Source organism: Nostoc sp., assembly GCF_036917615.1.
In the GTDB taxonomy this organism is placed as follows: domain Bacteria; phylum Cyanobacteriota; class Cyanobacteriia; order Cyanobacteriales; family Nostocaceae; genus Nostoc.
The window spans coordinates 57,672-166,714 of the sequence record NZ_JBALCZ010000014.1 but is presented as its reverse complement, the minus strand read 5'-3'; the positions used below and the strand labels follow the sequence as shown (position 1 = coordinate 166,714).

The 109,043-nt window shown below is 41.7% G+C and carries 116 protein-coding genes and 4 pseudogenes (1 of these 120 only partly in view); 61 read left to right on the top strand and 59 right to left on the bottom strand.

All coding sequences use genetic code 11. The features are described from left to right. Positions 1-193 precede the first annotated feature (193 nt). Positions 194-712, bottom strand: coding sequence for a phosphoribosyltransferase (locus V7K85_RS04350; RefSeq protein WP_334811419.1), 519 nt, complete (start codon positions 710-712; stop codon positions 194-196). A gap of 155 nt (positions 713-867) precedes the next feature. Here V7K85_RS04350 and V7K85_RS04345 point away from each other — a divergent pair, with 155 nt between their 5' ends. Continuing rightward, a complete protein-coding gene (locus tag V7K85_RS04345; protein ID WP_334811418.1) occupies positions 868-2,319 on the top strand; it encodes an MFS transporter in 1,452 nt (483 codons plus the stop codon). A 336-nt stretch (positions 2,320-2,655) separates the two neighbouring features. Here the strand turns inward: V7K85_RS04345 and V7K85_RS04340 are convergent, their stop codons facing one another. Continuing rightward, positions 2,656-3,462, bottom strand: coding sequence for a class I SAM-dependent methyltransferase (locus V7K85_RS04340; RefSeq protein WP_334811417.1), 807 nt, complete (start codon positions 3,460-3,462; stop codon positions 2,656-2,658). Between the two features lie 117 nt (positions 3,463-3,579). Between V7K85_RS04340 and V7K85_RS04335 the strand changes: the two genes are divergently transcribed. The 4 genes from V7K85_RS04335 to V7K85_RS04320 all read left to right on the top strand — a co-directional run bounded on the left by V7K85_RS04335 (position 3,580) and on the right by V7K85_RS04320 (position 6,199). After that, the gene (locus V7K85_RS04335) at positions 3,580-3,762 is read left to right on the top strand and encodes a hypothetical protein (RefSeq protein WP_334811416.1); all 183 of its coding nucleotides are present in this window, start codon (positions 3,580-3,582) and stop codon (positions 3,760-3,762) included. Positions 3,763-3,765: 3 nt separating this feature from the next. Continuing rightward, positions 3,766-3,957: a hypothetical protein gene (locus V7K85_RS04330; RefSeq protein WP_334811415.1), complete on the top strand. Its 192-nt coding sequence runs from the start codon at positions 3,766-3,768 to the stop codon at positions 3,955-3,957. Positions 3,958-4,046: 89 nt separating this feature from the next. Then, on the top strand, positions 4,047-5,405 hold the full coding sequence (locus tag V7K85_RS04325; RefSeq protein WP_334811414.1) for an AAA family ATPase: 1,359 nt from the start codon (positions 4,047-4,049) through the stop codon (positions 5,403-5,405). After that, complete coding sequence (locus V7K85_RS04320) at positions 5,402-6,199, top strand: Rho termination factor (RefSeq protein WP_334811413.1); 798 nt, start codon at positions 5,402-5,404, stop codon at positions 6,197-6,199. Before V7K85_RS04325 ends, V7K85_RS04320 begins: the two co-directional genes overlap by 4 nt. Before the next feature lie 2 nt (positions 6,200-6,201). Here the strand turns inward: V7K85_RS04320 and rtcA are convergent, their stop codons facing one another. Beyond that, entirely contained in the window at positions 6,202-7,251 is a 1,050-nt protein-coding gene (gene rtcA / locus V7K85_RS04315; RefSeq protein WP_334811412.1) for an RNA 3'-terminal phosphate cyclase, read from the bottom strand. Positions 7,252-7,528: 277 nt separating this feature from the next. Next, positions 7,529-7,789: a photosystem I reaction center subunit PsaK gene (psaK, locus tag V7K85_RS04310; RefSeq protein ID WP_334811411.1), complete on the bottom strand. Its 261-nt coding sequence runs from the start codon at positions 7,787-7,789 to the stop codon at positions 7,529-7,531. Positions 7,790-9,049: 1,260 nt separating this feature from the next. On the opposite strand from psaK, the pseudogene V7K85_RS04305 reads away from it, so the two are divergent. Together V7K85_RS04305 and V7K85_RS04300 are read left to right on the top strand one after the other, a co-directional pair. Beyond that, a pseudogene (locus V7K85_RS04305) lies at positions 9,050-10,291 on the top strand (glycosyltransferase family 4 protein); the annotation flags it as partial. 476 nt (positions 10,292-10,767) lie between these two features. Continuing rightward, positions 10,768-12,516: an Rqc2 family fibronectin-binding protein gene (locus V7K85_RS04300; RefSeq protein ID WP_334811409.1), complete on the top strand. Its 1,749-nt coding sequence runs from the start codon at positions 10,768-10,770 to the stop codon at positions 12,514-12,516. A 628-nt stretch (positions 12,517-13,144) separates the two neighbouring features. On the opposite strand, the gene V7K85_RS04295 is transcribed toward V7K85_RS04300, so the two are convergent. Beyond that, the gene (locus tag V7K85_RS04295; protein ID WP_334811408.1) at positions 13,145-13,765 is read right to left on the bottom strand and encodes a tetratricopeptide repeat protein; all 621 of its coding nucleotides are present in this window, start codon (positions 13,763-13,765) and stop codon (positions 13,145-13,147) included. Positions 13,766-13,818: 53 nt separating this feature from the next. Between V7K85_RS04295 and V7K85_RS04290 the strand changes: the two are divergent. The 3 genes and pseudogenes from V7K85_RS04290 to V7K85_RS04280 all read left to right on the top strand — a co-directional run. After that, positions 13,819-14,229: pseudogene (locus V7K85_RS04290) on the top strand (SDR family oxidoreductase); the annotation flags it as partial. A gap of 245 nt (positions 14,230-14,474) precedes the next feature. Then, on the top strand, positions 14,475-15,194 hold the full coding sequence (locus V7K85_RS04285) for a rhomboid family intramembrane serine protease (RefSeq protein ID WP_334811407.1): 720 nt from the start codon (positions 14,475-14,477) through the stop codon (positions 15,192-15,194). A 126-nt stretch (positions 15,195-15,320) separates the two neighbouring features. Continuing rightward, positions 15,321-15,992 (top strand): rhomboid family intramembrane serine protease, encoded by a 672-nt coding sequence (locus V7K85_RS04280; protein ID WP_334811406.1) that lies wholly within the window; start codon positions 15,321-15,323, stop codon positions 15,990-15,992. Between the two features lie 152 nt (positions 15,993-16,144). Here V7K85_RS04280 and V7K85_RS04275 read toward each other — a convergent pair whose 3' ends face one another. The 5 genes from V7K85_RS04275 to V7K85_RS04255 form a co-directional block, all read right to left on the bottom strand. Further along, the gene (locus V7K85_RS04275) at positions 16,145-18,319 is read right to left on the bottom strand and encodes a GumC family protein (protein ID WP_334811405.1); all 2,175 of its coding nucleotides are present in this window, start codon (positions 18,317-18,319) and stop codon (positions 16,145-16,147) included. Between the two features lie 225 nt (positions 18,320-18,544). Beyond that, positions 18,545-19,873: a polysaccharide biosynthesis/export family protein gene (locus tag V7K85_RS04270; protein ID WP_442940537.1), complete on the bottom strand. Its 1,329-nt coding sequence runs from the start codon at positions 19,871-19,873 to the stop codon at positions 18,545-18,547. Positions 19,874-20,127: 254 nt separating this feature from the next. Further along, the gene (locus V7K85_RS04265; RefSeq protein WP_334811403.1) at positions 20,128-20,847 is read right to left on the bottom strand and encodes a cyanoexosortase B system-associated protein; all 720 of its coding nucleotides are present in this window, start codon (positions 20,845-20,847) and stop codon (positions 20,128-20,130) included. 271 nt (positions 20,848-21,118) lie between these two features. Further along, complete coding sequence (crtB, locus tag V7K85_RS04260) at positions 21,119-22,012, bottom strand: cyanoexosortase B (RefSeq protein WP_334811402.1); 894 nt, start codon at positions 22,010-22,012, stop codon at positions 21,119-21,121. 63 nt (positions 22,013-22,075) lie between these two features. Beyond that, positions 22,076-23,260: a DegT/DnrJ/EryC1/StrS family aminotransferase gene (locus tag V7K85_RS04255; RefSeq protein WP_334811401.1), complete on the bottom strand. Its 1,185-nt coding sequence runs from the start codon at positions 23,258-23,260 to the stop codon at positions 22,076-22,078. Positions 23,261-23,820: 560 nt separating this feature from the next. Between V7K85_RS04255 and V7K85_RS04250 the strand changes: the two genes are divergently transcribed. Together V7K85_RS04250 and V7K85_RS04245 are read left to right on the top strand one after the other, a co-directional pair. After that, positions 23,821-25,374, top strand: a complete 1,554-nt coding sequence (locus V7K85_RS04250; RefSeq protein WP_334811427.1) for a GAF domain-containing sensor histidine kinase — start codon at positions 23,821-23,823, stop codon at positions 25,372-25,374. 278 nt (positions 25,375-25,652) lie between these two features. Further along, positions 25,653-27,071 (top strand): IctB family putative bicarbonate transporter, encoded by a 1,419-nt coding sequence (locus tag V7K85_RS04245; RefSeq protein WP_334811400.1) that lies wholly within the window; start codon positions 25,653-25,655, stop codon positions 27,069-27,071. A gap of 189 nt (positions 27,072-27,260) precedes the next feature. On the opposite strand, the gene V7K85_RS04240 is transcribed toward V7K85_RS04245, so the two are convergent. Beyond that, positions 27,261-27,542 carry a WGxxGxxG family protein gene (locus V7K85_RS04240; RefSeq protein ID WP_334811399.1) on the bottom strand — a complete coding sequence of 94 codons (282 nt, stop codon included), beginning with the start codon at positions 27,540-27,542 and terminating at the stop codon, positions 27,261-27,263. A gap of 180 nt (positions 27,543-27,722) precedes the next feature. Next, positions 27,723-28,190: an SsrA-binding protein SmpB gene (gene smpB, locus V7K85_RS04235; RefSeq protein ID WP_334811398.1), complete on the bottom strand. Its 468-nt coding sequence runs from the start codon at positions 28,188-28,190 to the stop codon at positions 27,723-27,725. A 1,159-nt stretch (positions 28,191-29,349) separates the two neighbouring features. Here smpB and V7K85_RS04230 point away from each other — a divergent pair. Then, the gene (locus V7K85_RS04230; RefSeq protein ID WP_334811397.1) at positions 29,350-30,033 is read left to right on the top strand and encodes a response regulator transcription factor; all 684 of its coding nucleotides are present in this window, start codon (positions 29,350-29,352) and stop codon (positions 30,031-30,033) included. 103 nt (positions 30,034-30,136) lie between these two features. On the opposite strand, the gene V7K85_RS04225 is transcribed toward V7K85_RS04230, so the two are convergent. The 4 genes from V7K85_RS04225 to murC form a co-directional block, all read right to left on the bottom strand. Continuing rightward, the gene (locus V7K85_RS04225; RefSeq protein ID WP_334811396.1) at positions 30,137-30,646 is read right to left on the bottom strand and encodes a low molecular weight protein-tyrosine-phosphatase; all 510 of its coding nucleotides are present in this window, start codon (positions 30,644-30,646) and stop codon (positions 30,137-30,139) included. Positions 30,647-30,824: 178 nt separating this feature from the next. Beyond that, on the bottom strand, positions 30,825-31,172 hold the full coding sequence (locus V7K85_RS04220) for a YbaB/EbfC family nucleoid-associated protein (protein ID WP_094349894.1): 348 nt from the start codon (positions 31,170-31,172) through the stop codon (positions 30,825-30,827). Positions 31,173-31,358: 186 nt separating this feature from the next. After that, positions 31,359-32,402 carry a UDP-N-acetylmuramate dehydrogenase gene (murB, locus tag V7K85_RS04215; protein ID WP_334811395.1) on the bottom strand — a complete coding sequence of 348 codons (1,044 nt, stop codon included), beginning with the start codon at positions 32,400-32,402 and terminating at the stop codon, positions 31,359-31,361. Positions 32,403-32,526: 124 nt separating this feature from the next. Continuing rightward, complete coding sequence (murC, locus tag V7K85_RS04210) at positions 32,527-33,990, bottom strand: UDP-N-acetylmuramate--L-alanine ligase (RefSeq protein ID WP_334811394.1); 1,464 nt, start codon at positions 33,988-33,990, stop codon at positions 32,527-32,529. Positions 33,991-34,393: 403 nt separating this feature from the next. Here murC and nadD point away from each other — a divergent pair, with 403 nt between their 5' ends. Further along, a complete protein-coding gene (gene nadD / locus V7K85_RS04205; RefSeq protein ID WP_334811393.1) occupies positions 34,394-35,020 on the top strand; it encodes a nicotinate (nicotinamide) nucleotide adenylyltransferase in 627 nt (208 codons plus the stop codon). A 116-nt stretch (positions 35,021-35,136) separates the two neighbouring features. Continuing rightward, positions 35,137-36,150, top strand: coding sequence for a type I glyceraldehyde-3-phosphate dehydrogenase (locus tag V7K85_RS04200; RefSeq protein WP_334811392.1), 1,014 nt, complete (start codon positions 35,137-35,139; stop codon positions 36,148-36,150). Between the two features lie 136 nt (positions 36,151-36,286). Here V7K85_RS04200 and thiL read toward each other — a convergent pair whose 3' ends face one another. Further along, positions 36,287-37,309, bottom strand: coding sequence for a thiamine-phosphate kinase (thiL, locus tag V7K85_RS04195; protein ID WP_334811391.1), 1,023 nt, complete (start codon positions 37,307-37,309; stop codon positions 36,287-36,289). Positions 37,310-37,397: 88 nt separating this feature from the next. On the opposite strand from thiL, the gene V7K85_RS04190 reads away from it, so the two are divergent. Next, positions 37,398-37,979, top strand: a complete 582-nt coding sequence (locus tag V7K85_RS04190; protein WP_334811390.1) for a Uma2 family endonuclease — start codon at positions 37,398-37,400, stop codon at positions 37,977-37,979. An 84-nt stretch (positions 37,980-38,063) separates the two neighbouring features. Here V7K85_RS04190 and V7K85_RS04185 read toward each other — a convergent pair whose 3' ends face one another. After that, on the bottom strand, positions 38,064-39,170 hold the full coding sequence (locus tag V7K85_RS04185) for a peptidylprolyl isomerase (RefSeq protein WP_334811389.1): 1,107 nt from the start codon (positions 39,168-39,170) through the stop codon (positions 38,064-38,066). Between the two features lie 208 nt (positions 39,171-39,378). On the opposite strand from V7K85_RS04185, the gene efp reads away from it, so the two are divergent. The 3 genes from efp to V7K85_RS04170 all read left to right on the top strand — a co-directional run bounded on the left by efp (position 39,379) and on the right by V7K85_RS04170 (position 41,027). Further along, positions 39,379-39,936 carry an elongation factor P gene (efp, locus tag V7K85_RS04180; RefSeq protein WP_334811388.1) on the top strand — a complete coding sequence of 186 codons (558 nt, stop codon included), beginning with the start codon at positions 39,379-39,381 and terminating at the stop codon, positions 39,934-39,936. Between the two features lie 109 nt (positions 39,937-40,045). Beyond that, complete coding sequence (gene accB, locus V7K85_RS04175; protein ID WP_334811387.1) at positions 40,046-40,603, top strand: acetyl-CoA carboxylase biotin carboxyl carrier protein; 558 nt, start codon at positions 40,046-40,048, stop codon at positions 40,601-40,603. A 76-nt stretch (positions 40,604-40,679) separates the two neighbouring features. Continuing rightward, complete coding sequence (locus V7K85_RS04170; RefSeq protein ID WP_334811386.1) at positions 40,680-41,027, top strand: ArsR/SmtB family transcription factor; 348 nt, start codon at positions 40,680-40,682, stop codon at positions 41,025-41,027. A gap of 79 nt (positions 41,028-41,106) precedes the next feature. On the opposite strand, the gene V7K85_RS04165 is transcribed toward V7K85_RS04170, so the two are convergent. Together V7K85_RS04165 and proS are read right to left on the bottom strand one after the other, a co-directional pair. Then, on the bottom strand, positions 41,107-41,721 hold the full coding sequence (locus tag V7K85_RS04165) for a GerMN domain-containing protein (RefSeq protein WP_334811385.1): 615 nt from the start codon (positions 41,719-41,721) through the stop codon (positions 41,107-41,109). 305 nt (positions 41,722-42,026) lie between these two features. Next, positions 42,027-44,090: a proline--tRNA ligase gene (gene proS, locus V7K85_RS04160; RefSeq protein ID WP_334811384.1), complete on the bottom strand. Its 2,064-nt coding sequence runs from the start codon at positions 44,088-44,090 to the stop codon at positions 42,027-42,029. 150 nt (positions 44,091-44,240) lie between these two features. Here proS and V7K85_RS04155 point away from each other — a divergent pair, with 150 nt between their 5' ends. The 3 genes from V7K85_RS04155 (at position 44,241) to V7K85_RS04145 (ending at position 46,658) form a co-directional block, all read left to right on the top strand. Continuing rightward, complete coding sequence (locus V7K85_RS04155; RefSeq protein ID WP_334811383.1) at positions 44,241-45,620, top strand: 1-acyl-sn-glycerol-3-phosphate acyltransferase; 1,380 nt, start codon at positions 44,241-44,243, stop codon at positions 45,618-45,620. A gap of 215 nt (positions 45,621-45,835) precedes the next feature. Continuing rightward, a complete protein-coding gene (locus V7K85_RS04150) occupies positions 45,836-46,405 on the top strand; it encodes a hypothetical protein (protein ID WP_334811382.1) in 570 nt (189 codons plus the stop codon). After that, positions 46,395-46,658 carry a hypothetical protein gene (locus tag V7K85_RS04145; RefSeq protein ID WP_334811381.1) on the top strand — a complete coding sequence of 88 codons (264 nt, stop codon included), beginning with the start codon at positions 46,395-46,397 and terminating at the stop codon, positions 46,656-46,658. Before V7K85_RS04150 ends, V7K85_RS04145 begins: the two co-directional genes overlap by 11 nt. On the opposite strand, the gene V7K85_RS04140 is transcribed toward V7K85_RS04145, so the two are convergent. The 11 genes and pseudogenes from V7K85_RS04140 to V7K85_RS04090 all read right to left on the bottom strand — a co-directional run. Beyond that, complete coding sequence (locus V7K85_RS04140) at positions 46,635-47,210, bottom strand: Uma2 family endonuclease (protein WP_334811380.1); 576 nt, start codon at positions 47,208-47,210, stop codon at positions 46,635-46,637. The two genes, V7K85_RS04145 and V7K85_RS04140, sit on opposite strands and share 24 nt — an antisense overlap. 57 nt (positions 47,211-47,267) lie before the next feature. Further along, positions 47,268-47,423 (bottom strand): hypothetical protein, encoded by a 156-nt coding sequence (locus V7K85_RS04135; RefSeq protein ID WP_334811379.1) that lies wholly within the window; start codon positions 47,421-47,423, stop codon positions 47,268-47,270. 54 nt (positions 47,424-47,477) lie between these two features. Then, complete coding sequence (locus V7K85_RS04130; protein WP_334811378.1) at positions 47,478-48,422, bottom strand: PD-(D/E)XK nuclease family protein; 945 nt, start codon at positions 48,420-48,422, stop codon at positions 47,478-47,480. A gap of 252 nt (positions 48,423-48,674) precedes the next feature. Continuing rightward, a complete protein-coding gene (locus tag V7K85_RS04125) occupies positions 48,675-49,220 on the bottom strand; it encodes a (2Fe-2S) ferredoxin domain-containing protein (RefSeq protein ID WP_334811377.1) in 546 nt (181 codons plus the stop codon). A gap of 136 nt (positions 49,221-49,356) precedes the next feature. Further along, positions 49,357-49,560 (bottom strand): putative nitrogen fixation protein NifT, encoded by a 204-nt coding sequence (nifT, locus tag V7K85_RS04120; RefSeq protein ID WP_298921155.1) that lies wholly within the window; start codon positions 49,558-49,560, stop codon positions 49,357-49,359. Then, positions 49,535-49,822 (bottom strand): nitrogen fixation protein NifZ, encoded by a 288-nt coding sequence (locus V7K85_RS04115; protein ID WP_334811376.1) that lies wholly within the window; start codon positions 49,820-49,822, stop codon positions 49,535-49,537. The genes nifT and V7K85_RS04115 overlap by 26 nt, the downstream gene beginning before the upstream one ends. Beyond that, positions 49,812-50,942: a homocitrate synthase gene (gene nifV, locus V7K85_RS04110; RefSeq protein ID WP_334811375.1), complete on the bottom strand. Its 1,131-nt coding sequence runs from the start codon at positions 50,940-50,942 to the stop codon at positions 49,812-49,814. The genes V7K85_RS04115 and nifV overlap by 11 nt, the downstream gene beginning before the upstream one ends. A 371-nt stretch (positions 50,943-51,313) precedes the next feature. Then, complete coding sequence (locus V7K85_RS04105; RefSeq protein WP_334811374.1) at positions 51,314-51,511, bottom strand: DUF2949 domain-containing protein; 198 nt, start codon at positions 51,509-51,511, stop codon at positions 51,314-51,316. Positions 51,512-51,814: 303 nt separating this feature from the next. Beyond that, positions 51,815-52,084, bottom strand: a complete 270-nt coding sequence (locus V7K85_RS04100) for an Asr1405/Asl0597 family protein (RefSeq protein ID WP_334811373.1) — start codon at positions 52,082-52,084, stop codon at positions 51,815-51,817. Between the two features lie 52 nt (positions 52,085-52,136). Then, on the bottom strand, positions 52,137-52,895 hold the full coding sequence (gene cysE / locus V7K85_RS04095) for a serine O-acetyltransferase (RefSeq protein WP_334811372.1): 759 nt from the start codon (positions 52,893-52,895) through the stop codon (positions 52,137-52,139). A 493-nt stretch (positions 52,896-53,388) separates the two neighbouring features. Next, positions 53,389-53,607: pseudogene (locus V7K85_RS04090) on the bottom strand (hypothetical protein); the annotation flags it as partial. Between the two features lie 492 nt (positions 53,608-54,099). Between V7K85_RS04090 and V7K85_RS04085 the strand changes: the two are divergent. Next, positions 54,100-54,303 (top strand): hypothetical protein, encoded by a 204-nt coding sequence (locus tag V7K85_RS04085; RefSeq protein ID WP_334811371.1) that lies wholly within the window; start codon positions 54,100-54,102, stop codon positions 54,301-54,303. 497 nt (positions 54,304-54,800) lie between these two features. Here the strand turns inward: V7K85_RS04085 and V7K85_RS04080 are convergent, their stop codons facing one another. The 6 genes from V7K85_RS04080 to V7K85_RS04055 all read right to left on the bottom strand — a co-directional run bounded on the left by V7K85_RS04080 (position 54,801) and on the right by V7K85_RS04055 (position 60,548). After that, positions 54,801-55,241 carry an HNH endonuclease gene (locus V7K85_RS04080; protein ID WP_334811370.1) on the bottom strand — a complete coding sequence of 147 codons (441 nt, stop codon included), beginning with the start codon at positions 55,239-55,241 and terminating at the stop codon, positions 54,801-54,803. 9 nt (positions 55,242-55,250) lie between these two features. Next, the gene (locus V7K85_RS04075; protein WP_334811369.1) at positions 55,251-55,505 is read right to left on the bottom strand and encodes a hypothetical protein; all 255 of its coding nucleotides are present in this window, start codon (positions 55,503-55,505) and stop codon (positions 55,251-55,253) included. A gap of 32 nt (positions 55,506-55,537) precedes the next feature. Then, a complete protein-coding gene (locus V7K85_RS04070; RefSeq protein ID WP_334811368.1) occupies positions 55,538-55,765 on the bottom strand; it encodes a type II toxin-antitoxin system HicB family antitoxin in 228 nt (75 codons plus the stop codon). Continuing rightward, positions 55,762-55,986 carry a type II toxin-antitoxin system HicA family toxin gene (locus V7K85_RS04065; RefSeq protein WP_334811367.1) on the bottom strand — a complete coding sequence of 75 codons (225 nt, stop codon included), beginning with the start codon at positions 55,984-55,986 and terminating at the stop codon, positions 55,762-55,764. The genes V7K85_RS04070 and V7K85_RS04065 overlap by 4 nt, the downstream gene beginning before the upstream one ends. A 15-nt stretch (positions 55,987-56,001) precedes the next feature. Continuing rightward, positions 56,002-59,418: an NACHT domain-containing protein gene (locus V7K85_RS04060; protein ID WP_334811366.1), complete on the bottom strand. Its 3,417-nt coding sequence runs from the start codon at positions 59,416-59,418 to the stop codon at positions 56,002-56,004. A 185-nt stretch (positions 59,419-59,603) separates the two neighbouring features. Continuing rightward, positions 59,604-60,548 carry an NAD(P)-dependent alcohol dehydrogenase gene (locus V7K85_RS04055; RefSeq protein ID WP_334811365.1) on the bottom strand — a complete coding sequence of 315 codons (945 nt, stop codon included), beginning with the start codon at positions 60,546-60,548 and terminating at the stop codon, positions 59,604-59,606. Between the two features lie 275 nt (positions 60,549-60,823). Between V7K85_RS04055 and V7K85_RS04050 the strand changes: the two genes are divergently transcribed. The 11 genes from V7K85_RS04050 (at position 60,824) to nifD (ending at position 70,664) form a co-directional block, all read left to right on the top strand. Continuing rightward, positions 60,824-60,916 carry an element excision factor XisH family protein gene (locus tag V7K85_RS04050; protein WP_442940536.1) on the top strand — a complete coding sequence of 31 codons (93 nt, stop codon included), beginning with the start codon at positions 60,824-60,826 and terminating at the stop codon, positions 60,914-60,916. A 214-nt stretch (positions 60,917-61,130) separates the two neighbouring features. After that, positions 61,131-61,475: an element excision factor XisH family protein gene (locus tag V7K85_RS04045; RefSeq protein WP_334811364.1), complete on the top strand. Its 345-nt coding sequence runs from the start codon at positions 61,131-61,133 to the stop codon at positions 61,473-61,475. Next, entirely contained in the window at positions 61,457-61,693 is a 237-nt protein-coding gene (locus tag V7K85_RS04040; RefSeq protein ID WP_334811363.1) for an element excision factor XisI family protein, read from the top strand. Before V7K85_RS04045 ends, V7K85_RS04040 begins: the two co-directional genes overlap by 19 nt. A 22-nt stretch (positions 61,694-61,715) precedes the next feature. Beyond that, positions 61,716-61,844: an element excision factor XisI family protein gene (locus tag V7K85_RS04035; protein ID WP_442940539.1), complete on the top strand. Its 129-nt coding sequence runs from the start codon at positions 61,716-61,718 to the stop codon at positions 61,842-61,844. A 1,075-nt stretch (positions 61,845-62,919) separates the two neighbouring features. Continuing rightward, the gene (gene nifB, locus V7K85_RS04030) at positions 62,920-64,371 is read left to right on the top strand and encodes a nitrogenase cofactor biosynthesis protein NifB (RefSeq protein ID WP_334811426.1); all 1,452 of its coding nucleotides are present in this window, start codon (positions 62,920-62,922) and stop codon (positions 64,369-64,371) included. Between the two features lie 115 nt (positions 64,372-64,486). Beyond that, a complete protein-coding gene (locus V7K85_RS04025) occupies positions 64,487-64,843 on the top strand; it encodes a 4Fe-4S binding protein (protein WP_334811362.1) in 357 nt (118 codons plus the stop codon). 66 nt (positions 64,844-64,909) lie between these two features. Next, on the top strand, positions 64,910-66,118 hold the full coding sequence (gene nifS / locus V7K85_RS04020) for a cysteine desulfurase NifS (RefSeq protein WP_334811361.1): 1,209 nt from the start codon (positions 64,910-64,912) through the stop codon (positions 66,116-66,118). A 111-nt stretch (positions 66,119-66,229) separates the two neighbouring features. Continuing rightward, a complete protein-coding gene (gene nifU / locus V7K85_RS04015) occupies positions 66,230-67,129 on the top strand; it encodes a Fe-S cluster assembly protein NifU (RefSeq protein WP_334811360.1) in 900 nt (299 codons plus the stop codon). Between the two features lie 316 nt (positions 67,130-67,445). Continuing rightward, a complete protein-coding gene (locus tag V7K85_RS04010) occupies positions 67,446-67,802 on the top strand; it encodes a globin domain-containing protein (protein WP_334811359.1) in 357 nt (118 codons plus the stop codon). 376 nt (positions 67,803-68,178) lie between these two features. Continuing rightward, the gene (nifH, locus tag V7K85_RS04005; protein WP_334811358.1) at positions 68,179-69,072 is read left to right on the top strand and encodes a nitrogenase iron protein; all 894 of its coding nucleotides are present in this window, start codon (positions 68,179-68,181) and stop codon (positions 69,070-69,072) included. A 149-nt stretch (positions 69,073-69,221) separates the two neighbouring features. Then, positions 69,222-70,664: a nitrogenase molybdenum-iron protein alpha chain gene (nifD, locus tag V7K85_RS04000; protein WP_334811357.1), complete on the top strand. Its 1,443-nt coding sequence runs from the start codon at positions 69,222-69,224 to the stop codon at positions 70,662-70,664. Positions 70,665-70,837: 173 nt separating this feature from the next. On the opposite strand, the gene V7K85_RS03995 is transcribed toward nifD, so the two are convergent. The 8 genes from V7K85_RS03995 to V7K85_RS03960 form a co-directional block, all read right to left on the bottom strand. Then, positions 70,838-71,314, bottom strand: a complete 477-nt coding sequence (locus tag V7K85_RS03995) for a hypothetical protein (RefSeq protein WP_334811356.1) — start codon at positions 71,312-71,314, stop codon at positions 70,838-70,840. A 132-nt stretch (positions 71,315-71,446) separates the two neighbouring features. Further along, a complete protein-coding gene (locus V7K85_RS03990) occupies positions 71,447-72,319 on the bottom strand; it encodes a Shedu anti-phage system protein SduA domain-containing protein (RefSeq protein ID WP_334811355.1) in 873 nt (290 codons plus the stop codon). Positions 72,320-72,548: 229 nt separating this feature from the next. Then, positions 72,549-72,734, bottom strand: coding sequence for a hypothetical protein (locus V7K85_RS03985; protein WP_334811354.1), 186 nt, complete (start codon positions 72,732-72,734; stop codon positions 72,549-72,551). Positions 72,735-72,747: 13 nt separating this feature from the next. Continuing rightward, a complete protein-coding gene (locus V7K85_RS03980) occupies positions 72,748-73,347 on the bottom strand; it encodes a hypothetical protein (RefSeq protein WP_334811353.1) in 600 nt (199 codons plus the stop codon). Positions 73,348-73,713: 366 nt separating this feature from the next. Further along, positions 73,714-74,637 carry a polyphosphate kinase 2 gene (gene ppk2 / locus V7K85_RS03975; RefSeq protein WP_334811352.1) on the bottom strand — a complete coding sequence of 308 codons (924 nt, stop codon included), beginning with the start codon at positions 74,635-74,637 and terminating at the stop codon, positions 73,714-73,716. A 200-nt stretch (positions 74,638-74,837) separates the two neighbouring features. Then, positions 74,838-75,200, bottom strand: a complete 363-nt coding sequence (locus tag V7K85_RS03970; protein ID WP_334811351.1) for a hypothetical protein — start codon at positions 75,198-75,200, stop codon at positions 74,838-74,840. An 817-nt stretch (positions 75,201-76,017) separates the two neighbouring features. After that, positions 76,018-76,596 (bottom strand): hypothetical protein, encoded by a 579-nt coding sequence (locus tag V7K85_RS03965; RefSeq protein ID WP_334690770.1) that lies wholly within the window; start codon positions 76,594-76,596, stop codon positions 76,018-76,020. Then, positions 76,542-77,006 (bottom strand): element excision factor XisH family protein, encoded by a 465-nt coding sequence (locus tag V7K85_RS03960; protein ID WP_334811350.1) that lies wholly within the window; start codon positions 77,004-77,006, stop codon positions 76,542-76,544. The genes V7K85_RS03965 and V7K85_RS03960 overlap by 55 nt, the downstream gene beginning before the upstream one ends. Positions 77,007-77,040: 34 nt before the next feature. Between V7K85_RS03960 and V7K85_RS03955 the strand changes: the two genes are divergently transcribed. Continuing rightward, positions 77,041-77,316 carry a hypothetical protein gene (locus V7K85_RS03955; protein ID WP_334811349.1) on the top strand — a complete coding sequence of 92 codons (276 nt, stop codon included), beginning with the start codon at positions 77,041-77,043 and terminating at the stop codon, positions 77,314-77,316. A 145-nt stretch (positions 77,317-77,461) separates the two neighbouring features. Here V7K85_RS03955 and V7K85_RS03950 read toward each other — a convergent pair whose 3' ends face one another. The 4 genes from V7K85_RS03950 to V7K85_RS03935 form a co-directional block, all read right to left on the bottom strand. Beyond that, positions 77,462-77,833 carry a hypothetical protein gene (locus V7K85_RS03950; RefSeq protein WP_334811348.1) on the bottom strand — a complete coding sequence of 124 codons (372 nt, stop codon included), beginning with the start codon at positions 77,831-77,833 and terminating at the stop codon, positions 77,462-77,464. Next, positions 77,827-78,108 carry a hypothetical protein gene (locus V7K85_RS03945; RefSeq protein ID WP_334811347.1) on the bottom strand — a complete coding sequence of 94 codons (282 nt, stop codon included), beginning with the start codon at positions 78,106-78,108 and terminating at the stop codon, positions 77,827-77,829. Before V7K85_RS03945 ends, V7K85_RS03950 begins: the two co-directional genes overlap by 7 nt. Positions 78,109-78,276: 168 nt before the next feature. After that, the gene (locus V7K85_RS03940; RefSeq protein WP_334811346.1) at positions 78,277-79,011 is read right to left on the bottom strand and encodes an SDR family oxidoreductase; all 735 of its coding nucleotides are present in this window, start codon (positions 79,009-79,011) and stop codon (positions 78,277-78,279) included. A gap of 566 nt (positions 79,012-79,577) precedes the next feature. Then, positions 79,578-80,372, bottom strand: a complete 795-nt coding sequence (locus V7K85_RS03935; RefSeq protein WP_334811345.1) for a dienelactone hydrolase family protein — start codon at positions 80,370-80,372, stop codon at positions 79,578-79,580. 391 nt (positions 80,373-80,763) lie between these two features. Here V7K85_RS03935 and V7K85_RS03930 point away from each other — a divergent pair, with 391 nt between their 5' ends. Together V7K85_RS03930 and V7K85_RS03925 are read left to right on the top strand one after the other, a co-directional pair. After that, positions 80,764-81,303, top strand: a complete 540-nt coding sequence (locus tag V7K85_RS03930) for a DUF2267 domain-containing protein (protein WP_334811344.1) — start codon at positions 80,764-80,766, stop codon at positions 81,301-81,303. Positions 81,304-81,628: 325 nt separating this feature from the next. Further along, entirely contained in the window at positions 81,629-82,231 is a 603-nt protein-coding gene (locus V7K85_RS03925) for a hypothetical protein (RefSeq protein WP_334811342.1), read from the top strand. Positions 82,232-82,421: 190 nt separating this feature from the next. On the opposite strand, the gene V7K85_RS03920 is transcribed toward V7K85_RS03925, so the two are convergent. Next, positions 82,422-82,793: a hypothetical protein gene (locus V7K85_RS03920; protein WP_334811341.1), complete on the bottom strand. Its 372-nt coding sequence runs from the start codon at positions 82,791-82,793 to the stop codon at positions 82,422-82,424. Positions 82,794-83,355: 562 nt separating this feature from the next. On the opposite strand from V7K85_RS03920, the gene V7K85_RS03915 reads away from it, so the two are divergent. Continuing rightward, a complete protein-coding gene (locus tag V7K85_RS03915) occupies positions 83,356-83,490 on the top strand; it encodes a hypothetical protein (RefSeq protein WP_334811340.1) in 135 nt (44 codons plus the stop codon). 25 nt (positions 83,491-83,515) lie between these two features. Then, positions 83,516-84,559: a hypothetical protein gene (locus V7K85_RS03910; RefSeq protein WP_334811339.1), complete on the top strand. Its 1,044-nt coding sequence runs from the start codon at positions 83,516-83,518 to the stop codon at positions 84,557-84,559. 59 nt (positions 84,560-84,618) lie between these two features. On the opposite strand, the gene V7K85_RS03905 is transcribed toward V7K85_RS03910, so the two are convergent. Then, positions 84,619-85,920, bottom strand: a complete 1,302-nt coding sequence (locus tag V7K85_RS03905; protein ID WP_442940538.1) for a site-specific integrase — start codon at positions 85,918-85,920, stop codon at positions 84,619-84,621. A gap of 226 nt (positions 85,921-86,146) precedes the next feature. On the opposite strand from V7K85_RS03905, the pseudogene V7K85_RS03900 reads away from it, so the two are divergent. The 13 genes and pseudogenes from V7K85_RS03900 to V7K85_RS03840 form a co-directional block, all read left to right on the top strand. Next, positions 86,147-86,335: pseudogene (locus tag V7K85_RS03900) on the top strand (hypothetical protein); the annotation flags it as partial. 205 nt (positions 86,336-86,540) lie between these two features. After that, positions 86,541-88,076 carry a nitrogenase molybdenum-iron protein subunit beta gene (gene nifK / locus V7K85_RS03895; RefSeq protein WP_334811338.1) on the top strand — a complete coding sequence of 512 codons (1,536 nt, stop codon included), beginning with the start codon at positions 86,541-86,543 and terminating at the stop codon, positions 88,074-88,076. Between the two features lie 125 nt (positions 88,077-88,201). After that, positions 88,202-88,543 (top strand): Mo-dependent nitrogenase C-terminal domain-containing protein, encoded by a 342-nt coding sequence (locus tag V7K85_RS03890; RefSeq protein WP_334811337.1) that lies wholly within the window; start codon positions 88,202-88,204, stop codon positions 88,541-88,543. 73 nt (positions 88,544-88,616) lie between these two features. Further along, positions 88,617-90,092 (top strand): nitrogenase iron-molybdenum cofactor biosynthesis protein NifE, encoded by a 1,476-nt coding sequence (gene nifE, locus V7K85_RS03885; protein WP_334811336.1) that lies wholly within the window; start codon positions 88,617-88,619, stop codon positions 90,090-90,092. Next, the gene (gene nifN / locus V7K85_RS03880; RefSeq protein WP_334811335.1) at positions 90,092-91,417 is read left to right on the top strand and encodes a nitrogenase iron-molybdenum cofactor biosynthesis protein NifN; all 1,326 of its coding nucleotides are present in this window, start codon (positions 90,092-90,094) and stop codon (positions 91,415-91,417) included. Before nifE ends, nifN begins: the two co-directional genes overlap by 1 nt. A gap of 79 nt (positions 91,418-91,496) precedes the next feature. Continuing rightward, the gene (gene nifX, locus V7K85_RS03875) at positions 91,497-91,910 is read left to right on the top strand and encodes a nitrogen fixation protein NifX (RefSeq protein ID WP_334811334.1); all 414 of its coding nucleotides are present in this window, start codon (positions 91,497-91,499) and stop codon (positions 91,908-91,910) included. Beyond that, the gene (locus tag V7K85_RS03870) at positions 91,907-92,383 is read left to right on the top strand and encodes a NifX-associated nitrogen fixation protein (protein ID WP_334811333.1); all 477 of its coding nucleotides are present in this window, start codon (positions 91,907-91,909) and stop codon (positions 92,381-92,383) included. The genes nifX and V7K85_RS03870 overlap by 4 nt, the downstream gene beginning before the upstream one ends. A 235-nt stretch (positions 92,384-92,618) precedes the next feature. Further along, the gene (locus V7K85_RS03865; protein ID WP_334735121.1) at positions 92,619-92,834 is read left to right on the top strand and encodes a CCE_0567 family metalloprotein; all 216 of its coding nucleotides are present in this window, start codon (positions 92,619-92,621) and stop codon (positions 92,832-92,834) included. Then, positions 92,831-93,148 carry a nitrogenase-stabilizing/protective protein NifW gene (gene nifW, locus V7K85_RS03860; RefSeq protein WP_334811332.1) on the top strand — a complete coding sequence of 106 codons (318 nt, stop codon included), beginning with the start codon at positions 92,831-92,833 and terminating at the stop codon, positions 93,146-93,148. Before V7K85_RS03865 ends, nifW begins: the two co-directional genes overlap by 4 nt. Before the next feature lie 10 nt (positions 93,149-93,158). After that, the gene (locus V7K85_RS03855) at positions 93,159-93,962 is read left to right on the top strand and encodes a HesA/MoeB/ThiF family protein (protein ID WP_334811331.1); all 804 of its coding nucleotides are present in this window, start codon (positions 93,159-93,161) and stop codon (positions 93,960-93,962) included. 91 nt (positions 93,963-94,053) lie between these two features. Further along, positions 94,054-94,428 (top strand): iron-sulfur cluster assembly accessory protein, encoded by a 375-nt coding sequence (locus V7K85_RS03850; protein WP_334811330.1) that lies wholly within the window; start codon positions 94,054-94,056, stop codon positions 94,426-94,428. 219 nt (positions 94,429-94,647) lie between these two features. Continuing rightward, positions 94,648-94,947 carry a 2Fe-2S iron-sulfur cluster-binding protein gene (locus V7K85_RS03845; RefSeq protein ID WP_273768381.1) on the top strand — a complete coding sequence of 100 codons (300 nt, stop codon included), beginning with the start codon at positions 94,648-94,650 and terminating at the stop codon, positions 94,945-94,947. A 104-nt stretch (positions 94,948-95,051) separates the two neighbouring features. Further along, positions 95,052-95,303 carry a FeoA family protein gene (locus V7K85_RS03840; RefSeq protein ID WP_334811329.1) on the top strand — a complete coding sequence of 84 codons (252 nt, stop codon included), beginning with the start codon at positions 95,052-95,054 and terminating at the stop codon, positions 95,301-95,303. 144 nt (positions 95,304-95,447) lie between these two features. On the opposite strand, the gene V7K85_RS03835 is transcribed toward V7K85_RS03840, so the two are convergent. Beyond that, positions 95,448-95,657 (bottom strand): TOBE domain-containing protein, encoded by a 210-nt coding sequence (locus tag V7K85_RS03835; RefSeq protein WP_334811328.1) that lies wholly within the window; start codon positions 95,655-95,657, stop codon positions 95,448-95,450. Between the two features lie 724 nt (positions 95,658-96,381). Here V7K85_RS03835 and V7K85_RS03830 point away from each other — a divergent pair. From V7K85_RS03830 to V7K85_RS03820, 3 genes are read left to right on the top strand one after another with little or no spacing between them, the layout of a single operon-like run. Continuing rightward, positions 96,382-96,846: an ankyrin repeat domain-containing protein gene (locus V7K85_RS03830; protein WP_334811327.1), complete on the top strand. Its 465-nt coding sequence runs from the start codon at positions 96,382-96,384 to the stop codon at positions 96,844-96,846. After that, a complete protein-coding gene (locus V7K85_RS03825; protein ID WP_334811326.1) occupies positions 96,833-98,119 on the top strand; it encodes a nitroreductase family protein in 1,287 nt (428 codons plus the stop codon). Before V7K85_RS03830 ends, V7K85_RS03825 begins: the two co-directional genes overlap by 14 nt. 18 nt (positions 98,120-98,137) lie before the next feature. After that, positions 98,138-98,512 (top strand): hypothetical protein, encoded by a 375-nt coding sequence (locus V7K85_RS03820; RefSeq protein ID WP_334811325.1) that lies wholly within the window; start codon positions 98,138-98,140, stop codon positions 98,510-98,512. Positions 98,513-98,552: 40 nt separating this feature from the next. Here V7K85_RS03820 and V7K85_RS03815 read toward each other — a convergent pair whose 3' ends face one another. Next, positions 98,553-99,026: a hydrogenase maturation protease gene (locus V7K85_RS03815; RefSeq protein ID WP_334811324.1), complete on the bottom strand. Its 474-nt coding sequence runs from the start codon at positions 99,024-99,026 to the stop codon at positions 98,553-98,555. A 98-nt stretch (positions 99,027-99,124) separates the two neighbouring features. Here V7K85_RS03815 and V7K85_RS03810 point away from each other — a divergent pair, with 98 nt between their 5' ends. Then, the gene (locus V7K85_RS03810) at positions 99,125-99,856 is read left to right on the top strand and encodes a GNAT family N-acetyltransferase (RefSeq protein ID WP_334811323.1); all 732 of its coding nucleotides are present in this window, start codon (positions 99,125-99,127) and stop codon (positions 99,854-99,856) included. Between the two features lie 129 nt (positions 99,857-99,985). On the opposite strand, the gene V7K85_RS03805 is transcribed toward V7K85_RS03810, so the two are convergent. Next, entirely contained in the window at positions 99,986-100,408 is a 423-nt protein-coding gene (locus V7K85_RS03805) for a hypothetical protein (protein WP_334811322.1), read from the bottom strand. A 170-nt stretch (positions 100,409-100,578) separates the two neighbouring features. Next, positions 100,579-100,797, bottom strand: coding sequence for a hypothetical protein (locus V7K85_RS03800; RefSeq protein WP_334811321.1), 219 nt, complete (start codon positions 100,795-100,797; stop codon positions 100,579-100,581). A gap of 304 nt (positions 100,798-101,101) precedes the next feature. Here V7K85_RS03800 and V7K85_RS03795 point away from each other — a divergent pair, with 304 nt between their 5' ends. Beyond that, positions 101,102-102,115 (top strand): hypothetical protein, encoded by a 1,014-nt coding sequence (locus V7K85_RS03795; protein WP_334811320.1) that lies wholly within the window; start codon positions 101,102-101,104, stop codon positions 102,113-102,115. Between the two features lie 26 nt (positions 102,116-102,141). On the opposite strand, the gene V7K85_RS03790 is transcribed toward V7K85_RS03795, so the two are convergent. Next, positions 102,142-102,402: an antitoxin family protein gene (locus V7K85_RS03790; RefSeq protein ID WP_334811319.1), complete on the bottom strand. Its 261-nt coding sequence runs from the start codon at positions 102,400-102,402 to the stop codon at positions 102,142-102,144. Between the two features lie 182 nt (positions 102,403-102,584). Between V7K85_RS03790 and V7K85_RS03785 the strand changes: the two genes are divergently transcribed. Both V7K85_RS03785 and V7K85_RS03780 read left to right on the top strand, forming a co-directional pair. Next, complete coding sequence (locus V7K85_RS03785; protein ID WP_298918554.1) at positions 102,585-102,917, top strand: DUF433 domain-containing protein; 333 nt, start codon at positions 102,585-102,587, stop codon at positions 102,915-102,917. After that, positions 102,914-103,267 (top strand): DUF5615 family PIN-like protein, encoded by a 354-nt coding sequence (locus V7K85_RS03780; RefSeq protein WP_334811318.1) that lies wholly within the window; start codon positions 102,914-102,916, stop codon positions 103,265-103,267. Before V7K85_RS03785 ends, V7K85_RS03780 begins: the two co-directional genes overlap by 4 nt. Positions 103,268-103,366: 99 nt before the next feature. Here the strand turns inward: V7K85_RS03780 and V7K85_RS03775 are convergent, their stop codons facing one another. From V7K85_RS03775 to V7K85_RS03765, 3 genes are all read right to left on the bottom strand, one after another. Then, positions 103,367-104,962: a nickel-dependent hydrogenase large subunit gene (locus V7K85_RS03775; RefSeq protein ID WP_334811317.1), complete on the bottom strand. Its 1,596-nt coding sequence runs from the start codon at positions 104,960-104,962 to the stop codon at positions 103,367-103,369. 304 nt (positions 104,963-105,266) lie between these two features. Then, positions 105,267-106,229, bottom strand: a complete 963-nt coding sequence (locus V7K85_RS03770) for a hydrogenase small subunit (protein ID WP_334811316.1) — start codon at positions 106,227-106,229, stop codon at positions 105,267-105,269. 426 nt (positions 106,230-106,655) lie between these two features. Continuing rightward, a complete protein-coding gene (locus V7K85_RS03765) occupies positions 106,656-107,447 on the bottom strand; it encodes an Rpn family recombination-promoting nuclease/putative transposase (protein ID WP_334811315.1) in 792 nt (263 codons plus the stop codon). Between the two features lie 443 nt (positions 107,448-107,890). On the opposite strand from V7K85_RS03765, the gene V7K85_RS03760 reads away from it, so the two are divergent. Further along, entirely contained in the window at positions 107,891-108,859 is a 969-nt protein-coding gene (locus V7K85_RS03760; protein WP_334811425.1) for a hypothetical protein, read from the top strand. Positions 108,860-108,938: 79 nt separating this feature from the next. Further along, positions 108,939-109,043, top strand: partial view of a hypothetical protein gene (locus V7K85_RS03755; RefSeq protein ID WP_334811314.1) — the 5' portion only. 162 nt of this gene lie beyond the right edge of the window; only the first 105 of its 267 coding nucleotides appear in the window; it begins with the start codon at positions 108,939-108,941; its stop codon lies beyond the right edge, outside the window.

Here is a 109,043-nt window from a genome sequence, read left to right as displayed (position 1 = left end):
AAGGAAACTACAGCACACAACGTATTAAATTTAACTATAATCGAATTGGTTAAATTTTCGTTACATAGTTAAAAATTTTCCCGCCGATTTACTTAATTCAATAGTACATTTGCTAACCAAATCTAGAGTCGTTAGGTAAGGTTCTGATTTGTTCAAGCTTTTCCAGTATGGACATTCCAATACCAAGTATTAATCAACACACTTGACTTACCTTAGCTGCAAGTTCTGCGAGGTTCATCTGCTCGTAGTGTTCAAAAGGTTGATGAATCCAAGGATTATCAGGCAGATAATCAACATAATAATCGGGTGCTATAACTGAACAGGCTTTATACCAAAGAACGGCGGTGCGAATTTCTTCAATGGGGAAATCAATATTTTGCTTGAGCCAAGGTATAGTCTGTTGGAGTGTGATCCCAGAGTCTACTAAGTCATCCACTAGGAGAATGCGCGAACCTAACTTTTCGGCAGTCATTGTCAAGTGACGGGAGAAAATTAAATTACTTCTTTCTTGCTTACCAGTCCCACTGTAAGATGAGGTTGCTAAAATTGCCAGTGGTTGCTGGTATATACGGGAGAGAATATCTCCTACTCGTAGTCCTCCTCTGGCAAGACAGATAATCTGGTTAAATTCCCAACTGGATTGATAAATCTGAATAGCCAGTTGTTCAATTTTTTGGTGATAATCTGACCAAGAAACATAAAGGTCTGGCATAAGTCTAACGGGAGTGGTAGATAGCTAGTATTCAAGGCGATGTCTACGATGGATGGTCACTGAGCGGCTGGTGAGCGCAGCGATGCACTGAGCTTGTCGAAGTGCGGGCTATTCGGCGTCGCAAACTTAATATTTTAGTATGAGTGCAAGTTATTATGAACGATTCTGCCGCTGATGGCGATGCCCAACGAGATCCTAAAAGTGAAAAACTCGACTTTAAAACAAAACTGGCTTACGGTGCAGGGGATTTAGGCCCAGCAATTACTGCAAATATTTCCGTCTTTTATCTGCTGTTTTTCTTTACCAATATCGCTGGTATCCCTGCGGGTTTAGCTGGCAGTATTTTGATGATTGGCAAAATCTGGGATGGGGTAAATGATCCGGTTATCGGGTTCCTGAGTGATAAAACGAAATCTCGTCGCTGGGGCCGTCGTCTTCCTTGGATGTTTTATGGAGCAATCCCCTTTGGAATTTTCTTTTTCTTGCAGTGGATTGTACCGCAATTTAGGGCAAATCAGAGTGAGAACATTTGGCCGATGTTCTGGTATTACGTAGCGATTGGGGTGCTATCTCAGTCCTTTTACACGATTGTGAATTTGCCTTATACGGCGATGACTCCAGAACTAACTCAAGATTACGACGAACGCACCAGCCTTAACAGCTTTCGATTTACATTTTCCATTGGTGGTAGCATTCTGTCATTGATTTTAGCGCAAATTATTTTTTCTCAAATTGCCGATCGCCAACAACGATATCTCGTTTTAGCAGCAGTTTGTACTGTAATTTCGATTTTAGGATTATATTGGTGCGTTTTTGGAGTCCGCGATCGCATCCTGGCTTTTGAGTCCAAACGCATTCAAGCCGAGGAACCTGCATCTCTCTCCTTCTTAGAACAGCTAAAAATTGTCTTTAGCAACCGACCTTTTTTATTTGTTATTGGTATATATCTTTTTTCTTGGCTAGGTGTGCAGATTACAGCCAGCATTATTCCCTATTTTGTAGTCAATTGTATGGGTCTCAAAGAATCAGATGTGCCCACACTGCTGATTGCAGTGCAAGGGACTGCCCTGCTGATGCTATTTGTCTGGGGGGCGCTGAGTAAAAAAATCGGCAAAAAACTTGTTTATTTTATGGGAATGAGTTTATGGATCATAGCTGCTGCCGGACTATTTTTCTTACAGCCCGGTCAAATAGCTTTGATGTATTTGATGGCTGTCATGGCAGGTATTGGTGTATCCACAGCTTATCTAATTCCCTGGTCGATGATTCCAGATGTGATTGAATTAGATGAACTCCAAACCGGACAACGCAGAGAAGGCATTTTTTATGGCTTCATGGTTTTGCTACAAAAATTTGGTTTAGCTTTCGGGCTGTTTTTGGTGGGAAATGCTTTGCAAGTAGCCGGTTTCAAAGAATCTGTAGCCGGAAGTCCACCACCTATCCAACCGGAATCAGCATTGTTTGCTATTCGCATTGCCGTTGGGCCTATACCTACAGTTTGTTTGATTTGTGGCTTAGTTTTAACGTATTTTTACCCGATTACCCGCGAAATGCACGCAGAAATTATGTTGAAACTCAAAGAACGGCAAGAGAAGAGGGGGAGTTAAGGGAGTGGGGAGGCAGGGGTAGCAGGGAAAAGATTTTTTGTGTTATGGCAACCGCGGAGGCGGTTAAGACGCAAGTTGAATGCGCCCACCTTTGTGTAATGTGACATTATCGCTCACCACAACCTGGACGGGTTCGAGTCTTGGAAGCAAACAAGTTTCTCTTCCTCGTGTCAAATACTGTTTGATTACACACCCCCTGAACACAGCTAGAAAAATTTCACGTCTAATTGATAGCTTTTCTACAAATCGTAGTCATTAATAAAATTCTGATAGCTACGTACTGTTGCCGCTATTTGGGCTTTGCTAACTTCTGTTGTAATTGTTTTGTAATGACGTTTATAGCTTCCGGCCAACCATATACCACAAACCCACGGCATAGGGAATGTAATTGAGTTCTGTAAAACCTGCTTTCGCAAACTCGTACTCGAAGTTGAAATGGATAAAGTCATCCAACCACGGTTCTTGAAAAGAAGCGCTCAGGGCGTATTCACCACGATAGGTGTCAGCGTATAGTACCCAACCTCCGGGTTTGGTGATCCGGTACATCTCCTTAAGAATCTTAGGCGTCCACTCTTTAGGCGTCTCGTGCAAGAGTAGTGATGACGTGACAATATCAAAGGAGTTGTCAGGGTAGCCAGTGTGACGGGCGTCTACCTGCTCGAACGAAGCCCGCTCACTAAATCCAACCTTGTTAAACTTGTGCTGACTGATCACCAGCATGTAAGGCGAAACATCAGTAACGCGAAAATTCGCCTGTGGAAACCGCCGTGCCAGGGCCAGCGCTCCACCAGCCGTACCTGCACCAAGCTCTAGCACCGTCTCAATTTGAGTGTCTTCAGGAATTAGCTCGGCCATTTTATCGCGCAACTGCTGGCAACTTACATTGTGGCTGAGGGGAATAATGGCATCCATAGCAGCATCCCAGGCTAAACACGACTGAGGGTTGGTGTAGGCATCGGTTGCTCCATGAATGGGAGTGTGGATGTAGTCGGGGTAATATTCATGGTCGGTATGGTAGCCTTTGAGTTCTTCTGCCCAATTAATTGAGGCATATTCTTGCATTACTAAGGGCATCGCTGCGGTAACTCGTCGAATTACCTCGGTTCGATATACTTGTTTGTCCTGTGCAGTCCATCTCGGCATAAATGAACATCTCCTACTTACACTTGTTGCTGGCATTCCTCGACTCCAACCTGGGAACGAGAAATAAACTGCAAATACAATATAGTTTAATCTCTTTTTTGGATGAGATGCTCCCGGATGCTTGGCAGACTGTTTAGTTGTGAAGATGATGCCACGTATAAATTGCTTGTTGTTTTGTTCAGCTTGGAAGTGTCAAGATTTCAAGTTGCTCTGCGATCGCTTTCATCTGAAGTAGGAATAAAAAGCGGGTATTTGAAAACAGCTCGGATCTCCAACAGCCAATGGAAATCTCTATGTTGAGACATGAAGGTGGTTACAGAACTGCCCTTTTATTTGGATGATACTCCAGTGCCATCGCTCAATCTGATAATGGGTTTCATTTCATCTTTTTTTGTTGCGATCGCTTCCAGTGGGCGCTCCACACCATCGCCTGAAAACTTTAGTTTAGATGTAGTTGCAGAAAATTTGAATGGGTGCGATCGTCTGTTCAATTAGTTAAAAATACTGAGGTCAATTAAGTAACAAATTTGATTCAATTAATAAAACAAACGGTTTTGTCATTGTTCCCGTTTGTTTATTAAGTAATGCTACTTACAGACTGGCACGAGATTTTAGACAACATTTTGCCTGATGAGAGTAATGAGGCATACATCAGTGATATCTTTGTAAGACCTCTAATAAATGCACTTGGATTTAATCAGAAAGAGCATTTGTCAGAATTTAAGACAGGGAATGGGACAGTAGATTTTGCTACGCGTAAGAATGTTGATAGTGATATTTTTGCATTGTCTAAAATCAATCCCTATTTACTGATTGAAGTCAAAGCACCAGCAACAGGAGCAGGAGCTAAATTTAATTTATCGGAAGGCACTCCTCAATACATAAACACTAAAGAACAAATAAAAAGATATCTACTTGCTTCTAAGTGCAACACATCTCAATGGGGGATTATTACTAATTCAGTTCATATTCAATTATTCCGGCGACATGGACAAGTTGTATTTCCTGCCACTCCAAGTATTTTAATTAAAAAAGATAATATTAATGCTATTGTTTCTCATGTCAAACATTTAATTGACAATCCGCCTAAAGCCTTAACTGTTTGTATTTATAATAATAAAGGAGGTGTGGGCAAAACTACAACAACTGCTAATTTAGCAGCAACTCTTGCACAACAAGGAAAGCAAGTTTTAGTAATTGACTTTGATCCACAACAAGGAGATTTAACTAAATCTCTTGGTCTACATGTAGGAAAAATCAGCTTATATGATTGTCTATCCGATAGAAATTTAAACATTCACGATACAGTTCAACCATTTACAGTCAAATTTAAATCTGGAAAATCATTACAATTTGACATTATTCCCGCAGATCCCAAACTGGGAAATTTTACAGAGCAAGAATTAGCTACAAGAATTGAAAAGGGGTCTGCTAGGTTAAAAGATGCTTTGAAAGTTTTTGTGCATGAATATGATTATATATTCATTGACTGTCCGACAAACTGGATGTTTTTTAGTCAAAGTAGTCTCTATACCTGTGATGTCGTTTTGATCCCTACCAAGCACAATAATTTAGCATCTCTAGATAATGCAGCTAAAGTAATTAAAGAGTTAGTACCAAAAGTTAAAGCAGCTAGACGAGATGGTGGCCCAATCGCCTTACCTATATTTTTTAATGGTGAAAATATCACTCCTCCTCAGCTTAAAATAGCAAATCAGGAAATTGAAGCTATTATTACCAGAGAGATCAAAGCATCGAAGTTTAATTTACTTCCTTATTTTTATCCTAAGTATATAAAATCTCACACCAATACAACAATATTCAGTCTGCCAAATTATGCAATTGTAGCAGGTGCAGCCTTCGCTCGAATTCCAGCAGCTTTTAAGGATTCTACTGCTGCAAAATATTATCTCGAACTAGCTAAGGAGTACTTTATTTTATGAGTGATTTTGATAATGTTGGCAAACTAATGCATCTGAAGTTAACTGAGATTAAACCTGGAGAGAAGTTTTCCGAATCCGAATTTATCATCAAAGCAGCAGCAGAAACCGTTTTACAAGCTGATGGGCGAAATTGGATTCCTGTTATTGTTAAAGAAATTAGTGACTATCAATATCAAGTTGTTAGTAATCATTTTGTATATGCGGTTGCTCAACAAGCTGAATTAGAGCGGGTATGGTGCATAGTTATCTCACCGGAATCTCAAAGTATTGAGCAGGCAAAAATTTTAGCTAGAGAAGTTTTGCCTAAAGTAAATTTGAATACAGCATCACGAGATACTATTCTAGCTGCACTCAGATACTTAATATCAGAACCAAGTAGTGCTTTAAAGGGTGTAGATCCTATTGTTGCGACAAACCGAATTGCAGAGTCTAATCGCAAAACTTGGTCTAATTTTAACCCAATTATTACCTTAAGATGTGGAATTACTAAAGGCAAAAAGTTGGATGCTCTTGCAAAAGTATTCTTTTTCTCACCATTACCACCTTCACCGCCGTTACCACTACCAGAAATTAGGAGTATTAAATCTGCATCAAGAGATGAAGTGTTTACTCGTTTGAGTTATTTATCAAAATCCCAAATAGATGGCTTTGAAGCTATTGATCTGGAAAAATTATCTGATGTTATATTTAGTGCTAGTAAAGGCAAGTGGAAAAGCTTAAATCCTATCTCCAAACTTGAATGTGGCATTGATACTATAAAAATCAAGGCTCTTAAGAAAGTGTTTAGTCTTTAATCTCATCCACCAATCACAGGAATTACTGACACTATTTTCTCAGCTTCATCTACTGTTATCTGCGCTAGCCCAAACTGTTCAATTACCGCTGCATTTGTCGTCAAATGCCTACTCACCTCAGCCACACGGTACTGACTTTCCTGTGAAGCTAAAGCAGCTGGCAATAATAACTGATCTGCTAAATGTTCATCGACTGCTGCGCCAGTTTGATGAAACTCAAGCAGTTGCTGACAAGCAATCTCTGCAACTGTCTCCGCCGACATCCGTAATCGCCCAAACCCACCAAAGCCAGTCAAGCTGTTCTGATACTCAGCAGTTAAAAAAATTCCCGCCCCAGGTGCCACACCTCTTTCTCGCAAAGCGTGTACAGCAACTTTCAAATGGGCTTCGCGTAACAAATTTTCGGCACGATTCGCCATCCGTTGCGGAATATGCGAAGGTAATTCCGTTACTACTGCTATTCCCCGCACCTGTTGTAACTCTCCCCGCTCTAGCAAGTTGATCCCGCCTAGTTTACCTCCGCCATCCACCTGCAACTGTACCTCTCCCCCACCTTGGGGAAACCATCCCCAAGCGCCTAACTTGACTTGGGCTTCCACTCCCATGCGTTGCAATATCGGCAAATAAACTTGCTCAATATACGTCACTGTCGGGCTAAAGTTTACATGAGTTCCACCCTTTAGTGTTACTTGGGAATTGCCGGATGCTAGTGCCAAAGGTAAGAGAATTGTCTGTAAAACTAGAGCGATCGCACCCGCAGAACCACCTTGTTGTGCTTTACTAACATCAAAGGTATAAATTCCGGCTTGCACAGCACTACCTGGGATGAATTCTAGCAGCATTGAACCCAAAGCATCACCCCGTAATTGGGCATTACAAATTCTACCCGCAGCCCGAACTGCTGTTAAGTGTTGTGCTGCTAATCCTGGGTTTTTGCGTCCAGCGCGAATGCCTGTAATTCGTATGGGTTCGCCAGTGATGGCCGCTAGACTTAAGGAAGAACGAAGAACTTGTCCGCCTCCCTCTCCGTAGGAACCGTCAATTTCAATCATGGGCGATTTTGGAATGTTGGATTTTGGGTTATCCCCACGACTCTTAAAATCAAACCACAAATTATAAACGCTCAACAGCTAGCTTTTTACAGGGAAGTTACACAAATATACAGAGAAAGTGGGTAAAGGCGATCGCAATAGATTTCGTTATAAGTAATCACCCGAACTGGATATTAAACCCTTAAATTTACGATAAAAAAAGAGCCAGAGAACTAACTCTATGGCTCAAAGCTGGAGACAAAAAAATTATCAAATAAAGGCTAACTTGGGTAAGAACCTAAATTCTTCCCAGGTTATGCAGCCCTAAGACAGCGCCCACTCCTAAGATATGACCAAAGGCGGCACTTGCTAAAAGGGCTGGTAAACCAAAATTACCTAAGAAATTGACTGAGGGTATTTTTGGTTCTGCGTTGGGATACTTGATGGTAGATTTGCCAATGGCAATGGCAATGATATTGGCAATAATGATAATCAGTCCAACTGTCGGACTCCATTGCAGAGGTGTAGTTGCAGCAGCGAGTAAGGTCGAAGTAAACACCTGATTTGCTCCTGAAATTTATTAATGATTGAAAATATAATCTGAAACTTTCCGAAGCAAATTCCAAAAAGCACCCAATTTTGCATCAATTTTTAACAGTTATTCTTACTACTTAATACAACGTGAGTTCAACGCAGTCAGTTGACTGTGGTAACTGGTTTAAACTTCAATCTGAAAAATAGGCGATTTTTTAGCTTGAAATTATACCGGATTATCAAATGTCAAGGAGAATTAATCGGGGTTGATTTATAGGCAGCAAATGTTAATGCTAATTTCAGTTAAAAATATAGCATTGAATATTCTCAGTAAACTCTTTGGCGATCGCACTTAATCATGTAGTGTACTTAATTAAATAGTATAATTTTTAACATTATTTCTACTTTTTTAAACTTAATTACGTGGTCAATCTTTTAGCTAGGCTGGTTGCTTACACCTATTAGTACAGCGGGCGCGTAAATCCAGCTACTATCTCAACAAGACTTGGGGCAAAATCCCCTTGTTAAAGGTAGGCAAACTGACGCCACAGTGTACTAGAAAAATAAACCTTCTTTAGATATTGACCTAAAAAGTTTAAGTAGCTGGAGAAAAATATTTACAGTTATTGCGAACGTTGGCGTACCCCTACGGGGAAGCAAGCTACGCGCAGCGTCTCGTAGAGAAGCCTCTCGTTGGCGTAGCTTGCTTCAACCTAGTAGTAGGTTACACTCGCAGTGACATTGTGTAATTAATTCTGTCCGACTACTTACCTGCTCTGTTTACGGCTGCTTTTTACAACAGACATCTCCAGAAATTAAATATGCGTTATCCAGAACCCTTGTAGAGACGCGAAATTTCGCGTCTCTACATTCTTTTCCGGAGATGTTTAACGGATTGCAAGTTAGGGAGGTACGTGCTTTGGTCTACAAGCCTGATAAAAACTTTTTTTACTCCTAACTCCTAACTCCTGACTCCGACTGTAATTTCGGCGAACTCACATTAATGCATCTATACTATGCAATTTTATTTTTATATCATAAATGAAAAAACATAATTTTCATCTATCAAAAGTATGAGATAAACCTAGAGTCAATTCCTCTATCTAAAGAAATTAAATAGAAATATTTAATCTAAAAGTATACTTCTGGCAGAAGATGTAAAAAAATATTAGATATCTTAAATTAAAATAAATATTAATTAAAGTTCCGAAACAATTTAGGCAAGTGTGCTATACACGAACTTGGAACAGCCTAAAACTTTGTTAAAATCAGCAACACACAAACTATGAACTCTACCACCGAAAAACGTATTGCCTTAATTTCCGTCCACGGAGACCCGGCGATTGAAATAGGGAAAGAAGAAGCTGGGGGACAAAATGTTTATGTGCGCCACGTGGGTGAAGCACTAGCGCGGCTTGGATGGCAAGTTGATATGTTCACCCGTAAGGTGAGTCTGGAGCAAGACTCGATTGTTGAACATAGTAACAATTGTCGAACTATTCGTTTAAAAGCTGGTCCACTTGAGTTTGTGCCGCGAGATGAAATTTTTGAATATCTGCCAGAATTTGTGGATAATTTCCTTAAATTTCAAGTAAAAAATGACATTAAATATGAGTTAGTTCACACTAACTACTGGCTCTCTAGTTGGGTGGGGATGGAGTTAAATAAAATCCAAGAGAGTAAACAGGTTCATACCTACCACTCCTTAGGAAAAGTAAAGTATAACACTATAGAAATAGAAAATATTCCTCTGATTGCAAGTGTGCGATTAAAAGTGGAAAAAGAGGTGTTGGAAATAGCAGAGCGAATTGTGGCGACAAGTCCGCAAGAAAAGGAACATATGCGATCGCTAGTTTCCACTAAAGGCAATATCGACATCATTCCCTGCGGTACAGATATTCAGCGGTTTGGTTCAATTGCACGAGAAGCAGCCAGAGATAAATTGGGTATTGAGAAAGAAACCAAAGTTGTATTATATGTAGGACGTTTTGACTCACGCAAAGGTATAGAAACCTTGGTGCGTGCAGTAAACGAGTCTGGGTTACGCGACTCCAACAATCTCCAGTTAATTATTGGTGGTGGTAGTACTCCAGGTAACAGCGACGGGATTGAGCGCGATCGCATTGAGCAAATCGTCAACGAACTGGGGATGAGTGAGTTTACCACTTTTGCAGGTCGTCTGAGTCAAGACATCCTGCCAACTTATTACGCAGCTGCCGATGTTTGCGTTGTTCCCAGTCACTACGAACCCTTTGGACTTGTGGCGATCGAAGCGATGGCAAGTGGTACACCAGTCGTAGCAAGTGATGTTGGCGGACTTCAGTTTACGGTGGTTGATGAAAAAACTGGTTTATTGGCACCAGCACAAGATGTAGATGCTTTTGCAGTTGCCATTGACCGAATTCTCTTAAATCCAGAATGGCGAGACGAATTGGGTAAAGCTGGTAGAAAGCGCGTCGAAACTAAGTTTAGCTGGGATGGTGTAGCAAATCAACTGAGTGAACTTTACACCCAACTGTTGCAGCCACAATCAGTAGCCTCAATAGCAAAAGAACTAGTACAGTCAACAGCCGAATTAGTGCAATCAACAGCAAAAGAACTAGTGCAGTCAACAGCCGAATTAGTACACTCACCAGTAAAACAGCCAGTTTTTGTTGCTAAATAATTCTCTTGGGTAACAGATAATGGTGAGTAGGTAACTTGAAACTAAGCAATAATTTTCTTTTCCTAGTTCTCAGTTACTATTACTCAATCATTTCTTCTAGGGTAGGTGATTTCCACTATTGGCTTAATTAGTGGAAATTACAAGAGAAGCCAGTTATTGCTGGAAAAAAGAAATTCTCAGCGCAGAAGTCTATCTTAATGATAGATTTGTGCGTTTTTTTATTCGCAGCTACCACCAAACCAAGTAACCGCTATGATAGTTGAGGTCTGCTATGCTTTGACTAAACGAAAATAAAAGCATAGCGATCGCTACCATTTGAATGTTAACAATTAATCGCTTTGCAACCAGTTGACTTTACCACTCTCACAGCTGCTTGTAGCGAAATCCGCGCTAACTGGCTACCATCACGCTTAGAACAGGTTTACCAGCGCGATCGCTACACTATTGCTATGGCATTACGCACTCTCAAACAGCGAGATTGGCTAGAGATTTCTTGGCATCCTCAAGCTGCACATATTTGTATCGGCGATTCACCACCGCGAATACCAGATACCTTTACCTTTAGCCAACAACTGATACACCAATTGGGTGGTTTGGCACTGGTGGCTATTGAAGCGATCGCCCCTTGGGAGCGGGTTATTGATTTGCAATTTGCCCGTCGTCCCGGAGAAAGCGCCCTGTATCATGTGTATGCAGAAATCATGGGTAAGTATAGCAACGTCATTCTCACCGACGCCAGCAATATAATTATCACCGCCGCCCATCAAGTCAGTCAGCTACAATCTAGTGTCCGTCCCATCCAAACCGGACAACCTTATGAAACACCACCGAAACTGACTGGAACTGTCCCCAGTTTGAGCGAATCCCAACAACGTTGGCAAGAACGGGTAAGTTTAGTGCCAGGAGCAATCAAGCGGCAATTGCTGAAAAGTTATAGTGGCTTGAGTGCAGCACTACTAGAATTAATGCTGCTAGAAGCAAATATCGCACCAGAAACATCCACCGATAGCTTCAACCCCGACGATTGGCGACGGCTGTTTGAGCGTTGGCAAGAATGGCTGCAAGCCTTAGATTCCAGTAAGTTTCAACCCGCTTGGACAAAAAATGGCTACACCGTAATGGGTTGGGGTGCAGTTGAAAACGTCAAAGATATCCAGGAGTTACTCAACCGCTACTACAGTAATCAGATCAACGAACAGTTATTTTCCCAATTACGCCATCAGTTAAGTCAGAAATTAAATAATATTCTGGCGAAATTACAAAATAAAGCTCAAACCTTTAAGACGCGCTTGCAGCAATCAGATCAAGCTGATGAGTATCGACAAAAAGCTGATTTATTGATGGCTCACTTGCAAAACTGGGAACCGGGGATGAAGGAAATTATTCTTTCTGATTTTGATACAAATTTGCCAGTAGCGATCGCCCTCCAACCAGATAAAAATGCTGTCCAAAATGCCCAAAGTCTTTACAAACAGCACCAAAAGCTCAAACGCGCTCGTTCTGCTGTCGAACCACTACTGTTGTCAGTGCAGACAGAAATTGAGTATTTAGAGCAAGTAGAAGCTGCCATATCTTCGATGGGCTACGCCAACGCTCAGATAGACAACTACCAAACAGCAGAAGATTTGCGAATTTTAGAAGAAATCCGCGAAGAGTTGATTGGACAAAAGTATCTAGAAGATCCAGAATACCGCAGCCGCAGCGCCAATGAAGTCCCTAGCACCAACTTTCATCGTTACCTTACCCCCAGTGGCTTTGAAGTATTAATCGGTCGCAACAATCGCCAGAATGACCAATTGACCTTTCGTGTAGCTGGGGATTATGACTTATGGTTCCACGCTCAAGAAATTCCAGGGAGCCATGTGCTACTACGTCTAGAACCGGGTGCTGTGGCAGAAGAAGCTGATTTACAATTTGTAGCTAATCTTGCTGCATACTACAGTCGCGCCCGTCAGAGTGATCAAGTGCCAGTAGTTTACACTCAGCTAAAACACGTCTACAAACCCAAAGGAGCAAAACCGGGAATTGCAATTTACAACCAGGAGAGCATCCTCTGGGGAAAACCACAAATAGTTATTAGTCATTAGTCATTAATCATTGGGCATTGGTTATTTCCCCTCTGCTCCCTCTGCCCCTCATCCTCCTCACCTCCCCCATCTATACCCTGCGATCTGCTGAATTATCCTGATAGATAGAGGGTTTTAAGCTTTGTTCATATCTTTTTTTTATGAATATTCAGGAAAAATCTGTGTTGGCTGTTACAATATTATTAAGAAAAGTTGCCCGTTGTATTTTGGGAACGCGCAATTGGGTTTTAACTTTCTTGAGAAGACAACGCAAAAAAAGATTTCTAGACCAGCTGTGGGAGGCTGGTCTTTTTGTTTTTTAAGTGCTTATCCGATAACTGACTACAAACACTTTGAGCATTTTTTGAGCATCTATAGTTAGTAAGTAATCAGACAGTCGTTATGAACTGACACTGGCGTTAATGGGGAGCCTCCACGGTGAAACAGAGCTTAGAAAAGTAACCCACACTCAAGCGCGGCATAACCCAAAAACCCCGATTTTATTAGAGTTAAAACCCGCTGCATCTATGAGGATGATAGCAGCAAGAACCCAAGGTTTGTGATGGTTAAATTGGCTACACCCAAATGCATACCGCGATGAATAATACTCCAAGCTCAAGAAGGCATTCTCTAGGATATTAATACTCGACTATATCCAGCCTCGCAATTTTTTATGTACCTGCGCTAGATACCACATATAATCATCAATTTTGTAATTGTCAACGGCTTTAACTAGATATTCCTGAGCTAAATCAACATTATTCTCAGCTTCGTAATATAATCCCAAGTAAAGATGACTGTAAAATTTGCCGCTCTTTCCTTCTGATTGACCAATAGTTAAAACATCATCTGGTGTACAATCTCCCGCATACAAATCATATACACGCTGCATAACACGTCGAGGGTCATTTTTCACAGTTAGTAAAGAATTACGTGCCTCTTCAACACCTAACGAACAAGCTATGCAGAGATATCGCCATACTGTTTCTTCTACATCTTGAGCATTCACTGTCAAATCTATTTCAAATTGTTGAGCGCCCTCAGCAAATCTTTCTGCATAATAGTACGATAATCCACGTTGCCAGAGGTAAGGTTTAATATCGGCATCCAATTGCTCTGCCATATCAAAATCTTGAATAGATTGATCAATTTTGGCCAGTTGAAAGTTAACCATGCCTCGGCGAATGTAAGCAGTGGGGTTTTTTGGTTGATTGTGGATGGTTTCGTTGCAGCGCTTGAGCTGATTCTCCAGAGAATTTGAAAAAAACATGAGTTTGTCAATGGGTTTGGTCAGGTATTGAATTAGAATCAACAAACTAGATATCAATTTTTGAGATGTGCCGTCTGTTTTATCCTCTGCTTCAAAATGGGGAAAACAGCAGCATTGTGAATATAAGTTCTGTGGGGGGTTTAGTCTCGAACCGTACAGGCGCTCCTTATGGTATGACTAAAGCGGCTATAAATCAACTGAGGCGATCGCTATCAGTTGAATGGGCTTGAGATCATATTAGGGTAAATACCGTAGCACCTTGGGCTATTCGCACGCCTCTAACCGAGTCTGTACTCGATAACCAAGATTTTCTCAAATTAGTTCTATCACAAACACCTATGGCGCGGGTTGGTCAACCAGAAGAAGTAGCGGGTTTAGTGGCATTTCTTTGTCTGCCTACGGCATCTTTCATCACTGGACAATGTATCACCGTCGATGGTGGATTTTTGGCTTTTGGTTTTTAAGTTAGGACTTACGCAATAACTCTCAGAAAGTCTTATTCCTACCCTGCGGTCAGCCGCTGCTGCGTCTATGTGTCCTTTGTTTTCTTTGCGGTAGCCTACGGCAAGCCGCTCCGCGTCTACGTTTTTTCATGATTTTGTGTAAGTCCTATTTAAGTATCAAAGCGAGATCCATCCACGAGGTAGAAGAAACTACTAAAAGAATTCAGTATTGTAGAGTTTGTTTCTTAATATCAGGAAAAACGCCCGTGGTTCCCATTAGAGATAATATTCCTACAAAAATCACACCTTATGTGACTTATGGACTGATTGCTACCAACGTCCTCGCTTTTCTTTATGAAGCAAATCTTCCCCCACGAGCATTAAATGGGTTTTTACACCTTGCGGCTGTAATTCCACGAGAACTGACTTTAAGCTTTGCTGGTATCTCTGTACATCAACCAGTGCCAGAGTGGGCAACTTTGATTACCTCGCAATTTTTGCACGGTGGTTTTTTGCATTTAGCCGGCAATATGTTGTTTCTCTGGATTTTTGGCAATAATGTTGAAGATAAGTTGGGCCATGCCAAATATTTGCTGTTCTATTTATCTTGTGGTGTTTTGGCATCCTTGACCCAGTGGTACTTCGCTCAAGATTCTAGCATTCCTTCTTTGGGTGCAAGTGGTGCGATCGCAGGTGTTATGGGAGCGTACATTCTCCGCTTTCCCAACGCCGAAGTTCTCGGCATAGTGCCTTTAGGGTTTTTCTTCCCAACTTTCCGTGTCCCGGCATATTTCTTTTTGGGATTCTGGTTTCTCGAACAAGCCTTCTACGGATTTGCTAGTCTCGAAACACCTACCAACATCGGTATGGAAAGCGGCGGTATTGCCTACTGGGCCCATGCAGGCGGGTTTATCTTTGGGGCAATTATCGGTCCAGTGTTGGGTTTGTTTAGCGATAAATCACAGGAAGAATCTTGGTATAAATAATTTTTCCGGATCTGATTGGGACTTTTAATCAGACTAATTGATTTAATAGGTGAAATTGCCTAAACTTCGCAACTGCCAGCCTTACAGGGTATATTGCAGTTAGTCAATAATTTAGGAAAAACACCTGTGTTTCCCCTTTACGACGAAAATCCAACGCGAATCACCCCGTATTTCACCTACGGGTTAATTGGCATGAATATCTTAGTTTTTATTCACGAGGTGAGCCTGTCACATGCACAATTGAATCAGTTTTTAAATCAGTATGCAGTAATACCTCAAGAGTTAACTACCAATTTGGGTGGAGAGTGGATAACGTTATTTACGTCGCAATTCTTACACGGCGGTTGGTGGCACTTAATCTCGAATATGCTGTTTCTCTGGATTTTTGGCAACAATATTGAAGAGCGGTTGGGTCATATCAAATATCTGATTTTTTATTTGGCGTGTGGTGCTTTAGCTGCCTTGTGCCAATGGTTTATTGGTATGAATTCTGAGATTCCTTCCTTAGGGGCAAGTGGTGCAATTTCTGGGGTTTTAGGTGCGTACATTATCCGCTTTCCCCACGCTAAAGTGATGACCTTAATATTTTTGGGGATTTTCATCACCACAATCAGAGTTCCAGCATTAGTAATAATTGGACTTTTCATTGTGCAAAATGTGATATCTGGTCTTGCTACCCTGCAAACAGGCGCTAACATGACTGTGCAAACTGGTGGAGTTGCTTACTGGGCCCACATTGGTGGTTTTGTTTTTGGGATGATTCTCGCTCCCCTATTTGGGTTGTTTAGACGTGACTAAGTACAGCATTTTCTAAAACTCGTAGCGAAAAAATTGCTACCTATCAAACCTCTGCGTATCCTCGGTGTTGAAATTTCCACCCTCAATTCGCCAAGGTTTGACCCAAAGCTGTACAAGCAATTCCAACTTGGCAACTTACTATTTGGAAACTATTAGTTTTTGCGGGCAGCCGCTGAAACTCCTTCTGATTCTTCTACCTCAGATGTAAATGTTGATGATCGTACAACTTGTTCAGGTACAGAAACGATGATATCAGCGCCATTGATAATTGCTCCTAACAACCCCAGTTCCGATTCAACCAATTGATCAATAGCCTCACCTAACATGTTCTCTTGTGTATAGTGTGGTCGCGCCACTAGTACGATCCCATCGCTGTAGGGTTGGATTAACAAAGGGTCATTGGATATGCTGAGTGAACTAGTATCTAAAATGACTAAATCAAAACGTTCGCGGACATCCTCTATCAGCCGCCGCATTTCACTGGATTCAAGAATAGCAGCGGATTGCCGCACAGGCCCAGGACTCGGAATAATGTATAAATTTTGCACATCAGGAACTAAACGAATACATTCACTTAAATTAGCGTAATAACGCAGGGGTTCAATAGTGGCGTCGGAATCAGGAATTACTTTCAGGGATGTACAACAGGAAGGCGATCGCAAATCTGTTTCAATAATCAAGGTTCTTTTACCAGCACGGGCTGAAGCTATACCCAAGTTATATGCACTTGCCGTTTTACCCTCTTGGCTACTGGTGCTAGTAATCAACACCACCTTTAAGTTTTTGCCACCAATCCGGCGCAAATTACTGCGGAATTTCTCATAAAATTCTAAATAAGGAGAATCCGCAGAAAGTAACACCGGCACTGCTTCAATATCCAAATCATCAACCAGCATTAAAGGCAATTCTCCCAACAGTGCCACTTCCCGTTGCTTGAGGCTCTCGCGGATATCTTCCCTGGTTTTGAAAGTACCTTCCAGCGCTCCCAACAAAAATATCACCCCACCACCAATCAACACACCTAAGAAACCACCTACAGCAAGGGTAATAGGCACACTCTTGGGAGATTTGAGATCGATCGCAACTGTGGGGCGTCTGGCAATGCTGAGGCTGCTGGTAGTTTCTGCTTCTGCGGTTTTAGCATCAGTGAGCTTCGCCTGCATTTGATCATAGATGGTTTTTTTGAGTCCAACTTCCTGTTCTAGACGCGATCGCTCTAATTGCTTATTAGGTATCAGAGAATACTCTCGCCGTAGTAACGCTTCTTGTTGGATTTCTTGAGTTAGTTGTTGTTGCAGCGTTTCCTGTTGGGTTTGCAAAGCCACCATTTGGTTTGCCAACTGCTGGCGTGCTGGATCTAAGCTACTTTGGGTGCGGATACCTGTAATGTTACCCTGAAGCGGAGCCGCCGCCCCCTCACCACCTAACACCTCCGCAGCACGTTGTTGCAGCAATTCCTCAGCAGCTTGTTTCTGACGCAGCAACTGAATCATCGTTGGGTGTTCCGGTCGCAAATCTTTTCTGAGTACGGCGATTTGCGACTCACTTTGATAAATTTGCGCTCGCAAGTTACCAATAATTGGATCGGCACTCAAAGCAGAAGAAATATAAGCCTGTCCGACTGTTAAGCCTAACTTATTTTGTAAACTACGAACTTGACCATCAACCCCAGAAATAGTTAATTGAATTTGCCGTTGGAGATTTTGGCTGGCAGTAATGGCGCTTAACAAACTGCCATTCTCTGCTGCCAATATTGCCGTTCGCTCTACGCGATCGTACTGTTCCAGCTTCTTTTCAGCAACTTGCAGTTCCCGTTTAGTTTGTGGTGTGCGCTCGTTAATCTTGTGAATAATTGCTTGTAATCGCCCAGTATTGATATCACTGCTCAACTTGATCATTGCTTGCATCAATTCCGTTAAAACCTGTATACCTCGTTTGGCGTCAGTATCTACATATTTCAATTCCAAGACACTAGATTCCAATTCTCCACTTCTAGGGTTTTTTTTAGGTACAGAAAGGACGACACTGGTACCGAGTTTATCCGGTTTGACACCGACTTTTTCTGCCACTGTCGTAATTATCTGGTTTGATAGTAAAACTTCCTCATTTAGTTCCTTTCCTTGCTGTTGGATTTCAGTACCAGTTGTGGAGAAAGAAACTGGTGGGCCACTATAGGTAAGTGCGGCAGATGCTATATAGCTAGTAGGTGGCTCTGGTTGCATAGCCACCACAGTTGACCCTGCTACAACTAAAGCAAAACTAGCTAGTCCAATCCACTTGTACTTATCAAAAGCAATAAGATAACGCTTAACAATTGGTGGGGTCATGGTCGCTTCACTCCAATTCAAAATTTAAAATTCAAAATTCAAAATTAGGAAGCACCAAACTAAAGATAGTGGCTTTGATACAAGAACGCTATCAACTTCCTACTGGATATTTCGGTTGATATCTTTAAGATTTTTCCATTAATGAATTCAAAGATAAGTTGGAGATATGGCTGACTCCACTCCCAACTATTTCCAGTTTGCATCCTTCTTCTAAAGTTACTAATTTTAGCGACCACCGAAGTCGTCAAAAAACCGGAGAAAGGATTGAACATTGAAGAAAGGTTGGGTAATGGTAGTCAGTAAATTAGTAATTTTACCGATGAGGTTCCGACCAACAACAATAACATCATTATCTTGAAGCGCCACATTTTGAGACGCATCACCGCCTAGAGCTTTTTTAGCATCAAGTTTTTGGGTAACAGCTTTACCTTGTTCAGGATCAAAGCGAACCAGAGCGATATCTCGGAGGTTAGCGGTGTCGAGATTTACTCCTCCCAAAGCATCTACAAATGTACTGCCATTAGGCAAAGCCTGAGTAGAAATACCTCCTGCGGCGTAGTTTAAAACCCGGACTTTAATCTGTGCTACAGCCAAGGATGAACGTGCTACCAAATTGCGGTCATAACCGTCATCATTACCAACTTCACGACGGGGCACGAGTATCGCATCTCCGTCTTGTAAGCGCAAATTAGGAATTGAACCGCCATTTTGCAGTGCTGCATATAAGTCAATAGTTTGTGAAATCACAGAACCATCGATTAACTTCCGGCGTACTTGCACTTGTCGCAGATCTGCATTCAACGTTGAACCACCAGATATTAGTAAGGCATCAGCAACGCGGGGTGTTGATGAATTAATCGGATAAATTCCTGGTCGAAATATTTCCCCGCTAATGGTAACTTGAACTGGTCGCGTCCCTGCCAAGGATACTACCACGATTGGATCTGGTAAAATGCGATTCAAACCCAAGCGAATTTTTTCTTGAGCTTCTTCCAAGGTTAAACCTTGTAATGACACCGTTCCCACTTGCGGCACTACGATGTTACCTTCTGGACTAATTGCAGCTTGAAAACTTAAGTCTTGACGCTGCGTTGCTAAGGCTAAAACTATTACTGGATCAACTACATAACGATTTAAACCCAAGCGAATTTTTTCTTTAGCTTCTTCCAAAGTTAAACCTTGTAAGGAAACTGTTCCCAGTAACGGCACCACAATATTACCTTCTGGATTGATTAAAGCTTGAAAGCTCAAATCTGGAAAGCGCTCAACCGCAACACTAATTCCATCTCCTATTCCTAAGCGGTATGGCCCAGGAGGACGCTGAAGCACAACGCCAATTGTATCTCCTGGCCCCAAGAGGTAGCGGCTGAGTTGGGGGGAAATTTCATCATTCGCACCTGGAGGTACAACCTCAGTACCTGGCACAGGCGAGGGGGGTTGCCCTGGTAATTGTCGTTGCGGTGGAAAAGGCTGGGCAACAACAAGTTGGATAGGTGTTGTTAAGAAAACTCCTACTTGAAGACTGACAAAACACAGGGCGCTGAATGCACGCATATAATAACTGGGATCTATGAACATCGGTGCAGGAAAACTGATATAGGAATTAGTTGCGCCGAGTGGTTATTTTACTCTAAGAATGTCCTAAATGCCTCTTTTATCTGTAAGTATTTACCAACAGAAAAAGAAGAATTTTGCTAAATTTAATTTTTAACTTCATATTGTTAACATCTTTTAGCTGAGTTTCAGCCTGACGCAATTTATAGAGATCCTGTTGATGAATCTCTGCACAAAGGTATCTTTAACAGACTCTACAAAGGGCCTGCCATCAATACAGCTTGCACTACTTCTCCGATAGACTGCGCTAAAGACCAAGATGTTTCTACCTGCCCCAAAGGTTCCATTGGAATTAGGATGCTCACGCCCACCCAAGGAGTGCGTTGCTTGTGCCACTGTGCCAATTGATCCGCCAAGAACCAGTGTAAAGGTGATGGATTTCCGCCGTCTGGCATAGCGTACCATTGCAAGACAGCGAAGGTTTGCTGTGGTGTGGAGGCGCGAAAGAACCTAGCTTCTACTTTAGTTTCGACATTAGATGTCTTTGCAGGCGGTTTCACAGTAAATTCAGCAGATCGATATTGAGCTACATCCCACTTTCCCCAGCGTGAGTTTCCCCAGCCGTTAACGTCTGTCCACTCTACCTCTGGTTGATCCATAGGCCCATTTTGCGGCAGCAAAAGCAGGATTGCCTGGGATTCGGAACCTTCTTTTTTAATTACCTGCAAAGACCATTTATGTTCGCCAATTTGCTGTTCTGCTTGTTCAATAGTTTGCCAACCAGCAAGGGCTAACCCAGTCTTGCGGATCTGTTTTAACTCGTTGAGGGTACTAACAGGTGGCGGCTGTTTCCATTGCCAGTGTCCTGTCAGGTATCCGGGAACCCCTCCCATTGCCAGCAGCAGTAGCAATAACAAAAGTGCTGCTATCTGACTCAATTGGTTTTCTTTGAAAAATTTTGAGAAGGAAATCATCAGTAAAATTTATAATACTTAGGCAAAATTTTACTTTATAAAATCACACCATGAGTTCAGTAATATTTATGACTTACGTATCGGCGACGAAAAATTAAGGGAGTGGGGAATGGAGAGAGCAGGGGAAGAAGAACTTATTGATTATTCACCGATACCCAATAGACATCTGGTGAAAATTAATTATGCGTTCACCCAAACCCTTGTAGAGACGCGAAATTTCGCGTCTCTACATTCTTTTCTGGAGATGTCTAATGTCCAATCCCCAGTGATTCTAACTTTCTCCTTCTTGCAGAGTTTCTAGAGATGCCGAGAAATAGCCATTAATCCAATTCAGTAAGGGCACTAATGACACCAGCATACAAGCAGAGTAGAGGTCACCACCCCAACCCTCATGTAGCCAGTTAAAAGCCGCTTCTTGACCTGTGCCGTGAAAGAAAGTCAGTAAAGTATTACGAATGATATTGGCAGTAGTACTAATGATCGCAGCAAGAGATAAAAACGATATAGTTGTGCGGCGTGAAGACAAAGTGTCTGTCCAATAAAGTAGCATCAAGCCGACGTAGAGAGTAGTAAACAACATTTTCAGCCCTGCACAATAGGGGGCAACTTCCACAATCCGTCCTCCCACGTAGAGGTTTGTCTCATATACGGTTACTTCCATACCAAATTGATTCAGTATAAAGCCTGCTGTGCCAGCGATGAAGCTTTGGAGAGGTAAGGTATAGGGAGCAATAAGATAGGGTACTGCCGTTGGGGTTGCTAGAAATACCAGTAGCAGGGGGAATCCTTGCGATCGCAAACCTGATATTCCCTTAAACCACAAGCATAATCCTACTAATATAATGGGCAAAGAAAGGTTAACCCACTCTGTAACACCGCTAAGATAAAAAACTGCCCCTAATAACAAGAAAACAGCGCCCAAAGGATGGATGGTATCTGGCAAACGTTTCCACTTTTTCCGGTTCATCCAGCCCAGATAAGCCGCAAATGGTAAACCAATAATCCCGTGGCTGAAATATTCGTGTTCTGTACTGATATTTTTGTGCAGCCAACCATCCAACCAATGTAGCAATATAGGAGCATAAAGCAGCAGCAAAACGCCTAATATAGCTAGATTTAACAAGCTTGACGCGTTTCTGTTTTTAACCTGTTGCCAAAGTGCCATGATTTTAAGTAATTCAAAAACTGTTAGTAGTTAAGGATCAAATGTTTTGCTATTGAATTAACTTCAGGCTACCACGCTGCCAAGGTCAGCAGGAGAGGGTTTATCTGCCTTAGAAATTGTTGAAACTGCATGAGCGATCGCTGCTACAACTTCTTTAATTTTGCTACTACTCAAACCAGGATACATCGGTAATGATAATATTTGCTTTGAAAGTTTTTCTGCTTGGGGAAAATCTCCAAGCTGATACCCTAAGTTGGTGAATGCTGGCTGAAGATGACAAGGAATTGGGTAGTGAATGCCAGTTTGAATTCCCACTGCTGTTAGTTTTTCCTGGAGTTCCTGGCGTTCTATTGGGCAAGAATCATCTACTTTAATCACATAAAGATGATACACATGTCCTGTACCACTTTGGTTTTCCATAGGGATAATGCCAGCAGCTGTCAAGGGTGCTAGTTCGTTATCATACTGCTGCGCAATAGTCAGGCGATCGCGATTCCACTGTGGCAAATATGGTAGTTTCTGGTGCAAAATTGCTGCTTGTAAAGTATCCAGGCGGCTATTTGTACCTGCTTCAGTATGAAAATACTTTTGCGATGCACCATAATTTCGCAAGCGCCTCATCTTTTGGGCTACATCTGAATCTCGTGTCAGCAGCATTCCTCCATCCCCAAATGCTCCCAAATTTTTGCTGGGATAGAAACTAAAAGCTGCCGCTATTCCTATTGAACCAGCGTGATATCCGTCTCTTTCGGCGAGGTGTGCTTGTGCTGCATCTTCAAAAATTAGTAGTTTGTAGGTATCGGCAAAGTTCAATAGTTCATGTGGTGATACTATCTGACCATAGAGATGCACAGGGATAATTGCTTTGGTATGAGGCGTAACTGCCTTTGCTGCTTCTGTTAAGTCAATTAAAGCTGTTTGGCGATCGCAATCTACCAGAATAGGCTTGGCGCCAGCGCGTAGCACTCCAATTAAGGTTGCGATAAATGTGTTTGCTGGTAAAATCACTTCATCGCCAGCACCAATATTACACGCTTGCAATCCAAGAGCGATCGCATCTGTTCCTGATGCAACACCAACTCCATATTCTGCCCCAGACACTGCCGCAAATGCTACTTCAAAATCTGAGAGTGCTTGCCCTAAAATAAAATCTCCTTGTTCCAATACAGATTGGATTGCATCTTGCAATTGCGTTTGAATTGGTTCGTGTTGTAACTTCAGGTCTACAAAAGGAACTCTGATAGTCATTTTATTCATTACTAGTTGTCCTCAAAAAAAGAATTACTCGGATGGAAAAAATAGAAAAGCTTACACATTTTCAGTGTGAAATTGTAATAGGTTCAACCTATTGAATCGAGAGTTATATAAACTATCTAGGATTGTCAGCCATCGGTGCTAGCTATTATCAGTAAAAATTGCTATGAATATTACATAATTAAACTAAATCTAAGTAAAATTACGTTATATGTTGCAATCGGAATTTCCCCTTCTGTACATAAAGAATGACAGACATTTGGTATTGTATCCTTAGCATTAGGTTACCCTGACTGAATCAAAATCTAACGCGGTCTGATTGCAAAATCTCAAGCAATAGAGACTGCACCAGTGCTAAACAGAGAACATTCAGCACCAGTAAGTAGTAACTGGTAAAGACCACGTTGCCGATTTAATCGAAGGGGTAAAAATTTTTGCCCCAAATTTGTTTGTCAGAGGCAAAATTAGGGAATGCTTAAAAATAGCAATTGATAACCTAGAAATAGGACTTGTATCAATTACAGGATCGAGAAATTATTAAGGTAGCAGTGGCAATGGTAGAGCCTGAAAACAAATTATTTGCCCTAAAGGATGGTTGGGATTCTCCTGAAACAAGAGAACAACAACGCCTCAAAGCTTTGTCAGATTTAGGTTTGCGGCAACCAGAAACGATTCCGGTTTTTGAAGAAGCCACACAGACTGCTGCCCACTTTTTGGAAGCACCAATTTCTATATTGGGATTTGTGGATCAAGAACGTCACTGGTTCAAGTCGGCGGTGGGCTTATCTAGGCTGGGACTAATGAATCATTTGGCACAAAGTCGCCAACTGTCACGCCGGGAATCGTTTTGCACTCAGGTAGTAGAAAGTTCTCAAATATTTGAAATTAATGATACACATAAACTTACAGATCCAGTCCTTGCTAGCAGCAAGTTGGTGCAGGATTATGGTATTCGTGCTTACTTAGGAGCGCCACTGATTGATGCCGAGGGACATTGTTTGGGTGCATTGGCGGTGATGGATTTAGTGCCGCGCAATTTTAAACCTCGAGAGATTGAGTTTTTACAAATCATAGCTCGTTGGAGCATGAGTGAATTTGAACGTAACCGACTCCTGCAAGGGAAACTCGACTCAAGGACTTCCAAGAGCGCTCCGATATTTTCACTCAATGACCAACGTAACGCTGAGATTAAAATCACCCCACCCACTAAAGATAGCGACTCTATTTCTACCAAGCAACTGGAACTGGAACTTTTGGGTCAGCTAACTCAGGAGTTACGCACGCCCTTAACATCTGTACTCGGTATGGCTAGTGTTTTAGGACGTGAAATTTATGGGCCTTTGACGACTAAGCAGAGAGAATATTTGGAAATTATCCAACACAGTGGTCGGTACTTACTTTCCCTAGTAAACGAAATTACCGAACTAGGAACTATGGATGAAAACTCTACTGTGTTGAATCTAGCTCCTGTGGATATCGAAATGCTGTGCCAACAAGCTATCAATAGCCTAGAAGAAGTGGCTAATCGCCGCGAGCAAGATATTCGCCTCTCTATAGAACCGGGACGCAATCGCATTTTGTCTTTAGATAAAGACAAGGTGCGGCAAATTCTCTATCACCTGGTTTTCAGTGTGATTCAACTTTCGGCTACAGGTAGTGTTGTTCGCATTCATGTCTCTTACAAGGAAGATACGCTCAACATTACTATTTGGGTTTCCCATCCCTGGTTGGGGGACGGTATAACTGAAGTTGATCCCTACTTCCGTCTCAATTCTTTGTCGCTGCTAGAGTTGACAGGTGAAGTAGCAACTTACACTACTCATGCAGAAAACCAGGAGCAACCACAGACTTCATCAGTAGCAGTGGACAATTCAAAAAACTTGAGTGATTCCCAGTCAAAATTCTTTGCTGCTAGTTCAGGTATAAATTTAGCTAAATCACATGTAAGTCTTTCTCGTGAAAGCTTAGGTCTATTGCTAAGTTGTCAACTGGCAGAGTTGCATAGTGGACAAATTTTGATTCAAGGTTCACCAGAATCAGGATATCGTTATGTGCTTTCTTTGCCACTGCAACTGGCGACTCCCTCACAAGTAATTAGCGATGTCTGATCACAATCTATAGGGAACAGGTGATAGTGTATTGGAACTGGGGAGTAGGGATTGGAAAAGAGTTATTTTCTATCTATTTGTTGTGTACTAAGTACATGAAGAGCTATCTTAACTTAGTATTGGCTGAAGTGGTTTCGGATTAAAGGTAGTGGTTGATGGCTGGAAATAAGAGCGCCATCACGCGATGTGCAATCTCCGTTATCACCTTTTTATAGCCATAGGTATTATGATCGATTCCAAGTTCTGCGTCGGCAGGCTAATTGATCGCAATGTTTTTTATGAATTTAGTCTGGCAACGATTTACTTTATCATCTTTACCGCTCAAAGAATATCTTGCTACCAGTTACGTACATCGTTCTCTGGTCGGACTGTTAAGTTCTTGGCGGCAAACAAGCGTCTTACTCCAGTGGGGAGATGCGATCGCAGCGGCTTTACTCAGTTTAGTATATGCGCTTGCACCTTTTGCTTCTAGTACATTGGTAGGCTTGTTGCTGGTGGCTTGTGTGGGATTTTGGCTGTTGTTGACTTTATCTGATGAAGTAACATCAGCAAATGTCTCGTCAGTCACTCCCATTCACCTGCTGGTATTGCTCTACTGGGGAATTGCCGCTGTCGCAACAGCATTATCACCAGTGAAAAAGGCGGCACTTAACGACTTGGCAACGTTGACCTTGTATTTGCTACTATTTGCCCTTTGTGCCAGGGTACTGAGGTCGCCTCGCCTCCGGTCTTGGATTATCATCCTTTACCTGCACGTATCGTTAATTGTCAGTGTATATGGGTTACGGCAATGGTTTTTTGGAGCCACAGCACTGGCAACTTGGGTTGATCCAGAATCTCCTTTGTCTAAGACTACAAGAGTCTACAGTTATTTAGGTAATCCCAACTTATTGGCTGGATACCTCCTACCAGCAGTAATTTTTAGCTTAGTGGCAATTTTTGCATGGCAAAGCTGGCTCAAAAAAGCCTTAGCATTAACAATGTTGATTGTCAATACTGCCTGCCTGATCCTGACTTTTAGTCGTGGCGGTTGGATTGGACTAGTGGTAGCAATTCTGGCTGTGATGGCATTGCTAGTTTATTGGAAAAGCGACCAAATGCCTCGTTTTTGGCGTACTTGGTCGCTACCGATTGTCTTAGGTGGTTTGATCGGGGTATTGATGCTAGCAGTGATATTTGTAGAGCCAGTCCGCCTGCGGGTGTTCAGTATTTTTGCTGACCGCAAAGATAGCAGTAATAATTTTCGCCGAAATGTCTGGGATGCTGTCTTTGAGATGATTCGCGATCACCCGATTTTTGGCATTGGCCCCGGTCACAACTCTTTTAATAAAGTTTATCCCCTCTACCAACACCCTCGTTATACTGCTTTGAGTGCCTATTCGATTTTGTTTGAAGTGACTGTAGAAACTGGCTTTGTTGGTTTAGCTTGCTTTCTCTGGTTAATAATTGTCGCATTTAATACGGCGTTTTTGCAAGTGCGACGATTGCGACAATTCAAAAGTGTAGAGGGATTTTGGTTAATTGGGGCGATCGCTATTTTATTGGGTATGCTTGCTCACGGCACCGTAGATACTGTCTGGTATCGTCCTGAAGTCAATACCCTCTGGTGGCTGATCGTTGCCTTAATTGCCAGTTACTGGACACCTTTAGCTCAAAACCAGACAAATTCATCTAACTCAGAACCAGCAGTAAACTAACATGAGTAAGTTGTCAGTTGTTTTCCTCATGACAACCGACAACTGACATTTTTTGAATTTTGTAGACGGATAGCAACTTGCCAAAGGGTATTTTGAGTTGCTTGTAACGATTTAAAAAATTATTCCGACAGATGGATTCACAAAACCTAGACGTAGAAGATGATTCCCAATCCAAAATCCAAAATGGTATTAGTCCCTGTAGGTAGTGCCACCTGGAGCATTAGGGTCGCGATAAGCGGTCGGTTCGTCATTAAGTTTTTTGCCAGCCAAACCAGCCAAACCAGCTAGACCAATTAATCCTAACCAACCCCAATCAAAACCGTTGCGATCGTCGTAAGTGGTCGTTCTTGGAGTAGTATTGACTCCGGGGTCAGTTGTAGTCTGAGCTTGTGCGGATAGAGTTAAGGGTAAAATTCCCATACTCAAGGTGAGAACGCCAGCCCCAACAGCTTTAATGAAATTACTTTTCATAAGTTGTGACAATTTCTTATGCCATCCGAAGTTACTCACCATTGTATCGAGTCTCAACCTTAGCAAAATCAATCTGCGGCTATAAATTAGGCATTTTCATAACTCACGCTATGGATATACAACATGCTTTTACAGAAATCTATTTCTCACTCTGGTGTGGTAGTTTGGCGACATTGACCCTTAATAGTTTTTCATTGCCCGTTGAATGTCACGCTGGTCTTGGCGTCGTTTCAGGTCTTCTCGCTTATCGTGGAGCTTTTTACCTTTGCCAAGGGCTATACTCACTTTTACCCAGCCTCGTTTAAGATACATTTTCAAAGGGATTAAAGTTAAACCCTGCTGCTCTACTTTGCCAATTAACTTGCGGAGTTCTTGGCGATGCAACAGCAGCTTGCGTGTACGCCGTGGTTCATGATTGAAATATTGTCCACTAGCGTCATAAGGCGAGATATGTACATTGATCAACCATGCTTCACCATTGCGAAGCAAAGCATAGCCATCTTGGAGATTGACTTTACCCGCACGAATCGACTTCACCTCGGTTCCTGTCAATTCAATTCCAGCTTCGTAAGTTTCCAGAATTTCATACAAATAACGGGCTTGACGGTTGTCGCTAATAACTTTGTAACCTTCGTTCTTGTCGTTCATTGATAATTTTGTGTGCTTTAAATGTACCTAAAAAATTATTTGGATTGCTTTGTAAATTATAGGGTGTATCTTATAACCGCTATAAATGCTGAACTGTATATCACTAATTTAACTTTTCTAAGTTCGTAATTAAAACTTTTTTGGCAACATAAAGTTACCTGGAGTCAATAATCATTAGTGATTGGCTAAGTACTAATGACAAACAGAGAAATCTGAGCGGAGGCTTCCGACCATCAGACTTCTCCTTCAAAGACGCTGCGCGAACGGAGACAAAGAATAAAAGATATTGATACTTACCAAAGAAGACACAAAGAGTGGAGACGCGGTGAGAAAGTCGGAGTCTTCTCCCTACAGCCCTTCTCCTAAAAGAGACACTGTTCGCAAACGGGCATCCTACGGCAGGCGCTAGCTTTTCCCTTTGGGAAAAGCTAGCGCCACTGCGGTCTTAGGGTTTCCCCAAGTAGAGGAGCCAGTCGCATGGGCGGGTTTCCCGACTTGAGCGGACTGGCGTCAAGTGGCGTGAGACACTAAGGGCGATAGGGCAGCCTTAACTCTTGGAGAGGCTGCGCCAACGAGTCCGCGTACCCTTACAGGGAAGCAAGCTACGCGTAGAGTCTGGTAGAGAGCATCTGGCTGTTTCCGTCGAGTCCGTTAGCGCAGCGTTAGAGACTGTGGGTAGCGTCACTTGCGAACCCAAAGGGTGAAGCAGCGCTGTCGGCGGGTTTCTCAATCTAGGTTACTGGTGTTAGCGTAGCGTTAACGACTGTGCGTAGCGTAACCCATCCCTTGCGCGGCGACTACAGGAGAAGGATAACGTCCAGAGTCGCCAGTTTTCACATCTCAATTAGCTTTTGGCAAATTATTAATGTATGTCAATATTAATTTACACTATGTTGAGCATTTACTCTGCCAGATTGAGCAGTTGTTACAAATTACAAAGCTCTCTGTGCCTCCCAAGCACAGGGGAGCAAAGGTGAGTTTAACTTCGTAAACCCTTCCTAAGGATTTAAGATTTTCTTTGTAAATCAACCCTGAAGGCATTTATGAGCTGGTAATCCTGTCATAGTATGAAACATAAGAACACTATTTTTGCCTGTGTTCACTGATAAAGCGCGTAGAAGCAAATTTCTGAGTAAAAAATGCTAGGGGTGTATTGTTCATGCCCTTGACGATCCTTGTAGTGGATGATGATTTGGGCACTCGTCTGTCTGTTAGCGACTATCTTGAACTGTCTGGCTACTCTGTGATCACGGCTAATGACGGTCAACAGGCTTTGGTTATGGTGGATGAGTATCATCCTGATTTGATTGTCACGGATATCGTCATGCCACAGATGAATGGCTATGAACTGGTGCGCCGGGTGCGTCAACAACCAGTGTTTAGGTTATTGCCTGTAATTTTATTAACAGCCCGAACTAAGACGCAAGAAAGAATTATGGGCTACCAGTCAGGGTGCGATTTATATTTACCCAAGCCTTTTGAATTGGAAGAGTTAGCAGCAGCAATCCGCAATCTTTTGGAGCGATCGCAAATCATTCAATCGGAGTATCGCTTTTCTCATAAAGAAAATTTGGGCATTTCTACCTCTACAAAAGCGGTGGACACCCATAATTCTCTGTCCACTCAAACTCAGAAATCCCAGTTGCACTCATCCCTAACTCATAGAGAACAGGAAGTCCTAGAGTTATTGACTCATGGTCTTTCTAATGCCGAAATGGGTCATCAGCTACACCTGAGTCCTCGAACAGTGGAAAAGTACGTTAGCAGTTTATTGAGAAAAACCTCAACCAGCAACCGAGCGGAATTAGTGCGTTTTGCGATTAAGCATGGTCTGGTGGAATAAAAAAGTGAGAAGTTAAGAGTCAAGAGTGAGGAGTTAACAAGAGAAAAAGTAACTCCTAACTCCTAATTCCTAACTCCTAATTCCTAATTCCTAACTCTTAACTTTAGCTTATTGGTTTTTGGCTGGTAACGTATGTGAGCAGACCTTCACAAGCATCGATCAGTAAATCAATAACCCGATTAAATCCCTGTTGACCACCGTAATAGGGATCTGGAACTTCCTTTAGAGTGTGTCGAGAGCAAAACTCGCAGATCAAACGCACTTTCTGCTGATACTGCTTAGTTTGATCAAGACTGAGGATGTTCTCATAATTTTCTTGATCCATCGCCAAAATCAAATCAAAGTCTTGAAAATCTGACTTTTGAAACTGGCGTGCTCGACCACGCAGTTTAATTCCCAACTTTGTAGCAGCCGCAGCACTCATGCGTCTGTCAGGTGCGCTACCAACGTGATAACTAGATGTACCAGCAGAGTCACAGAGGATGTGTACACCTTTGGCGTCGGCACAGCCATTGCTCAAGCCAGCCTGCTCAATTAGATGATTCATAATGTTTTCTGCCGATGGCGATCGGCAGATGTTACCTAAGCAGACAAACAGTAACTTGTAAGGCATAAATATTCCGTTTCACGGAGTCCATAGCCCAAAGTCAATAATCTAAAGTAATTGATTTTTTGACTCTTGACTTTTGAACATTAGGTGCTTCTCCTGTTCAAAGAGGCTCTTACTAGCAAGCTTTAAGAGTAAGAGTACAAGTTGGGCATCACCCGCCCACGGCACTGGCCACTCTTGACTAAAATCCAGGTAACTCCAACCCACTGGTTAATTCTTCCATACGTTCCCGCATTGTTGCAGTAGACTTGTTGTAGGCTTCTTTCATTGCCACTGTCACAAGATCGGAAAGTACTTCTGCACCTTCGGTTAAAGCATCTGGAGAAATTTCTACCCGTTTGGGTTCTTGGTTCCCACTGACAATCACCTTTACTAGACCACCGCCAGATTCTCCTTGAATCTCCATTTGCTCCAATTCTTCTTGGAGTCGCTTTGCGCCTTCTTGAACTTGCTGCGCTTTCTTAAAAGCTTCGGCCAGTTCCTTCATTTTTCCTAAGCCAAAGCCAAATCCCTGTCCTTTTCCTGTCATAATTATTTGTACGCGTCCGCGTTGAATAACAAATCAAATTCAATTATAGATGCGGTAAGTAATTTGCCTCTTTTTTTACTAATAATTAATGCATCCTAGCATTGGGCATTGGGCATTGGTTACACCCTATCTCCCTGATCTCCCCAGTTCCAAATCCCCAACGCCCCATTTCCTAAATTGAAAGTTTTAACAAGCACCTTGAAACTCTCCGAGCATTTTGACTTCTGGCTCTAAGCGAATAGACCAACGTTCTTGTACCTGATGTTGGATGTGGCGAATGAGACAGAAAATGTCACTAGCTTTTGCCCCACCACGGTTAACGATAAAATTAGCATGAAGTAGTGCTACTTGTGCCCCACCAATTTGGTAGCCTTTGAGACCAGTTTGTTCAATTAACCAGCCAGCACTGTAAGGTTTGGGATTGCGGAACACACTACCACAGCTGGGGAAGTTGTATGGTTGGGTGCTTAACCGATGCTTTTTGTGTTGTTTGGTGATTGCGACAACTTGTGCTGGGTCGGCACCTGGCGCGAGTTGTAAGGTTGCTTGGGTGACTATGCGTTGGTAACGCTTCTGTGTTCGCGTAGCGTCCCCCAGGGAAGGAGACTCGCCACCTTGCAATAATGAAGTCCGGTAGCTATAACCTAACTGTTCCGGGGTAATAGTTTCCAGCGTACCATCGGGTGAAAGTACCTGGGCACTAACTAACATATCTGCGATACAGCTATTATGTGCCCCTGCATTCATCACTACGGCACCTCCTGCTGTTCCAGGGATACCAACAGCCCACTCCAATCCTTGCCACCCTAACTCTGCTGCCGCCCATGCCAAGCTAGGAATTGATTCTCCGGCAGCAACAGTTAATTGACCTGTATCTGGGTCAAAATGGCTGAAGCGGAGATGACGAGTAGCAATGACTAAGCCTGATATACCGCGATCGCTCACCAGCAAGTTAGAACCTGCTCCTAGTGTTGTCACCTTTAAATCACGTTCTTTTGCGTATATAAGACTTGCTTGCAGTGCTTCTAAGTTTCGGGGGGCAACGTACCAATCAGCGGCTCCCCCGACTCTATAGGAAGTAAACGCTGACAAGGAAGCCTGGGGCTTGATCACACAATCAGTACCGGGTAAGTAAATTACTTCACTCTCCACCGAATTAGTTGTTTGGTGTTTCTTTGTATTCAAAGCAGAAACTGTGCAGACGTTTCCAGCTGCCTGGTAAATTGTCATCTTTACTTTGTATTGGTAAAATTTTTACATTTATTTACCGCAAAGATACGGTAATAGAGTTAACCTATGGAACCGTTGCTAGAAGGGCACTTTGCTCAGAAATAAAACTTTGCAAAGTCTCCACTTAAGATGTGGCTTTAGCAGGTTCGCAAAGTGTCGTAATTACCTCAGGAATCACCTGATTCAAGTTCCCAGCTCCCAAAAACAGCGCCAAGTCTCCTGGGCGTAGTGTTTGCAGCAAAAACTCATACACTGAGGGTAAAGTTGGTTGATAAACTACCTGCGAATGCTGTTTAGCAATTTCCGCGGCTAGATGTTCACCACTGATTTGCCCTAAATTGGGTTCGCCTGCACTGTAAATATCAGTCAGCACAACCAAATCAGCATGGGTAAAGGACTCAGCAAATTCTTCTAAAAAGGTGAGTGTCCGGCTATAGCGATGGGGTTGAAAGATGGCAACGACTCTTTGCCCTGGTCTTGCCTGTAAACGTGCTGCGGCGAGAGTAGCGCGAATCTCGCTGGGGTGATGAGCATAGTCATCGATGAAGGTAATACCATCAACTTCACCCCGGAACTCAAAGCGACGTCTTGCTCCTTCAAAGGTGGCGATACCTTTGGCAATTTCTCCAAATTCTAAGCCCAAGGCGCGACCAACAGCCACTGCTGCTAAGGCATTGCTGAGATTGTGCCGACTTAGCAACCGCAACTTCAACACACCCAAAGCTTTGCCTCTTTCCCAAACTAAAGCGGTGGTCCCATCAGCACGATAATCAATATTAGTGACGGTGTAGTCAGCGTCGGTATCTGAGTGTAAGCTATAGCTGATTGTAGGTTGTAAGCGATCGCGCACTGTAGCACAGTCAATGCTACCTATTAACGTTTTACAACCCTTAGCAAATGTCTGGAAGATGTCAATTACTTCTTCTAATGTATCGTAATGGTCAGGATGATCGAGTTCAATATTGGTGATGATGCCAATTTCTGGAGCGTGTTTTACCAAAGAACCATCAGATTCATCTGCTTCAGCTACCAAATATTGGCTTTGTCCCAATCTAGCATTACCTTCCCAAGCATTGACTTCGCCACCTACTAAAATCGTTGGGTCTAGACCTGCTTGCAGAAGCATATAGCCGATCATGCTACTGGTTGTAGTTTTGCCGTGTGTTCCTGCCACTGCAACACTGTAATAATCGGCAATCAAAGCTGCCAGTACATCTGAACGATGTAAAACTGGACAACCTAATTCCAGTGCTGCTTTATATTCTAAATTATTCCTGTTAATTGCTGTTGAGCAAATGACTTGAGGCAGTTTTGAGTTAGTAGCAGTAGGTAATTGTTCTTGTGAATTTAATACTACTGCATTTGCCAATACTTGAGGGCGAAAGAATTCGAGATTGCTTGCCTCTTGTCTACCAAAAATATGAGCACCGATAGATTCCAACTTGTGCGTAATGTGATTTGGACGAAGATCCGAACCTGATACTGGAAATTGACGCTTGGCGAGAACGTATGCCAGAGCAGACATACCTATACCACCGATGCCAATGAAATGAAATGGTCTACCACTAAAATCTACAGAATTAGTCATTTATTGCTCCTCTTACACCACACCACACCATAATCACAAATGACACGCGTATCATAACAGGAATTTGATTTTTACCGTAACTGCTCGTATATCATGTTCATGTTTGATGTCCGAATGATGTTTCCGCTCTGGTTTTGCTTGTTCAGAATGATTTTACCTTGGTTGGAGGTTTTTGCTATTTCTGAACTGTTCTTAAGATTATTCTGAAAATTTTGGCCGCATCGGGAAATAAATTCTTGTAATGTCAAATACATATTTTTGGCTACCTTACTGGAATTGGCTACATAATACATTGTTTAGTGAAACTGATTTTAAATTACATCAAGTCTAGGCGTGAATTGACTACAATAGTACATTGGTAATGAAACTATTTTTCAATTGCATAAAACCCAGGCATAACTGGATGCAGCAATTAGCAATTTTTGGTGGCACATTTGATCCAATTCATTCGGGACACCTGCTCGTAGCCGAGAGAGCTTTGCATCAAGTATCCGTTGAAAAGGTAATTTGGGTGCCATCCCTAAATCCTCCTCACAAAGAAGCAGCTTTGTTTGAGCATCGTGTGGAAATGCTGCAATTAGCCATAAAAGATAACCCAGCGTTTACTATCTCACTAGTGGAGGTAAATCGCTCTGGGACTTCCTATGCCATTAACACCCTGATCGACTTATCTGCTTGTTACCCAAATACTCACTGGTACTGGATTGTAGGCTTGGATACTTTCCAAACCTTACCCCGTTGGTACCGTGGACACGAACTAGCACAAATGTGTGATTGGTTAATCGCACCCCGACTGCTAGGTGGTGAGACTATAACTCAAAGCAAATTAATCTGCAAGCAAGTGGAGCAACAACTAAGGGAGCAGTCGTATACCATTCACTGGCAACTCTTGAATATACCTTTAGTAGGAGTTTCGTCAAGTCTAATTCGCAAATTTTGCCGCGAAGGCCAGTCAATTCGTTATTTAGTCCCGGAATCCGTGAGATTATATATCACTAACAACAATCTCTACTCTCACAAATCTGAATAAATTATGTGTTTTTTTATTGATATAACACTTTATGGTTATAAGTGCTCCCCCCCTTTGCGATATGATTGGGGTCAACGATATCAACATATAAGCATAAATACAGAGGGCAAGACACTGTGATTAGAGTTGCAATCAACGGTTTCGGGCGGATTGGACGTAACTTTGCGCGTTGCTGGGTGGGTAGAGAGAATAGTAAAATCGATCTTGTGGCTATTAATGACACGTCAGACCCTAGAACCAATGCTCATCTGCTGAAGTATGACTCAATGCTAGGGAAGATCAAGGGTGCTGAGATTAGTGCCGATGATAACTCTATCATCGTTAACGGTAAGACCATTAAGTGCGTATCTGACCGCAACCCAGAAAAGTTGCCCTGGAGAGATTGGGGAATTGACCTAATTATCGAAGCAACGGGGGTATTTACTAGCAAAGAAGGAGCGCTCAAGCATGTGAATGCTGGAGCCAAGAAAGTTCTGATTACCGCTCCTGGTAAAAACGAGGATGGCACTTTTGTGGTTGGTGTGAATGATCACGACTATGACCACAACATACACCACATTATCAGTAACGCTAGCTGTACTACCAACTGCTTGGCACCGATCGCCAAGGTGTTGAATGATAAGTTTGGCATCATCAAAGGTACGATGACCACCACCCACAGCTATACAGGTGACCAGCGCTTGCTAGACGCTTCTCACCGGGATTTGCGACGGGCGAGGGCAGCAGCAATCAATATTGTACCCACTTCCACTGGTGCTGCAAAAGCAGTGGCGCTGGTTATCCCAGAGCTTAAAGGTAAGCTAAATGGTGTTGCTTTGCGCGTACCTACCCCGAACGTCTCAATGGTAGATTTCGTAGTTCAGGTTGAGAAGCGTACTATTACTGAAGAAGTTAACCAAGCTCTCAAAGATGCTGCCGAAGGCCCACTTAAAGGCATTTTGGATTATAGCGTACTAGAACTGGTATCGTCTGATTATCAAGGTAGTGATGCTTCTTCGATTGTTGATGCCAACTTGACTTTTGTCTTGGGTAATGACCTAGTGAAAGTTATGGCCTGGTATGACAACGAGTGGGGTTACAGCCAACGAGTCTTGGATTTGGCAGAATTGGTAGCCCAGAAGTGGGTTTAATTAAAAAGTTAGGAGTGAGGAGTGAAGAGTTAGGAATCAGGAGTGAGGAATCAAGAGTGAGGAGTAAAGAAGTGCTGAGTGAGGAGTTAAAAGTTTTTTAACTCCTAATTCCTAACTGCTAACTCCTAACTCCTAACTAACTATTAAAGTGTTGAAATCCCTGGCTAAGATTCAAAACTTGGCTGGGGAATTTTTTTTGTTCGTCGTGTAATAGGACTGTTGATCCCGATGTAATATTGCCGACGATCGCAGCACCTTCACTAAGATGTTGTACCAAGGCTAATGCTAACTCTTGTGGTAGGCACAGCACTAATTCAAAGTCTTCGCCACCGTATAAAGCATATTCCAGGGCTTGCTCTTGTGGCAACCAATGGTTAAAAGTTTTTGGTACGGGAATTTGTCTGCATTCTAGGACAGCGCCAACGCCACTGGCGCGGCAAATTTGGATAATAGCATCTGCCAAACCATCGCTGCTATCCATACCAGCAACGAAGAGTTGGGAGTTAGGAGTTAAAATTTTCCAGAGGATTGGTAGGACATCTAATCGTGGTTGTGGACGTTGGTGTGCGCGGATTAAAGCTGTGCGTTCCGCATCTTTGAGGTTTTTTGCCAATTCGGGATGCAAGAGCAGTTCTAAGCCAGCTATTGAGGCTCCATGAACACCTGTAACAACGATCGCATACCCCACAACAGCAGCAGAACGGCGGATAATTTGATTAGGCAGAACTTGGCCAAAAGCGGTAATTGCCAGAGTCGTCACAGGCGATCGCACAATATCACCCCCGACAATTGGGGTATTGTACTGTTGCAGGCATTCTGTCATTCCCTGGTATAGTCGCTCAACCCAACTCACCCTAACTTCACCGGGGAGTCCTAACCCGACAGTGATTCCCAATGGAGAAGCGCCCATTGCTGCTAAATCTGATAAATTGGCAGCAGCAGCTCGCCAACCAGCATCTTCTGGGGAAGTGGTGAGGTTGCTAAAATGTACACCATCAATCAATATATCTGTAGTCACCACCAAAGATTGCTCTGGTGCAGTCACAAGCACTGCTGCATCATCGCCAATAATTTCTGGAGGACAGAAGCGCTGCAATCTTTCTAAAAGACCTTGTTCTCCAATATCTTTTACTTGTAGAGAAGATAATTCACTGTTCACAATCGGTTTTCCGTGTTGCAAAATTATCAGAAAACTGATGATTTGCTTTACTGTTTAAGATATGGGTATCGTCTAGGAGTCAGTTGGGATGGTAACAACACCAGTAACCAGCATCACGTTTGAGGAGTACTTAACCTATGATAATGGTAGCGATTTCCATTACGAACTGGTGAATGGCAACCTGGAGCTTATGAATCCACCTACTATTCAACATTTCCTGATTGCTAAATTTATTGAGCAATTGCTAGACGCAGAAATCAAAAGTTGTAGCTCACCTTGGCTGTGTTTTCGAGAAAGTGGGGTGAGAACGGGTAGAAATAAATCTAGGTTGACTGATCTGTGTGTAGTGACAGTGGAACAAGCCAGAGAATTGTTGAATGCCTCAGCAGTATTTCAGTCACCGCCGTTACTAATTGTAGAGGTTGTCAGTCCAGAATCGGTGAAACGGAACTATCGCCATAAGCGATCTGAATATGCGGCCTTAGAAGTTCCTGAATATTGGATTGTAGACCCGCTAGAAGGGAAGATTACGGTGTTACTACTGGAAGATGGATTTTATGAAGAAACAGTTTTTACCGCCACTGAGCAAATTGGATCACGGACTTTTCCAGAATTAGCCATCGCAGTTGATCAGGTGTTCACCGTCGGGAATCTGAGTCAGGGGAGTTAGAAGTTAGAAATTAGGAGTTAGAAGTTAAGAGTTAGTAATTATTCTCCCTCATCTGTCTCATCTCCTGCTTCCCCTGCTCTCTTCTTATGCTGCTTGCGGCTCAACTAGATTTTCTATTCCCTGAACCACAGTTGCCGATTCAATTTTGTCACCCGCTTTCAGTTTATCCAAAATTTCTCTGCCTTCAGTGAGATAGCCAAAAACGGCATAACGACCATCCAATAGGTTGCGTCCGGCAGGGGTGAGTTCTGGTTCAAACAAAAAGAAGAAAAATTGTGATGAACCACCATTTACTTCACTTTCGGGACGAGCCATCACTACTGCACCAAAAGCAGAGAAAGGCAGAACTGGCATATCGATATAACGACCAGCTTCTTCTAGTGTAATGCCATAGGTAGGTGCTTTATCACCCTGAACTAAGACTTCTAAGGGAATGGCGCGATATTTGCCCGTCTTTGGATCAATGAAACCCACGTCTTTGCCGGCTGGATCTCCAGTTTGCAGAAAGTAAGATTCTTCAGAACGGGTAAATTCTAAGCCATTATAAAAACCCCTTTGTACCAAATCTACAAAATTACCAGCAGTGACAGGGGCGCTGTAACCGTCTACTACCAGAGTCAAATCGCCTTTGTTGGTTTTGAATTCTACAGTGGCACGACCTTTAAGTTGTGGCAGGTTACTATACTGGGCAGGCACTTCAAAGGGGAATTGCTTCACCATAGACTCTTCTACTTGAGTGACGAGATTTAGCAGTTTAGCTTTCTCTTGCAGAATTTGTTCTTTATCTTTGCTGTTCGCCAATTCTTGCAATTTATCCACCCCAGATTTCAACTCGCTAATCCAAGCTTCGGCTTGGGGTTGGCGTTCTTTGGGAACGCTTGTTAATATTTGGGAAGGTTTATCGAGAATGCGGGATGCTTTGCTGATGTCTTTGGAAATAGCACCCCACCGCCGATTGGCCCGCAGTTGGGCAGAGATGTCCTCTAAACTAGCTTGTAGTTGACGCACAGGTTTGTTATCTATCGGGAGTGCATACCGCAACAGAGAGTTGCCGTCGGTAATTGCGTTGCCGGCTGGCAGTGCGGCGCTACTGGAGGGAGTCCACCCAGCTGTAGTTATGCCTAAAAATATTGTTACCAGCAGTATTGCCATTAGGCTGTTCTTCAGCCAGGATTTTAATAAGTTAAGCATGGGATAACTCAAATGCAGCATTAAATTGTTGACTGGACGTAACCCATCAATAATCTTCCCACGTTAGGTGCTGAGTGGAGCAGAGGTCTAGGGCAGGGGAGCAGAGGAGAAACTAATGACAAATGACAACCAACTAATGACAAATGCCCAATGACGACCCTAGAAGGGTACAATAAATGCCGATTGTCTTCCAAAATTTGAAAGTTTCATGATCTCCAGTAACGACTTTCGACCCGGTGTTTCAATTGTATTAGATGGGTCTGTATGGCGAGTGCTTGAATTCCTGCACGTCAAGCCAGGCAAAGGTTCCGCCTTTGTACGAACTAAGTTAAAAAATGTCCAGAGTGGGAGCGTGATGGAAAAAACGTTCCGAGCCGGGGAAACAGTGCCGCAAGCCACCCTAGAAAAAAGCACGATGCAGCATACCTATAAAGAGGGCGATGAGTTCGTCTTTATGGATATGGAAACCTACGAAGAAGGTAGATTGACCCGCACACAAATTGGCGATCGCGTCAAATATCTCAAGGAAGGTATGGAAGCCGAAGTGATCCGGTGGGGCGAACAAGTACTGGGAGTAGAATTGCCTAAGTCTGTGGTTCTGGAAATTATCCAAACAGATCCAGGTTTAAAAGGTGATACTGCCACAGGTGGCTCAAAACCAGCAACTCTGGAAACTGGTGCAATTGTAATGGTTCCTTTGTTTATTTCCCAAGGAGAACGCATCCGAGTTGATACTCAGGAAGATAAATATATTAGCAGGGAATAACTTTCATATCTCCGGAGATGCTTGCTCCCGATTGAAATCCCTACATAGGGATTAAATCCCTGCCACACTTAAGATGCTAATTTACGGATAGGTCGAGGTAATAAAAACTGTGCCATTGGACTTTAATGAAATCCGCCAACTACTGGCAACTATCGCACAAACAGATATTGCAGAAGTTACGCTCAAAAGCGATGACTTTGAACTAACAGTCCGTAAGGCTGTGAGCATCAGCAATCAGGTGTTGTCGGCAGGTCAAGCGACCTTAGGCGGTGTGGTAGGTTCGGGCTTGACATCGGGTTCATCTTTGGGAAACCAGGTGGCCGCAAGTCAGGTAACGGATGTGTCCACAGGTCGCGTGTTTGAGAATACTGGAACTGGCACACAATTGCAGTTGTCAGTAAATCCTCCCTCAAGTATTGATCAGAGATTAGTAGAAGTGCCTTCCCCAATGGTGGGAACGTTTTATCGCGCTCCGGCACCGGGTGAAGTGGCATTTGTGGAAGTGGGCGATCGCATCCGCAAGGGTCAAACAGTCTGTATCATTGAGGCCATGAAGCTGATGAATGAAATCGAAGCCGAAGTCTCCGGACAGGTGATGGAAATTCTCCTCCAAAATGGTGACGCCGTAGAATATGGTCAACCTTTGATGCGAATTAACCCTGATTAAGTATTAATCTATATATGAAATGAGTCATCCCAAATGAGTCATCGTTAAAACTTTCAGTCCTTGCGGGTTAATCCTGATGAAACAAACGTTGCCTTTACCACCAGAAGTGGTGCAACAAGTAGCTGAATACTTCAGCCTGTTAAGTGAGCCGATGCGCCTGCGGCTACTACACTTACTACGGGATGAAGAAAAATGCGTGCAAGAATTGGTAGAGGCAACACAAACTTCTCAGGCAAATGTGTCAAAACACCTGAAGGTAATGTGGCAAGCAGGTATCCTTAGCCGCCGCAGTGAAGGAACTTGCGCCTATTACCGGGTGGAAGATCAAATGATTTTTGATTTGTGTAATCGGGTTTGCGATCGCCTCGCCACAAGGTTAGAACAGCAAGCCCGTAACTTTCGTGTGTTAAATAGCAATCGTTAAGCTTAATAAAAGTTATGAGTTATGAGTTATGAGTTATGAGTTAAAACTCCTCACTCCTAACTTCTAACTCCTAACTTTTTTAAAGCGGATAATTTTTCTGAAAGCTTTCACGAGTTAGTGGCTGTTCTAACTCTAGACCCTCACCACCTAAAACATCCAACGGTTTTCCGTTTACGTCAATGTACACCTTCGCTTTGGGATTTAAAGTTGTCGCAGTATAAACAACTTGTCCTACGCGACCGATCATTGAGGTGCTACCACCACCGCTGGTAAAATCTTCAGATAAATTAACGTGAACCTCGTTATTTTCTGACTTCAACCCCAAAAGTTTGGTTGTTCTGGGGATAGTTGTTGAATCTGTCCCTCCTGTTGGTGGGCCTGCTAACAAACTTTGAAAAGCTGCTTCTAAAGGCTGGTTGGGTAGTACAGAAGCCACTTTAACGGGCTGGGGAACCAAAGCAATATTTTTGTCCTTTGGTCTTAGCCAATAAACGTTAGGCGTTTGCTCATTAACTGGCTGCCTAGTTGATGGCTGTACTGGTTGAGCGATTTGTTGAGAGGGGTTTGACGGTGTGGGAGTATTACTGGAGTGGGAAGTAAACCAAGCTACGCCGCCACCCACCGCTACAACCACTGCTGACACGGCTGCAATTGCGCCTGAAGAAATACGATTAGATCCTTGTTGGTCTTTCATGTTCAAAACCTTCCTAACTGAGGGCTGATATGGTAGTTATGTGAGGAGCAGCCTGGTTAAAGACGATACTTACAAGTGCAGAGTTTCCCACAACCTGGAAAAGACTTTATGCATCAAAATGCGATTATTTTTAATTCTGCAAAGTCCCTGATTCAATTTTAGAATTTTTACTTCTAGTCCGTCACCTACCAAATTATGTAAATCTCATTCTTTTTGGAGATGATTGAAGATTAAATTTACAAAGCAGAGGAACGCACAGGAACGCTGAGTATTTCTCACAAAAGTCCCTTTGCGCCCCTCTGCGTTTAATCTTTACCCTCTATTGCTGCCGTAATCCACTTATGAAGTGTTGTTGTAACTTCATCAATGACGATTTCTTCAGATTTACGAGTTGCTCTTTCTACAACTTCGACTTTACCATTAGCGATCGCCCGCCCGGTTACAATCCGATAAGGGATGCCAATCAAGTCAGCATCTTTAAATTTCACTCCCGCCCGTTCATCGCGGTCATCTAATAGGGTTTCAATTCCCGCTTGATTCAGTTCTGTGTAGAGTTTTTGGGCGATTTCGATTTGTTGAGCATCCTTAATGTTAGGAATTGTGACGATCGCGTGATAAGGTGCGATCGCTACTGGCCAAATAATCCCATCTTTATCGTAAGATTGCTCTACGGCGGCTTGTGCTAGTCGTGACACACCTACACCAAAACAACCCATAATTAGTGGCTTTTCTTCACCCTGTTCATTGGTATAAGTTGCTCCCATCGCTTCAGAATATTTAGTACCTAATTGGAAGATGTGACCTGCTTCAATTCCACGGGCGCTTTGTAAGGTTTGTTCTGAGTTACGGGTGGCGCGATCGCCTGGTCTGGCCTTCCGCACATCTACTCTATTTTCTTTTACTGGTAGTTGAAATTGCTCACCCCAATTAGCACCAACTACGTGATAGCCAGTTTCATTCGCGCCTGTAACAAAGTTTTTTAAATCAACGGCTGTATTGTCTACCAAATGTACAAGTTTTGGATATTCTAGTTCCAATTTTCTTAGCTGGCTATTGAGTCTCGCAAAAGGAAGTACCTGATTTGCCAAAAGCTGTTGAGCAGAATTTTTGACATCTGACACTAAATATTTGCCATTTTCGTCTGGTGTCAGATCTTGCAAAATATTTGTCAGTACCTGCAAAGATAAACCAGACTCTGCTTCTAGTTGCAAACTTGTAGCTAATTCTTGGTAGGTTAAAGCTTTAACTTTAATATAATCCCCTAAATTAGGAGAAATATAACCCAAGGGGAGTGGTTTAACAGCCCAATGCTTTTGCGATTCAACGTCAGAAATTTTCAAACGTATAATGGCTAAATCTTTACCATTTTCATCAACAGATGGAAACGTTGCAGTTCTACCATATTGATCAGTAAATTGAGATAACACATTTTGTAGCTTAATTTCGTTAACTTCTTGGTCTCCCCGAATGCTGACAAGTATTAGCAAAACATTATCATTGGCATAAACGGCTTCGTAAAGGACGTTTTTCACCACTTGGGTGGGAGAACAGTTGAGCAGTTGACATACCTTTTCAATCGTTTCTGTTCCAGGTGTATCCCGTTTCTCATAGGTTGTAAACCGTGAGGTTTCAGCGTCAATTGGTAAAGAAACAGCCTTTTCTACGTTAGCGGCGTATTTGCCATCCTCAGTGTAAAGAACTTCGTCTTCACCAGCTTCTGCCAAAATCATAAATTCTGTGGAACCAGAACCACCAATTGCCCCAGAATCAGCTTCCACTGCCCGAAAAGCTAAACCAGAACGCCGCAGGATATTGCTGTAGGCTTTATACATATCCTGGTAAGTTTCTTTGAGGCTGGCTTCATCGACATGGAATGAATAACCGTCTTTCATGATAAATTCCCGTCCACGCATCAAACCAAAACGGGGACGAATTTCATCGCGGAATTTGGTTTGAATTTGGTAGAGGTGCAATGGTAGTTGGCGATATGAGCGAATCATATCACGAGCGATCGCTGTGATTATTTCCTCATGAGTTGGGCCTAATCCTAATTCTTGCTCACGGCGATCGATTAGGGAAAACATGATCCCCTCAGCTTTGGTGTAAGTGTCCCAGCGTCCCGATTCCTTCCATAAATCAGCAGGTTGTAATTGCGGTAAAAGACATTCTTGTGCGCCTGTAGCGTTCATTTCTTCCCGCACAATCTGGGAAACTTTTTGCAGTACCCGCCACATCAGTGGGAGATAAGCATAGAGACCACTTCCGATGCGACGAATGTAACCTGCACGGAGTAATAATTTATGGCTAGGAATCTCAGCATCAGCTGGATCATCCCGGAGTGTAACGAATAACATTTGTGACAGTCGCATCGTTTATAGCCTTTCTTTGCTCACTAATTTCTATGTCAACTAAAGTATGAAGTATTAAGGATGAAGTACAAAGTATACAGTGTTATTTCTTTTTCATTTTTATTTATAGCTTTCCGCCTTTTTTGATCACAACTTTAGGAGAGAACTACCTTGGCAGATGTAATTTATCAAGCACAAGCACCCTTAGAATTTATTCCGCCGGCGTTTAACCCCTTATTACTACGAGTTGTTCATCTGTTGCTACCCAGTTGGATAAACTGGCAAACAGCTATTACCCAAATTGAAGCAGACAACGTAGAGGTTCTGGTGGATGTTTATCGCCAGTTTCAGGAGGGTAAGATCCGTTTTATGCTGGCATTTCGCCATCCGAAAACAGACGATCCACTTTGTTTAGGTTACTTGCTATCTCAACTCGCGCCAAAGGTAGCACGATCGCAAGGCACAGCGCTAGAATTTCCGATTCACGCTCATTTTATCTACGATCGCGGCATTCCTCTATGGGCAGGTGCCCACGTTGGCTGGATTGCTTCTCATTTAGGTGGTACTCCGATTCAGCGGGGTAAGGCTGACTGGACGGGGTTACGTTCGGCGCGTGACTTGTTTGCCAATGGGAAATTCCCGATGGCTGCTGCGCCAGAAGGTGCTACCAATGGTTTATCAGAGAATATTAGCCCCTTAGAACCTGGTATTGCCCAATTAGGCTTTTGGTGTGCTGAAGATTTGCACAAAGCTGGACGCGACCAACAGGTTCTAATTGTACCAGTTGGGATTAAATATAGTTACGTTGATGCTCCTTGGGATGCGATCGCCAATCTTTTAAGTGAATTGGAAGCGGCTAGTGGTTTACCTGTGAATCCATCAGAACATGCTTCTGTGGAGTCGCTTTATCCCCGGTTGTTGACTTTGGCAGAGCATTTACTTTTGCTGATGGAACAATTTTACACGCGTTTTTATCATCAAAAGCTGCCGGATGCCAAAATAGTCGGAGAAATTGAAGATAGAAATGAAGCGTTAGCAGTTCGTTTGCAAGCTTTATTAAATGCAGCGCTACAAATATCAGAACAGTATTTTGACTTGCAGCCAAAAGGGAATTTGACTGACCGTTGTCGGCGGGTAGAACAAGCTGGTTGGAATTATATATTTAGAGAAGAATTTAAGGATGTAAAAGGAGTGTCTGCTGTCGAAAAAGCTTTAGGCGATCGCGTTGCGGAAGAAGCGAATGCACGGATGTGGCATATGCGTTTAGTAGAAAGTTTTGTAGCAGTTTCTGGTAATTATATTCGTGAAAATCCAACTGTAGAAAGGTTTGCTGAGACAACTTTAATTTTATGGCAGATGATTGCTAAAATCAAAGGCAATAAAACTGTTCAGCGTCCGCAATTGGGTAAGCAAAAAGTCAAAATTACTGTGGGTGAACCCATATCTATTTCTGAGCATTACCCAGCTTATAAGGAAAATCGTTTAGGTGCTAGGCAAGCTGTTGCTGAAGTGACAAATGATTTGCAACACGCGTTGGAAGGATTGATTTGAAAATAAAGATGAGGGTAAACCTCACTATTGCAGTGTAAAAATTAGCTTTACCTATTGATCAGCTACTCGTCATTAATTTTTCAAAATAATTCGCTTGTAGTAAGCAACTCTAGCCCTGTTTTTGTGCAATTTAAATGCTCATTAGCTTATATTCCTTACGTTGTTTTATAATGTTTGGACGTGAAATGTTTCCCTTAAAAGGTTGTAAAACATAATTGACTAGCATTGGCTCCTATCAGGTAAAAGTCCAAATCCAACCGACGTCTGAGGAAATAGCTTGTCTTTCCCCAGCTAGAGAAAATGATATGACAAACGATTGGTCTTGTAACTGGTTAAACTTCTGGAAAAATACCAGTTTTGAGTGTAAAAACATAGTCAAACTTGTTTATGGTGGCAAAGTTTGGGGATTAGTGCAATATGGCCTTTATCCCCATCCTGGATATCCCAGTTATCTAGAAATAGAACATATAGAAGCTCATCCTACAAGTCGAGGAGATGTAGCTGAACGGTTAATTGAACCAATCGGCAAATGGTTAATCTGGTATGCAACCAAGGTGAGTCTAAAATTTTGTCAAACACAAGTAGATGAGTCGCTAGTTATTCTGGAAGCTCTAGATACATCTGTGTCATACTATAGAGATAAAGTGCAGATGGAGTATCTTGGGTTCGCACGTAGCACTCCTGGAGAAGATTTATATGGCTTCAGATTTTCACGAACAGCAGCAGCAAAATTCTGTCAGCTACACGAAAGTCAATGGGGAGAAGCAAAGCTATATGAGCAGTGATGAAATAAGAGTAGGATCAAGTGAGATGATGACTCACGCCCAAAGGCAAGCTTTTCTAAAAATATCTCCTTTGGGAAAACTATTTGGAGTTGCACATTTACTCCCTGAAGTAGCAGAGGTGACAGAAGAAACCGTGACAGAGTTGCCACGTTTGAAACGAGTGCGCGGAATATTTAAGCGTGGCAAACCAGGAAACAATCAGTATTCTTCTGATATCGCCCCTTACACGTTAACCTGGGAATACCCTAGATAAATCCATAACTAAATCAGGAAAACAGGGCAGATTAACTGATTCATTTGGCAGAAAAATCACCTTACGACGATAACCAAATTTACCTTGCAAACCTTGATAAGGTTCGCTGTAGCACTCCAGATAATAATCTACTAAATTAAATATCCAATAATCAGAGATACTCGCTTCTGCATAAATAGGTAGCTTTTCCTCTTGGTCATATTTTAAGGATGAATCGGCAATCTCAATTAAGAGTAAAATATCAGATGGGCTGGGATGATTCGCTAGATAGTCATCATCTCTATTTTTTGCAATTACTCTATCTGGTTCAGGCTCACTGTTGTTAGACAAAGTAATTGGTTGTTGTCCTCGCAGGGTTACGCGATCGCCTACTAGCCTATATAATTCTCGCTCTAGGCGTGTTTCACAAACAGAGTGCGGTGTACCTTTTGCTGCCATCTGGACTATTTCACCCTTAATTAGCTCAACTCGGTCATTCTCCTCAAAGAAGCCAAGTTCAGCTAGACGGTGATATTCAGCTATAGTAAAGCGTTTAGCAGTGGTAAGGCTCATAACAACTACGAGAATGCAGAGTTATTTTTATCTTAATATAGCTTTAGCTGATTAAAGTTATGTGATGGAAGATAGTGAGGTGTCTGGATCTTCTTCTTTATCAGGTTCTGTAACTGTTTCTATACTTATACCCTTCCAGGGAAAGTCAAAATCTAGCTGAATATTTTTGAGTTCATCAATGGATTGTAAGAAGAAATCTTTAATAGAAGACAACTGGTCTTTTTCAGATAAAAACTCTTGTAGGCTTTTTCTATAAAATATACCTGATCAGGCTGGCAAAACTTTTAAATTAACAGGAGTCCAAATATTAGGTTTATCGTTAATTACTTTCTGCATAGATTCAATAATTTTTGGACGTTCTTGAAAACCAGGAGAAACGTGCAAAAATATACCTAAATATGGATAATCAGTTACATTACTTGGATTTAAATTGAAGTATCCAAGACCACACCAGAAGTCCCATGTGGAGGAAGAAAGGTGGGTGTAGATAATATATCTTTCATCCCATTTCCATTGAGTCCTACTTGCTGCGCCTTTAATAACACCTCCAAAAGCTAGCTTGAATTTTTCCTGTACTTCTTCGCTGAGAGTCGATTCCATGAGATTGAGAGTTTTGTTAAAATTAACCATTGTCAATAAGTCAACTGATGAAAATTGATTTGTGGTAGACATTCCATTTTTCCTCATGAAAATTAATATTTCTTGGGCTAATATATCAGTCGCGTGTTGTTGTAAGTGTGCATAAAATTGATGCCACCTCAATTGATAAAAATTTACCTTTGGCTTGAAATTAAATGCTGGAGTTTTGATTTCTTCTTTTGAGTCATAATCACGGGTGATGTAAATTAAAATTCGATGTCTAACATTTGGTAAATTACTCAAAATTTCAGCATATTTTTTTAAAGCATTATTTCCATCCTTAGAGCCAACTTTTGATTCAATAAATATTGCATCTGTATTTAAACCATTTGACAGTTCAACTACAATGTCCAATTTACTATCTTCAGTATGGGTTTCAAGTCGTTTGTGTTCTTGTTGGGTTGAAATCTTGATGCTGGAATAATTATCATCACTAAGAATTGAGTGATATTTTAACCAATTAATTAAAACATGATTATTCAGAGATAAAAAATAGGCAATAATCTCGGTAAAAAAATCTTCACGCGGTTTGTTTCCTGAATGCAGATTGAGTAAATTGGTAAATAAAGACATTTATTTTTAAGTATTTAAGGTAATTCCAAAAAAGTTATACACAATGACTAAGCTTGTAGTTCTGATTGCACAAGATTACAAAAAATTTTTATAAGTTTTGTTTGTATTCGCTATTACTAGCAGTGCAGCAGTTATAACTTAGCCGATCGCAGTTTGACAAGGGTGCTACACAGACAATACCAACAAAAAATAGGGGTAAAATTTTACCCCTACAAAGTTGTGTATTATTTTAAGAATAGCTAGAGAAGGTTATTACTCTTGAGTTAAGTGACTTTCTAGCAAAGATGCGATCGCTTCAGTTTGAATATTCTTGTATTTCTTTTTACCAAGTTCTAAAACACAGTTGGGGGCGCTGCTACAGCATTTTTGGCAACCAGTATGTTCAATGGTAACTTTGTCTAACAAACCGCGATCGCCCAAAGTTTTTTCTAATTCTGATAAAAACCCTTTACCACCACGTTTGAGGCAACCTGACTTTTGACATACCATAATCCTGGCTTTGGTTTCAGGCGGTAAATCTTGATTTGGACACGCATCAATTGGTGTCACCCGATAGGCTTTGATTTTAATTTTACTTGTGCGTGAGTCTACCTTACTATGACCACAAACACGAATTTGCTGGCCAGGAACTAAGGATAAACTTAGAGAACGGCGTAATTCTTTAGGCAGTTTAATTTCTACATTTCCAGATGGAACTGCCAATTGCAAGTATTTATATTTTCCTGGTTCACCACCAACAAAACCTAGTAACTGTCCCTCAAGATTCAATTCTGATAATGTCAGATACTTGTCACCCATGATTGATAAAAAGTTAGAAGTGAGGAGTTTAGAGTTAGGAGCAAAGCCGGAGACGCTCCGCCTCCGGTTAGGAGTTAAAAGTCAGGAGTTATGAATAATAAATTATTATTCATAACTCATCACTCCTAACTTTTTTTTACGAGAGGCGTTTAGCTTCTACAGTTTGGGGTAAATTTGCTGTGTCTGGCAAATCACGAAATTCCAATTCCCAACCATTTGCTAGGGTGAGAATCTTGCCATCATTTCCATCGGTTTGTTTGACTACTTCTTCCTCAAGGTCTTTCTTAGCAACGTAAACTACTAAAGTGCCGGCGTCATTCATGCGTAGCATTACTTTCATGAGATTCCTCAACAGATTCTAGTTCTTTTTTCATACAGCCGACGACGAATCCTGTTTCCAAGAAATGCACAGCATAGATATATGAACTCTGCAAATATGTGCCTATACTCGCTATATAGCCGATATCTCCTTTGTTCACTAAAACTTGCCCGACTTCTTTACCAGGAAAAGTACCATCATTCTTGAGCAGTTTGCGAACTCTGACTTTTTCACCAATTTCAAAAGCCGGTGGCAAGTTTAGCTCTAATTCATCACGTTGCATGAGAGTACCTCTGTTCTCTGACCAAATTCAATAATTCTTCTGTCGTCAGGCTACGTTTTTTCTGTACCGATTGATGACGCACTGCATCTAAAACAGACTGGGTTTCTTGTGAGTTCAAGAAAATGCCATGCTGCTCTAGCAAGTTTGAAACCAAATGCCGTCCAGAATGTTTGCCAATTACTAAACGCCGTTCCCAACCCACCTCTTCGGGAGCAAATGGTTCGTAGGTAATGGGGTTTTGCAGTACCCCGTGAGCATGAATGCCAGATTCGTGAGCAAAGGTATTTTCGCCGACGATCGCTTTCCAGGGTGGTACATCTGCACCTGACGCGGCTGCAACCAGTTGAGACAGTTCCAGCAAACTCGGAGTGTTGATGCCCAAATCAACGCCGTAGATGCGTTTGATCGCCATGACAACTTCTTCTAGAGCCGCATTTCCCGCCCTTTCACCCAATCCATTAACTGTGGTATTCACTGATAAGGCTCCGGCTTTGATACCCGCAAGAGCGTTGGCAGTTGCCAGACCAAAATCATTGTGGGTGTGGATTTCTAGGGGAATCATCAAAGCTGAAACCAGCCTTTTGACCTTTGTGTAGGTGGTAAAAGGGTCGAGAACTCCTACGGTGTCGCAGAAACGGAAGCGGGATGCACCCCATTCTTGGGCATAAAGCGCTACATCTAAGAGGAAGTTTTCATCTGCCCTGGAAGAATCTTCTCCGCCGACTGCTACCCAAAGACCTTGATCGACTGCGAAGCTGATACAGTCTTTGAGTTTTTGCAAACTTACCCGCCATTGACCGTGAAATTTGGCGGCGATTTGAATACCAGAGACGGGAATGGCAATATGCACCCTGTTCAGACCGCAGGCGATAGAAGCCTTAATATCTGAGATGACAGCGCGGTTCCAGCCCAGGAGTTTTGCTTGTAAACCCAAGTCAGAAATTGCTGCGATCGCTCGTGTTTCTTCGTCACCCATTGCCGGTATACCGACTTCTAATTCGGGAATATTAATGGCATCGAGAAATTTAGCGATCGCTACTTTTTCTTGTAGGTTAAAGGCAACACCTGCTGCTTGTTCGCCATCACGTAATGTAGTGTCATTAATGATGATTTGATTCATTGCAAATATCCCTCTCTTGGAAGTATTCTTAATATCCCTTCTCTCTACAATCCCTAGCGATGGTAAATGCTAAAAATATCACAATTCATAATGTAGGATATATGATCCTTAATTATTGTCCAATTAGCAGCATCATATCTGTATGGCAGGGAACTAAAAACAGGTATAATTTTCTAACCGTTTTTACCGATGTCAGTTTGATTTTGCTCCAGTAGCAATGAACTGATATAGCTATTAGCAAATCCGGAACAAAGTAATACGCAAAATCCAGCAATTAAGGATGTAATCATCTTGGTAACCTCAGATTTTCTAGAGCATTGGGGTGTAATTTAGGCAGGTAATGGTACTCAAAGCTAATGGGTACAGATTAGCTAACTTTGTTCTGCTAACCAGTCAAAAATCTTTCCTAGCTGCTCCAAGTCAACTAAACCATACTGCCAGAGGAGCATCGATAGTGGGCCATTTTCTAATTCACGGTGTCGCAGAGCTACAGCAATATCGGCATTTGAAAGTTCAAGTTCATTGTGCAAAAAATTGAGGAATTTTATATCTCTGTTACGAGTCGCCATAATCGAACTTTCAATTTCTTAATTGGGGAAATAACTAAAAATCAGAAATTCCAACTTTTATTTGGTAGTTTCGCCTTATTAATTGTCGCTAGATGTCAGGGAAATTTCAGATTTAGGAGACTAAACAAAATCTAAAAGTCGGCTAATACCTCTCAGTCTGCAATAAAATCTGCTAGCGTACAGTAGCTTCAACTTCTAAACATCAAATAGGTTTGTGCATCTATGAACAAAAAGTATGAAGTGCAGTGCTTGCGTCAGGAATTCAAGATTAATAGTATCTGAATTAGGTTTGACAAAAACACTTCATTTTTCATCACTGTAATGCCAGCAACGCTCTAGCCACTCCAATAATTCGTGACGAGAAGCAAGAAATTGCATAACTGCACTGCGAATTAGAATCACTTCTAGCAAATTGTTCACTTGCACTCGTAAAGAACCATCGGGCGGACAGGAACTGTTAATTTTTAACTCTTGTAAACGGTGATAGATTCGCCAGCGATCGCTCAAAGGAATCTGCAAAACTTGATCGCCTAAAGGGTGGGAACTAAGTTGTGAGGCATCTAATTTTCTCATATTGGCAGAGGGGGAGAGGTGGGCGAGTGGTGGAGATCAGGGAGAATAATTACTAACTCGTAACTCCTGTGTGCTGTTTGTTGACTTCTAAAGTTTGCAGTTGTTTTTCGAGTTGTTCAATGCGCGAGAGCAAAGAATAAATCACGGTTGCTTCCACATCGGGTAGCTTTCCATGTTCTAAAGGAGAAAGGTTAGCGCTTTCATTTAGGGAAATAATTCGGCCGGGAACTCCCACAACTGTGCAATCGCTGGGGATATTCCGCAAGACAATCGAACCTGCACCAATACGGACGCGATCGCCAATTTGCAGATTACCTAAAACTTTTGCACCCGCCCCAATCACTGCATTTTTGCCCACTGTGGGATGACGCTTACCAGTTTCTTTACCAGTTCCGCCAAGGGTGACGCCCTGATAAATTAATGTATAGTCGCCGACGATCGCAGTTTCGCCAATCACAACACCCATTCCGTGGTCGATAAACACGCCCTGACCAATCTCTGCACCTGGGTGAATTTCAATTCCGGTCAAAAATCGCCCCAAATGAGAAATTAAACGGGGAATAAAACCCACACCTCGACAATATAACCAGTGAGCAAGACGATGCAAACATAGTGCGTGCAATCCAGGGTAGCAAAACACTACTTCTAGCCAATTACGTGCTGCTGGGTCGCGCTCAAAGATAATGCGAAAATCACTCAATAATGGCTCAAAAAAAACGCCAGAGAGAAGATTTTTCAGCAGGGATGTATGTGCAGAATCCTGCGTTTTGATAGTCTGGGAATTGCTGATACTGTCTAAAGACTGTTGCATCGGTAATGTCTATCTGGTAGAAAGAGCCATGTGCTATTTTTATGCTTATATCAGGCGACTTCCAACTACATAGAAAACCCAATGCTGATTGGATTTATTGGATTGATTAAGGTTGTACTCAAACGCCGAAACCCCGACTTAAGATAAACTTAAAATATGTCTTGGGGTAGGGGCGCTAGTATTTAACGATGGGGGTACTAGTATTTTTGGGGCAGGGTTTAAGAATTTCTGTACTCGCTACAAGAAACTTTACCTGTAAGCCTTTGCAAACATTCAATCAATATATTTTGCAATCTATTAAGCTGTACTCAGATGCACTCAAATATGAGTTAGATGATATTAAAAATCAATTTTTTGTATATGCTACTACTATTAGTATCCTATTATTTGGTTAGGCGAAAGACAAGTTTCTTTATTTTCTCTTAGGATTTGCTGTCTGTATGTACATATACCTTTCAAAATATAGTTATAGCTCATATTGACTATTCTATTATTCAAAAGTGGCTGGAAGAATTTCGCGGTTAGACTGAGTAACGCTGATGCTATTGTTCACAAAGGCTAGGCTTTTGTCGCCCATTTTTACCAACTTCCGCCGTTCTTCCGTCCTGAGAGTAATCAGCAAGGGGAGCTTTTGTTGGACTTTCTGTAGCGCGGCTTTAACTTCTTGGATATCTTGTGGCGAAAGGGAGGCTGCAATATTTTGATAGGCCATCGTATAATCACCTTGGGAGTTCTAGTGGTTAAGTAGCAAGTTTTCCTAAATATAGAATTCCCATTGGTCGATGTGATGTCTACGACGGGCTACGCCTACGCACATTTTCGGATAATTTTACTGTAAGCACCTACCAGAAAATAAATCTTTATAGCCTATTAAGTAATTAATACTGGGAATTTTTAGTGATTTTTAATTGCTATTTAACCAACATTAGCCAGATATTAGAAATCATTCATAGTGTATTACAGGATGAAGTGCGTAAGATGGGGTCTAGAAAGATAAATGCTGATTTTTTGTTTATTTTGAACTTTTTTCTGATCAAGATTAATTTAAATGCGTTTTCCCTGATATGATTATTTTGTGCCAAAACAGCAGGCAGTTAACAACCTATAGAACTTCTGAGCCTCACTTGCCTACAAATCGTGGAAAAAGTAAGGTATCGAAGTATTTGGCATGACTTAAATTGCTAACAATCAAAGGAAAACTCAAATGAGCGAAAGTACATTGTTTACCACATTAAGCACCAACGAAGAAGCCAATTTGTCTGGTGGTGGAAGTAAATCACATGGTGATAGTAAGACGATAATTGTTATTGGTCAGGTTGGTGGTGACACTCACGGTAATTCAAATACTGCAATTGGTGGTGATGCAAACTACTATGACTATACCAAGAAACCCAAGGGCCATCACTAAGTTAGGGGAATATGCAGACATATGAAGTTTAGTAGATGGAAATCATTAAATGTAAAGACACGACAGCGAATCGTGTCTCTACAGGGATAAAGTGTGGCATTTTAAGTAATTTATCCTGTTTTTTGGACAAGTTAAGTTACTTTAGCGCCAGTCTTAACAACTAATGGACTTAATTACATGAGCCATTAGTTGTTTCTTACTCTCACTTATCCTACAAAGGTTTATTAACAACCACCTACTTTTCTTCAAGAAACTTAAAATAAGTCTGTTGACCGTTGCCCACTAGCAACCGTCAATAGATTTTCTTAGGGCTTTTCCCTGAGGATACAATTAATTTATTGAATATCTTGTGGCGAAAGGGAGGCTGTAATATTTTGATAGCCCATTGTATATCTACCTTTTTAGTTCTAATGGTTAAGTAGCAACTCTTGCTAAGTATAGAATTCCCATTGGTAGATGCGATGTCTACGACGGGCTACGCCTACGCACATCATAACCTATTTATTTATCTGTTTTACTGCCGATGCTGAAGGATATTGACCAGATGCCATCAAAGCTTGTCGCTCTACAATCCTTTCATCGCCGTTAAAATCTAGGATGCGTGCGGTGACTTCTCCAATCTCTGTTTGATGCACAATTACAGCCTCATCTAGTCGAAAATGATCGCCCCAAAAATCTCTGCGTGGGTTAAAAAACCGCACAAGTTCCCCAGTTTGCCAATTAATTGACCCTAAATCCGTCCCTTTTTGCAGGTTACAGAAGATACAGGCATAGCAGAGATTATCTGCTGTTGTAGCGCCACCGTGTTTGACGCTGATTATATGGTCAACTTGACAGCTTAAACCCTCTAATTCTGGATATAAACAATACTCGCATAGATAGCCAGCGCGATCGGCAACTAAACGCCGCAGTTCTGCATTAATATATAGCCGAGACATTTTGAATACTTACTTAGGGTTAATGTACTGATGAGCTTTTGCTTTTGCCAACCTTATAATATGCTCTAGCGTGAGGAAATGATCTAACTCTCGCTGGTCACTTCCTGTAAGACCTTCAGTTTTTGCGCGGTAAACAAGATCCTCTAAACGGTCTTTGGCTGCATCCGAGAGTTTGAAATCGATAACGCTTTGGGGAGTGGTTCCAGCAGCAATAAACTCTATAATTTCATCGTAGACCTTGGCTGTATTTACAGATGTAGTCATGAGATTACCTATTTTTATTTAATTTTACTGATTTACAACGCCACTTTTAATGACATTCCTAATGTTTTTGGCTCTGGTAGAGGTTCACCATCAGCCAAAGATGATTCAATCAGCATTTCTAAAACTTCCTGAGCATTTTTAAGAGCTTCTTCATAAGTCTCTCCGTGAGTGCAAGGCTGCATTATATGCGTAAACTCAGGTAGGAAAACCACATAACATTGGTCTTCTTCTGACCATTGAATCACGATTGTATATTTCATTCTTCTGTCTCCTCGTCTTCTTTCATTTTATTTAGTTCTTCAAGTGCTTCATTGACTTGCTTTTCTAAATAAGGTTTGGCATCGCTACCATCTTTGCCAGCAATAATGATAGCTTTAGGCAATTGCGGATGCATCCATTTACTGTGGCTACCCTTTGCAGGTTTATAAATAAACCCTGCTTGCAATAACAAGCTTTTGAGTTCTCTGATTTTCTTGGGCATATACTCAGCTTACATTTACCCTTCCCACTGCTTTAACTTCTTCTGAGCAAATTCCCGCACTTGCTCATCTGGGTCATTCTCTGCGCGATCGCACAACAGTGGTAAAGTCTGGGGATGCTGAGGAAATTGCTTGATAATTATTTTAAGTACTACTGTTCGAGAGAGATTATTGGAAGGTTGAGTGACGGCGATAACACGCAAAAATTCAAACATCCCTGGTTCATTATTGAAAGCACGCGCTAACTCTTGCACTGCGGAACGCTGTACATCGATACTAGATTTATCAGAAGTTGCAAGTTGTTTAAGGAAAGATAGAGTGTCAGGGTTCTCTTTCCAGCCATACACTAACTCTTGCACTGCTACACATTGCACAAACGAATTACTATTTTTGGTAGCAAGTTCTTTGAGAAAAGTTAAAGTGTCGGGGTCATCCTTCCAACCTCTGGCTAATTCTCTGACAGCTTCATTTGGTAAATCAGAATAATTTTCATTGGAGGTAGCGTGTTTTTCTAAGAAAGCTTTTGTATTGGTGTCATCCTTGAAGGAGCGGGCTAACTCTCTTAATGCTTCACACGCTACATTAGAATTATGATTGCCCATGTGATCGAACCGAGTGTATTCTGTAAGCCAGTGTAAAGCTTCAGGATTATCTTTCCACCCCTGAGCTATTTCTTTCACGACTATTTGTCGCACATAACCTTGTTTATCATTGCTAGCAAGTTCTTTAAGGAAGGGTAAGGTACTAGGATCATGTTTCCACCCCTGTGCTAATTCGTGAATTACTCTTTCTCGCACAGGTATCAAATCTGATATTGCGTGTTGTTTTAGGATAGCTACAGTATCTGGGTCATCTTTCCAAGAATGCACTAAGGCTAGTAAGGTAAATTCTCGTACTTCCTCACAACGATCGTTAGTACTTGCTTGGAGCAAGGCTTTGATATCGAGATCATATTTCCAACCCAAGGCTAACTCATGCACTGCTGCATGTCGAACATAATCATCTTTGTCGGAGGTAGCAAGTTCTTTAAGTAAAGCTTTAATGTCGGGTTTATCTCTCCATCTCAAAGCTAACTCTTGCACTGCTACACATCGCACATCATTATCTTCATCAGATGCCGCACATTTTTTGAGCCAGGGTAAGATGTCAGGGTAATCTTGCCAAGTTGTTATAACTGCTGTAATTGCTTTAGTGCGAATCTCGTAAACTGAGTTATTTTGTTCCGTATATTTTTCAAAATCTTCTATATTTTCCTCTAAAAAATTAATTTTATTGCCATATTTAGTTAAGGATTTTATTTGTTCACGTAATTTATTGTTAACGAACTCAATTACGTGACGATTTCTTACTTCTGTCAAACACTTAGCTGCTAAAAAGAGATTGACAAACTTTTCCTCTTCGCCATCTTGCGCTATTAAATACTCCAGAATCTCACCAACAAATCTTGGCTCAATCATTCCCGCAATCAGTAGCAAGACTTCATGCCAACTTTCATCTCGCCAGTGTTTGCCAAAAACTTCATTCTTAAGTTCCTCAATAGTCAGCGTTTGCGTTTCTTTAAACTGACAGACAAACTCCCGAGCACAGAAATATTCTAAAAATGTCCGATGCACAAAAGCATAATAATCCGCACCCAGTAAACATAACATAAAATTGCGAGTCCGCAGTTGATTAATCATCACCCGCGCAGCTTCTCTAGGTTTATCAAATTCTATGGTTTTGAGATAGTCAGTCAGAACTTTGACTAAATCATTTTCATTAATCAAATTACCTGCCAAACCTTTATCACCAGTTTGCATAAGATAAGCAACCTGAGGCAGCATCGCTTGCTTATCTTTATAATCAATCGTCTTGGGATCTAACCTCTGATCTTCTATCAAAGCGCGTTCCACATCCCATTGATGTAGCAGTACCCGCGATGCTTGATTATAAGGCTCTGCTCTATCTCTTGGTAGCTCTTGATTCCGATTTAGAATTGCCATCATCGTCAACAGCAGAGGATTTCCCGCCAATTCTGCAATAGATTTGGAAGCTGCAATTCCTCTTTGTAGCCGTTCCCGTTTTCTGACTTTATCTACTGCATCGGTAAAAGTTAACTCATGCCAACGGTTGATAAAATCCTGAATTTGTTCTGAGTCTAAATCTTGTAAGATAAAGTGGCGAAACTCAGCATTAAGCAATCGTTGCGGTTTATAGCCAATAATCCGAGAAGTGACAATTACTTGCACATCAGGATAGTCATTAGTAAAGCGATGAATATCAGTAATTACATCCTCTCGCTTACCAGGGTCAAATACCTCATCCAAACCATCAAACATCACTAAGGCATTACCAGCTTTTAATTGTTTATCCAGTTCAAGCTGATTGAGATGATGAACAGCACCACTACATTTATGGAAAAATTCGAGAAAATTATTGCACTCTTTATCTTCCCGTCGCCGCATATAAGTGCGTAATTCAATTAGCAACGGAATTGGTAATGATATAACATTATCCAGTGGAGACTCAGCCCAATTCAAAGCCAGAAATTGCAACAAAGTAGACTTACCTGAACCAGGATCGCCCAAAATCACAAGATATTTATAATCTTGCTTTTTATTGACAACATCTAAAACTGAACGGATCGGCTGTTCAAAATCAACCCGTTTATGGCGTTCTAATTCAACTGCTTCTACTTGGTCACTTTCTCGCAGCCGTCTAAGATGTTCTTTAGGCAGTTCGTGAACTTGTGCTAAAACTTGATGAGTTTCTCGGACATTTTGAGCAGTAAAAATCCGCCATAATTTCAGTTCGTTATAGGCATAGCCGCTAGTATCTAAGCTATCTAATTTGAGATTGCCATAGCGTTCGCGGATTCCTTCTTGATATTTAACTAAATTAAAATCTACAATAACACCAGCAATTTGTTTTGTATTTATTTCAATATCAGATAATTTTTGTAATTCTAGAATATGGTGTAATTCTTTTGAATCTAAAAGAAGTTCTTGGACTTGTGTCAAATACTGCTCTGTAATTGATTGCCAGTTAAACTTAGATGGCAGAGGTTTTAATTGCAGCCTGTTCCAACTATCTTCTAGGATTTTAGCGTCTAGAGATTCACAATTAATATCAAAAGCTTTACCAAAAGTTTCTGTAACCGACTTATCGCTGATAAATTTCTTAATGTCTTTGGTGTACTCTTTAATCTCACCTTCAGCAAGTTTGCAACGAACCTTTAACTGCTGCTGCATCAATTGCAAAAATTCTTTTAACGCTTTCCCAGCAGCAATTTCTATGTCTTCCTTCTTAAGTTTCTGGACAATCTTGCCAGGGATGCCTTTTAATAAATCTTTAGCCCAATCTTTAGCAGCATCCTTGGCTAAGTCTTCCAGAATGGGTTTAAAAATAAACCCGGCGGCCTGAGTTACACCCCAAATAGCTAACAAGTCCAGCATAATACTCGCTTCTGTTGAGAGTTTGATTACGAGTATATCCACTAGCTTGAGTAATGTTTCCGAATTTCAGGGAATTTGGAAAACCTCTCTCTAAATCTCTCTCCTTTTAGGAGAGATTTGAATTTTCCCCCCTTCCCGCGTCGGGAAGGGGGTTAGGAGGTTAGGTTTCGCGTTGGTTTTTCAGATCAATTGGAAACTGCGATCGCAATTTTCCCGACTGCACGCTCACTTTCGCTATAAGTATGAGCCGCCGCGAGTTCTTGTAAGGGATATGTGCGATCAATCACCACACGAATTTTACCCGCTTCAATCAATTCTTTCAGATAAACCAAATCTGGAGTGTTGGGTTTTTCAAAGAGAAATTTAGCTTTTTGACCGGGAAGGAACGCTGTTAAGACGCTCTCTAACAAAACTTCGGGGCTAGGTAAGGTCGTGATATAAATACCACTGGGTTTGAGGACTCTTTTGGTTTGAGAGAGCGATCGCTTACCTACTGCATCAAAGATAATGTCATACTGGGCTGTATCTTGGGCAAAATCTTGCTGCGTATAATCAATCACGCGGTCTGCTAAGAGAGATTTCACCAAATCCAAGTTTTTGGTACTGCTAACTCCCGTCACCACTGCCCCTAAAGCCTTAGCAATTTGGACTGCAAAACTGCCTACACCGCCCGCAGCCCCATTAATCAACACAGTTTGCCCTGTTTGAATATTTCCCTGATCTCGCAGCGCTTGCAGAGCCGTGAGCGCTGCTAAAGGCACAGTCGCAGCTTCTTCATCGGACAAGTTCGTTGGTTTGAGCGCCGCCAAGTTTTCTGGAACAGCTGCAAATTCGGCATAACCTCCTCCAGGGAAACTAGTACTGCCATAGATAGCATCTCCTAGTTTAAAGCGCGTGACACCAGAGCCTACAGCTACGACTTCTCCCGCCACATCAAACCCCAGAATCTTCGGGAATTTGCTGCCGGTAATCAAGCTCAACATCCCTTGGCGAATTTTCCAATCAATGGGATTAACGCTACTCGCACGAACTTTCACAAGTAACTGTGCTGACTCAATTTTCGGCTGCTCCACGTCTTCATACTGCAACACCTCAGCCGCGCCATACCGACGGATAATGACTGCTTTCATCGCATTTCTCCTGCTACCCTGTTTGACTCACACAACTCAAACAGCCTATTTTTCCTGATAAATTCAGTGTAGCTATGTCTACGACGGGCTGTGACGCTCGAACGCGAACAGCGTGTCGCAGACAAGACTCATTGGCGCAGCGTCTTGTAAAGACGCTGCGCGTAGCTTGCTTCCCCGTAGGAGTACGCTATCGGTGACGCATAAGATTTAACGAAGATGCTAGGCGTAGTCAGAGATTTCCTAAAATAGAAATATCAGTTTAAAACTACACCTGTATGCCAGCTAGAGACATCTATTACAATAATGTCAAAAATGCTTTGATTAAAGACAAATGGACAATTACTCATGACCCACTGACCGAATTTTAGATTTTAAATTTTGGATAATCGAAAAGATGATTCAAAATCCAAAATTTAAAAAGGTTTGTCCCTTGCGCGTCTCCAAGAGTTGCCCCCGAATTTATACTCGCTTCACGAGAAGCAAGCTACGTGGAATAAATCTAAAATCCTTGCATTAAATGACAAGCCCCTGACTTGATTGCTCTTTTCAATCTAAAATCTAAAATCTAAAATCCAAAATTGCTTGATCCTGAAGTTTGGTAAAAAAGATTTGTATGTTGATTTAGGTGCTAGACAGATGTTGGCAGCGCAAAAAGTAGAATCCAAGATTGCAGTTGAGATTAAAAGTTTTTTCGGCAGATCGGATGTTGATGATTTAGAAAAAGCGTTAGAGCAGTATATTTTATATCAAGATATATTGATTGAATTGGAGCCAGAACGAGTGCTATATCTTGCAGTACCTAACAGTGTTTTTGATGATTTATTTGAAGAACCTATCGGCAAACTGTTACTGATAAATCATTGTTTAAAGCTGATTACCTTTGATCCAAAACTGGTGGTCATTAAACAATGGATTATACCAACTTAAACCACTATCGCCAGGTAATTGAAACTATCCTGACTGAATATGCTTCACTACCCTATTCTTATGCCAATATTCAATCAGAAGTGGTGTTTGATCGAACACGCGTTGGCGCAGCCTCTCTGAAAGAGACTCGCTATTTGTGGATGGATATAGGTTGGGATGGCGAATGCCTACGGCACGCTTTGCGAACGCCGCATTCATGGCTGTCTGGTTCATATTGACCTGATTGATGGCAAAATCTAGATTCAACGGGATGGCACTGAAGAAGGCATTGCCGCTGATTTAGAACGGGCTGGAATTCCTAAAAAACATATTGTTCTGGGGTTTCGTCCACCTGAGTTAAGACCCTACACAGGCTATGCAGTTGCTTAACGCTCTCCTAAAAAGAAAGAGACCTTAAATTTTTCCCCTTACCGCGTCGGGAAGGGCGTTAGGGGGTTAGGTTTTTCGCCAAGGTTCGTAATGAGCAATAAAGAAAATTCATTGGGATCGTTCAATCATGTTAGATTATAGTTTGTTGTTGCTCTCAAACACAAAATCCGAGAGTTTCTTACCCATCTTCTGATTGTGGGAATCAAAAAAAAGAACTTAAAAGTTAAACTTTTTGAAAAATATGTGCAGCAACACATCTATTTGCACAGTCCTGTATAGCTTGCCAGATAAGACTTAGAATCACAATTCAATATCATTATCAAAGTAAAAATTAAAAAAATATGAATTGGATTTTTACCATCAAAAAAATGATATGTTAGATACAGAATTGAATTTCGCACGTTTCTGGAGTAGAACGATATAGACTACTCTAGTTTTCACCCTCAAACCCTTGGTATTTATTGCTTTTGAAGGAATTTGAGGGGAATCTGAGTACACATTGAAATGACCCAAACCCAGTTGCAAGTAGATTAAATTCCTTGCTGGTATTGGGTTGTGCCTGAGTACAAATAAATCCTGAACCCCTGTCTATAAACACTAGAACCCTAACCAAAAAATACTAGAACCCCTACCCGAAAAATAAATTTTTAATTCTTGTAATGCTTGAAGAATTAGGGTTTTTATTAGTTGAGTACAAGAGTAATAAATCCAATAAATTCTATGCTAGAGAGACGCACTGTCTGGCTAGGAGACGGCTGCTATAAATCTTATATCGCCAATCACTTGACGCTCGAATACAAAACGAGGCGAAGAGTGAGTGGAGGGATGACATAGCACCATGCCTGAAGTGAATAGAAGTCGCGGCTCAGGGCACAAATTCTACCCAAGAACCGAACATTGACACACACCAGCCGAACATCAAACATCTATCGCCTGCCTTACTTGATAACAAGTCGCCCAAACCCAAGGGTTTGCAGGCAGTGTGAAAGACGCGACTTCAATTCCTGGGCATGAAAGAGTAGCAACAGCATCTCCCACAGTGGCAGCCAAGTCCACCGACCTTTTGCGAAATTTAATGACATCATCGTCTAAACGACTCCTCAACTCCCCCGCCACGGAATCGACAACCCAAGCAAAATCAGGTGGTTGCGGCTGCGACAGCACCAGCAGCGCCACCGCAGAAAGGGACGAAAAGCTCCAAGAACGCATTGCTAAACATCCCTGTTACAGCGAAGACGCCCATCATCACTACGCCCGGATGCACGTTGCAGTTGCTCCAGCTTGCAACATTCAATGCAACTATTGCAACCGCAAATATGACTGCGCTAACGAAAGCCGTCCTGGAGTAGTTAGCGAGTTGCTAACACCAGAACAAGCAGCACACAAAGCTTTGGTCATTGGCGGCAAGATTCCCCAAATGACAGTTGTGGGAATTGCCGGTCCTGGCGACCCACTGGCGAACGCAGATAAGACTTTCCGCACATTTGAGTTGATTGCAGAGCAAGCACCAGATATTAAGCTGTGTTTATCAACCAATGGTTTAATGCTGCCTGACTACGTTGATCGCATTAAAGAATTAAATATAGATCACGTTACGATCACCATTAATATGGTAGATCCAGAGATTGGTGCTCAGATTTATCCTTGGGTTCACTACAAGCGCAAGCGTTACAGGGGCATTGAAGGCGCGACAATTCTCCATGAAAGACAGATGGAAGGATTGCAAGCCCTCAAAGATGCTGACATCTTGTGCAAAGTTAACTCGGTGATGATTCCCGGAATTAATGACCAGCACTTAGTCGAAGTGAATCGAGTCATTCGTGAAAAAGGTGCATTCTTGCACAACATCATGCCATTGATTTCTGCACCAGAACATGGCACACACTTCGGTTTAACCGGTCAACGTGGCCCCACACCCAAAGAACTCAAAGAAGTTCAAGATAATTGCTCTGGTAACATGAAAATGATGCGTCACTGTCGCCAGTGCCGTGCCGATGCAGTAGGATTGTTGGGAGAAGACCGCAGCCAAGAATTTTCCAAAGAGAAATTCTTAGAAATGACTCCAGACTATGACATGGAGAAACGTCAAGAAGTTCACGACGGTATTGAGAAGTTTAAAGAAGAACTTAAAGTAGCCAAAGACAAGGCGCTAGTCGGCAAGAAATTTGCCAACAGTCCTAAAGTCCTAGTTGCAGTAGCAACCAAAGGCGGCGGATTGGTTAACCAGCACTTCGGTCATGCCAAAGAATTCCAAATTTACGAAGTGGATGGAAACGAAGTTCGCTTTGTCGGTCATCGCAAAATTGACCAATACTGCCAAGGTGGATACGGCGAAGAAGCTTCTTTTGAGCATATTATGAAAGCGATCGCAGATTGCAAAGCAGTTTTAGCCTCCAAGATTGGTAACAGTCCTCAAGAAAAATTGCAAAAAGCTGGAATACAGTCTGTTGAAGCTTACGACGTAATTGAGAAGGTTGCTTTGGAGTTTTACGAGCAATACGTTAAGGAATTAGGGAATAAGGAATAGGGCATGGGGCATGGGACATGGGGCACAGGACAAGAATTATCCCTAATGCCCTGCCCTAAACCCAATCCTCAATGTCCAATCCTCAATGCCCCTTGCCCAAAAAAGGAGAGTAATAATGCCTTACAAAATAATTACTAGCCAGTGTATTTCCTGTAATCTCTGTCTATCAGGATGTCCCACAAATGCAGTTAAAGTGGTTGACGGACAGCACTGGATTGACCCTGAACTTTGTACAAACTGCGTTGGTAGCGTTCATACCATGCCTCAGTGTAAAGCTGGTTGTCCTACCTGCGACGGTTGCGTTAAGCAGCCTAGCGATTACTGGGAAGGCTGGTTTGCCGATTACAACCGCGTAGTTGCTAAATTAACAAATAAACAAGATTATTGGGAGCGTTGGTTTAACTGCTATTCCCAGAAATACTCTGAGCAGTTACAAAAGCGTCAATCCCAATCAGTGGGAGCAGAAGTTTAACAAATAATTCGTAGTGACGCTTCGCTACCGCTATTCGTAATTCGTAATTCGTAATTGAAGACAACAATGCAAAACAACTGCATCTATCTCGATAATAATGCCACCACTAAGGTAGACTCTGAAGTTATAGAGGTAATGCTACCTTACCTGACAGACTTTTACGGCAATCCCTCCAGTATGCATACCTTTGGTGGGCAAGTCGGTAAAGCACTGAGAACAGCAAGAGAACAACTTGCAGCCATGCTGGGAGCCGATGAGTCAGAAATTGTCTACACAAGTAGTGGAACTGAGGGAGATAACGCCGCAATTCGAGCCGCGCTATTGACGCACCCAGAAAAGCGACACATCGTTACCACCCAAGTTGAACATCCGGCAGTACTTAATGTCTGCAAACAATTAGAAACCCAAGGTTACAGTGTTACCTATCTTTCAGTAAATCATCAAGGGCAGCTGGATCTAGATGAACTAGAAGCTTCCTTGACGGGTAACACCGCCTTGGTGACAATTATGTATGCGAATAACGAAACCGGCACGATTTTCCCGATTGAGCAGATTGGGTTGCGGGTGAAAGAATATGGCGCTATCTTCCATGTAGATGCGGTGCAAGTAGTGGGAAAAATCCCCTTGAATATGAAGACTAGCACCGTGGATATGTTAACCCTGTCTGGTCACAAGCTGCACGGGCCAAAAGGAATTGGTGCTTTGTATATCCGGCGCGGGGTTCGGTTCCGCCCCTTCATTCTTGGGGGACATCAAGAACGCGGACGTAGGGCGGGAACAGAGAATGTTCCGGGAATTATTGCCTTAGGCAAAGCTGCGGAACTGGAACTGTTACACTTACAAGAAGCAAACAAAAGAGAAACAAAGCTGCGCGATCGCCTCGAACAAACTTTACTCGCGACAATTCCTGATTGTGTAGTAAATGGTGACCCTACGCAGAGATTGCCCAACACCACCAATATCGGCTTCAAGTATATTGAAGGTGAAGCTATCTTACTATTGTTGAATAAATACGGTATCTGTGCCTCATCCGGTTCTGCTTGCACCTCCGGCTCACTGGAACCTTCCCACGTCCTTCGGGCTATGGGCTTACCCTACACAACTTTGCACGGTTCCATCCGCTTCAGCCTTTGTCGCTACACCACAGAAGCCGAAATCGATCAAGTTATAGAGGTAATGCCCAGTATTGTGGAACGTTTACGCGCCCTCTCACCCTTCAAAAATGATAATGCGGGTTGGCTGCAAGAACAAGAGCAAGCACTGGCTCATCGTTAATTAAGGAATAGGGAATAGGGCATAGCGCATTGAGAATAAAACCAATGCCCGATGCCCCCCAATGCCCCATACCTCAATCTAAAATCCAAAATCTAAAATCTAAAATTCATTATGTGGGACTACACCGATAAAGTATTAGAACTGTTTTACAATCCCCTGAATCAGGGAGCCATTGAAGAATCTGGCGAAGCTGGGGTTAAGCTTGCAATGGGAGAAATAGGTAGCATTGCTTGCGGTGATGCTCTGAGACTACACCTGAAAGTGGAAATAGAATCTGATAAGATTCTAGATGCTCGTTTTCAAACCTTTGGCTGTACTAGTGCGATCGCATCTTCTAGTGCATTAACCGAAATGATCAAAGGTTTAACCTTAGATGAAGCCCTGAAAGTGTCCAACAGAGACATTGCAGATTACCTGGGTGGATTGCCAGAAGCGAAGATGCACTGCTCTGTCATGGGACAAGAAGCGCTAGAAGCCGCTATCTATAATTATCGCGGCATACCTCTAGCTACCCATGATGATGATGATGAAGGCGCGTTAGTTTGCAGTTGCTTTGGGATCAGCGAGGCCAAAATTCGCCGCGTCGTTCTAGAAAATAATCTCACTGGTGCCGAAGAGGTAACAAATTATGTGAAAGCTGGTGGCGGATGCGGTTCCTGTTTGGCAAACATTGATGATATTATTAAATCAGTGCAACAGGAATTCGCCGCACCTGATCTCAACAATTACGGCGTAAAAGTTGCCACAGAAATTGTTACGTCTAAAGAGCGATCGCTAACCAACGTGCAAAAAATTGCTCTAATTCAAAAAGTTCTAGACGAAGAAATCAGACCCGTACTCATCGCTGACGGGGGAGACGTAGAACTCTATGATGTAGAAGGCGATCGCGTTAAAGTTGTCCTGCAAGGTGCTTGCGGTTCCTGTTCTAGTAGTACAGCAACCCTAAAAATTGCGATCGAAGCCAGATTACAAGAGCGTGTCAGCAAGAGCCTTGTAGTCGAAGCAGTTTAGGAATTGCTGTAGGACTTAACGTACTCTACAAATACGCCCTAATATGCATCAGCCAGGAACAGAAAGTAGGATTTGAATCGAATCATTGTCTCCACTCAATGCTTCATACCAATTCGCCAACAGAAAGTGACATATTCAAATCTAACTTTCTTAATTACGAATTACGTAGACACCCGAAGGATTGCTTCCCCCAGGGGATTACGAATTACGAATTGGTATCAGTCCTACCGCTATTACTGCTAACAGCATATAGGCAAAGAGATTAAGTGCCTAAAAAGCAAATTTCATCATCTAACTCGCTTCAAAGGAACAGAATATGAGCACATTGTACGACAAACTTGGCGGACAACCAGCTATTGAACAAATAGTAGATGAACTCCACAAACGCATTGCAACAGACAGCCTCCTCAATCCCATTTTTGCTGGTACAGATATGGCCAAGCAACGTAATCATCTAGTTGCTTTCTTATCTCAAATTTTTGAGGGGCCAAAGCAATACGGCGGTCGTCCAATGGACAAAACACACGCCGGAATGAATTTACAGCAACAACACTTCGATGAGATCGCAAAACTCCTAAGTGAATCAATGGCAGTGCGTGGAGAGTCACCAGAAGACACCACAGCTGCACTAGAGCGCGTCTCAAATTTCAAGGGCGCTATTTTGAACAAGTAATAGGACTTATGCATTGATTGTTGACAAATAGCAACATCAAGTCCTATTTAATTTTTCCAGTTGAAACACATTATGACGTATTTGTAAATTGCGTAAGCTCTTAGTTATTAGTCATTTGACTAATGACTAAGAGAGAAGTCTGAGCGTCGGTTTCCGGCGCTCAGAACTTCGGGAACAAAAAGAAAAAAATTTAACCAGGAAATAGATGTACTTGCTTTCAATAGTTTTAGCTGTGGAGCGATCGCCCCCAGCAGGCACCTATGCCAACGCTACCAACGATGCTCTACACGCGCTCACTACTGTCGCTCAACTGGCGTGAACGCAACTGACAAACGCAAAGACCCACCAACCAACCAATTGCAGGAAATCACGAATCATGACTGAAGAAAAGATTAGACAGATAGCTTTCTACGGTAAGGGCGGTATCGGTAAATCTACCACTTCCCAAAACACCTTGGCAGCTATGGCAGAAATGGGCCAACGCATCCTCATCGTCGGTTGCGACCCTAAAGCTGACTCCACCCGTTTGATGCTGCACAGCAAAGCTCAAACCACCGTTCTTCACCTCGCCGCAGAACGTGGCGCAGTAGAAGATATCGAACTCCATGAAGTGATGCTCAAGGGTTTCCGTGACGTTCTTTGCGTAGAATCTGGTGGTCCAGAACCAGGTGTAGGTTGTGCAGGTCGTGGTATTATCACCGCCATCAACTTCTTGGAAGAAAACGGTGCTTACCAAGACCTAGACTTCGTATCTTACGACGTGTTAGGTGACGTTGTGTGCGGTGGTTTCGCAATGCCTATCCGTGAAGGTAAGGCACAAGAAATTTACATCGTCACATCGGGTGAAATGATGGCGATGTATGCTGCTAACAACATCGCTCGTGGTGTTCTTAAGTATGCTCACACTGGTGGCGTGCGTTTGGGTGGTTTGATTTGTAACAGCCGTAACACTGACCGGGAAATCGACTTGATCGAAACCTTGGCAAAACGGTTGAACACCCAAATGATTCACTACGTACCCCGTGACAACATCGTTCAACACGCAGAATTGCGCCGGATGACTGTTAACGAGTACGCACCTGAAAGCAACCAAGCTAACGAATATCGGACATTGGCTACCAAAATTATTGACAACAAGAATCTAGCTATTCCTACACCCATCGAAATGGAAGAACTAGAAGAATTGTTGATTGAATTCGGTATCCTCGAAAGCGACGAAAATACCGCAATGCTAGTTGGTAAGAGTGCTGCTGAAGCTCCTGTAGTATAAATCGCTGCTAAGAAGTAATGCTTTAGCACAAGGAAAAAGGAAGAGTCCCCTATCTTACCTTTTACCCTCTCTTTTTATCTCCCCCCTAACTTTAGAGGGGACTCCTAGTCCCCCTATGTCCCTATCCTTACGAGTCACAGAAACAAAATATGACACCTCCAGAAAATCAAAACATCATCCAAGAAAGAAAAGAACTAATTAAAGAAGTTCTCAGTGCTTATCCTGAAAAAGCCGCTAAAAAGCGGGAAAAACACTTAAACGTATACGAAGAAGGTAAGTCCGATTGCGGCGTTAAGTCTAACGTTAAATCCCTTCCTGGTGTCATGACCGCTCGTGGTTGTGCTTACGCCGGTTCTAAAGGTGTGGTTTGGGGCCCTATTAAGGACATGATCCACATCAGCCACGGGCCTGTTGGTTGCGGTTATTATTCTTGGTCTGGTCGTCGTAATTACTACATCGGTACTACAGGTATTGACTCCTTTGGTACCATGAACTTCACCTCCGACTTCCAAGAACGAGATATCGTCTTCGGTGGTGACAAGAAACTTGTCAAGCTGATCGAAGAACTTGATGTACTTTTCCCCCTCAACCGTGGTGTTTCCATTCAATCTGAATGTCCCATCGGTCTAATTGGGGATGACATCGAAGCTGTTGCTCGGAAGACATCGAAAGAAATTGGCAAGCCAGTTGTACCTGTGCGTTGCGAAGGCTTCCGGGGTGTTTCCCAATCTTTGGGTCACCACATTGCTAACGACATGGTTCGTGACTGGGTGTTCACCAAATCCGACCAAGCCAAGAAAGACGGTACACTCAAGTTTGAAGGTACCCCTTATGACGTAGCCGTTATCGGTGACTACAACATCGGTGGAGATGCTTGGGCTAGCCGCATCCTGTTAGAAGAAATCGGCTTGCGCGTAATCGCTCAGTGGTCAGGTGATGGCACCCTCAACGAAATGTTGATGACCCCCAATGTGAAGATGAACCTCATCCACTGCTATCGGTCGATGAACTACATCAGTCGTCACATGGAAGAAGCTTACGGTATACCCTGGTTAGAATACAACTTCTTCGGCCCCACCAAGATTGCTGAATCTTTACGGGAAATCGCTTCCAAGTTTGACGAGACAATCCAAGCGAATGCTGAGAAGGTCATCGCCAAGTATCAGCCCACAATGGATACGATTCTTGGAAAGTATCGCCCCCGCTTGGAAGGTAAGACTGTCGCCATCATGGTTGGTGGTCTGCGTCCTCGCCACGTTGTCCCAGCTTTCCAAGACTTGGGCATGAAGATGATTGGTACAGGTTATGAGTTCGCTCATAATGACGACTACAAACGTACCACTGGCTACATCGAAAACGGCACCATCGTTTATGACGACGTTACCGCTTACGAATTCGAGGAATTTATCAAAGCGCTCAAGCCCGACCTTGTAGCCTCTGGTGTGAAAGAGAAGTACGTCTTCCAGAAGATGGGTCTGCCTTTCCGTCAAATGCATTCTTGGGATTACTCCGAACCTAGCGATCGCTCCTCAACATCATATAATGCAAGGTTTTTTAGCGGTGGGAGAAAAAAGAGCCTATTTCTAGCCTAAATGCCAGTTGCAGGGTTATCTAAGAATAATCGGTTTTGATGCTTTGGACAGTATAACTCCTATGAAGTCTGGTTTTTAGATTTTGCTTGCATTTTGATCAAAGAAAAACTGTAAGATAAAAGACTATTTTTAATGACCATTTTTTAGATTAAATGGTGCGATCGCGTTTACCATTAAAGTTGACTAATAAGTTTGGCTGCTAAATTTTCTGCTGAAGACAGTATGTTAATGGCAGCCTTGACATCGTTTGAGTCAAAGGATCTACTGAAAGTGTTAGTTTTACTTGAAACTAAAAAGTGCAACTTTATTTTTTTATAGCTCCAGAATAAAATATATGACTTTTTACTAGAAACTTTCACGGACAAAGTGTCACTAACCTCACCACGCAAAACGAAATCTTCTGAAAATTCCCCTGTATATTTCTCCTCCTCAAGAAGCTCCATTTTTTTGTAAGCCTTGTTAAGGGCATCTATCAATTTATCAACCTTAGAGCTAGACACAACAGCTACTCCAGGATTATATCTTCCATCAAGACCTGGAACAAAAAAGCGAATGTACCACTTACTTTTCTGTGCAGCATCACGATAAGCAACTAATGAGGTTCTAATATTTGATAATTCGAGAGCTTGCTCAAGTTGTCTAGGATTCATTATGGCAAATTAAACATACTTGGATCATTTTATGAGACTAAATTATGGCATAGCCTCAACTCGACAATAAGCTATTATAAAACTGATAAAGTTAGAACTTTTGCATATGGGTGCAATGCTTGTTAGCGAGATTTACTCAGCATCGCTTGATCCCACCATACCTTTTTCTCCATTTTGGGCCCAATCCTCCCAGTATGGGCATCTTCTTTTGAGAAATTCTCTTCGCTCATCAGTTATATCTATTGTTTTATTAAAAGCTTCATTTATACCAAAAATCTTCAATAACCTATTTGCAAAATGAGGTCCTAGCTGAAAAGTTGGAGGAATAGATAATGCTTCATATTTACCATTAGCATTTAATCTAATTGTTATGGCATTATGAAGTTCTCTATCACATGACAGCCTATCATAACTCATTAATTCCATGCCATCTGACATTAATGACATACGTTCTTTTGACTTTGTTGCATCAAACTCAAACTCATTTCTTCTACCATAGATTAGGATCATATGAAGTTTCATCTGCCTCTCGTTTCTTATATAATCAGGAATCTGATACTGCTCTAAAAATTGCTGCACATTTGATGCACTACTAAACCAGGTTTTCCACTGCTCTAGCTGATTTCTTGCCTGTGTGAAATTAGAAGTAGGTTGACCGTTATTTTTTAAAATATTTTTAGAAGGACTTTCAATCTCAATTAAAGTTGGATACCAGCCAGAACTGTGTGTTGCTATCCACATAAAATCAGGAATCCTTGTTGTCAGTCCCTGCAATTTAGGCTGTGTGATTAATGCACAATGTAGTGGATAATGACCAGATTTAGTTCCAGGTGTCCAAGCTCCCGGAATAAAAGATGGGTTTTCTTCAAAGAATTTCTGAAGCTCTTTTTCGGAATTTGTAGTATCAAGCAGTATCTTGTACTTTTTATTGCGTTCTTCCCTATATGTATCAATATCAAATTCTTTTGGGCCTTTCTCTATAATGTATGTCTTTTTAAGAATCATATTTGGATAACTAGTTATTATGTGGAAAAATTTTAGTGTATATAGCTTCGCAAATTGCATCCTAACAGGATGTCAAAGTTTTGATTCATAGTATATATACGGTATTTTCTTAGACAACATCAATATCTAAGTACTACACAGATTTGGTCCACAAGAAGTAGACCGTTGTAGCGATGTCTGCGAGGGGCTACGCCTACGCCCTCACTCGATAATAAACTGGGTGATCGCATTAAACTGTTACTACCTCTATTAACAATCCGGGTATCTTGCTGAAATCCTGATGATTGCGCGTTAATAAAACTAATTTACGAGATAGTGCGTAAGCGTAGCCCGTCGTAGACATCGCAGTAAAAGAAGTAGACTGTTGTAGCGATCGCCCCAACTCAGTAGTAGATTCATCCACTTGTGAAAACAAAGTGTTACACAAATTAACTACTGAATTTCTGAACAATTGTCTGTACAATTGCCAAAATGGCTCCGACGTTATCCAAGTAATATCTTTGCTTATCAAGCAAAGCCACTTTTTGCGAAAGTTGAAGAAACTGCCATACTTCTCCTGTTGTCACGCATCCATACACGGGTATTTCTGTTTGTCCAGATGAACGATTGAATAAATCCGCCGCCACCATTTGCGCGATGCACTGTCCTAACCCGGCTTCAACATCATTTTTCTTCGCTTCCACAACAGTGAGAATTGGGCTTCGCAACGGTAGTAAAGGTGGAGCTATTGCTAAAATAAAATCACATTCTCCAATCAAGCCCTGTGCAGGATCAACGTCAAGTCTTTGTCCAGAGAAAATAGCCAAGCTATCTTGGCTGAGATCCCGACAGGTTAGTAAAATTGGTACAATAATAAATTCGCTCCGAGCCTTTTCACTAATCAGAGCTAATTGGGTACGCTTTCCTAAAGTTTCATTTAACCACGAAGGAATAGAAAGAGGTACAAGCTTGGGAAACAGATCGGCTTCTTGGGTGGTGATTCCCAAAATAGCCGCAGCTTTTTCTAGAGTAAAGTCGCTGTACGCCATAGTTTTGCACTGCTTTGAGTATATGACGTTTTCAATAAAAGGGAATTACTTCTATTTTACCCCTGTTGTAGAGTTGTCTAAGGATTCTGCGTGAAAAGCTCCCGAAGTAGTCTGTCATAGGGATGTCTACGAGGGGCTATTCGCCGTCGCCCCAACTCAACAACACGCCACTGCATATTTAGAGATTGTGTGTGAGATGCACAAGAAATTGACTAATTTTCGATAGCACTACTCAGAAATATAAATTAGCTTAGAGAGGAGCTATAGGCGATCGCAACACCCATAGATAAGGTTTGCTACAAACCTTTCGGCTTCTCGCTATATTCAATCATTAGCAAGAAGCTGCAACACAACGTCTGATGTTGCTTAATACACTTGAGGGACAAAGAACTGCTCATTGCGGGGGGCGCGAACATAATTCTCTGCCACAGGTCTAGACGGAAGCTCTAAGGGAGGAGGTGTCATATCTTCGTAAGGAACTTTGCTCAATAAATGATGAATGCAGTTGAGCCGCGCACGTTTTTTCTCATCTGCTTCAATCGTAAACCAGGGGGCTTCTGGAATATTCGTGTACGCAAACATGGTATCTTTTGCTTTGGAAAATTCTACCCAGCGATTACGTGATTCCAAATCCATTGGGCTGAGTTTCCAGCGCCTTGCTGGATCGTAACTGCGAGAGAGAAAGCGTTGCTCTTGCTCTTCATCGCTGACGGAGAACCAATACTTGATTAAAACAATGCCTGAACGTACCAGCATTCGTTCAAATTCCGGGCAAGATTGCATGAATTCTTGATATTCTGCTTCAGTACAAAAACCCATCACCTGTTCAACTCCGGCTCGGTTGTACCAACTGCGATCGAACAGGACAATTTCGCCTGCTGTGGGAAGATGTTGCACGTAGCGCTGAAAATACCATTGAGTTTTCTCACGATCAGAGGGGGTTCCCAGGGCAACTACACGACAGCCACGAGGATTGAGTGGCTCGGCAATGCGTTTAATTACTCCTCCTTTGCCGGCAGCATCGCGCCCTTCAAATATTACGACAACCCGATAGCCAACGTGCTTAATCCAGTATTGCATTTTGACTAGCTCAATCTGGAGTTGCTCTAGTTCAGTTTCAAAAGTCTTTTTGGGAATTTTTTTGGCAAAAGCTTCAGTACCAACTTCAAAAATCCCCTTTGATTTTTTAGATTTTTTCTTGTCTTTTGCCTTTGCTAGGTTTTCTATTAAATCTGTAGTGGGTTGAGCTAGACCATTATTTTGCTGGTTTTTAATTTCATCAATTGACATCGCAGTTACTCCATGCTATTGAATTGGCATAATTGCTTATCTCTGAAGTATATATTTTATTGAGTGTAAATATACACATTTGCAAGTATTACTAGACTAAAAATGTAAAATTTTTATCCATCTTTCGTTATAGTCAATTTCAATTTTTAGTTTAATGGCACAACGAGTATTCAGCTATTAATGTATTGCCAAACCATTTATTATCGATGTTGGTCAATGGGCTTTGTCTGACTTGTTAACCAATAACCGGCTACAGCGATCGCAATTGCAATCGCACCAATAGCAACATTGGGATAGATTGTAATTCCGCCTAACATTGGCTCAGGAGTATTGCCGAGAACCGGATCATTAAGAAACCCGTAGGAAGTTCCAGGCCAGAATCCGGAGGCAATTAGCCCAATCCAGAACGCCGAGCCGAGAAATGCAGCAAGACCCATCGAAAAGCGATCGCTCACCGGACGAAGCTTTAAAATTGCTAATGCGGCACTTCCCAAGGAGACGGCAGCAAAAAACGACATGGCGCAATGTAGCTTTGCGTGAGGTAGCCACGCCGGATTATTCATGTGACCTTTTGCAAGCAAGACTGCATCGACACCTATGGGAATAATAATTGTTGAAAGCGCAGCAGTTCCAAGCAGCCATTTGGCGAGTCGTTACCGATGCATATTCATTTCCTCTTGTTTACATTATTAAAGCACGGTTTAATCCAACTGTTCAATTAGACAATTTTAGCGGTTACTGACTGACAAAATTGGATGAAATTATCGGGTAAGAAAGGGTGCTGTTGAGAACTGTCCATGCCGTTCCAGAATAGTAATCTGTTTATGTTATTTGCTAATATAACTCTCCAAATCTAAGTTCCGATCGCACGATAAATTTGACGATAAATACAAAGACTCTACTGTAATTTCTTGTTTACCTAATAATGTTGCTTGAGACGAGCGACCAACTTCAATTTCAATTTTTTTGAGTCCTAATTCTTGAGGTAATTTCTTACCATAACTTCACAAAAGCAATTACATAAAATCCGTAGGCTGTGTTGTCGCGTAATGCAACGCACCTGATTAATTAAAAAATGATGATGTTCAGCTTGGGTTGGATATTTGGGATGTTTGAGATGATGGTGCGATACCTGCGGTAGGTATAGCGATCGCGCTAGGCTATAGGAGGAATGCGATCGCTATAATTCAGGTTAGCAAAAGTTCAAAATTTTTCTTGCTGGAGTAAGTTTGTCTACAACATTGAATCTCTTGTAGCTTGTTATACGATTTTACATGGTCTTATGACAGGGTAAAGCTGATTCTGTCATAACTCTTGAGCTTATTCCAACACTTTGATTCAAACTCAATTTAATAGATGCTCACGATTCCTTCTTGTGGCTCAGTCTGGGAAAGCCAGACCACTCATTGGATCACGGATATACAACCCTAATGTGAGACTACGCATCACTTCATCCCAAATGGGTATTAGCGGCTCTGCTTGATCTACCCAATAATCGAATGTAATCAAGCACTGAACATTTGACCCCAAACCAATGCAAGTTCGCGAAAAAGCTTCGCGTGGTTCTTCTTGAGTGTCAATAAATTTTATCTCTGTCCAGACAATTCTGGCAGTTTGGCGCTTGATGGTAACAATCTCTCCCTTGGCAATGACGTTACGACTGTCGTCTTCCATGACTTTCTTCAATGTAGATTTTAGCGGAAACTGGCTCCAGTCGTTGGGTGGCAGACGATTAAAAGATACTTCCAGACAGCAATCATCGTTAGGCGGTTTTTTATCAAGGAACTTGAAGGATTTTTCTTGTGGCTCAAAAACCCAATCCTGGGGAACATTGAAGCGAACAGCGCCTCGATCTGCAACAAATATTTTATAGCCTGATGGAGATTCCCAACGATGGTCAGGTTTTAATTCAAGCGTTTCTTTAATCCACTGGAGATTGCTTTTTTTACGCTTTGCCATAGTATTTTTGTTCTCTCTGCTGAAAAGAGCGTAGGCGTTAGCCCGTCGTAGACATCGCTTAGATTTGGGTCGTAGGCGATGTTTATGACCGGCTGTTCGGCGTCGCTCACTTTGTTAATATTATCAAATTGAATTCGGTCTGGTTCAATAGCTTCTATGGCAAGACGATAGCTAAGAAATTGTCCTAAAGCAGCATAAAAATTTGTAATTGCGGAAGGATTGAGAAAGCTTTTGATTTCAACAGCTATTTTTTCGCCTGCTCTTTGGGCTGCTAATACCCGCTCTGCACCCAAATCAATTTGAAAGTTGACATTTCCAAACTTAAGCTTTAGTGGGTCGTCTGTAACCACCCAGTTTTCTTTTTCAAGAGCCTGCTTGACTGTTTCGTGGAAAATATTTTTCGCAGACATCGGCAGAATTCAAAAACCGCTTTCCCGTTTTTCTATGATATCGCGTTACCGATTGTGCGATCGCATAGTTTTGATCGTAGGCGATGTCTACAACGGGCTATTCGGCGTCGCTCACTTTGTTAATCGGATCAAATTGCTAGTAGTAGGTGTGTTCTCGCCCAGTGCAACGCACATTACAGGAGGGATGCGATGCGATCGCACTGAGCCGCATAATGATGCCCTTGAGTGGCTGCAAGTAACAGTGTTGCTGATTGATGAGATGATTTTTGCCTCACGCAAAGGCGCAAAGAGGCAAAGAATCTACCTTTAGCCTTGTTCAAAAATCTCAATTCATCCCGCAAATATGCAACTCCCAAGTAACCTGTGCATACACACCTAGATATCTCGACAGTCCGCTCCAAAAAAGCGTTATGCTGCTGCGTTATTCTCCGTCAATTTTGACTTAGAACAACAACTTATCGTAAAAAGTTTAGTACATCTGGCTGCTTTAGATGATCCACTTCCCCTATTCTCTGCATCCAGTCTCGTCTAAGTTGGGTAGGTTCCATAGTTGTGCCAAACTCATCAATCCAAACATCTGAAGCAACTTCCTGTAAGAAAATCTGCCATTCAGTACGAACACCTTCAGCACGTAATACCCGATCAACAAATTCTTCGACAATAGCGAAGCCTGCTTGACTTGGTTCCTTTAAGAGAGTCTTAAGTTCTTTTTCACAGTTGTTAACTGCTTCAGCTTGAGCTTTAGAGAGATTATTTGCAATTTTATCAGCCGGGGAAGATGTATGTATTCCTGCTGTTTTTATATCTATATACCATTTGTCTAGCAAACCTCCTTCAAGTCTGTAGGTTGTTCTATATCAATACTTCTCTGAATAGCAGAACAATCAATTTCTCTGAGTCTTCCAATTGTGCCAGGATCACCAACTTTATCAAGTAACTGGTCACGCTGCTTTTCAAGTTGACGTAAGGCAACTGAAAGACTTTTGAGGTTAATCTCTACGGTTTCAATTTTTAAAGCTAATGGACGGCGCTTTTGAATGATCTGAGCGATTTGGGTAGCTCTCGGTGTTGCAGCACTGTCAATTTTCAAAGTTGATGACATAGCTTATTGTCCTTTAGTAAACTTAATTCGAGAAGTATTGAGTACTTCTATAGCTGAGTATTCCCCAACAACACACATACTGCAACAGTCGCCCTACGAAATATAATCCTTGACTCTATCTGGTCATTACAGCACAGAAATAAGCAAGCTGGTATCCATCCTTTAAAATCAATAAGGACTGGCGGTGGGACGCACAATGATTTCGCTAACATCAACGTCGTTAGGTTGTTCGATCGCAAATGCGATCGCTCTAGCAATAGCCTCTGGTGGAATAGCAATCTGCCGGAAATCCTGCATCCCCCGACGCGCCTCGCTATACGAAATACTATCCGCCAGTTCTGACTCCGTTACTCCAGGGGAAATCACCGTTACCCGGATGTCGCTGACTTCCTGGCGCAGTCCGTCCGAAATAGCGCCCACTGCAAACTTCGTAGCACAGTAAACGGCTGCGGTGGGACTTACTGCATGTCCACCAATTGATGATATGTTGATGAACTGACCAAATCCTTGTTCCTTCATAATTGGCAATCCCGCAGCAATACCATGCAGGACACCTCGAATGTTTACGTCGATCATCCGATTCCATTCGTCAACCTTGAGGGCTTCCAGTTTTGAAAGCGGCATGACGCCTGCGTTGTTCACAATTACGTCGATGCGGCCAAACGTCTTTTGAGCGAATCCAACAAATTCGTCTACGTCATTGCGTTGCGTGACATCCAACTGCCTATAGTGCGCTGAACCACCCTCGTTGCGAATTGCCGTCACAAGAGTTTCGAGGCGATCGGTGCGACGCGCACCTAATACCACATGTGCGCCTCTGCTAGCGAGTAAGCGGGCGCTAGCTTCACCGATGCCACTGCTAGCACCCGTAATTAAAACGACTTTCTTCTCAATTTCTGACATGCGTAATCTTTTTTATTATTTAGGTTCCGGAAATTGCCCATATATTACCCTAATTGAGATGGAAGTTTTTTAATGTAAAGAATCTTCAGCTTAATTTTGCAAATCAGTTCAAGATTCGTGTTTCAGCTTGGCTCAAGACTGTAATCGTACCTTCTAGTTTTGTTAAGCTGGCGATCGCTCATGCAGAGGAAAAAATAAAATTCATTTACCGAGTCTGCCTCAGTCGGTCAAGAGAAGACATCTCCAGAAAAGAATGTATAGACGCGAAATTTCGCGTCTATACAAGGGTTTGGGTGAACGCATAATTAATTTATTTTCCCAGATATCTAGAGGCTGTTGTTGGACTATTCGGGCTGGTCACAATGATGCGATAGTCCTTGATTATAACTGATAACCGTTTATGACTAATATCATGTCCGGTTAAACCAATCAGTTTCTTTGCTTTAAAGAAAAACAGGAAGCTTAATCAATTGTCTGGTTTGAGATGGTAGCTATGCCTTTTACATTTTACTTTTTACTTTTGCCTTGTTCGATAACGCACCCATGATGATTTCCACGAGCGAGTTTTACAAATTGTTTTGAAATAGTTCTAGAACATGTTTCCAAGCGTCAGGAGCAGCTTCGGGATTGTAACTTGGGTGCTGCTGTAAAAATGGGTACTGGTCTTTGAAGAATCCGGCGAAGAATCCATGTCCTGCATCGTATCGGAATACACGATGATTTATGTTATGTTTCTTTAATTCTGCCTCAATTTGCTCGTTTTCCTCCTGGGAAACTAATGCATCTCTTGTACCAAAGAACGCATAGATAGTACCTTTAATTTCCGAGGTGCGATTAATGGTTGGAGTGTCTTCACCATAACTAGCAGTGGTAATCCCACCACCGTAGAACGAAGCTGTTGCTTTGATATCGGGTAATGTTGCAGCCATGTAAGCAACATGACCGCCAAAACAGAAACCAATGACACCGATTGCATCATCTTTGACATTAGGTAAAGTTTTTAGGTAAGCGAGTGCAGCTTGAATATCGCTGAATATCTCTTGATACTTTACTTGTTGATAGTATTGCAAGCCAAGCTGATAGCTTTCTGGGCTATAGCCAACATCTTCTGGGCTAAAGTCAGCCTCAAAATCAGGAGCAATACGTTGATAGAGGGCAGGTGCTATGGCTACATAACCTTGTTTAGCTATTAGTTCGGTGATATCTCGAATATTACTGTTGATTCCAAAAATTTCTGGAAAAACTATAACCGCGCCAAAGGTTCCTTTTTGTGCTGGTTGAGCTAAGTAAGCATCAATTTCTAAGTCGTTGTTAGGTACTTTGACATAGCAAGTGTTAATTTCGATGTTTGTTTCTACCATCTTTGTTTTGCTGATTTTATACCAACTCATCTATTCTGAATGTTTTTCGATACCAATAGGCGATGTCTGTCTTGAAAAGTGACGCTTCTACGTCGCTCTAAGCGTTGGCGCAGCCTCTCGTAGAGAAGGCTTTACGCTGCGCTAACAGATGCCTACGGCGGGCGACGCCGCTCCGACTTTTCGCTACGACGGGCAAAAACACCAGCGGGAGCAATTGCTATACAACTAACTTGCGGGTGTTGAGGCAAAATATCTCAGTTTATCCGTTAAATTTCTAACTTTTGAATAGATGACATCTCAAACCTCTGGATGATACTAAGGGTTTTTGATTTGTGCGACCTTAATGAAGGTAAGCATAAAGACTCAATATTAAAAAGCACAAGAAAAAACAATGCCCGATGAATCATTTAGGACAAACGTTCCAGAAGTTGACCCAACGGAGATTGAAGATTCTCGAACTGCGATCGCCGACGAACATCACTCGTTCCTGGAAAAGGTCATGGTTCAAAGCGGATTTGCGGATTTGTATGACGCAAGAGACTTTTCCGAAGTTGTGTTTCGCGTTATGCGCGACTTAATGACCACCGACACAATTGATCGCGTCGATGCAGAACTGCATACAGAGGCTATACCTACGGATGAAAAAGCACTCCAGTTTGAAGTAGCTGACCTCTGGAAAGACACCAATCCCATTGTGAAATTTTTAAGTCGAATCCGTCAACCTTTAACAGGCCCGGCTCCCCTTGGAATTGATTCCAATCTATTTCTCAAGCGGGTTGCTAATGAAGGAGGACTCCCAGGAACAGTCGAGGTAGAACAGGCAATTAAAGCGGTATTTTCTGCCACCAAAGACCAACTTTCCGAAGAGCGGATTCAGGAAATTGCTGGCTTGCTCCCTGACCGTATCCGTGAGCTTTGGGAGCAGGCTTAATTAGAAGGCTACAAAAAGTCAAGTCTGTTTGTGAGTAATCATCACAAACAGGCTTTCTATATAATACATTTATTAATTCACAACCATTAATGTATAAAAAAGCGATGTCTACGAAGGGCTACGCTTATGCCCAAACTCTTCAAGGGCATATTGTAAATAAATAACTTCTAACACTTCAATAAATGTTAGAGTCTTTTGTCGCAAGATGGAATGCATCAGATCAATCATCGCAGTATGATATCACCTTATAACGAAATGTGTGACAAAATAGTTTTGTTGCCCTACAGCCAATGCAATCGGCTACGACCTATGATTTCTACCAATTATGCCTTATAGTCAGTTTACAACTATCAGTAAAGTTAAAGAAGCTTTCGGGTTAAAAACACAGGAAGGTGGGCGATTTATTCCTGCCACTGAACCAATTGAAGCATCTGCTACACTGACGGCATATCTTGAAGAAAGTCTGCCACTTGCTTCTTCAGCTAGTGAAAAAGCGCGTTCCGAAGGAATTATTTACCCAGTATTATTAGAAGTTAGACGGATATTAAATCGCCAAATTAGCTTATTCTCTGGGGAAGATTTTACAGTTGATGAGGCAGTTGGACTTAATGGAATGTGTGATTTCCTTTTGAGTCGTTCGCCAGAGGTGCTAGAAATTGAAGCGCCTGCAATTGTGATTGTGGAAGCAAAAAAAGCTGATTTAAGAACAGGGTTTGGACAATGTATTGCAGAAATGGTTGCAGCACAAAGATTCAACGCCGCCAAAAATCGTCCAGTTGCTGTAATATATGGTTCTATTAGCAGTGGTACACAATGGCGATTCCTGAAGCTGGAAGATAATATTGTCACCATCGACTTGATGGATTATCCTCTCCCACCTCTGGAACAAATTCTCGGATTTTTAGTTTGGATGGTTCAAAACAGTTGATAGCTTCAAAGTTACCGTCTCCCGTTGGGTATCGCGCAGTATCTCGTAAAGCCTGCGGCATAGCTACGCTTAGGGTGCAGCCTCTGCTAGAGAAGAAAAGCGGCTTGTAGTAAACCCTCACTCTTCTCCTCACATTAAACAAAGCGTATAGGCTACTTGTGTTGAGCCAAATCAATGTTTATTCAGACAATCACTCCGCAAGCTTCATCATTTGGTTAACTACCACGCGTGCTTTCCGTCGATAATCTGACTTGCGTGTTCCACCAGCCATCCCGTACTCATCACTATTTTTGCCATAGCGAGATGCAACACTCAGCAGCATATGCTCAGAATAAGTATTCAACGCACGTTCTGCTTCTTCTAATGCATTCTGCGTCTTATCGATCATTGTTCGTGTTTGATTATGGGCAGCTAGCTTCTCTCGTAACTCATGAATCATGGTATTATAAGTAGCTATTGACAATCCATTGCCAAAGTCTAAGTCAGCGTTAATCGTCTGCAATCCTTCAATGCGTCGTTCAGCTTTGGTCAGTGCGATCGAGTTTCGTCTGCGTTGCGCCATAAAGTTTTCCTTTTTGGATTAATTTAATATAGAGAACTCTGATAGTGTTTTACACTGAATTCTTTATATACCATAAAATACGCAATAAGCGGATGCATCAGCCTGAGTGAAGGTACAGAACTTTTAGAGCATGGTACACAAGATAAATGCAGGTATATTTGCTGAAATTTGTTGAGATTAATAGGTTTAGAAGTTCAAAACTTGATTTAGAAGTTCAAAACTTGATTTAGAAGTTCAAAACTTGATTTAGAAGTTCAAAACTTGATTTAGAAGTTCAAAACTTGATTTAGAAGTTCAAAACTCGATTTAGAAGTTCAAAACTTGATTTAGAAGTTCAAAACTTGATTTAAAAGTTCAAAACCAGCTTGTAGGGTCAGTTGTCGCGCAGCGCAATGCACCAAATCAATCATCGCAGCACGATATTACCTCACAACCAAATCTGTGACAAAATAATATTGTTGTCTTATGGCCAATGCGATCGCTTCTCTTTCCACCGCAGATTACGATCGCATTATCGATGGCAGAAATTTATCGCGGCGTTGTTTTTGAGTAAATCAGCTTTGTGACGATGTATGCTTTGGGAGGGGTGCGATCGCCTGCTGATACGATAAAGGTGCATTGCGATTTGCGGCAACGCACGCTACACTACGGATGCGATCGCATTATAGTAGGATCGGCAACTAAATTGCTTGTGTGAACAAACTTATAAATAAAGGCTTGATATGCAATCTTTTCAGATAATAGAACAGCTTGAGACTTTACGTGAAGTTTTACAAAGTGCAGACAACAAGGTATTTATGGATTGTTTAGCTGTGTTAGACAATTGCAGAATTATAATGAATAATTCAATGGTCAATCTCCTAGATACTCAAATAGATGTAAACGCTAATAGTCAAAATTTAACTAATTATAGAAATAAGATAAATACTTGCAAATCAGATATAAAAGCCTTAATACAACCTAAGTTATTTTTTCTCTCCATCGGTAGGTTAAAAACAGTTTTTAGTTTTTTACAACAAAACTTAAATCAACAAAACATTTTTATTAATAATATTAATTTTCAACTGACAGAATTTGAAGATGTATACCAAAAATTTATTCAAGATTACTCATATTCTTCAACTGTGGAATTAGTTAACTCAGGAACAGATCTGTTCCACTCATTAAAAAGTATTGAAGATGTCACTAATTTGATTGAAATAAATCTTAAAAATAATTATGAACACGACAGTTCTTTAGGTTATCTTTCACTTTTATTGCATTCAGAATATACATATAATGATTTTATAACGAAATTAGAAATTCTTCAAAAAGTTTATTCAGAACTTTGCTTTCTTCTACACATATCTGAAAGTGATTTTCCACTCAGAATTGCGAAAATAGAGTCAGGAAGTTTATTCGTAAAAATATTTGGAGAACCTAAGGTTATACAGATTATTTCTGATTTGATCAAAGATACAATTGGTTTTTTGTATAGAAACACAACTACCGAGGGGAAGATTGAATCAATTCCTCGCAAGACTGAAGCAATAGAATCGATTCTTAAATTGAGGGAAAAATTACAGGAAGCAGGACTTGAAGTAGATGAGCTAAATGAAAGAATTGAAAAGTCAGCTATTCTTATAGCTGAAGACCTCAATGGCTTACTTTTAGGTGAACGTGAAGTTGAACTAAATGGAGAAATACTTCAAGCAGGAAACTATAAAACTCAAAAGCTTTTAGGCAGTAGTAAAGGATATCAGCTTGAAGGTGGGAAAGATAATTAGTAGGTGCTAGGCTACTTTAATCGCTAGCACAATGTACCACATCTATTTTATGAAAAAACTTAACTCTGGTTATAAACTAACTCTATCTTTAACTTATCAATCTCCAACTTCAACTGTTCATTCTCCATCCTCAACTTAGCATTCTCCTCCCGAATCAACTCAACTTCAATCCTCTTACTCAAAGCCTGATTAATCGCTAATTTTCGCATATCTAGCGAGAACCAACGCTGATAAGTTTGCGTATGAACTTGTACACTATGCCCCAAATTATCCGCCGCAGCTTTAATTGGTATCCCCAAAATATGCGCCCGAATTGCCCAAGCGTGACGTAAATCGTATGGTTTAAAATCCAATCCTATTTTACGGAACCACCAACTAACTCGTTGTGTTAATGCGGTTATCTCCGCATGATTAGTGTTATCTTTTTTAGCGATCGCACTCCCCAACATCTCTAAATATTTAGGATTTCTCAAATCAAAGTCCGAAATCAATTGTCTATATAATGGTAATGCTTCTCTTTCCCCAGTCTTACAATCCTTATGAACTTTCCATGTCAAATCTGCATTTTCTTGACTTAACCACCAATCAATATCAGGATTAATAAAAAGTTCTCGTGGCCGTAAACCAAAAACTGCTAACATTCCATAAGTCCAGCGCCAAAGTTGCCAGCTATCTTTAACATTTTGATTAACTTGATTACCTCTGTTATTTTGATAGTCTTCAAACTTGTTAATTCCTTCAGATATTTCGGCATCTGTAGGGATATTGCGGGAATTATTCTCTGGAGTTTTGGAATATTTAGATAAATCGATTTCGATTTTGAATGTCATACAAAATGCCGATATAGCTCTAGCTGCATTATACTTAGCCCATTCTTTATCGATTTGTTCAATTGAACTTATCAGATTTTCAGCGATCGCTACATCTTTGGGATTTGTGAATCGCTTAGTTCGAGAAAAGTAATAAAAAAAAGTATGTTCACTTTTAGTAGTCCGTTGATGAGTTTTAAAATATTCTTCTTCAAATTGTTCGAGTAATTCGCCTATTGTTTGAAGTTCTTTTTTAATTGCCTCATTACCTAAATATTTATCATTCCATTCAAAAGTTTTACGAGCGATTAACTTCCCTAATTCATAAGCTTCTTCCTCAGCCGTCTTCAGTCCATCCAAGTTAGCAGGAATATTCAAACTGAGATTGTATTGCTTTCTCCCAGTACCACTGCTATCTTTGTCTCCCGGTTTAATTGGTAACGTCGCCCGTAGTTGCAGACTTCCATTCGATTCTCTAATTGTCACCTTTGCTTTTGCAGACTTCAAACGCAGATTAACTTTCTCTAATTCCAATAGTACTTTCGTTCTGATCATGCGCTCTTTGTTGCTATGATTGCAGAGATGAACACAAACACTGTGCGATTTTTAATCGCCCTGGCTGAGGACAACATTTAGATGATGCGTGAGTCCTGAACCTGATTATGCATCGCTGTGTTTTTAGCCTATATTTAGCCTAAAAATAAATGTGTTATCAACGAACAATGTTTAGAACAGACACTGTTTACTGCAAACATTAGGCTGTTGAAAAGAATTAAACCATAAAAAGGATTACTCCGGTCCTTATCACGGTTATGACGGCTTCGCCATCTTCGCTCGCGACATGGACTTGGCACTCAACAGCCCAACCTGGGGATTAATTGGCGCTCCTTGGAATGAAAAAGCTCAGGCTAAGAAGGCTGAAGCTAAGGCTAAGAAGGCTGAAGCCTTAGCTACAGCTGCCGTTTAGGGAAATCGGAGAGATAGATAAGTAAGGATAACCTGGGGCTAAAACCCCAGTGGGGAGTTGGGAATCCAAAATTCAAAACTAAAAAATTAGAAATTAATTTTGATTTTTGCATTTTGAATTTTGAATCATATTCCCACCTCCCACTCTCGCCTCAAATCCTTATTCCTCGATAAGTAAAGAATTCAGTAAGCTTGGAGATCCGGAAATGCCTCAGAATCCAGAAAAAATTCAAGACCACGTAGAGTTATTCCACCAACCGGAGTACAAAGAGCTATTTCAAAACAAAAAGCAGTTTGAAAATGGTCACGAAGGCGAAGAAGTAGAACGGGTTGCAGAATGGACGAAAAGTTGGGATTATCGTGAAAAAAACTTCGCTCGTGAAGCTTTAACCGTTAACCCTGCTAAAGCCTGCCAACCATTGGGAGCAATCTTTGCTGCTGTTGGTTTTGAAGGCACTCTACCTTTTGTTCAAGGTTCTCAAGGTTGCGTTTCTTACTTCCGCAGCCACTTAACCCGTCACTACAAAGAACCATTCTCTGGTGTCTCTTCTTCAATGACTGAAGATGCAGCCGTGTTTGGTGGTCTGCAAAACATGATTGACGGGTTGGCGAACTCTTACCAACTCTACAAGCCCAAAATGATTGCTGTCTGCACCACCTGTATGGCAGAAGTAATTGGTGATGACTTGCAGTCTTTCATCAACAATGCTAAGGAAGCTGGTTCAGTTCCTCAAGATTTCCCAGTACCCTACGCTCACACCCCTAGCTTTGTCGGTTCCCACATCACTGGTTACGACAACATGATGAAGGGAATTCTTTCTAACCTGACAGCAGGTCATAAGAAAGAAACCAGCAATGGTAAGATCAACTTCATCCCAGGTTTTGACACCTACGTAGGCAACAACCGCGAAATCAAGCGGATTGCTTCCTTGTTCGGTTTAGACTACACCCTTCTAGCTGACAACAGCGACTACCTGGATTCACCAAACACAGGTGAGTTTGATATGTATCCAACTGCAACAAAGCTAGAAGATGCAGCAGATTCAATTAATGCTATAGCTACAATTGCTCTGCAATCACACTCCACTCTCAAAACCCGCGAGTACATTGAAAAAGAGTGGAAGCAACCAACCGCAGTTTGCCGTCCTTGGGGTATTAAGGGTACTGATGAGTTCTTGATGAAACTCAGCGAACTGAGTGGTTTACCCATTCCCGAAGAATTGGAAAATGAACGCGGTCGGGCAGTTGATGCCATGACTGACTCCCACTCATGGATTCACGGCAAGCGCTTCGCTATCTTCGGTGAACCAGATTTAGTATACTGCGTAGTTGGCTTTATGCTAGAAATGGGTGCTGAACCTGTGCATATCTTGGTTCACAACAGCAACGATGTATTTGAAGCAGAAATGAAAGAACTGCTTGCTTCTAGCCCCTTCGGTAGGAATGCAACTCTTTGGCCAGGTAAAGACTTGTGGCACATGCGTTCTTTAATGTTCACCGAACCCGTAGACTTCCTGGTCGGTAACACCTACGGTAAGTACCTGTGGCGTGACACCAAGATTCCCCTCGTGAGAATCGGCTACCCGATCATGGATCGTCACCACTTACACCGCTATGCCACCATTGGTTACCAAGGTATAATCAACCTCCTCAACTGGACTGTAAATACCCTGTTTGAAGAAATTGATCGCAACACCAACACTGTTTCTAAAACAGATATTTCCTACGACTTGATTCGTTAGAAATTGCGTATAAACACAACGTGTTAATTAAGGGCGGAAATAATTCGTAATTCGTAATTCATAATTTGTAATTAGGAATTATTTCCACCTTTTTCTTTGTAGCATTTACCTGAGGTGTTCAATAAATGGAAACCATTAATCACACTCACGACCACACTCATCCTCATCCTAATTACCATCCACCTAACTATAAAAAGCCAGGGAAGTTCAACAATCTTCTTAATCCGTTGCGCCGTGTAGTGGATGGAATTCAGGTTACAAATAATCGCATCGCTCATCTAATTTGCCAAACAATTCCTTGTTGTTGTCCCTTTGAGCGCCAAATTAAATTATTTGGGCGGTCTATTGATATCCCACCACTGTGTAAACTCAATCCTTTATATGACGAATTTGTAGGATTGCGTTTCCGAGCTTTATCTTACCTTGCCGATGTATGTGGAGAGGATGTCAAAAAATACATTTGCTAATTATTAGTCATTGGTCATTAGTTATTCAAATGACAAATGGCAAAGAAAACTTCCATCGAATACGAAAAGAGAGATGAAAACCACCCAAGGCAAAATCAACGAGCTGCTCACTGAGACAGGATGCGAGCATAATGAGCACAAACAATCCGAAAAGAAAAACAAGTCATGCGCCCAACAGGCACAACCTGGCGCAGCTCAAGGGGGCTGCGCCTTTGATGGTGCAATGATTGCCCTAGTGCCGATCGCAGATGCTGCTCATTTAGTCCACGGGCCTATAGCCTGTGCTGGTAATTCCTGGGGCAGTCGTGGTAGTTTCTCCTCTGGCCCTCAACTCTACAAAATGGGCTTTACCACTGACTTGGGTGAAAATGATGTGATCTTCGGTGGCGAAAAGAAGCTTTACAAAGCGATTCTGGAAGTCAAAGAGCGGTATCAACCAGCAGCAGTATTTGTCTATGCCACTTGCGTTACAGCCTTAATTGGTGATGATATTGATGCTGTCTGCAAAGCGGCGGCTGAAAAAATTGGTACTCCTGTTATTCCCGTTATTGCACCAGGATTCATTGGCAGTAAAAATCTGGGCAACCGTTTTGGTGGTGAAGCTTTATTGGAATATGTTGTCGGCACAGCAGAACCGGAACATACAACGCCCTATGATATTAACTTAATCGGTGAATACAACATCGCCGGGGAAATGTGGGGAGTAACACCACTGTTAGAAAAATTAGGCATCCGTATTTTGTCTAAAATTACGGGCGATGCTCGCTACAATGAAATTCGCTACGCCCACCGTGCCAAGCTCAACGTCATGATCTGCTCACGAGCGCTGCTCAATATGGCGAGAAAAATGGAGGAGCGTTATAACATCCCCTACATTGAAGAGTCTTTCTACGGCATCGATGATATGAATCGTTGTCTGCGAAACATCGCTGCTAAATTAGGTGACGCTGATTTACAAGAGCGTACAGAAAAGCTGATTGCAGAAGAAACGGCTGCTTTAGATTTAGCACTGGCTCCCTATCGCGCTCGACTCAAAGGTAAGCGGGTCGTCTTGTATACTGGTGGTGTCAAGAGTTGGTCGATTATCTCGGCTGCTAGGGACTTGGGGATTGAAGTTGTTGCTACCAGTACTAGAAAAAGTACTGAGGAAGATAAAGCCAAAATCAAGAAGTTGCTCGGCAACGATGGCATTATGTTGGAGAAGGGCAACGCTAAAGAATTGCTACAAGTGGTTAAAGACACTCGTGCAGATATGCTGATTGCTGGTGGTCGTAACCAATACACCGCTCTGAAAGCTCGAATTCCTTTCCTTGATATCAACCAAGAACGTCACCATCCTTATGCAGGTTATGTCGGGATGATTGAGATGGCGCGGGAACTGTACGAAGCTCTGTATAGCCCCATTTGGGAGCAAATACGTAAGCCCGCTCCTTGGGAAGAAGACACGGAAACGCAAAGACACGAAGACACGGAGATTTCTTTATTTGCGTCACCACATCTCCCATCCACGTTTTCCGAAGCTTCCTCTGCTTTATCGGAGGAAAGCTAATGGCGATCGTCACCGTTTCCAATAAATCACTGACAGTTAATCCCCTCAAGCAAAGTCAAGCTTTGGGTGCAACCTTAGCATTTTTGGGATTAAAAGGGACGATGCCTTTATTCCACGGTTCTCAAGGTTGTACTGCTTTCGCCAAAGTTGTCCTGGTGCGGCATTTCCGGGAAGCGATTCCCCTAGCTACGACAGCAATGACGGAAGTCACCACTATTTTGGGTGGTGAAGAGAATGTGGAACAAGCAATTCTCACCTTGGTAGAAAAAGCTAAACCAGAAATTATTGGTTTATGTTCCACTGGGTTGACTGAAACTAGAGGAGATGACATCGAGGGATTTCTTAAAGCAATCCGCGATCGCCACCCAGAATTGAATGATTTGGCGATCGTTTTTGCACCCACCCCAGATTTTAAAGGTGCGTTGCAAGATGGCTTTGCTGTTGCTGTGGAAAGCATAGTTAAGGAAATTCCTCAACCAGGTGGAATCAGAAGTGAACAAGTCACAATTTTGGCTGGTTCTGCCTTCACACCAGGGGATTTACAAGAAATCAAAGAGATGGTCACAGCCTTTGGACTAGTGCCGATCTTTGTACCTGACCTTGGCGCTTCTCTAGATGGACACTTAGAGGATGCCTATAGCGCAGTTACAGTCAGTGGGACTACCTTAAAACAGCTACGAGAAGTAGGTAGTTCTGCTTTCACCCTGGCATTGGGTGAAAGTATGCGAGATGCAGCCAAAATTTTGTCAGAACGCTTTGGCACACCTTATGAGGTGTTTGGCGAACTGACTGGATTAGAACCTGTAGACGAGTTTCTCCAAGCATTGGCGATTCTGAGTGGTAACAGCGTACCCGAAAAATACCGTCGCCAACGCCGTCAGTTGCAAGATGGGATGTTGGATACTCACTTTTACTTTGGTGCTAAACGAGTTTCCCTAGCACTAGAACCTGATTTGCTGTGGTCAACAGTGCATTTTCTGCAATCGATGGGAGCACAAATTCATGCTGTGGTGACAACCACGCGATCGCCTCTGTTGGAAAAACTCCCGGTTAAAAGCGTCACCATCGGCGATTTGGAAGACTTTGATAATCTCGCAGAGGGTTCTGATTTGCTGATTGGTAACTCGAATGTTAGTGCGATCGCTAAACGGCTCTCAATTCCTCTTTATCGTCAAGGACTGCCCATTTATGACCGCTTAGGTAATGGTCAATTTACCAAAGTTGGCTATCGAGGCACAATGGAACTTTTGTTTGGCATCGGCAACTTGTTTTTAGAACAAGAAGAGTCATTAGTAGAGACGCGATTAATCGCATCTGTACAATAGTCATTCGTCAGTAGTCACTAGTCATTAGCAACTGACAACTAACAATTGACAACTAACAACTGACAAAGGACAAAGCAGGATGAAAATTGCCTTTACGACAAGTGACGGAGTTCATATTAATACTCACTTTGGAGGGTCAGAACAAATTGATGTTTATGAAATTTCTGATGAAGGATATCACTTTGGAGAAACTATCAAATTTAATTATGAAATCAAAGAAGAGAATAATGAGAGTAAACTCGCGCCAAAAATTGAAGCATTAGGTGATTGCACAATTCTTTATGTTTTAGCAATCGGCGGGAGCGCCGCGGCTCGGTTAATCAAGAAAGGTGTTACCCCAGTCAAGGCGCGATCGGAAGAAGACGAAATTACTGAAGTGTTAAACAAGCTAGTAAAAACACTCAAAGGGAATCCTCCACCTTGGTTGCGTAAAGCTTTAAAGCAAAAATCCACAAATTTTGCCGATGAAGTTGAAAATGAAGCAACAGTATGACCACAAATAATAGTGTTAATGGAACTGCTACAACTGAAGTCTTGAACTCGCCTTTCCTTAAGGTATTAATTAAACAAATCCGTGGTCAAGACAGTTATGGAGTTTATCGTAGTTGGTCGGATGAGTTAATTCTCAAACCCTTTATTATCAGTAAACAAAAGAAACGGGAAATCTCCATTGAGGGCGAAGTTGATCCGATAACTCAAGCTCGGATTATGGCATTTTTCCGAGCTGTAGCGGCTGGGATTGAACAGGAAACAGGTTTGATATCCCAGGTTGTAGTTGATTTAAGTCATGAAGGATTTGGCTGGGCGCTAGTTTTTTCTGGTCGTCTTTTGCTAACTGTAAAAACCTTACGAGATGCTCAACGCTTTGGCTTTGACTCGCTGGAAAAATTAGCCCAAGAGGGAGAAAGCTACGTCAACAAAGGCATTGATTTGGCGAATCGTTTTTCGGAAGTTGGCAAACTTTAACAATTTTATATTTTGGGTTTTGGATTTTGGATTCAAGTTTTAATCACTAATTCACTGTGGCGTCAGTTTACCTACCTTTAACAAACAAGAGGGTTAAGCCTCTTGTCTAGTTAATTGAGATAGTAGCTGGATTTCCGCCGTGCTGTACTAGTCTCATCACTATTTGATTGAAACAATATCATCCAATCCAAAATCTAAAATCTAAAATCCAAAATCCAATGTGGAGTGGCTGATTGTGCAAGCAGAAGAAACTAGTATTGAGGAACTACAAGGACAAATCAGACGGCTTAACAGCAAAGCAGGTCAAATGAAAATGGATCTGCATGATTTAGCTGAAGGTCTGCCAACAGATTACAAACAACTTATGGATGTTGCAGCTGCAACTTATGAAATCTTTCGCCAGTTAGATGAACTTAAGCAACATCTGAAAAAATTGGAGAACGCTAAATGACTGGAACTATTAATGAATTCAAGCAGCTCGTAGATGCAGAAGAATTTTTTAAATTCTTTAACCTGCCCTACGATTTAGATGTTGTGAATATAAATCGTTTACATATTCTGAAAAAATTTTCTCAATACATTCAGGAAATTGATGATAATTCTCCTGAATTAAGTCAAGAAGAGAGACTAAATCAATATTCTTTGGCATTGCAAAAAGCCTATCAGGTATTTATCGAATCAACACCGCACGAACAAAAGCTGTTCAAAGTGTTTAACGACAAGCCGAAAAATGTAGTCACACTGACAGAAATCACTTCTGATTAGGAGGTATAAATTGGTTAACCTGATGCCTACCGAATTAGAACGCTATCGTCGCCAAATGATGCTTCCGAATTTTGGCGAAACAGCACAGAAGCGCCTGAAGTCAGCGACAGTTCTGGTTACAGGTGTGGGGGGATTAGGCGGTACGGCGGCACTTTACTTAGCAGTAGCGGGTGTTGGGCGGCTAATCCTAGTCCGAGGTGGTGACTTGCGGCTGGATGATATGAATCGTCAGGTTCTGATGACCGATGATTGGGTAGGTAAGCCAAGGGTATTCAAAGCCAAAGAAACTCTGGACGCAATTAATCCTGATGTCCAAGTGGAAACTGTTCATGATTACATCACCCCGGAAAATGTAGATGAATTAGTGCAGTCCGCTGATATGGCTCTTGATTGCGCCCACAACTTTACGGAGCGCAATTTGTTAAATGAAGCCTGTGTGCGCTGGCGTAAGCCAATGGTAGAAGCCGCAATGGACGGAATGGAGGCTTACCTGACGACGATTATTCCTGGTGTAACTCCTTGTTTGTCTTGTCTGTTTCCAGAAAAGCCTGATTGGGATCGACGCGCCTTTTCAGTTCTAGGCGCTGTCTCTGGGACACTAGCTTGTCTAACGGCGCTGGAAGCAATCAAGCTGATCACCGGGTTTAGTCAGCCTCTATTGTCGCAATTGCTGACAATCGACCTGAATCGGATGGAATTTGCTAAACGCCGTTCTCACCGCGATCGCTCTTGTCCAGTATGCGGTAATAGTGCTCCTTGGAGACACGCGCAATCCAATTCGATGGAACCCACGGGTATTGCACAAAATAGTTGATTTTTGTCATTTGTCATTAGTGAATAACAAAGGACAACTGACAACCCCACCTGAAATCAGAACAACTAATCGCTACAGATCAGGAGACCTGATGACCGTTACTTTATCAGAAAAAGCAGAATTTCATCTCCAAGCATTGCTCGGAGGTTCCGCACCCAACGCTAATGGCGCAACTAAAGGTGTCCGCATCTCAGTAAAAGATGGTGGTTGCAGTGGCCATGAATATGCAATGGATATCACCAGCAAGCCTCAACCAGATGATTTGGTAAGCCAGCAAGGCAAAGTGCTGGTTTACGTTGATGCCAAAAGTGCGTCGTTATTAGAAGGAATTGTGGTTGACTTCGTTGAGGGAGTAGTGGAAAGCGGTTTTAAGTTCACCAACCCCAATGCAACTGATAAATGCGGTGGTTGTGGAAAGTCCCTCAAAGCAGGTGACAGTAAACCTAGTGGTGTACCTTGCAGCTAACATCATTCCGTTAGGGCCAAGTCAATTGTAGAGGCTTCCCATAGATGCGTTCGCCTTGCCTTGAGGTAGCTTCTAGTTCGTGTTGCATCCCTTACCTCTATGGAGAAGCTGACTAACGTTTAGCATCTCCCTAAGAAGAAGGGAAGCAAAAAGTAGGATAGGTTGCTCAAAAACTTCGTAAATTAGACCAACTGTATAACGTTTGAGGAGAATCGGAAAATGGCTTCCTACCAAGTTAGATTAATCAGCAAAAAAGAAAACCTCGACACCACAATTGAAGTTGACGAAGAGACTACCATCTTGGACGCAGCGCACGATAACGATATTGACTTGCCGGCTTCTTGTCAAGCAGGTTCTTGCTCTAGTTGTGTTGGCAAGGTCGTTGAAGGTGAAATTGATCAAGAAGATCAAAACTTCCTAGATGACGAGCAGATTTCTAAAGGATTCGCTCTACTTTGTGTCACTTATCCTCGTTCTAATTGCACAATTAAAACACATCAAGAACCTTATCTCGTCTAAACTATTACTTTGGTTGCTGTCTTTGGCAACCAAATAAAAGATGAAGGATGAAGGATGAAAATATACTTCCTTCTTCCCTTCACAATTCCTAATTTAGAATTTAAATGTTTGCCCGCTTTAGTGTAACTGGTTGTTCATTAGAATTGTTGAGAATGGGAGAGCGAGGAATCGTCACGTTCTGTAAAAGTCAAGATGAAACAATCTTGAAAGACCTGATATCAATGGGGGTAATACCAGGAACTACCATTACTTTAGAACAACACTTTCCCTCATCAATTATTAAAGTAGGAAATACATCTTTAGCACTAAATATAGAAAGTATCCGCGCTATTTATGTCCAGATTATTCATAATTGAATTAATTAACATCTATATAATACCCTCTTGACCTCACTCCTTTCCTAATTAATTGTAGGAGTGAGGTTACTCAATTTATTGATATGAATGCAATTTGGTATTAGAAATAGAGCCGCTTCCAAGAAAAGGCAACTTACCTATTTTTTAATCAATAGCAATTATCACATCTGATGATTTAACCACAGCATAAGCCTGCTTACCTTCTACAAGTCCTAGCTTTTCTGCTGATGATTTTGTGATTATTGACACTAACTCTACTCCTGGTGCCACTTCTAAAGTTATCTCACTACTAACTGAACCATGCACAACTTTTTTTACAGTACCTTTGAAAGAATTACGAGCGCTAATTTCCATTTTCCGTCTGTGTTTTACTTTTACTTAAATAAACTAGCAAATTTTTGTTGAAAAAGGAAATTATTTGAGATTTCTTAATAACTATCTGGGATCTGAAGGAAACCTTAGCCTCATATCTCTGTTTTATTAAATACAAGATTTTCCGGTAAACTAATATCATATTTGAGCATTCTCAGGTATTGATGGTGAATAGAGTAGGCGTTTAAGGTTTTAGATATTACTATTATTTAGTAATATCTGTAACTTCCTAATAATTGACATTTTTATTGAAATTAGGTGACTTAATTGTTGGTGAATATTTACCCATAATTTTAAATTTATCAGCTATCTATCGGTAGTTTATTTTAGAAAATAAAAATGTAAAGTATACTGCATTTTCAGCATATCTCAGGATTTTTTAGGAGAGATATCTGGGGATCTTCATAAACCATTCATAATTCAAACTTATCATAGTGATAAGATATAACTAAGCTAAATTGTTGCTAGTAAACTTACTACTCGACCAATTCAAAATTGCTGGGTGAGGGTGGGGAGTCGGGAGTAAAGAAAGATTTTTTTGTTTTACCAAACTTTTGAATACCTCAGAAAGTTGCTCTGGTAAATGACTAAAGTTCAGCTATTTATATAGCATTTTAAAATAATGGTGGGCAATACTCACCATTAAGTTTTCCAAGCAAATTTATGCTAGAAAATTACTTAAGTATGTAATATTTAAATAACAATCATGAGTCAAGTAAGCAGACAAGGTTTGAGTGAAGAAACAACCCAATGGCTAATAGCAAAAGGCTATAGTTCTGGGAATTTAAATCAGCCAGGTGAAAATGGCGATACAGCTTTGATGAAAGCTACAAGAGAGGGAGTTTATACAGTTGTCAAAGAACTGATTAATGCAGGTGTGGATATCAATGCTCAAAATAGCGATCGCAACAATGCTTTGTGGTTTGCTTGTTTTGGTAATCACTACGATTTGATTAATTTGCTGCTGGCTGTAAATATTAACATTGACAACCAAAATGATAACGGTGCAACTGTTTTAATGTATGCAGCATCAGCTGGAAAGACAGAAGTCGTCAAGTTACTTTTACCACATCATCCTAACTTAGATTTAAAAAACCTAGACGACTATAAAGCTATCGATTTTGCCAGCAATGTAGAAGTTTTAAGGATACTTAAAAATGCCACAAAGTAAGATATCTAGCAAAGCTTATCATGACGCTACCAAGCATTCTTACTTATCAGTACAAATTGAGCCAAATTATGTAGATGCCTCAACACAGCCATCTTCATTTAAAGTTTATCCCAAATTTTATCGGAGAGTGAAAATAAATCTCAATAATCCTGTTCATTCTTTTATCTCGTTAACCAGTGCGATAACTCTGGAAAAAGTATATAAAGATGGCCCATTCAAACTGCGAGTGAATCCATCAGCAGGCGCTCTATATCCCACGGAACTTTACGTACAGGTTCGCGGTATTGAGGGAATAATAGATGGTATATATCATCTAGAAGTTGAGAATAATTATCTAACACTCATCTATGAATTAATTGATGATGGATTAGAGAGTTATATTATACCAGGTAAAAGTATCAACGGATTCATCTTTTTAATTAGTTGTGTTTATTATAGGTCTAGCTGGAAATATCAAAATAGGAGCATGAGATATTGCTTACTAGATAGCGGACACCATTTAGGTGCGATCGCAGCTTCAGCTTTTCTCCACAACCGAGATATACAACTAATTTTTGACTTTGATAAATTAGCTCTCAATTCAGATTTGGGATTTGAGAATAAAGAGTTTATTACTGCTTGTGCGGTATCAGGAGAACTACAAGACAAGAAAATTAGACACTTAAGGCTGAAAGTTCCTTTTGTCTGTGGTACTGATTACTTTGAAGCTAATCAATTTATTGAAGATAGCTATCAAGCCACGGCTGTACAAAAGAGCCGCCAGCAGAAATTAGCACAGCCCAAGTTTGACTTTGACAAAGATAAATTTTATCAAACTGTTTGGAATAGACGTTCTATTAGACGTTTCCGGAAAGAGTCTATTTTTCAAGAAGATTATTTATATATAGTGCAGCAACTTGAGCAGTCAATACCGACAGAAAACTATGAGCAAATAGAAATTTACTCAGTGGTGCATCGAGTAGAGGGAATGACACCTGGGTTATATAAAGGTACGTATCTGGTTAAGACGGGTAATTTTAGTGAAAAGACAGGTTACTTATGTATTAATCAGGCTATTGCTAAAGATAGCGCTGTAACTTTATTTTTTGTGTCAGATTATTTAAATTATCAAACTGCTATGCAAATAGCTGGTTTTCTTGGACAGAGACTTTATTTAACTAGTAATTATTTGGGAATTCAGTGTAGTGGAATAGGTGCTTATTATGATAACGAAACCCAGGAATTATTAGAAACAAATAAAGATGTACTTTATGGAATGGTAATTGGAATATAAGTAGGAAGCTAAAGAGAGATGGTTAAAAAGACGTATTACTGTAATGGTGATGACTCACATCCTATGCAACCGACATCGGCAGATATTATACTGCGACAGCAACTAGAGGATTCTATTAGTAGATACTTTTATGATGCTTGCGATCGCATCATTCAAAATCTTCTATCTAATTGTCGGTGGTATGTCACAACCCATGCTAATGCTCTAACATTGGTAATTGAATGTCCCGATCAAGTTACTAATTGGCGTATTTTGCAACAAATTGTGCCAATGGGGACATTACTATATGGAATTGTCAGCAGTGCTAAAATCCGTGTTTGTCCGCCAGAGAGTCAAGTAGTACCTTTTGAAATGAGGGTAGATGAACTTTCTGTTTATCGGGATTGGGCGTGATTCAATTTTAGATTTTGGATTTTAGATTTGGGATTGTTAACTAAAAGTTGATATTCTGTTTGATAAGTGCAGCTACCTCTTCAAAAACCAAATCAGCAGAATGTTTGATAGCAGGACTTAACTCCAGTCCCAAAGCCAGATTTGCTGCTTCAATTAAATAAACTGTCACATCTTCGGGAAAGTCATTTTGAAAGATTTTTCGTCCAGCAGCTAAAGCATTATCCCAGCGAAAATCGTGCAAATTATAACTTGGTTCTGGCAAAGCTTCCAGTTCTTTTCCTGGAACTTTAAACACAGCACCTGGTTCAGAACCAGTTGAACTTGCATCAATAATTACTAATTGTTTACTACCTCTAGCTTGAAACATTACTTCCATCCCTGCGGTGCCACAGTCATAAACTCGCACATTAGGGTGAGGATATTGGGCGAGATAGTGCTGTAAGCGTTGAGCGATAATTACGCCTACTGCGTCGTCACTGCGATTGAGATTTCCGCAACCAATAATAGTTAGCATAGAATGAGATTAAGGCTACACAAGCTTTTGGGCTTTTCTTAGTGCCATTCCACTAAGAGTGGTTGAATAAATAGGTAGACATTTCTTGCCAGTTCTAAATGCAGAGAGTAGTTGAAGAAATATCATTGAAAGCATGGCCTGCTTTTGAAACTATCAACCATCGTGGTTGGCTGATGCGTTTTGCTGATGGGTACACCAAGCGAGCAAATTCAGTGAGCGTTCTGGATCAAATTGGTTTAGACATTGAAGAAAAGATTACCTATTGCGAGTTGCAATATCGAGAGCGTAAACAAAAACCTATTTTCCGCTTGCTCTCATTCACCAAGTCAGAAGTGTTAGATGAGCGGCTAGCCACAAGGGGGTATCAACTAATTGAGCCATCCCTAGTTATGGGTCTAAGATTATCAGAGCGATCCCTTAATATTCTACCTACTATTAGTCAGGAAACTCTAAACGATTGGTTAGTTGCTTACCATAACTTGAAAGCTTTGGGAGAACAGCCATCAAATATTCATCGGATGATATTGACAGCAATAAAGTCAGAAACCTTGTTTGTCTCATTCAAACGAAATGAAGAAATTGTTGCCTGTGGGATAGGTATTTTAGAAAGCGGTTGTTTAGGCATTTTTGACCTTGTTACAAGTCCGTTGCAAAGACGACGTGGCTATGCAACAGCGATTATTCAGGGTTTGCTTCAATGGGGTATTGATAAAGGAGCTTACTTTTCTTACATACAGGTAGTGCAGGCGAATACTCCAGGTCGTAACTTATATGAAAAACTCGGCTATGAACCAATGTATAAGTATTGGTATCGAGTAGGCTATATCTAACAACAAGTAGAAGTTCTATTTCAATTAAAAAGTAGTATTTATACTAATCTGCAAAATACAGGGTTAAACCAGAGGCTTTGACTAATAATATAGGCAAAGCCTCTGAAGAACTAAGTTATCAGTAGGAAACTAGAACTCCACACCATGTTTCTTGGCAATTTCAGTAAGTTTCTCAGACTGATGTTGTGATGCTTTAGTCAAAAGTTCTTCAGCCTGTTCTGTAGTACTTCCCTCTTTAGGGATTAAGTACTTGACATAAAGGGATACAAAATCGGCTGCGATCGCTAAACCGGATAGAGCATGTTTGTCAGCTTCCTTCCCAGCGATCGCTGCTACTAGACCTGCTCTAATTGGGTCTGGTTTAACTTTCATAAACTGCTCGACAAGTTTAGGGATGTAGTCTGCTGGTGGCAAATTATCTAACTTACTTCTATCTGGAGTAAAGTTACATTCTGCGGCTTTGGCCTGCTCTAAAACACACCATTCTATGTATTCTTGCAATCCTGCATCGGGAACGCGAGGCAGATATTCGTGTAGCGCTAAATCAGACACAAGCTTACCCTGTAAATTTCTATTTTGTTGAAGTGAATTAAGCCAAGCCTAACGCACTGTTTCTATAAGTTTTAGTGTGTTACGCTACGAGTTTTGAATAAAATGGAATTGGGCATGGGGCATTGGACTCCCTGTGAGGCAAAATCTCAGTCGCTTTAGCGCTGAGAGTGTCAACAGGTTAAAAGAGTTGATGGAGCGATCGCCGAAATAGCAAATGCGATCGCCGATATAGCAAATGTAGTCGCCGAAATAGCAAATGCGATCGCCGATATAGCAAATGTAGTCGCCGAAATAGCAAATGCGATCGCCGAAGTAGCAAATGCGATCGCCGAAGTAGCAAATGTAGTTGCCGAAATAGCAAATGCGTAAGCGTAGTCAACCGTAGGCATCGCTGACCCAAAAAGAGAGCGATCGCAAGGTTGGTATGTTTACTTAGATCAAGTAAACGTGCTTTTTGTGGTTCGTTCATCGTCAATCGGCAAAACTAAGTATTTACATTTGATTAATTTCAAACACATAATTTTTAGTTCTGACAACAGGCAAACAACACCGTGGAGGAGATAACCCCAATCTTTCTGTTCGTTTATTTTACAGATATCTGCCATTGGTAAGCTGTGCCATTAGGCTGTAATGTAGACATTTAAAAATTATAAAGGTTATAATTTAGACTCTTTATACTGAAAAATTACTGTCATGAATGGCTCTCAAAGCTCTGAGAATTCAAGTATTGTTCCACAACAGACTGGAGCAAATATATCCCTTGATGATTTCAAGTCTCTCTTTTATCAACTTAATGCAAAGCCTGATACAGAGATCCGTTTACTTCTAGGTAAAAAGACTTTGGAACTAGCGGATATCATAAATATCAATGAACAAATACGAGCTAAACTCAGGAATCATGATCTAACTGCAAGTATCGGCTCAATTAATTTCATTCTCTCAAATAAAAAAATTAAGGACTACTCTACTTGGGCTGAATTTGAAAGAGAGAATTGGAACACTATTAATGAAAGAATTCAAACGGTTACGATACACTGGGATTTTGTAATTAAATTACCGGGCTATCAGATTCCTCAAAGACATTCGATAAAGTTAAGGCTTGGTAATTATATTCCACCTAAAGATATGTTTCAGCTAATTCTTACAAGTGATAACATTCAGGAGTTAATAGAGGCGCGATCTTCTAGTATCTGTAAAGTTGATTTTGTCAATAATATTATTGCAATCGAATTATTGAATGTCGTGATCAATTGGTATGAGGGTTTGAGAGATTCTCCTGAATCTAGCTTTGTTCAGAGGTTTTTCCAAAAGCAAGGGAAGTTCTTGAGCGAGATTATTCGTTACGCATCGCCTATCGTGCTTTTAATAATTGTATGCCAATACTCAAATTACTTGTTTCCTATTTTAGGAATCAAAGAAGAAATCTCAGTTGAAACACTACAGAATCTTTTCATATTTTTGGCAGCAATTTTTCTAACTGGGTTATTTTCAGGATTTAAAATTGAAAAATTTATAGACAAACGAGTAAATAAATTTGAGGAATATCCAAGCTTTTCTATTACACGAGGAGATGAAAAAGCTATAGAGGAGTTTGAAAATAATAATAAAAAATTGACTAGACAAATTGTTGGCAGAATTACTTGGATAATATTCAGTATATTAGTTTCTTCATCTTTGAAATTCATAATAGGTTACATGGTTTCTTGAGACAATAGTCTTTGATATTGTCAAACCTAACACTGCGGTACACTGTAGATAGCTGCACTATAAGAAGGATAAAGAATAGTGTCATGATCTCGACCAGAAAATTTATCATTGCTAACTTCTAAGGGCATAGCTGCAATTTGTGCCAGAATCTCTCTAGGAGTTTTGTTTTTAGGTTTAGCCTCAGTAGAAATCACAGTGACTTCAACACGAGTTCCTTCGGCTAAGGGAATCGTCTGTGATAGCCTGAGTACCCCTTGTTCATAAACAGCTTCTATAGTTATAGTCATAAACTTTTCCCTCATACCCTAGCTACTTCTAATCATGGCATAATATCTCATGTGGTAAAAAACAGCTAATGACTAAAACCAGTTATGAAATCTTACTTTAAGCAAATCTGTCACTAAAATATTGACATATTAATCTAGACGCGATCGCGTAATATGTAGGCAAAGAGTCGCCATCATGCCCTATGACAGTAACACCAACCCTAACAAAGCAGTATATTGAACAACGAGGTGAAGGTTACTGGATCGTACAGACGCGCATTTCCCTCGATTCAGTTGTGTATGCTTTCTTAAATGGAGAATCCCCAGAAAGCATTGCTCATGACTTCCCTTTGCTCTCGCTGGAGAAGGTTTATGGAGCCATAGCCTTCTATCTTGCTAACCGAGAGTTAGTTGATGCGTACTTAAAGGAAGGTGAAGCAGAGTTTGAGAAACTGCAACAGTCCTGTAGAGACAAGAATCCACTTCTGTATCAAAAGTTAAAAGCCGCTCAAACACAGAAGCAGAACAAGGTATGACATCAGTTCGATTTCAAGCAGATGCTGACCTTAAGCAAGCAATCGTAACTGGTGCAGTACGCAGACAACCAAATCTTGATTTTCAATCAGCCTATGCAGCAGGACTTGAAGGCAAGAAAGACTCAGAGGTATTGGCGATAGCAGCACAGAATAGCAGAGTTCTTATAACCCATGATCGTAAGACTATGCCTGCTGAATTTGGTCAGTTCATTATGTCACAAACTAGTTGTGGGGTTCTGGTTCTCTCTCAAAATCTCTCAATCAGTGAAGCCCTTGAAGCAGTCATCCTGGTTTGGGAAGTTTCTACCGCCGAGGAGTGGGTTAACCAAATAATGTCTATTCCATTCTGAGGAGCAACAGGAGAGTTCATAATATCTAACATGCTAAAAAATACAGCTAATGACTAACTGAAAAATAATTAGCCATTAGCTATTAGAAATTAACACCCTCTAAGCAGTGCGAAAACGCGCCAACTCTTCGCCTGTCTTCGCATCATGGGCGTGAACTGTACACACTAAACAAGAATCAAACGATCGCGCCACATGACCAACTTCCACCGGGTCGCTAGAATCGTAAATGGGTGTGCCAATTAAAGCTTCTTCAATGGGGCCGCGAATTCCTTCACCGTCACGAGGGCCAATATTCCATGTACCTGGGGCAATGACTTGGTAATTCTTAATCTTACCGCCCTCCACTTCTACCCAGTGAGACAAGGAACCGCGTGCTGCTTCTGTTGCACCCCAACCGTGACCATCTTTTTCTTTGGGTTTGATATACCAGGGGTCGTTTAATTTGAATTCGCGCAAACAGTGTTCGGCTTGCCGATATAACTTGACAATTTCGTGAAGTCGTGCAAGCTGACGCACATGGATACTAGCGCCACCCATCCGTTTGAAGACATCGAGGATAAAGCCGTCGTAGTGCTGCCAAGATTCACCATGTTTGCCACCTGCAACTAATTGCCGCGCTAAGGGGCCAACTTCCAAACGTCCGAAGTCTTTGTGCAGGACTGCACTCGACCAAGAGTAGGCGTTATCGAAATCTTTGGTATTATTCGCAGTGGGTTTAGTGGTGCGATCGCTAGGATGAATGTCTGCTGTTCCTTCATCGTACCAGGAGTGAGTTGTATTCTCGCGGGTAAATGACTGATCCATTAAGGTGTGAGTGTGTGCGAAGCTATCATACACTCCACTTTTCATGATCATCGCCGCATTTCGTCCTTCGATAGTCGGCTTTTGGTATTTATCTTCATGGGCTAAATATCCCCAAGTGACATATTTACCAACACCAGCACCATATCTATCTAGACCGATATCTAAACCCATGCGCCAATAAAAACCTAAGTCGGAATCTCGATGATTTCGGTTTTCATCCAGCCAATCCCTGAAGTCGTCATAAGTCTCGATTTGTTCATAGCGTTCTAAAGAACAACCCAACCACACTGGTTCTAACCAATTGGTGCGGAAATATTCTAGAATCGCCCAAGCGCGGGTAATGTCTGTTAAAGTGGGGGCGCACATCACGCCACCGGGAACCATGTAGCTAGAATGCGGCCATTGTCCGCCTAATAGTGCATAAATTTCTACGGGTTTAGCGGAAATTGTTATGCCTACTTCGTAAGATTTGCCAGTGAATGCAGCAAAGCGTCTCACAGCTTCTTGATAGAAACGGCTATTTCGGTATTTTTTATTGGTCAAGTCAATGGCAAATAGACCATAAAAATAGCGGGGGATGCTTTGAATTGTCTCGACAATTTGACCGAGATTTCTCGCCAAAATTGCATTGCGGGGAACTTCTGTTTCCCAAGCTGTATCTAATGCCCAAGATGCACAAGTCAGATGAGAACCGCCGCAAATGCCGCAAATGCGAGGTGTGACAATTAATCCGGCTTGGGGGTCTTTACCGCGGAGGATAACTTCAAATCCTCGGAAAAGTTCGGCATGTGTCCAGGCGTTGACTACCCGTCCATTATCAATGTCAACTCGGACATCTAAATCGCCTTCAACTCTACCGACGGGCGATATATCTAATGATTGAATTGCCATTCTCTTCTCCTGTTTTTGATAAGCACTTTAGTGCTTACTACGAACTAAACTGTAAAAAAGTAGTTTTGTCGGGTACGTTACGGACTTTTGTCCTAACGCACCTCAAATTTGAGATTGTGCGTTACGCTACGCGATAACACAACGCCAGTTGCTACAACGGATAGCGCAGCGTTAGCGAGTCATTGAGCGTCGGGAACCTCCCTTCGGGTTCGCCAGTCGCCTACGGCGGGAAACCCGCCTACAGCGCTGGACTCACCGCAACGCACTGGCTCCCCTACAAAATTTAATGACTAATGACCAATGACTAAACTGTGAAAAAGTCTTCTTCTGCCCAAGGTGGTGCGGCATCTTTGGCGATCATTGTGAGTAAAGCGTAGTCTTTTTTGTTCACCCCTGGCGGTAATTCTTTGGGAACTCCCATGACTGTTTGGGTTTTAAATACGGTTCCGGGTTTGAGGTCAAAGAACGGAAATTCTGGTTCTGTGCAACCTAAACAAGGCATTCCAGCGCGAGTTTTGGAAGAGACGCGGTTCCATAAGATGCGGTTGCAGGAGGAATGGGTCATGGGGCCGCGACAACCTAAGTCATAAAATAGGCATCCTTTACGCTGACCAAATTCGGCGGTTGATGCTTTGTAGGCAAAGTGGACGTTGCGGGTACAACCTGTTTGGGTATAGCTGTTGAAGAAGGTTTGAGGACGATTTAGTTCGTCAAAAGCAATGTCTGCTATGCGTCCAGTAGCGATCGCAACTAATATCTGCGTAATCCAGTCGGGATGGGCGGGACATCCAGGTATATTAATTACAGGTAATCCGGCTTTAGACAAGAAGTCTTTACCTAAAAAGCCGCCTTCTTGACGCTTGAGAAATTGCAAACCTTCCGATTCGGTGGGGTTGGGTGACATGGCGGGAATTCCTCCCCATGTGGCACAGTCTCCCACAGCTACGATAAAATGAGCAACTTTGGCGAGGTCTGCTAACCAATCTTTCATGGCGCGATCGGCAAACCGATTCCATTCGCCTGTGCCATTGGGGGCGTTAACAACACTGCCTTCAAATACCAAGATATCTAAAGGAATTGTGCCAGAAATGCAATCCCACAGCATTGTTTGCAAGTTGTTGCCTATTTCCAATCCCAAGGATGGATGCCAAAGTAAGTTGATGCCAAAGTCGGCAATTAAATCGCAGACTGTCGGTTCTTCGGCGTTGAGAAATGACATGGTGTTGCCTGAACAAGCACCACCCTGTAGCCATAGTACGTTAGTCATCAGCTAGGTGTTTTTCTATTGTTTAACATGCATGATGTAGGTGATAATGCTTGTAAAACCTCACCTGTTTATCAATATTTGTTTTTCAATTCTAAGATATTTTTTGATTTAATTCACTTTCATAAAAAAAGAATTAATCATTATTATTTTTAAGGGCTATATATGTTAAATGTATTACATATTTAATTAAAAAAAATATTAAAAATTAAATTGCTTTTTATTTTTCACTACTGACCTTAAACAACCTTGACGTGCCAAATGGATTGCGATTAAACTCTGGAATTATTAATAAAAATTATTATCAACTGCTAATCCGGGTGAGGTAATGAGTATTTTAAACCGTCAGATTTTAATGCAATAACTGAGTCAAATACAGTAAAATATCGGAGCGCAAAGTTTTGTGCCCCGATCTAGCAGTTTATTGTTTTAGGATTTCGGTTGTACAGCTTGCCTAACAACTTGTTCGTCCAAACCTAATGCTTGAGCTATCTGCTCAATACTTAAACCCAACCCTAATAACTGTGGTATCGTTTCTAACTTACCTTCTTGTTTACCCTCTTGTCTACCTTCTGCAAAAACATCTTGGTAAAATCTAGTTTGCTTTAACTCATTTGATCCAAACATTTTTCCTATCTCCTGCTGGCTCAATCGCGGCAACTTGTAGATTAATATCGTCTCTATCAATTGTATAATTTCCCTAATAGTAGCGACATCTAGAATTTGCTGTCGGGCACTGTTGACTATTTCAATAGCTCTTGTTGTCGCCGTTGATTCGGGTTCGATGATCAGTTTAACTGTCTCCATGCCGATTGATGATGCCGCAATTGAGCTTAATTCGTCAAGATAGACGCGAGTCACTCGTTGTGAGTTGAGTAATTCTGTATATCTTTCGGTATCTCCAGTATCAACGCTGTGGTTGGGGAAAATGACCACACCACGCCAATTGTTGGTTAATTCGGTTTTGTCAAGATAGTTAAAGATTTCAGTGAACAAACGTGAGTAGAATTTTTTGTCTGGTTGAAATTGCACTTCGGCAAAATAGATGGGTAGTTCTGCTGCATTTGGCAGGAAGACGCCATCGATTCTAAAAGCCAGTTGTTTGACTTCTACTGAAGAAAATTGGTAAGCACTAGCTAGTTGCGGCGGTTGGTTAATCAATTCAAAGAAAGTGCTGGGGATACTCTGAAAGATGCGATAGAAGATACTGTCTGTTTTCAAAGGAGCTAGTTTTACAGTTAATGAACATATTTTACACTTCGACGATCCCGTGGCGACTATTTGGAGTACACCAAATATATGTATGTCAACAATTCAATAAATAATATTGGAATTGTATTAGGTAATGATACAAAAAATATTTTAAAAATATTATGTGTTTAAAGCTGACATTAATATTAGCAATTTCCCCCTAGAATTTTATAAATAGGGTGTTTTATAGTATTTTATTGGGCATGGTATAGGACATTGGCTATAGGGGATTAAGTTTCTTCCCTAGTTCCTAGTCTTTAATCCTAGCCTCAGACAAAAAAGGGGAATTCCGCCTAAAGGACTCGAAGCCTGCGTAAATCAGTATGGCCCGTGATCAGATGCGTAAAGCGTGTCTTGATCATTCGTGGGCGTTGACAGATTCAATTCCCAATTGGCTAGAGTACGGCAGAGTTATGACCCCTAGCATTACAGATTCAGCGGTGAAGGCTGCGATCGCAGCTGTTGCATCGGAGTCAGCCTCAACAGAGGAAAAAATCCAGATGCTGATCGAGATAGCACAGGGCTTTCAAAAAAAGCCCAAAGCTGCCCAAGACTTGCGAAATGCAGTTGGGCTATATTACCGGGCCTATGAGATGTGTGGTGAGGAGTATCCCCTACTGAAAGCCAGGGCGCAAGTGGGCATGGCAGGGACGTTACAGGCAATACCGGATGCTGAATACCAACTGCTGCTGCAAGCGAAAGCAGGTTATGAAGAAGCTCTACCGATTTTACAACAATTAGCAACGCCTCAGGAAGTGGCAGAGACGCAGATGAATTTTGGGCTGGTGTTGCAGTCGCTTGTACCGTTCAATTTGGCACGGATAACTGACAGCATCCAAGCTTATCACGAGGCGTTGCGGGTGTTTACTTGGGACGATTACCCCCAAGAATACGCGATTTTATATAACAATATTGCGATCGCTTACCTTTCTATGCCCTTAGCATCGGAACGGGAATACTTACGTCAAGGGTTAGCAGTGCAATCATTTGAGGTGGCGCTGAAGCATATTAATTTGATTGACCATCCCAGAGAATATGCGATGTTGCAAAACAATTTAGGTAACGCTTTGCAATATTTAGTGAGTTCCCATGCTGTGGAGAATAATTTAAAGGCGATCGCAGCTTATGACGAAGCGCTAAAAGTCCGTAATCCCAAAGATACACCTCTAGAGTACGCTAACACAATTTCTAATAAAGCTAACGCCCTCTTCAACTTACCAGATGACCAGGAGAAACCAGAAGCTGGTAATCCAAAAAATCTTTTGCAAGCGCGTATCTACTATCAAGACGCTTTAGAAATATTTACGAAATCTGAACAAATGGAACAAGCAAAGGTAGTAGCCCTAGCGCTACAAGATGTGGAAGCAGAAATGAAAGGTTAGGAGTTATAAGTTATGGTTCTAGTTTAATTCCTAACTCCTAACTCTTCACTATTCACTTTAATCAAGAGGACAAAACAGCATGAGAGATATTTTTACCTCTTCAAATGTGATAAATTTTCTTACAAGTTTAGCAGATGGTGACCTGAACATAGCAACAGAATTCGTGTGGGTAATCATAGCAACA

Coding starts and splice junctions, on each gene's coding strand:
- V7K85_RS04220 (WP_094349894.1), bottom strand. CDS start 31,172: ATGACAGGAAAAGGACAGGGATTTGGCTTTGGCTTAGGAAAAATGAAG.
- V7K85_RS04295 (WP_334811408.1), bottom strand. CDS start 13,765: ATGTTTTTTTCAAATTCTCTGGAGAATCAGCTCAAGCGCTGCAACGAA.
- V7K85_RS04275 (WP_334811405.1), bottom strand. CDS start 18,319: ATGACCCCACCAATTGTTAAGCGTTATCTTATTGCTTTTGATAAGTAC.
- V7K85_RS04255 (WP_334811401.1), bottom strand. CDS start 23,260: ATGACTATCAGAGTTCCTTTTGTAGACCTGAAGTTACAACACGAACCA.
- V7K85_RS04190 (WP_334811390.1), top strand. CDS start 37,398: ATGGTAACAACACCAGTAACCAGCATCACGTTTGAGGAGTACTTAACC.
- V7K85_RS03965 (WP_334690770.1), bottom strand. CDS start 76,596: ATGGCAAAGCGTAAAAAAAGCAATCTCCAGTGGATTAAAGAAACGCTT.
- nifH (WP_334811358.1), top strand. CDS start 68,179: ATGACTGAAGAAAAGATTAGACAGATAGCTTTCTACGGTAAGGGCGGT.
- V7K85_RS03825 (WP_334811326.1), top strand. CDS start 96,833: ATGCCACAAAGTAAGATATCTAGCAAAGCTTATCATGACGCTACCAAG.
- nifE (WP_334811336.1), top strand. CDS start 88,617: ATGAAAACCACCCAAGGCAAAATCAACGAGCTGCTCACTGAGACAGGA.
- V7K85_RS04055 (WP_334811365.1), bottom strand. CDS start 60,548: ATGAAAGCAGTCATTATCCGTCGGTATGGCGCGGCTGAGGTGTTGCAG.
- V7K85_RS04265 (WP_334811403.1), bottom strand. CDS start 20,847: ATGATTTCCTTCTCAAAATTTTTCAAAGAAAACCAATTGAGTCAGATA.
- V7K85_RS03935 (WP_334811345.1), bottom strand. CDS start 80,372: ATGGTAGAAACAAACATCGAAATTAACACTTGCTATGTCAAAGTACCT.
- V7K85_RS04140 (WP_334811380.1), bottom strand. CDS start 47,210: ATGAGCCTTACCACTGCTAAACGCTTTACTATAGCTGAATATCACCGT.
- nifX (WP_334811334.1), top strand. CDS start 91,497: ATGAAAATTGCCTTTACGACAAGTGACGGAGTTCATATTAATACTCAC.
- V7K85_RS04240 (WP_334811399.1), bottom strand. CDS start 27,542: ATGAAAAGTAATTTCATTAAAGCTGTTGGGGCTGGCGTTCTCACCTTG.
- V7K85_RS03835 (WP_334811328.1), bottom strand. CDS start 95,657: ATGGAAATTAGCGCTCGTAATTCTTTCAAAGGTACTGTAAAAAAAGTT.
- nifK (WP_334811338.1), top strand. CDS start 86,541: ATGCCTCAGAATCCAGAAAAAATTCAAGACCACGTAGAGTTATTCCAC.
- proS (WP_334811384.1), bottom strand. CDS start 44,090: ATGCGACTGTCACAAATGTTATTCGTTACACTCCGGGATGATCCAGCT.
- V7K85_RS03840 (WP_334811329.1), top strand. CDS start 95,052: ATGTTTGCCCGCTTTAGTGTAACTGGTTGTTCATTAGAATTGTTGAGA.
- V7K85_RS03960 (WP_334811350.1), bottom strand. CDS start 77,006: ATGTCTGCGAAAAATATTTTCCACGAAACAGTCAAGCAGGCTCTTGAA.
- V7K85_RS04225 (WP_334811396.1), bottom strand. CDS start 30,646: ATGCCTTACAAGTTACTGTTTGTCTGCTTAGGTAACATCTGCCGATCG.
- V7K85_RS03955 (WP_334811349.1), top strand. CDS start 77,041: ATGATATCGCGTTACCGATTGTGCGATCGCATAGTTTTGATCGTAGGC.
- V7K85_RS03945 (WP_334811347.1), bottom strand. CDS start 78,108: ATGTCATCAACTTTGAAAATTGACAGTGCTGCAACACCGAGAGCTACC.
- V7K85_RS03830 (WP_334811327.1), top strand. CDS start 96,382: ATGAGTCAAGTAAGCAGACAAGGTTTGAGTGAAGAAACAACCCAATGG.
- smpB (WP_334811398.1), bottom strand. CDS start 28,190: ATGAACGACAAGAACGAAGGTTACAAAGTTATTAGCGACAACCGTCAA.
- V7K85_RS04075 (WP_334811369.1), bottom strand. CDS start 55,505: ATGACTACATCTGTAAATACAGCCAAGGTCTACGATGAAATTATAGAG.
- V7K85_RS04100 (WP_334811373.1), bottom strand. CDS start 52,084: ATGAGAAAATTAGATGCCTCACAACTTAGTTCCCACCCTTTAGGCGAT.
- V7K85_RS03850 (WP_334811330.1), top strand. CDS start 94,054: ATGACCGTTACTTTATCAGAAAAAGCAGAATTTCATCTCCAAGCATTG.
- ppk2 (WP_334811352.1), bottom strand. CDS start 74,637: ATGTCAATTGATGAAATTAAAAACCAGCAAAATAATGGTCTAGCTCAA.
- V7K85_RS03845 (WP_273768381.1), top strand. CDS start 94,648: ATGGCTTCCTACCAAGTTAGATTAATCAGCAAAAAAGAAAACCTCGAC.
- V7K85_RS03930 (WP_334811344.1), top strand. CDS start 80,764: ATGCCCGATGAATCATTTAGGACAAACGTTCCAGAAGTTGACCCAACG.
- V7K85_RS04345 (WP_334811418.1), top strand. CDS start 868: ATGAACGATTCTGCCGCTGATGGCGATGCCCAACGAGATCCTAAAAGT.
- V7K85_RS04350 (WP_334811419.1), bottom strand. CDS start 712: ATGCCAGACCTTTATGTTTCTTGGTCAGATTATCACCAAAAAATTGAA.
- V7K85_RS03970 (WP_334811351.1), bottom strand. CDS start 75,200: ATGAATAATCCGGCGTGGCTACCTCACGCAAAGCTACATTGCGCCATG.
- V7K85_RS03890 (WP_334811337.1), top strand. CDS start 88,202: ATGGAAACCATTAATCACACTCACGACCACACTCATCCTCATCCTAAT.
- V7K85_RS03775 (WP_334811317.1), bottom strand. CDS start 104,962: ATGGCAATTCAATCATTAGATATATCGCCCGTCGGTAGAGTTGAAGGC.
- V7K85_RS04270 (WP_442940537.1), bottom strand. CDS start 19,873: ATGCGTGCATTCAGCGCCCTGTGTTTTGTCAGTCTTCAAGTAGGAGTT.
- V7K85_RS04250 (WP_334811427.1), top strand. CDS start 23,821: ATGGTAGAGCCTGAAAACAAATTATTTGCCCTAAAGGATGGTTGGGAT.
- V7K85_RS04060 (WP_334811366.1), bottom strand. CDS start 59,418: ATGCTGGACTTGTTAGCTATTTGGGGTGTAACTCAGGCCGCCGGGTTT.
- V7K85_RS04010 (WP_334811359.1), top strand. CDS start 67,446: ATGAGCACATTGTACGACAAACTTGGCGGACAACCAGCTATTGAACAA.
- V7K85_RS04245 (WP_334811400.1), top strand. CDS start 25,653: ATGAATTTAGTCTGGCAACGATTTACTTTATCATCTTTACCGCTCAAA.
- V7K85_RS04165 (WP_334811385.1), bottom strand. CDS start 41,721: ATGAAAGACCAACAAGGATCTAATCGTATTTCTTCAGGCGCAATTGCA.
- nifT (WP_298921155.1), bottom strand. CDS start 49,560: ATGAAAGTAATGCTACGCATGAATGACGCCGGCACTTTAGTAGTTTAC.
- nifS (WP_334811361.1), top strand. CDS start 64,910: ATGCAAAACAACTGCATCTATCTCGATAATAATGCCACCACTAAGGTA.
- V7K85_RS04115 (WP_334811376.1), bottom strand. CDS start 49,822: ATGCAACGTGATGAATTAGAGCTAAACTTGCCACCGGCTTTTGAAATT.
- V7K85_RS03810 (WP_334811323.1), top strand. CDS start 99,125: ATGCAGAGAGTAGTTGAAGAAATATCATTGAAAGCATGGCCTGCTTTT.
- nifN (WP_334811335.1), top strand. CDS start 90,092: ATGGCGATCGTCACCGTTTCCAATAAATCACTGACAGTTAATCCCCTC.
- V7K85_RS04105 (WP_334811374.1), bottom strand. CDS start 51,511: ATGGCGACTCGTAACAGAGATATAAAATTCCTCAATTTTTTGCACAAT.
- nifV (WP_334811375.1), bottom strand. CDS start 50,942: ATGAATCAAATCATCATTAATGACACTACATTACGTGATGGCGAACAA.
- V7K85_RS04040 (WP_334811363.1), top strand. CDS start 61,457: ATGGATTATACCAACTTAAACCACTATCGCCAGGTAATTGAAACTATC.
- V7K85_RS03925 (WP_334811342.1), top strand. CDS start 81,629: ATGCCTTATAGTCAGTTTACAACTATCAGTAAAGTTAAAGAAGCTTTC.
- V7K85_RS04130 (WP_334811378.1), bottom strand. CDS start 48,422: ATGTCTTTATTTACCAATTTACTCAATCTGCATTCAGGAAACAAACCG.
- V7K85_RS04050 (WP_442940536.1), top strand. CDS start 60,824: ATGCCAGCTAGAGACATCTATTACAATAATGTCAAAAATGCTTTGATT.
- V7K85_RS04185 (WP_334811389.1), bottom strand. CDS start 39,170: ATGCTTAACTTATTAAAATCCTGGCTGAAGAACAGCCTAATGGCAATA.
- efp (WP_334811388.1), top strand. CDS start 39,379: ATGATCTCCAGTAACGACTTTCGACCCGGTGTTTCAATTGTATTAGAT.
- V7K85_RS03795 (WP_334811320.1), top strand. CDS start 101,102: ATGAATGGCTCTCAAAGCTCTGAGAATTCAAGTATTGTTCCACAACAG.
- V7K85_RS04085 (WP_334811371.1), top strand. CDS start 54,100: ATGAGCGAAAGTACATTGTTTACCACATTAAGCACCAACGAAGAAGCC.
- crtB (WP_334811402.1), bottom strand. CDS start 22,012: ATGGCACTTTGGCAACAGGTTAAAAACAGAAACGCGTCAAGCTTGTTA.
- V7K85_RS03780 (WP_334811318.1), top strand. CDS start 102,914: ATGACATCAGTTCGATTTCAAGCAGATGCTGACCTTAAGCAAGCAATC.
- V7K85_RS04330 (WP_334811415.1), top strand. CDS start 3,766: ATGAAGGTGGTTACAGAACTGCCCTTTTATTTGGATGATACTCCAGTG.
- V7K85_RS04125 (WP_334811377.1), bottom strand. CDS start 49,220: ATGGGTGACAAGTATCTGACATTATCAGAATTGAATCTTGAGGGACAG.
- V7K85_RS03990 (WP_334811355.1), bottom strand. CDS start 72,319: ATGATTCTTAAAAAGACATACATTATAGAGAAAGGCCCAAAAGAATTT.
- murB (WP_334811395.1), bottom strand. CDS start 32,402: ATGACAATTTACCAGGCAGCTGGAAACGTCTGCACAGTTTCTGCTTTG.
- V7K85_RS03800 (WP_334811321.1), bottom strand. CDS start 100,797: ATGCCTACGGTTGACTACGCTTACGCATTTGCTATTTCGGCAACTACA.
- nifU (WP_334811360.1), top strand. CDS start 66,230: ATGTGGGACTACACCGATAAAGTATTAGAACTGTTTTACAATCCCCTG.
- V7K85_RS04325 (WP_334811414.1), top strand. CDS start 4,047: ATGCTACTTACAGACTGGCACGAGATTTTAGACAACATTTTGCCTGAT.
- V7K85_RS04065 (WP_334811367.1), bottom strand. CDS start 55,986: ATGCCCAAGAAAATCAGAGAACTCAAAAGCTTGTTATTGCAAGCAGGG.
- V7K85_RS03995 (WP_334811356.1), bottom strand. CDS start 71,314: ATGAATCCTAGACAACTTGAGCAAGCTCTCGAATTATCAAATATTAGA.
- V7K85_RS04335 (WP_334811416.1), top strand. CDS start 3,580: ATGCTTGGCAGACTGTTTAGTTGTGAAGATGATGCCACGTATAAATTG.
- V7K85_RS03920 (WP_334811341.1), bottom strand. CDS start 82,793: ATGGCGCAACGCAGACGAAACTCGATCGCACTGACCAAAGCTGAACGA.
- V7K85_RS03940 (WP_334811346.1), bottom strand. CDS start 79,011: ATGTCAGAAATTGAGAAGAAAGTCGTTTTAATTACGGGTGCTAGCAGT.
- V7K85_RS04145 (WP_334811381.1), top strand. CDS start 46,395: ATGAGCAGTGATGAAATAAGAGTAGGATCAAGTGAGATGATGACTCAC.
- V7K85_RS04080 (WP_334811370.1), bottom strand. CDS start 55,241: ATGTCTCGGCTATATATTAATGCAGAACTGCGGCGTTTAGTTGCCGAT.
- V7K85_RS03790 (WP_334811319.1), bottom strand. CDS start 102,402: ATGACTATAACTATAGAAGCTGTTTATGAACAAGGGGTACTCAGGCTA.
- V7K85_RS03815 (WP_334811324.1), bottom strand. CDS start 99,026: ATGCTAACTATTATTGGTTGCGGAAATCTCAATCGCAGTGACGACGCA.
- V7K85_RS03870 (WP_334811333.1), top strand. CDS start 91,907: ATGACCACAAATAATAGTGTTAATGGAACTGCTACAACTGAAGTCTTG.
- V7K85_RS04170 (WP_334811386.1), top strand. CDS start 40,680: ATGAAACAAACGTTGCCTTTACCACCAGAAGTGGTGCAACAAGTAGCT.
- V7K85_RS03910 (WP_334811339.1), top strand. CDS start 83,516: ATGCAATCTTTTCAGATAATAGAACAGCTTGAGACTTTACGTGAAGTT.
- nifD (WP_334811357.1), top strand. CDS start 69,222: ATGACACCTCCAGAAAATCAAAACATCATCCAAGAAAGAAAAGAACTA.
- V7K85_RS04320 (WP_334811413.1), top strand. CDS start 5,402: ATGAGTGATTTTGATAATGTTGGCAAACTAATGCATCTGAAGTTAACT.
- cysE (WP_334811372.1), bottom strand. CDS start 52,895: ATGCAACAGTCTTTAGACAGTATCAGCAATTCCCAGACTATCAAAACG.
- V7K85_RS04230 (WP_334811397.1), top strand. CDS start 29,350: ATGCCCTTGACGATCCTTGTAGTGGATGATGATTTGGGCACTCGTCTG.
- nifW (WP_334811332.1), top strand. CDS start 92,831: ATGACTGGAACTATTAATGAATTCAAGCAGCTCGTAGATGCAGAAGAA.
- V7K85_RS03980 (WP_334811353.1), bottom strand. CDS start 73,347: ATGGCGTACAGCGACTTTACTCTAGAAAAAGCTGCGGCTATTTTGGGA.
- V7K85_RS04025 (WP_334811362.1), top strand. CDS start 64,487: ATGCCTTACAAAATAATTACTAGCCAGTGTATTTCCTGTAATCTCTGT.
- nifB (WP_334811426.1), top strand. CDS start 62,920: ATGACATCATCGTCTAAACGACTCCTCAACTCCCCCGCCACGGAATCG.
- V7K85_RS04340 (WP_334811417.1), bottom strand. CDS start 3,462: ATGCCGAGATGGACTGCACAGGACAAACAAGTATATCGAACCGAGGTA.
- V7K85_RS03785 (WP_298918554.1), top strand. CDS start 102,585: ATGACAGTAACACCAACCCTAACAAAGCAGTATATTGAACAACGAGGT.
- V7K85_RS03770 (WP_334811316.1), bottom strand. CDS start 106,229: ATGACTAACGTACTATGGCTACAGGGTGGTGCTTGTTCAGGCAACACC.
- rtcA (WP_334811412.1), bottom strand. CDS start 7,251: ATGATTGAAATTGACGGTTCCTACGGAGAGGGAGGCGGACAAGTTCTT.
- V7K85_RS03760 (WP_334811425.1), top strand. CDS start 107,891: ATGACCCCTAGCATTACAGATTCAGCGGTGAAGGCTGCGATCGCAGCT.
- nadD (WP_334811393.1), top strand. CDS start 34,394: ATGCAGCAATTAGCAATTTTTGGTGGCACATTTGATCCAATTCATTCG.
- V7K85_RS03820 (WP_334811325.1), top strand. CDS start 98,138: ATGGTTAAAAAGACGTATTACTGTAATGGTGATGACTCACATCCTATG.
- V7K85_RS04070 (WP_334811368.1), bottom strand. CDS start 55,765: ATGAAATATACAATCGTGATTCAATGGTCAGAAGAAGACCAATGTTAT.
- murC (WP_334811394.1), bottom strand. CDS start 33,990: ATGACTAATTCTGTAGATTTTAGTGGTAGACCATTTCATTTCATTGGC.